Below are 115343 nucleotides of genomic sequence, written 5' to 3'. Positions count from 1 at the left end.
TTTCGAAGGGCCGCTGGCCGGGATATTGGCGGCGATGAGCGCCGCCGATACGGAGATCCTGTTGGTGACGCCGTGCGATACGCCGTTAGTCAAGGCTGAGCATTTGCATAAATTGCTGGCCCGCCGGGCGGCTGTTGATGCCGATATCGCCGTTGCGTGTGACGGTGAGCGTCTCCATCCTGTTTTTTTGGCGTTGCGAACTTCGTTAAAGGGCAGTCTCGAAAAGTATTTGCAGCGCGGCGAGCGAAAGGTAGAGCGCTGGTTGCAACAACATAGTATGGTCAGGGTCGACTTCAGCGACGAGCCGGATATTTTTATCAATATCAACACCTTGAATGAGCTCGATCAACTGCAGCAACAAGACGCAATCGCAACATCACAAGATTGCGTTAGGGAAGTAGATGAAGGCGCCGCCAAAACTGCCGAGAAATCCTGAGATGGACTTAATCCGCATTTCCCTAGCGTGTGCTTGTATCCTTGAGAAGGATTCGATAAGGTTCATACGACTGGGCGCGACGTCGACTACGACATACTATTGGAGTCGAGTCTGAGGTCGATCGTTTTGTTTATGCGCCAAGCCGAGCGCTGCATTAAATGCAACTTTAGTCGATGTACACTTGAATTGATGGACAATCGGTATTGTAATAATGAACAGCAGAATCGAGTCTTATAACTATAAAGAGGAAAAAATAATGAAAATAAAAAAACTCTTCAATCCTTTATTGACTGTGTCGGCGCTTTATTTTTATTGCGGCTTGGCCTTTGCCGAAGAGTTTGAGGAATCGGCGTCATCAGGCTATGGATCTTTAGTGCTATTGTTTGCGGTGTTATTGATTTTTAGAAAAAAACTGATCGCCGAGGCGACCCCAGAACCTCATGGCGAAGCACATCATCATGAAGAGGGCGCCGTGAAAAAAGAGGCTAAGTCTGCCCAGGCAGCGAAGCCGGCGAAAGAGACTAAGCCTGCTCAGGTAGCGCAGCCGGCGCCCGCTGCCAAGCAAGATGTTATTGATTTAGCGAAAGATGCCGAGCAATGTCAGAGCGCGACGGCCAAGGGTAGTCGTTGCAGTCGCACGCGTAATCTGGAAGTAATTGATGCGGTGATTGAAGGGCGGCAATATCGTTTCCGTACGTGCAAGCAACATCACACCGAAGACTTCAAGCCGTTTCCCGAATTGCTCAAATAGCAAAGAATCAATAAATGTAATTATTCAGCGTAGTTTTATCAAAGGGAGTAGGTTATTGATTTTCCGGGCTGTCTGCAACAGGACGTTGCAGTCAGAGCTTACAGGGATGTATTCACCCAGCACCTAAATTAACGAAGATTATTAATCATAGCCAATAACCTAGGGTATTTAGGTGCTGGGTGAACGCGTCCCGAGAAATCAATGACCTACTGCCTAAGACCTGAAAGATACTGAATAGTTACCAATAAATTTTCCTATCCGGCCTATGACACTGCGTCGGAAGGGTCCGCCGCATAAGGAATTGCAAGTGCCGCGGGAGACAGGGCGTTGGATGCGGTCGATGCATACGGATGTGCAAGTGCCGCGGGAGACAGGGCGTTGGATGCGGTCGATGCATACGGATGTGCAAGTGCCGCGGGAGACAGGGCGTTGGATGCGGCCGATGCATACGGATGTGCAAGTGCCGCGGGAGACAGGACGTTGGATGCGGCCGATGCATACGGATGTGCAAGTGCCGCGGGAGAAAGGGCGTTGGATGCGGCCGATGCATACGGATGTGCAAGTGCCGCGGGAGAAAGGGCGTTGGATGCGGCCGATGCATACGGATGTGCAAGTGCCGCGGGAGACAGGACGTCGTGAGCGGCCGCAAAGAATGAATACCCATGTCATTGACGGCATGTTAGAAAATCAGGCTTAGAAGAGGAATTGACTGATGGCTCTCGAAAATGAATTGAATGCGTTGTTGCACGCACTACAAAAGCAGCGTGACGAAATTGAACTCCAACTTCATCTGGCCGGCATGGATGTCAAGGATCAGTGGCATAAAGCGGAGCCGAAATGGGCGCAATTTATCGATAAGTTGGGGGTTATCAATGATGAAAATCAAGAAGCGAGCGCCGAGCTGATACACGCCACTAAAGTGATTGGGGATGAACTCAAGGAAGCCTACAAACGCTTATCCGAGCAATTGGGTGAATGAAAGACCGGTCGTGCCACTTTATACTGATAAAGCCAGTTGACTCTCTAGAGTCATAGCATTGATGATCAATGTCTCGATTGGATTATCGGTAATCGGCAGCATGACCGGTTATACTATCTCCGTTCTTATAGACTCGCCATATTCCGAGTAGTTCACTGGGTTTTTATGTTTTTTCCACTTGGGTCGACGTTAATCAGCAAGGCTCTAGCCGACAAATAGACGATGACGCCGCAACTGAGATGCCATAAAAAATGGGTGCCTAACGGAAACTGCGGACAGATCTCGGCATCCAACGTTCGAAACGCCAAAGACAGCATGAATAGCCCGGAGACGCCGAGCAGTATATAGCGCTCCTGTTTATGCTGCAGATAATGAAACACTCCCAGCGACAATAACAACAACAGTGCCGGCAGATAAATCAACGAGCCGTTAAAAAATTCGGGGAAGCGCCCGCCTAGCACTATGGACAGCAGATAAACCGTCAGCAGCAGCGCGGATTGGCGTTTTTCAAAACTCATGACTTTCTGGCTGTATATCCAGAAAAAAGTCAGTTGAAATAACAATATCGGCAACAGGTCCAGGATCATCGACCAGCGGGTCGCGAAAGTATGGAAAATAAAGCTGCCCACGCCGATGCTGGCAATCAGCAAAACTAACAGTTTGATAGTTAGCGACGGTTCAGCGCTGCGCTTGCTTAGGCGCCATGCAAACCATGCCGCTATCAGAAAAATGGCATTGCTGAGGGCGTTGAAGGGTTCGGCCCAGAATCCTGCATCCAGGCGCTCGCAGTAGAGGTCGATCATGTTTTATCCGCTTTTTTGTTCTCAGTTATAAACATCGTTCCTGGCCGAAACCGCCGCCGCCCGGTGTTTCGATTCTCAAACTATCGCCGGCTTTTAAGTCGATATGAACGCAGGCCGGCAAGAGGGTTTGTTCGCCATCGGCAGTGATCAGTATATTGACGCCGGATTGGCCGGAGCCGCCCTGCTGTAGTCCTTCAGGACTGCGCAAACGCTGACTGCTCAACAGGTTGGCGGACATCGGCTGGAGGAATTTAATTTGCCGAATCACCCCATTGCCGCCTTTTGTTCGCCCGTTGCCGCCGCTGTTCGGGCGTATCGAAAACTGTTCCAGGCGCACCGGAAAGCGCCATTCCAATATCTCGGGGTCGGTGATCCGCGAATTGGTCATGTGCGTTTGCACCGCGTCACAACCATCAAAATCCGGGCCGGCGCCGGAACCGCCGCAAATGGTTTCGTAGTACTGATACTGCTCGTTACCAAAGCTTAGGTTGTTCATCGTCCCCTGACTGCCTGATAATACGCCCAAGGCGCCATATAAAGCATCGACGATATGCTGTGAGGTTTCCACATTGCCGGCCACGACGGCGGCAGGATGGCTGGGGTTCAGCATTGAATGTTCCGGAATGATGATTTGCAGCGGTTTCAGGCAGCCGGCATTCAATGGAATGTCATCCTGTACCAGGGTTCTGAATACATACAAGACCGCCGCTTTGCAAACCGCCGCCGGCGCATTGAAATTATTATGTTGCTGGGCTGAGGTGCCGCTAAAATCGATGCAGGCGGTTTGTTTTTGTTGATCGATGCGGATTTCGACATGGATTTCGCCGCCCTGGTCGGTGCGATAGACAAAATGACCATCGTTCAATGTCGCTATGACTTTTTTGACGCAATACTCGGCATTCGTCTGCACATGGCCCATATAGCTCTGCACCGTTTCTAGCGAGTATTGATCAATCATCTTTTTCAGTTCGAGGACGCCTTTGTTATTGGCGGCGATTTGCGCTTGCAGGTCGGCGATGTTTTGCTCTGGATTTCGGGCTGGATAAGGTGAGGCGTTCAGCCAGTCTCTGATTTTTTGTTCTTGAAAAATCCCGTCAACCACAATCTTAAGGCCACTGCTGATTACGCCTTCTTGTGTTATGTCGCGGCTGGCAGAGGGCATCGAGCCTGGTGTCATGCCGCCGACATCGGCGTGGTGACCTCGGGAGGCGACAAAAAATAACAATTTTGTCTGCGCGTCATCGAAAACCGGGGTCACGACGGTAATATCCGGTAAATGAGTGCCGCCATGATAAGGCGAATTGAGCATGAAGACATCGTCGGCCTTGATTTCCGTCCTATGATGGGCTAGCAAAGCCTTAACGCTTTCACCCATCGAACCAAGATGCACCGGTATATGAGGGGCATTGGCGACGAGCTGGCCACGCTGATCGAACAGGGCGCAGGAAAAGTCCAGTCGTTCCTTGATGTTGACCGAATAGGCGGTGTTTTGCAGTACGAATCCCATCTGTTCGGCGACCGACGTGAACAGCTTGTTGAATATTTCCAGTGTCACCGGATCGGCGTGGTCGCTGTTGACAGGGCGCCGCCGCTGTTTTTCAAAGCGGGTCAGCAGCAGGTTGTTTTGCGCCGTGATTTCGCCTTGCCAGCCGGGCTCGATGACGATTGTCGAGGTGGATTCCAGAATAATCGCCGAGCCTTTGATCAAGGCGCCTGCCGGAAGGCTTTCACGCCGAAACACCGGCGTTTGATGAAAGGTATTGCCGGTGAACGTGGAGGTCACCATGACTGGCTCAAGGTCCTGGTGCTGGTCGAACGCCAACCTAGCCGTCGCGGGAGGGCAGCGGCCGATGACTTCGACCGAAATCGACTCCAAGATCAAAGGTTTGTCCGAATATAAAAAACCGAAATGGCGGCGATATTGTTGTTCGAATGCTTGCTTCATCATTTCCAACTCGGCAAAGCCGACGGCGATTGAGGTGTCGGTGCCCTGGTAGCGGATCTTGACCTGGGTCTGCGATTCAATCGTGTCGCCCGCGGTCAGCTGCGGCCTCAATTCGGCGATGCCGCACTGCTCCAATTTCAGACGTTGATTTTTTAACGTGTTAACACAAACCTTGTCCCAACGCAGTTCGATCGCATGATCCTTCAGCAGTCTAAAATCGGCCAGGCCCATGCCGTAAGCTGACAACAGACCGGAGAAAGGGTGCAGAAAAATTCGCTGCATGCCCAAGCGGTCTGCGACTTTGCAGGCATGCTGGCCACCGGCGGCGCCGTAGCAGCAAAGCGTGTAGGCGGAAACATCATAGCCCTTTTGCACCGATATCTTCTTGATCGCCGTCGCCATGTTTTCGACCGCGACATCGAGAAAACCCTCGGCAACTTGTTCGGGCGAGCGAGGGTCGTTCGTTGCCGCGGTGATATCCGCGGCCAGTTCGGTGAACAGTCGTTTCACTGTTTCTCTGTCCAGTGAAAGATCGCCTTCGGGCCCGAACACGGCCGGAAACAACGGCAATTTGCCGAGCATCAGGTTGGCATCGGTGACGGTTAGCGGTCCGCCGCGCCGATAAGCGGCAGGTCCTGGATCCGCTCCGGCCGAATCGGGACCCACCCGATAGCGCATGCCGTCGAAAAACAGCATCGAGCCGCCGCCGGCCGCAACGGTGTGGATATTCAACATCGGCACGCGCATGCGTACGCCGGCAACCTCCGTTTCATCACTGCGTTCCAATTGGCCGTGATAATGGGCGACATCGGTCGAGGTGCCGCCCATGTCGAAGGCGATAATCTTATCGAAACCGGCCGCCTCCATGGTCTTGATCGCCCCGATGATGCCGCCGGCGGGGCCCGACAAGATGCTGTCCTTGCCCTGAAAATGATGCGCCTCGGTCAAGCCGCCATTGGATTGCATGAACAGCAGACGCGGAGGGCTCTGATCTTGAGTTGCCAAGCCCTCGCTGACTTGATCGACATAGCGCCGCAGTTTCGGCGACAAATAGGCATCGACGACGGTGGTATCGCCGCGCGGGACTATTTTCATGAAGGGGCTGACGCGATGGGATACCGATATCTGGCTGAAACCGATGCGCTGCGCGATAGCCGCCAATTGTCGTTCGTGATCTGGAAAACGCCAGGCATGCATCAGCACGATTGCGATGGAGCGTATGCCGGTGTCGTAAAGTCGTCGTAGCTGTCTGTGGGCTTGTTCGATGTTCAATGGCCGCAACACGTTCCCTTCGACATCGACGCGTTCCTCGATTTCGAGCACGGTACGGTAAAGCGGTGAGGGCAGGCGTATATGCAATGCGAAAATATCGGGACGATTTTGATAAGCGATGCGCAAACAATCGCCCAAGCCTTCGCTGATGAGCAGTGCGGTCGCGTCGCCTTTTCTTTCCAGCAAAGCATTGGTGCCGACCGTCGTGCCCATCTTGACGGCTTCGATATGCTCAGCCAGCGGTTCGCTATCGTTTAACTGCAATATTTCTCGGATGCCTTGAATGGCGGCATCTCGGTAGCGTTCCGGATGCTCTGATAATAGTTTGCGCGCAATCAATCGGCCTGTAGGCGACCGGGCGATGATGTCGGTAAAAGTGCCGCCGCGGTCTATCCAGAATTGCCAATGAGAATTCAAGTCGGTCATCAATCGGTTTTTATGATAGATTTATCTATTTGAAAGGGATAACCTTGTCTTAAACGGCTTTTCAGCTTAATTGCAGCAATTCCCAGTTTGAGTATTTTTGCGGGGTTTAGGGCATGGGGTGTGTCTGTCGAGGAGCGACGTAAACCCATCCCTGGGGGCTTGACGGCAGCATCCTTGCTGCCGACATCCTCGCCAAACACACCCCATGCCCTTTTTGAACGCCAAACTGATGGGAATTGCTGGCTTAATAGACAAGGTTTGTTGATTCTATAAGATCTTATTATAGATTCTGATGACGATATGCGGGGATTTAGTGATGGCTAGAGCACTCAATATAACCAAATTGATCGGTAGTACCGATATGGTGAAACTGCAACGTATTGTAGCCGATAATGCCGCCGAAGTTCTGGTTAAGCTTGAATACAGAAATCCGGGCGGTTCGGTCAAGGATAGAATCGGTTTGTCGATGATCGTCGCGGCGGAAAAATCGGGGCAGATACAGCCCGGCGGCGCCATCGTCGAGCCGACTTCCGGCAATACCGGCATTGCCTTGGCGATGGTCGCGGCCCAGCGCGGCTATCGTTGCATATTGACCATGCCGGAAACGATGTCCGTGGAGAGAAGGCATTTGCTGGCGCTATATGGCGCTCAAATCGTTTTGACGCCGGGGGCGGATGGCATGAAAGGGGCGATCGCTAAAGCCCACGAGATCGTTGCCGAGACGGCGGGGGCCTTCATGCCGCAACAGTTTGAAAATCCCGCCAACCCGGAAGTGCATCGGCAAACGACGGCGCAGGAAATCTGGGCGACGACCGACGGCAAGGTCGACGCCTTTGTCTGCGGCGTCGGCACCGGCGGCACCATTACCGGTGTGGCCGATGTGATTAAGAAACGTAATCCGGATTTTCGTGTCGTTGCCGTCGAGCCGGCCGAATCCCCGGTGATTTCGGGCGGCAGCCATAGCCCGCACAAGATTCAGGGCATAGGCGCCGGTTTTGTGCCTAAAAACCTGGATATTGATCTGATCGATGACATCGAATTGGTCAGCAGCGAAGAAGCCATGGCGATCCGTAGCCGGTTGATAAAAGAGGAAGGGATCATGGCCGGCATTTCATCCGGCGCCAGCGTCTGTGCAGCTTTGCGTATCGCCGAACAGATGGGGCCGGGCAAAACCGTGGTCAGCATTATTCACGATACCGGTGAGCGCTATTTGAGCATGAGCTGAGATAAAAAATTGGGAATCGCTCCGGTCTGCATGCCCTCGCAGGATCGTCGGGACGCTAAATGTGATGCTTCCCGGAGTGAGTCCTAGCGGCGCTCAACGTGGTTATTCTTAATATTTTCTCAACACCAACAAGCGGTTATTGGCCGGCATCGCGAAATCCTGCGCTAGATGCAATCCGGAGGCTTTAGCCAAGAGCTCGATGTCGTCGATATCGCGTATGCCGCTGCCGGGGTTCCGGACTTTCAACCATTGGTCGAAGCGTTCATTGCTGATGCTGGTATAACGGCCGTGATAATTGAACGGACCGTATAGGCAGACCGGCGCATTGCCATGTAAATATTCCCTTAGACCGGCGAACAAACGTTCAACTTCGCGCCAATGCATGATATGCAGCGTATTGGCGCTGAACAGGGCCTCTATCCGCTGACAGGGCCAGTGTTGGTCGCTTACATCCAATGCCAGGGCAAAAGGTAAATTGTCTAGACGCGCTTCCCGTATCCAGCTATCGATGCCGGCTAGATTTTCAGGCCGGTCCGTCGCTTGCCAGTGCAGATGGGGGAGGTGTCGGGCAAAATAGCAGGCGTGTTGCCCGGTGCCGCTGCCGATTTCCCAAACCGTTGGGGTTTCGGCGTAGACCGTGCGGATTATCTGTAAAATAGCGACTTTATTATTTTCGCAAGCCTGTGAAAAAGGTTTTTCCATGTTCATTAAGCAGATTAACAGTATTGCCGAAGTCAGTGTCGGCGCTTGGAATCGGCTGGTGCAAGACAAGGACCCTTTCGTCAGTCATGAGTTCCTTTCGGCTCTTGAACTCAGCGGTTCGGTTTGCGCCGAAACCGGCTGGCTTCCCAGGCATATATTGGTTTATCGGCAACAGCAACTGATCGCGGCGATGCCGCTTTATCTGAAGGATCATTCCTGGGGCGAATACGTGTTCGACCAGCAATGGGCCGACGCCTATTATCAATCCGGCATGGACTATTACCCGAAATGGCTCAATGCCGTCCCGTTCACCCCATGCCAGGGTCAGCGGCTATTGATCGACCAAGGCGAGGATATCATGGCGGTGATTCGTCTCTGTCTCGATCATATTCAACGGCTTTCGGAACGGAAAAATATCTCATCGCTGCATAGCCTGTTCCCGAATCGTACCCAAATGGAGGAGCTGAAGCAACAGCTGTTGATAAGAGAGGGCGTGCAGTTCCATTGGTTTAACCGCGGCTATCGCGATTTTACCGATTATCTGCAAAGCTTTACGGCCCGGCAACGCAAGAACATCAATAAGGAACGGCGCAAAATCGCGGAGCAGGGCATAGAGCTGGTCAGGCTGACCGGTGCGGAGATTTTCGAACGGCACTGGCAGGTGTTTTTTGGCTTTTATCAGAGGACTTATTTAAAAAAAGGCCAATATCCTTATTTGAATGAAGACTTCTTTCAGCGCTTGTCGCAGACGATGACAGAACAAATCCTGCTGGTGCTGGCGCTGAAAGGTCAGCAGCCTGTCGGTGCGGCGCTCAGCCTGATCGGCGGGAACACCCTATATGGGCGCTATTGGGGATGTCAGCAAGAATATGATGGTCTGCATTTCGAGGCCTGTTATTACCAAGGTTTGGAGTTTTGTCTTGATCGGGGCCTGAAACGCTTTGATTCCGGCGCGCAGGGCGAACATAAAATCTCCCGAGGCTTCGAACCGGTCATGACCTATTCCGCCCATTGGATACAAAATCCTCGCTTTTCCAGCCTGATCGCCGACTTTTTGCGACGAGAACGACCATTGATGCGGCAATACCTGCAAGATTGCCGGTCACTGCTTCCGTTCAAGATCGACGACAGATGATTTGCCGGCACTCTAATCGGCGCTCGAAGGTTTTGCCTGAGCGTGTTGCCGACAAACCGGGATGTAGTGGTGCATACAACAGAAGTCCGGCTTTTTTTATTGAAAATCTGCGCCATTGTCGGTATGTTTTGCTGTTAATCAAAAAAGATTCGCCATTTGATAGCACCAGATACGACAGAAACAGACCGCGATAACACCATGACAATACTATGAGAAAAGCATCCGATCTAATCAAAATTCGTTCGACGGGAATGGGGTATTTTATCAATAGGATACAAACCTTTTTCGTCGGCATGCTGCGCATCTGGTCGATACCGATCGTGCTGATGCTCAGCGTCTGTTCGGGGTTTACCACCTTTTATGGTTTATCGCATTTCATCACGCCCTGGATCGCCTTCGTCATCACGATCGCGATCCAGTCCATTATCGTCATCTGTTCGTTGGAACTGGCCGGCATCCATTGGAAAGCCAATCGCATGCGATATTTTTCGGTCGTCGCCTCGTTATTGATCGCGCTGGCCGCGTCGGTGTCATTTTCCTATTTTAAGTTCTATGAAATTTCCGAACAGGACAGCCTGCATATCGATCGCTTGAGCCGGATCAGAAATGACGTCAAGACTTATCTGGACAAGGTCTTGCAGACCAAGGCCGATGTGTTGCAGCAACGCAAACGGGAATTGGAGAAGGCTTCCCGGGAGGTTTCCCAGGCTTATTTCGGCACGCATCCTGAGATAGCCGAAGCATATCGTAATCAGGTCGGCGAAGGGCCGTTCTGGAAACGTTTCAATCAGATTTATCAGGAGAAAAAGCAGGCTTTACAGCAACAGGAAAAATCATTCGCGCAAGTGGATGATGATATCCGACAGCTGCAGATCAGCCTGGCCGACCTCGATGTCGCCGACGATGTGGAAAAATCCTATTATCAACTGTTGGCGAATTACCAAAACGTACAGCTGGCGGTTAACCAATTGTCCAGCGAGATCGGCAAACAATTACCGGAAGCGCCATTGTTGATGACCTATAAACAGTTTACCGAAGATGTCAAACCGTCATTTTCGATGTGGATCGGTTTCTCGGCATTCGCCTTTATCTGCGCGGCCATGGTCGATTTTTTTACCGTGTTGTTGTCATATCGATTGGAATTCACTGCGCCCGGTCCGCTTACCGTACAGGAAGAAGAACTGGTGTTTGAATGTCTGCGTCAGTTCACCGAATTCAGGATCAATGAAAATGACGAACTGGAAATGGTCATCGAGAAGACCGCGATCGAAAAAGCTCGTCGTTATTCGGACTGGTCGCGTATGTTTGCCGTGGGTTTGTTATTGAGCCGGGGGTTTTTACGCAAGGTCGATGAGCGCACGGTTGAATTCGCTCCCAATCTTTATCCGTTATTGGCCGAGAAAATGGCCGATAAGATCTCTCTTTTAAAAGCACAGGCGACAGCGAAGCAGGCGACCGACAGCAATGAATAATACAGGATTTGAACTGGAACGCTGGTTGTCCGGTGGTGAATTTTTGGCGGCCGGCAGCGATGCCGGCGATACTTGGGAGCCGGGCTTCGATGTCGATCGGCAAGTGGTTCGTTCGCGCCTGGGCGGTTTTTATCAGAAGCTTTTTTTAAGACCGGATGTCTTCGTCAAGCGGTTTTATCATGACATTTTTCCATTGCCGATCGACGACTGGAGTTACCAGGAGCAGATCGAGCTATTCGACGGTTTTTGCAGCGTTGATGTCAACGTCGAACTACGTTTTCAGGCCACTTTGAAATTTGTGCAAAGAAATGCGGAGGTCTTGCCCGACATCAATCCGCATATCAAGCAGACGTTTGAGGATGTGTTGACCGATATCGTTCATAAGGAGTTGTTAGCGTTGAACGATGGCGCATGGGTGAGCAATGGCTTGTTTAAACTCGAAAAAAAGATAGCCGTTGCGATCTGCGAGTTGCTGATGATGCAGAACATCCAGTCCCAGGCGATTTGTAAATTGCAGGCCGAATTCAAGGAGTTTCCTAATGTGCGTCCCGGCAAGGATAGCGTCTATTTACAGGTGCTAAAGCAGAGTTATGAGCTGACGGAACGCAAGAATCAGACTTTTTTCCAGCAACAACAAGCCTTGAAGAAGCAGAAGTTGCTGCAGAAAACCCAGCAACTGGAACAGTTGCATAAATACGCCGAGATCGAACGTCAAAAACGCGCTCAAGAAGCGAGCAATCGGCTGGTATTGTTGGAAGACGAAGAACAGCAGCTGATGGCGCAGTTGGAGATCGAAAAAAGAATACAGGCGCAAAAAATCAAGCATCAGCAACAGTTGAAGGAAATGGAGTTGGAGGCCGAGCTTTTGACTCAGCAAAAAATCAGTTCGCGCCGGCGTCAGCTGGAAAGCCAGGACTTGTCCGAGAAACTGGCCCATCAGGCCGAGCTTGAAGAGCAGAAGGCCGAAGCGGACATCAACAGACGGGAAAAGCAGCAGCAATATCAATCGCGTATTCAGGATAAAAAGACTCGCGCCGAGATCGAGCGTTATGAAAAACAGCAAGAAGAATGGCACGATGCGAAACTGAGAATACATCAACAGCAGCTAGCGTTGAAGAAACGGCAGAAACAATTGGATCTGGAGGCGGAACAGGAATATATACGCCGTGAACAGGAAGAAAAAAAACAGCAGATCGTGATGCCGTTTCAGAAGCTGGAAAAATTCGAGGACGGCGATAAGATGAAAAGAAAATCCGAGGCGCTGAGGAATGAGATCGAATTGTCGTTACTGGAAAAACAGAGATTGGAGCTGGAGATGGCGATCAAGGAAGCGCAAAAAAACAGTATGATCGATGAGGACTGAGAGCGTAGTCTCGGAGCTGCATTCAAAGCTCATTGGCTAATCTAAACGTAACTATTCAGTATCTTTCAGGGGTTAGGGAGTAGGCCATTGATTTCTCGGGACGCGTTCACCCAGCACCTAAATAAACGACGATTATAAATCATTGCCAATAGTCTATGGTATTTAGGTGCTGGGTGAATACATCCATGGCAGCTCTGACTGCAGCGTCTGACCCCCAGGGAAGGTGGGAATGCCACACCGGTCGGGAACCGGTGAGGTAGACCGTCAGGGACGATGGAAATGCAGATTTTGCAGGTAGAAAATTGCTCCTGCATTTTCTACATTTCCGCCTTCCTTGGCGGTCAGAGCAAAAATCTGCCTGTTGCAGACAGCCCGATAAATCAATAGTCGATTCCCTCTGATAAAAATACGCTGAAATAATTACATCTAAACAATAATAAGCAGGCAAAAGGATGCGGCTGTTCGGAAACCAATAAACTCAGGGGAATATAATGGATCAGTTACAGTCTTTAGGTATCAACAAGAAATTCCATGATGAAGCGGCGGAAAGATGCAAATTGCATCTGTATATCAATTTGAAATTGGCTTCCTGCGGTCAACCGACCTGTGTCAATGAAGACTCGGCCGAGTTTATGGACACTGCCGATGATTTGCTGCGCAGTTACCTGGAGAAAAGCCGGCAGCTGGCCACTAGCTCCTATTATCCGGCCGATGCACGCATTCAGAGTTTTTTGGACGGTTATTTCGCCGATCTGAACCTGGATAAAACGCCGTCTTTGCCGACCATTACCTTCGAACTCGATCGCCACGGCGTCGCCAGGGAGTTGTCTTTGCCGGTCGACGAGGATGAATTCTATTCCGAAATCGTCTCCAGTTACCGTGTCAAACAGGGCGTTCTTCATAATCCTGCCAGCGACAGACGGACCACTAAAGGATCATTTCATATCGCCGCCGGCGGTTTGCCGGTGCCGGGCGATAAGAAAGAGGTGCCGAAGCAGGTGTTTGCGGCGATGCTTGAGCATGCCGTCAACCCCCCCGAGCACCTGCTGGTCTTGCCTTTCACCGCCAATCAGCCGGAACAGGCGCGAATGTTTGCCTCGTTGCTGTTGCGTCCGGTGGTGTGTCCGGCGATTCCGGGCGTGGCGTCGGAGAAGTCGATGGAAATCCGTTTTTTCGCGCCCGGCAATCTGGTCAGCAATCTGGATTTTGTAGAAAGTATTTTCGGCAACGGCGGCAATCCCGCCTTGCCGGAATTCGACGCCGCCTTGGATGTCGAGCACTGGAGCGGCCATAGCGGTTGTGTCATTCTGGCGCCTCATTTGACCAAATTAACGAAAAAGGAAGTCGGTTTGCCGCATTGGAACGACGCCAATGAGCGACAAAGGCGGGACGGCATGTGTTGGCAAGACGCCGATGAACTCTACAATGACGGCCAGGCGTTCAAATTGACGGCTCGCGACCGCAATGGCGTGATTGTTACCTTGGTTGCCGACAACTATTACGGTTACTGCAAGAAAGAAGTCAAAACTCAGATCAGTTATGCGGCCAATCTGTATGGCATGGCCGAAGAGGAACATGCCGGCGGCGCGTTAGCTTTCCAACGTTACAATCATGGCGATGAATTTGGGGTCAGCAGTTTGACCCGTGAACCAGGCTACAGCTTCGATGACATAGTGTCTCGTTATGGCGAGATCATGGATGTGAAGCCTGAAGGCTATGCGATAGATAAACGTTTCCCCGAGATTATCTATGTGCAGCAGGATTTACGCATGAATCTGAATGCACAGACGATCAGTTGGCGAAAGAAGTTGAAAAAACAGACCTTGAGGCTGCAGCCAGGCAAAATTTATATCCAGCCCAATGGTTATAAGATCGAAATGCAGAAACATCCGGGCGCGCCTTCCTGGCGCCTGGTCGGCACGGCGCCGGAAGGGACTCTGTGCCACAAGCCATGCACCGTGTCAGGCGGCGGCAAATCGGAAATTTCCAAATCCATCGAGGATGCGGTTATTTTCGGGCCGTTGTTTGTCGATGATATGCAGGAAGACCTGGATAAGGTTCAGGAAATCTTCGACAAGGATTACAGCGACCGTTTTCTGCCCGGGTTTGAAGATGAAGACCGTGAACCGACCCGCAAACCGTTGAGCAGTGAACGCAGCCTTGGCTCCGTGATCAAGCTATTGACCCCGTCCCCCAGTCATAGACCGGAATACAACGAATGGCTGCAGTCCATTCGGCCCAGTATTTTGGCGTTGGTGTTTTTGATTAAGCGCTTTTACCGGGAAGAATGGGGGGATAATTGGCGCCAATACTTGGCCGTCGACGTGATCGATGGGGCGCCGGGCCATGAATTGAAGCTGGGCGACCGCAAGATCGTCGCGACTTATCTGCGCGTCGGTTTCGACTTGAACGGCAATTGGCGGACATTCAAGGTGCGGCAGGATTATCTGGCGGCGGAAAAAGTCCAAATGGAGGACGATATTACCGCGTCTGTCGTGGTGCCGGCCGAGATCCTTTCCGAATATATCGCCTCGAACCTCGGTTATGACAGCGTCAAGCTGGTGCATAATTGCGAATACCGTTTATTTCAGCGGCCCGATGATGCGATCATTCCCGGCTATGACAAGCAAACGGAAATTAATATGGCTGAGCCTGGCAACTTCATGGCCAATTTCGAACCGCTGGATCAGCAAAAGTTGTCGGCCGTGGTTGAAAACGTGTTGACCTTCTCCAAGTTTACCCCGCCGATGCATGACTTGCTGAGCGAAGCCTATCAACAAAAACAGGGTTATGTGGTGTCATCGGCCCATCCGCGTCTGGTCGATGGCAAACCCTCAAAAAATCCACGTTATCTGGAAACCCGTCCCGACCTGGTCAACCCGCTGCATAAATACGTTGCCGAAATAGGCGCTCGCTTCCATCGCAAGATAGCGTTAGACAAGCCGGTTTGCCATCCGGTCAATGCGGTATTGACCGGGCGCCGCAATAATCCGCCTGAGGCCGGCATACGTTCCTTGGCCGTTTACAATCCGATCCATTATCAGGAATTACCGGAACTGTTTATGGATTTCATCTGCTCCTTGACCGGTAAGTCCCCCTCGACGACCGGGGCCGGCAGCGAAGGGGCCTTGACCAAAGGGCCTTTCAACGCGTTACGGGCCACGGCCGACCTGAACAATACTTTGGTTTCCTATATCCTCAGCGGTTATCCCGGCTTCTCCAGTTCAGCCGGTTATATAGGGCCTAATGTCAGGGTCGATCATGACATCAGTTTATTGATTCCGGAAATCTGGGCGCGTTTGCAACACGAAGAACGTCAGCCCGAATATCTGATTGAGCATAAGTTTTTGGAGCCGTTGCAGGATTTTGACTATGACGGAGAGAAGGTATTGGCGAGTCGATTGGGCTACCGCATCACTAGCCGGTTTGTTCATGGCCTGATGGGTAAGGTTTTCGATAATCCGAGCGCGGCGTTCAACGAAGAGATATTGAAACCGGAAACCCAGGATCTCGCGGTGTTTGTCGATGGCATCAATAATATCGTCGAAACTCAGCAGCGTGTCGCGCAACAATATCTAGACGATGGCAGCGTCGAAGATGCCTGTCCGCCCTTATATGCCTTGCTTCATATCATGGCCAAGGGCGAATTTGACGGCAAAGATGCCAGCCATCCCGATATACGCAACCTGTTCACTCGGGATTATCTATTGGCTTCCGATTGGTATCAGGAGCGCCTGGAAATCAAACAGCAAAGAGACAGCGAGCTTTGGCGGCGGCATGTCGATTATCTCGATCGTTACCTGACTGAAGCCAGCCATCAAAAAACCGCCGAACAAATGGCCATACAGGAACGTTTGTTGGAGGCGCAGGATAAGTTGCAATGGGTCGGCCATCCTGATTATCTGGATAGTCTGGTGGGAACGATAGGCGCCGATCCGTTAGGGCCGCCGCGGGAAAGAAGAGCATAACATTTGGGCGGGGCGGGATATTCAACCCGCTCTGAACGTTTGGTTTTTAGCTTGGCATAGGGTCGAAAGCTTCAGGACGGGGTTAGTTACCCCGGTCTGCTCAGAGCTCTGCCGGGTGTTCCTTCCGAGCTACTCGTTGATGATCCGGCGCCGAAGCGCTTTAACCGGTAGTCGTCGTCACGTCCTTGTGACCGTAGATAGTCTTAAGTTTTGAAATTGTTAACCGTTTCACGCAATTGATTGGCCAGCTCGAGCAGTTCCTGGCAGGCGGCGGAGGTGTTTTGTGCGCCGTGCGCCGTTTCTTCAGAAACGGAACTGATGTTGTTGATATTGCGATTGATTTCTTCGGCGACCGCCGTTTGCTCCTCGGCGGCGCTGGCAATCTGATTGTTCATATCGGTAATCGTATCGATGCGTTCGCTGATATGAGCGATCGATTCGCCGGCGGAAGCCGCCTGCTTGACGCTGCTTGCCGCCTGTGTGCGACCATTTTCCATGACTGTCACGGCCTGTTTGGCTCGGTCTTGCAGTCTTTCGATGGTTTGCTGAATCTCCTGAGTGGAATTCTGCGTGCGGCTGGCCAAGGTTCTGACTTCATCGGCGACGACGGCGAAGCCTCGGCCCTGTTCGCCGGCTCTTGCCGCCTCGATGGCGGCATTCAACGCCAGCAAATTGGTTTGTTCGGCGATGCCTTGAATGACGCCTAGAACCTCGCCGATGCTGTTGCTGTCGTTTTCCAGTTCATGGATGACATGGGCGGCGTTCTCCACTTCCGAGGCTAGGCTGTTAATGCCGTCCACCGCTTCATTGACGATATTTTTCCCGGCGGAGGCTTCCTCGTCGGCGGTAGCTGCCGCATTGGAGGCATTGATGGCATTGCGGGCGACTTCTTGCACCGTAGCCGTCATTTCTTCCATCGCCGTCGCGACCTGAGTCGTTTCCTCCAGTTGCCTTGCGACGCCGCTTTCGGTGGTTTGCGTAATGCCGGCAAGCTGATGGGAGGCTGTCGCCAATTTTTCACTGGTATAGGAGATTTCGTCGATGGTTTTGGCGATTTTTTTCACGAAGGCGTTAAAGCTGCTCGCGACCCAGGCAAACTCGGATTTGCCCTCGACCTTCAGGCGAGCCCGTAAATTGCCTTCGCCACTGCTGATATCCTGTAAATTGATCGCCAGCGCGGTCAGTGGAGAAATGATGATTTTGTTCATGACAAAATAACCGGTGACGCCCACGATGACTAGCGTCAACGCCATAAAGCCGACTGCCGACCAGATGCTGGAGCGTAATTGTTCGGCGCCGGGGCCATAAGGCGTGATGATTTCGAAGGCGCCGTGCAGATCGCCGGCGTATTTGTTTTCCATCGGATAACCGAGTATATCCTTGCCATTCGGGTTGCCCCAAAGCCGAGCAGAGCTGGCGGGGTCGCCGTGGCAAAGCTCGCATTGTTTGACCAATCTGACCGGCCTGAAATAGCGCGCTTCATATTTATCATCATCGATATGAATATATTCATTGGCGCCGGGGTTGTCCTTGAAATAGTCGAGGACTTCGCGTTCCAGAGTGTCGGCCTCGTTTTTCGGGTTGCGGGCATTGATTCTAGGCGCTTTAAAACGGAAATCATCGGCTTGGGCTTTTTCCTGGATGATTTTCCAGGCATTGGCGACCGGCACCGTGGCGAGCACGATTTTTCGAGTTTCGGCGCTGTTTTTGCCGTTGGTCAATTGTTTTAATTGTTGCGTGGAAAATATGCCTTCTTCCCACTTGTCTACCACATGGTTGCGGACTGATTCGGACACCAGCATCAGTTGTTTGGCTGAATGGATTTTGCCGTCGATTAAATTTTGTTCTTGTTCCTCAGCATAGAGGAATAGCAATGCGCCGCCAATGATTGTTAATACAATCATGGTGATCGCAACGACTTTGACTCCGACTGAATGCCAGTTCATCATCAGCATGTTGTTGTCTCCAGTTGCATCTTTATTGTAATTATTGTTGTCCGGCTCATCGTTATCGTTATCGTTATTTGATAGCCAAGCTTAAATGGGCCGGGTAATATGTCATATTTTGTAGAATTAATAAAACATTGTAGTCTTTCGTTATAAAATTGTTAGCGACAATGTCAGTAAAAACTTTATCAGTATGAAAAAAATCAGAGTTCTATTTGTTTGTATGGGAAATATTTGTAGGTCTCCCAGCGCCGAGGGTGTGTTTCAAACTTTGTTGAAGGAAAGGCAGTTGCAGCATTGTTTTGAAATCGATTCGGCCGGCACCCATGCTTATCATGTCGATGAAGCGCCCGACCTACGCGCCCAAAAGGCGGCCCGAGACAGAGGCGTTGAGCTGAGTCATTTGCGAGCCAGAAAATTCATTTATGGTGACTTTGAAGATTATGACTTCATTCTGGCCATGGATGATGATAACTATCAGATTCTGATGGAGGCCTGTCCGGAAGAGTACAAGACCAAGATAAAATATTTTTTGGATTATGCCCCGCACCTGGGCGAGCGCGAAGTGCCCGATCCATATTACGGCGGCAAATATGGTTTTGAACGGGTGCTGGATATGGTGGAAGCGGCATCGTTGGGGTTTGTCGATTCATTGCAGCAAGAAGGGCATTTTTGATCGGGAATAAGACGCGATGGTCTCCGCGGGTTTTGTATCCCGATGGTTTTTAATGATTTCGTTTCTGAATAAGGATGGATTATGGCGATAGTATCGAATACGGTCGGTTATCTGGATGGCGAGGTGTTGTTGGAGGGGGTTTTCGCCTACGATGATGCAATCGAGGGCAAGCGGCCGGTAGTTTTAATCAGCCATGCTTGGGGAGGGCGTGATGATTTTGTCTGTGCGAAGGCAAGGAAATTGGCGGAATTGGGATATCTGGCATTCGCGCTGGATATGTATGGCAAAGGCGCGCTGGGCAGTGGTCCTGAGGAAAACGCCAAGCTGATGCGGCCGTTTATGGAGGACAGGGCTTTGTTGCAGCGCCGCATTAATGCCGCCCTGTATGCCGTCAAATTGATGCCTTGGGGGGATGATGACAAAATCGCCGCGATTGGCTTCTGTTTCGGAGGCTTATGTGTGCTGGATCTGGCTCGTTCCGGAGCCGATATTCGCGGCGTCGTCTCCTTCCATGGCTTGTTGAGCGCTCCCGACAATATCGATCAACCGGACATCAAAGCCAAGGTATTGGTGTTGCATGGTCATGATGATCCGATGGCGCCGCCCGAGCACGTTGCCGCATTACAACAGGAGCTGACGCGGGCGGGGGTGGATTGGCAAACCCATATTTACGGCAACACCCTGCATGCATTTACCAATCCGCGCGCCAATGACCCCGATTTCGGCACGGTCTATCAACCGCTGGCGGATAACCGTTCCTGGCGGGCGATGCAAAACTTTTTGGCCGAGTTGTTCGCATAAGCCGTTCAAAATTTATCTCGGAGGGCGCGGAGCAATCGGCGTTTTTTCAATGCTCCGCGTCATCCTTCGTCACCGATTTTATTGAGTATCTGGAAACGTCGTTTCGCCCGCCTTAACTGCAATTTCATTTTCGACTAACACGCTTTATTTTGTTATAATCCTCGAGTTTTTAGGGCCTTATCAGTCTAGCGTGTTTACAGGGAGTGCGCCTTCTTCAATAGACTGTTTTATAAGGATTTATAAGGAAATCATGCCGAATACAGTGTCGGCTGAATTGGATATCACGGATCAATGACAGACTTCGCCAAAGAAATTATTCCCGTTAATCTCGAAGACGAGATGAAACAATCCTATCTCGACTATGCAATGAGCGTCATTGTCGGTCGAGCGCTTCCGGATGTCAGAGACGGTTTGAAACCGGTTCACCGTCGCGTGTTGTATGCGATGAGTGTGTTGGGCAATGATTGGAACAAGGCCTACAAAAAATCCGCCCGTGTGGTCGGTGATGTGATCGGTAAATATCATCCCCATGGCGATACTGCCGTATACGACACGATCGTACGTATGGCGCAACCTTTTTCGATGCGCTATATGCTGGTGGACGGTCAGGGCAATTTCGGTTCGGTCGATGGCGACTCGCCGGCGGCGATGCGTTACACCGAGGTGCGGATGGCGAAGATCTCGCACGAGTTGCTGGCCGACCTGGACAAGGAAACCGTCGATTTTGTCGCCAATTACGATGAATCGGAATCCGAGCCGACCGTGCTGCCAACAAGGGTGCCGGCATTGCTGATCAATGGTTCGTCAGGCATCGCCGTGGGTATGGCGACCAATATTCCGCCGCATAATCTGGGCGAAGTCATCGCCGGTTGCCTGGCGCTGATCGATGATCCGAACAAAACGATTGATGAATTGATGGAGATTATTCCCGGTCCGGATTTTCCCACCGCCGGCATCATCAATGGCGCATCCGGTATCGCCGAGGCCTATCAGACCGGTCGCGGCAGGATACATTTGCGTGCGCGCTGTCATTTCGAGGATTTCGGCGATGGCAGCCGTCAGGCCATCATCGCGACGGAGTTGCCATACCAAGTCAACAAGGCTCGGTTGTTGGAAAAGATCGCCGAGATGGTCAAGGAAGGCAAGTTGGAGGGCATTTCCGGGCTGCGCGACGAGTCCGACAAGGACGGCATGCGCATGGTCATCGAATTGCGCCGCGGCGAAGTGCCTGAAGTTATCTTGAATAATCTGTATAAGCAAACCCAGTTGCAGACCGTATTCGGCATCAATATGGTCGCCCTGCATAATGGCCGCCCACGCTGTTTGAATCTTAAGGAGGTGCTTGACGCCTTCATTAATCATCGCCGCGAAATCGTTACCCGCAGAACCCTATATAACCTACGCAAGGCCAGGGAAAGAGCGCATGTGCTGGAAGGTCTGGCGGTCGCATTGGCCAATATCGATGAGATGATCGAGTTGATCAAGACCTCGAAAAATCCCGCCGAGGCTAAGCAAGGCTTGTTGAGCAGAACCTGGAATGCCGGTTTGGTGACTTCTTTGCTGGAAAGAGCCGATGCCGACCGTTCGCGTCCTGAAGATTTGGCGCCGGAATTCGGTTTGATCGAGGGCGTCTATCGGCTTTCCGAGACCCAGGCGCAAGCGATACTGGACCTGAGGCTGCATCGCCTGACCGGACTGGAGCAAGATAAAATCGTCAATGAATACAGGGAGTTGTTGGCGTTGATCGATGAATATCTGGCTATCCTCGCCAGCGACGAGCGTTTGATGGAAGTCATCCGGGAAGAGCTGGAAGAGGTCAAAGAACAATATGGCGACGAAAGACGCACCGAAATCCTGAAAGAATATCTGAATCTGACCGCGGAAGATTTGATCACCGAGGAAGACGTGGTTGTCACGATGTCTCACGAGGGTTATGTCAAATCCCAGCCGCTGGACGATTACAAAGCGCAGCGCCGCGGCGGGCGCGGCAAGTCAGCCACGGCGACCAAAGAACGGGATTATGTGGAAAAGCTGGTGATTGCCAACACCCATGACACCATCTTGTGTTTCTCCTCGCTGGGTAAGGTCTATTGGCTGAAGGTCTTTAATCTGCCGGTCGCCAGCCGGGCCTCGCGAGGCAAGCCTTTCGTCAATTTATTGCCGTTGGAGCAAGGGGAAAGAATCAACGCGATGCTGACGGTGCGCGAATACAGCGACGACAAGTTTGTGTTCATGGCGACGTCGTCCGGCACCGTGAAGAAAACACCGCTGAAGGAATTTGAACGGCAACGCAGTAACGGTAAAATTGCGATAGATTTGCGCGAAAACGATACTTTGGTCGGCGTCGCCATTACCGATGGCCACCAGAAAGTGCTGTTGTTCAGCAGCGCAGGTAAGGCTGTTTGTTTCCAGGAAGAAGATGTGCGTCCGATGGGAAGAACGGCGACTGGAGTCCGAGGCATTAAGCTGCAGGAAGGGCAGCGGGTCATTTCCTTGATCATCGCCAGTGAAGGCATGATCTTGAATATCACCGAAAAGGGCTATGGCAAAAGAACCCGATTGGAAGAATTCACTTGTCATAAGCGCGGCGGACAAGGTTTGATCGCGATACAGACCTCGGAGCGCAATGGCGCGGTGGTCGGCGCGGTGCTGGTCAACGATGGCGACGAAATCATGTTGATCACCAATGGCGGCACGCTGGTTCGCACCCGAGTCAACGAAATCTCCGTCGTCGGCAGGAACACGCAGGGCGTCACCGTTATCCGCCCCGACGCCGGCGAGAAAGTGGTTGGCGTGGGTCGCATAGAAGGCTTGCCGGAAGAAGAAATCTCTCAGATAGATGAAGCGTCTCAAGTCGATGAGACCGATGATGAAGGAGAATAATATCGATGTCTCGGATTTATAATTTTAGCGCCGGACCTTCGGCATTGCCTGAAGCGGTATTATTGCAAGCCCAGCAGGAAATGCTGGACTGGCGCGGCACCGGCATGTCGGTGATGGAGATGAGTCATCGCGGCAAGCATTTCATGACCATCGCCGAAACCTTGTATCAGGATTTACGTGAGTTATTGGCGATTCCCGATCATTATAAGATCGCGCTGCTGCAGGGTGGAGCGACCGCTCAATTTTCCTTCATCCCGTTGAACCTGTTAAACGGCAAGAATAAGGCTTGTTATGTCAATACCGGCGCTTGGTCCGGCAAGGCGATCAAGGATGCAAGTCGATATTGTCAGGTGCAAGTCTCGGCCAGCTCTGAAGATAGCCGTTTTACCACGATTCCCGAGCGTGAGCGCTGGGACATCGATCCGGACGCGGCCTATTTTCACTATACATCCAATGAAACGATCCATGGCGTCGAGTTTCCAGAGACTCCGGAAGTCGGCGATATGCCGCTGGTGGCGGATATGTCATCGAATATTCTGTCGCGTCAATTCGATGTCAGTCGCTTCGGGCTGATTTATGCCGGCGCCCAGAAAAATATGGGCCCGGCGGGTGTCACCGTCGTGATCGTTCGCGATGACTTGATCGGTCATGCCGACTCCTCGGTGCCGCCGGTGTTCGATTATCAGCAGCAGATCAATAACGACTCGATGCTGAATACGCCGGCGACTTATAACTGGTATTTGCTGGGCTTGGTGTTGCAATGGTTGAAACAGCAGGGCGGTATCGCCGCCATCGAACAACGGAACATCGACAAGGCCGAAAAACTTTACCGGGCTGTCGATCAATCCGCGTTATACCGTAATCCAGTCGATAAGAGCTGCCGTTCACGCATGAACGTGCCGTTCGTATTGGCGGACAGCGCCTTGGATAAGGAATTTTTAGCCTTGGCCGAGAAAAACGGGTTAGGGGCTCTGAAAGGGCATCGCTCGGTGGGCGGCATGCGCGCCAGCATTTACAATGCGATGCCGGAGTCAGGCGTCGATGCCCTGATTGAATTTATGGCTGAATTTGAAAGAACCCATTAATACACCGAGATTATGACGGCTATTATTCCACTCTCAGAATTGCGGGAAAAAATCGATGCGATCGATCGGCAGATTCTTGAATTGATCAACCAGCGCGCCGAATGTGCGATGGAGGTTGCCAGAACCAAGATCGCCGAAGGGGAAACCAACACCTTTTATCGTCCGGACCGGGAGACGCTGGTGTTGCGGCGCATCAAGGAGTTGAATCCAGGGCCCTTGGCCGATGAGACCGCGGTGCGGTTTTTTCGTGAATTGATGTCGGCCTGTCTGGCCTTGGAAAAACCGCTGGAAGTGGCGTTTCTCGGTCCTAAAGGAACCTTTACCCAGCAGGCGACTTTCAAACACTTCGGTCATGCCGTTAATGATATACCGGTGCCGACCATCAACGATATTTTTAATACCGTGGAAAACGGTCATTGCCAGTTCGGCGTGGTGCCGGTGGAAAATTCAACCGAAGGCGTCGTCGCCCATACGTTGGACCGCTTCATGACATCGCCGCTGCAAATCTGCGGTGAAGTCGAAATCCGCGTGCATCAGAATCTGATGGGTAAGATGAACGACTTGAGCGGTATCACCGAGGTGTTTTCGCATCAACAATCGTTGGCCCAGTGTCGCCAGTGGTTGAGCAGCTATTTGCCCGGCGTCGAATGCACAGCGGTCAGCAGTAATGCCGAAGCGGCCCGTCTGGCCGCGCAGAGCAACGATAAGGCGGCCATCGCCGGAGCGGTGGCGGCGGAATTGTATGATTTGAAGATCATCGAGAAAAATATCGAGGATGATTCCAATAATACCACCCGCTTCATCATCATCGGCTATCAGCAACCTGCATCGACCGGCCATGATAAAACCTCGATCCTGGTGTCCACCGGTAACCAGCCGGGCGCGCTGCATAAGATTCTCGGTCCGTTAGCCGATCATGGCATCAGCATGACCCATATCGAGTCGCGTCCTTCGCGCCAGGGCTTGTGGGACTATGTGTTTTTTATCGATCTGAATGGGCATTGTGACGATGACAATGTCGCGAAAGCGCTCAATGCGCTGAAACATAATGTTCACATGCTGAAAGTGCTGGGTTCCTATCCCAAGGCCGTCATTTAAGTCTTCTTTTATTCGAATTCAATGAATCATTCCATTACCCAATTAGCCGTTCCCGGCGTACAAAAACTCGTGCCTTATGTTCCCGGTAAGCCGATCGAAGAGCTGGAACGCGAACTAGGGCTTAGCGATATCGTCAAGCTGGCTTCCAACGAAAATCCGCTGGGCGCTAATCCCAGGGTTGCGGCGGCGATACAGGCGGCATTGCCGGAATTGCCCCGTTATCCTGACGGTAACGGCTTTAAATTGAAAACCGCGCTGGCGGAAAAGTTGGCGGTGTCGACCGAGCAGTTGACCCTCGGTAACGGCTCCAATGAAATTCTGGAGCTGATCGCCAGAACTTTCCTGACGCCGGAGCTGGAAGTGGTGTTTTCCCAGCATGCGTTTGCCGTCTATCCTTTGGTCACTCAGGCGGTCGGAGCGAAGGCCAGGGTCGTCGCCGCGAAAGACTACGGTCATGATCTGACGGCGATGTTGGCGCAGGTCAATGATCGCACCCGTCTGGTTTTCATCGCCAATCCGAATAATCCGACCGGCACCTTGCTGTCTAAAGAGGCGCTGGAAGCCTTCATCAAGGCTTTGCCCGCCTCGGTGATCTGCGTGCTCGATGAAGCCTATTATGAATATGTCGATCCGCAGTCTAGAGCGGATGCGCTGACTTGGTTGGCGAAATACCCTAACTTAATCATCACCCGTACTTTTTCGAAGGCCTATGGTTTGGCCGGCTTGCGTGTCGGTTACAGCGTGTCGTCGGCGGAAATGGCCGATTTGTTAAATCGGGTCAGACAGCCGTTCAATAACAATATGCTGGCCCTGGTCGCCGCGGAGACCGCGCTGGCCGATTCCGAATACCTGGGGCGGGCGATCGCCGCCAATAACGCCGGCATGCAGCAGTTGACCGAAGCTTTTAGGACTCTGGGCTTGGCATGGATCCCTTCGGCCGGTAATTTCGTCTCGGTTGATTTAAGGCGGGAAGGCGAGCCGATCTACCAGGCCTTATTGCGCAAAGGCGTGATCGTCCGGCCGGTGGCGAATTATGAAATGCCGAAGCATTTGCGCGTTAGCATCGGCACGGAAAAAGAAAATCAGCTGTTTATCAAGGCCTTGAGCGAAATATTAAATGATGTTTGAGCGCCTGTGCATCATCGGTATCGGACTGATCGGCAGTTCTGTCGCCAGAGCTGCACGCAAGCAAGGCCTGTGTAAAAAAATCGATGCCTATGGCCGGGAACAGGATCTGGCTAATCTGCAGTTGGCCAAACGGCTGAACGTGATCGATGATTATTTCATCGACATCGCGCCCGCCGTCGAATCGGCTGATTGCATCGTTATCGCTACGCCGGTCGGTGCGGTGGAGCCGGTGTTCAAACTCCTGCGACCCTATTGGAACAAAGACGCCGTTTATACCGATGTGTGCAGCACCAAGGGTAGCGTCGTTAAGGCCGCCACGACTGTGTTCGGCCGGGTTCCGACAAATTTCATCCCGGCTCATCCGATCGCCGGCGCCGAATGCAGCGGCGTCGATGCCGGCAGAGCGGATTTGTTTGACAATAAGCGATTGATCATCACTCCGGTCGAAGATTCCAATGTCCAGGCGTTGGACAAGGTGACCCGGTTCTGGGAAGGCTTGGGCTCGACCGTGTCGTTAATGGAGGTTGATCATCACGATACGGTGTTGGCGGCGACCAGCCATTTGCCACATATTTTGGCCTTCGCGTTGGTTGATTTGCTTGGACGCAAAGATGAGCAGGTCGAAATCTTCAAATACGCCGCCGGCGGTTTCAAGGATTTCAGTCGTATTGCTTCCAGCGATCCGACGATGTGGTTGGATATCTGCATGGCCAATAAACAGGAAATCATACCGCTGATTCAGCAGCTACAGTCTGAATTGCACCGAATACAACAGATGCTGGAGCAGGGCGAAAACCAGCGGCTTTTTGAAACCTTTACGTATGCCAGAGAGGCACGGCAACGTTTTCTTGATCAATTAGAAAAATAACATGGCACAATCTATTACTTATACAGTTAATCCCGGCGGCAATTTGCGCGGAGAAATCAGGGTCCCGGGTGACAAGTCGATGTCGCATCGCTCGATTATGTTGGGTTCGTTGGCGGAAGGCGTCACTCATGTGACCGGCTTTCTGAATGCCGAGGATGCATTGGCGACTTTACAGGCGTTCCGTGCGATGGGGGTCGAAATTGAGGGGCCCGCCAATGGCGAGGTGACGATCCATGGGGTCGGTAAACACGGCTTGAAACAGCCAAAAGAGCCCTTATATCTGGGCAATTCCGGAACGTCGATGCGTCTGTTGTGCGGTTTGTTGTCGGGGCAGCAATTCGACAGCGTGTTGACCGGCGATAAATCGCTGGAATCGCGGCCGATGCGTCGCGTGACCGAGCCGCTGGCGCTGATGGGGGCAAAGATCGAAACCGAGGTCGACGGCACGGCGCCATTGAGGATTAAAGGGGGAGTGGCGCTGAAGGGGATTCATTACGATCTGCCTATGGCCAGCGCCCAGGTCAAATCCTGTTTGTTGCTGGCCGGCATGTACGCAGAAGGCCAAACCAGCGTCACCGAACCGGCGCCGACCCGGGATCACACCGAAAGAATGTTGAATGGCTTCTCTTATCCGGTCAAACGCGAAGGCGGTAAGGCGATGATCGATTCCAAGGGCTCGTTGAAAGCTTGTGACATCGACGTGCCCAGCGATATTTCCTCGGCCGCCTTCTTTTTGGTCGGCGCCAGTATCGCACCGGATTCCGATGTAACCTTGAAGCACGTCGGCATCAATCCGACCCGTACCGGCGTGATCGATATCTTGCGTCTGATGGGTGCGAACATCGAAGTCATGAACGAGCGTTCGGTTGGCGGTGAACCGGTCGCTGATATCCGCGTGCGTTCCAGTCAGTTGCAAGGCATCGACATTCCTGAAGAGCTGGTGCCATTGGCAATCGACGAGTTTCCGGTGCTTTTTGTCGCGGCCGCATGCGCAGAAGGGCAAACCCGTTTGACCGGCGCAAAAGAATTGCGAGTTAAGGAATCCGACCGCATTCAAGTGATGGCGGACGGCTTACAGATTCTCGGCGTCGATGCTCAGCCGACCGAGGACGGCATGATTATCAACGGCAGTCTGATCGGGGGAGGGGAAGTCGATTCTCATGGTGATCACCGCATCGCGATGGCATTTTCGATTGCCGGTTTGCGCGCCAGCGATACGATCGTCATTCGAGATTGCGAAAATGTCAATACCTCCTTTCCTGAGTTCCGGGAGTTGGCGACCACGTTAGGCCTGAACTTAAACAGTACATCATGAATATTCCCGTTTTAACCATCGATGGCCCCAGCGGGGCCGGAAAAGGAACGGTCAGCCGGGCTGTCGCCAAGAAGCTAGGCTGGCATTATCTGGACAGCGGTTCGATTTATCGCTCGCTGGCGATTGCGGTATTGAATGCCGGCGTCGATTTGCATAACATAGAGACCATTGTCGAGGTCGCGCAAGGAATGCGGTTAGACTTTGAGTGCGGCGACGAACTGACCGTGATATTGAATGGCGACGATATTACCTCTCGGCTAGGTGCGGAAACGACCGGAAATACCGCTTCCATGATTGCCGCCTATCCTGAGGTTAGGGCGGTATTGTTGCAGAAACAAAAGGATTTTCAACGACTTCCCGGGTTGGTCGCGGACGGGCGGGACATGGGCACGGTGGTGTTTCCCGATGCCAAATATAAGATCTATTTATCGGCCAGCGCCACGGAAAGGGCGAAAAGGCGATATAAACAGTTGATTGAAAAAGGAATTGGTGCTAACCTTGACCAAATCACCAGGGATATCGAAGAGCGTGATCGCCGTGATCGTGAGCGCGACACGGCGCCGCTAGCAATGGCCGAAGACGCGCTTTATATCGACTCCTCTGATATGACGATCGAGCAGGTGATAGACAAGGTGATTAATTTAGTCCGTTAGGGCTTTGTAGGCGTTGCTTATTATATTGGTTTAGTAAGCAATTTTTTTTAACTTTAATGAAATGTAAGAGCTTGTTTGAGTTACAACAAGTTTGGGAAAGAAAATATGAGCGAAAGCTTTGCTGATTTATTTGAAGAGAGTTTAGCCAAGACAGAGATGCGTCCTGGCGCAATGTTAACGGGTACTGTTGTTGATATCGAAAATGAGTTCGTTATCGTCAGTACTCAAGCCAAATCTGAAGGTGTGATTCCGAAATGGCAGTTTTTAAATGCGGATGGCGACCTGGAGGTTGAAGTTGGCGATGAAATTGAGGTAGCTCTCGATTTATTCGAAGATGGACTGGGGTCCACACTTCTTTCCCGCGATAAAGCTAAGAAAAACAAAGCCTGGGGCGAGCTGGAACAAGCCTTCGAAAATGATGAAACCATCGTCGGCCGCATTACTGGAAAAGTGCGCGGCGGTTTCACCGTTTCCGTTGGTGCATTACGTGCATTCCTGCCCGGTTCATTAGTGGACGTTCGTCCAATCAGAGACACGACCTTCCTGGAAGGCCGCGATCTGGAATTCAAAGTCATCAAGATCGATCAGAAACGTAACAACGTCGTTCTGTCTCGCCGCGCCGTCGTCGAAAAAGAATACAGCGCGGAAAGAGAAGAGCTGATGAAGACGCTGGAAGATGGCGCGATCGTCACCGGTGTGGTCAAAAACCTGACCGATTATGGCGCGTTTATCGACCTGGGCGGCATCGATGGCCTGCTGCACATCACCGATATGGCATGGCGCCGCGTACGTCATCCTTCCGAATGTGTGGAAATCGGTCAGGAAGTTCAGGTTAAAGTTCTTAAGTTCGACAAAGAGAAAACCCGCGTATCGCTGGGCATGAAGCAGATGGAGGAAGATCCATGGCAAAACATCGCCCGTCGTTATCCTGCCGGCACTCGTGTGTTCGGCAAGGTCAACAACCTGACCGACTATGGTTGTTTTGTTGAGATCGAAGAAGGCGTCGAAGGCCTGGTTCACGTGTCAGAAATGGACTGGACCAACAAAAACGTCAATCCGGCCAAAGTCGTACAATTAGGCGACGAAGTCGAAGTGATGGTGTTGGAAATCGACGAAGAACGTCGTCGTATTTCTCTGGGCATGAAGCAATGTCGTCCGAATCCATGGGATGAGTTTGCGGCAACCCACAACAAAGGCGACAAAATCAGCGGTAAGATCAAGTCGATCACCGACTTCGGTATCTTCATCGGCCTCGATGGCGGCATCGACGGTTTGGTTCACATGTCTGACATTTCTTGGAACGAAAACGACGAAGAAGCGATTCGCAATTACAAGAAAGGCGACGAAGTTGAAACCGTTATTCTGGCGGTGGATTCCGAACGTGAGCGCATCTCTCTGGGCATCAAGCAACTGGAACAGGATCCGTTCCAAAACTACATCGCCTTGCACGAAAAAGGCAGCTTGGTCACTGGTACGATCAAAGAAGTCGACGCTAAAGGCGCCGTCGTGACCTTGGCGGAGAATGTCGAAGGTTACCTGCGTGCTTCCGAAATTCAGCGTGACCGTGTCGAAGACGCGCGGACATTGTTGAATGAAGGCGATAAGATCGAAGCCAAATTTATCGGTGTGGACAAAAAGGCTAAAAGTATTTCGCTTTCCGTTAAGGCGAAAGACCTTGATGAAGAATCCTCTGCCATTAAAGATTACGGTCAGCAAGCTGCCGGCACACCAACTTTAGGTGATATCTTTAAACAAATCGATAAATAAGCTTATAGGGGAGGATGATATAATTCGTCCTCCTCTTTATTTATTCAGGATTAAGTGTGACAAAATCAGAATTAATCGAGACGCTTGCAAGGCAGCAACCACATCTTGCTCTTAAAGATGTCGAGTTGGCGGTAAAATGCATTATCGAACAGATGAGCGAGACATTGGCGAGCGGCGAAAGAATTGAAATTCGCGGATTTGGTAGCTTTTCTTTACATCATCGCCCGCCTAGAATGGGTAGAAACCCTAAAACCGGTGAGTCTGTTTCTTTAACCGAAAAACATGTGCCGCATTTTAAACCGGGTAAGGAGCTGCGCGATCGCGTCGACGCCACCCGTGAAAAATGCAAAATTGTCGATTAAACGGCAGTCTAATCAACGCAACATTAATAATGTAAAACAAACCTTTAATGAGACTTTTAGCCCTTATTGTTTTTTTTGCGGTCTTTATTATTGCGTTGATTTTTTCTATTTTAAATTTTCAATCGGTAGAGATTGATCTTTATTTCATTACAATTTCCCTTCCTTTAACGGTTGCCTTGACCATTGAGTTGTTTGCCGGCATCGCCATCGGCTTTCTAGCCGCATTGTTGCATATTGTGAAGCTTAAGGCGCAATATGTGCAGTTGAGCAAAAAAATAGATAAAAATAACCTCAAATAGGCACTTTGACTTTCTGTCAGTTGTCAACTCTCATTGCTAAGCGACTACATATTGCAAAAGCTTGGCGGCTACGCCTCAAATCCCCTGTATTATCAAGTGACAATGTGCTATATTGATTACTAATGAGAATGATTATTAATAAACATTATTTTCATAGCATACGTTTAATCCGCTAACCTTTTTGTCCGGTTTGAAAACTTATCCTAACCCAGGAGACTAACATTGCTAATGTCGCAAACTTTAAATAGCTTATCGGTCGGTGACTCAGGACGGATTCTCGGCTTTGATAATTCGGGCAAGGCGTATAGAAAACGCCTATTGGCGATGGGATTGACACCGGGTACGGCGTTCACCGTGACTCGATTTGCCCCATTGGGTGACCCGGTCGAAATAAAAATTCGTGGATTCTCATTATCTTTAAGAAAAAACGAAGCATCAGTGCTGATTATTGAGAAATTATGACTAGTAAGCAGTTTACGGTTGGTGTGGTAGGCAATCCCAATTGCGGAAAAACCACATTATTCAACGCATTAACCGGCGCCAAACAACATGTCGGTAATTGGCCCGGCGTGACGGTGGAAAAAAAGACCGGCGAATATACATTCGAGGACATTAAGATTGAATTGGTCGATCTGCCCGGCACTTATTCGCTGGAGTCGGCCGACGACTCGGTTTCTCTGGATGAAAAAGTGGCTAGAGACTATGTCGCCAGCCATGAAGCCGGCCTGATTATTAATATCATCGATGCCACCAATATAGAGCGTAATCTTTATTTAACGTCACAACTGCTCGAAATGCGTGTGCCGATGGTCGTCGCCTTGAACATGATGGATGCGGTAACCAGACGTGGCGTTAAGATCGACACGGCTGCGTTGGCGAACTTGCTGGGTTGCCCCGTCATTCCTATTAGCGCTTCGACCGGTCAGGGGCTGAAGCAGCTGAAAAAAGTCGTGAACCAGGCCTTTAGCGAGCCGCCGATTCCCGAGGTCGCGATTTCCTATCATGCAGAAATCGAAAACGCCATCGATGAACTGTTGCCTCAGATGGCCATTAAGGCCGCGGCTAATGCCTGCGATCTACGCTGGCTCAGTCTGCGTTTGTTGGAGAATGATACGCTGGCGAAAAAAATTGCCGGTCCGGAGTTGATCGGCGAATCCGAACGATTACAGGCGATCGTCGAAGCCAAGGCCGATGAGGAAATCGATATCCTGACCGCCGATGCGCGTTACAGTTTCGTCAATACATTGACCCAGGCTTCGGTGTGTAAATTGCACGAAGTCTCCAGGCACGCCAGCGATCAAATCGATCGAGTCGTGTTGAATCGTTTCCTGGGTATCCCGATTTTTCTATTGGTGATGTATGCGATGTTCATGTTTACCATCAACATCGGCAGCGCCTTCATCGATTTCTTTGATCAGGCGACCGGCGCTTTCTTAGTCGATGGTCTGAGCCTGTTGCTACAACAGATGCAGCTACCGGAATGGCTGGTTGTCTTGATTGCCGACGGCGCCGGAGGCGGCGTACAGGTGGTGGCAACCTTTATTCCGATTGTAGGATTCTTGTTTATATTCTTGTCGGCACTGGAGGATTCAGGCTACATGTCCCGCGCCGCCTTCGTCATGGATCGTTTCATGTGTATGATCGGTCTGCCCGGTAAATCGTTCGTGCCGATGATCGTCGGTTTCGGCTGCAATGTGCCCGCGATCATGGCGACACGGACTCTTGATAACCGTCGCGACCGGATTTTAACCAACCTGATGAATCCGTTCATGTCCTGTGGCGCCCGGCTTCCGGTCTATGCGTTGTTTGCGGCGGCATTTTTTCCGGTAGGAGGTCAGAATCTGGTATTCGGTCTGTATTTGTTCGGTATCGTCGCCGCCGTCGTGACCGGGCTGATCATGCGTCATACCTTGTTCAAAGGTGAGGTCACGCCGTTCATCATGGAACTGCCGGCTTATCATCTACCGACCCTGCGCGGCGTATTCTTGAAAACCTGGGACAGGCTAAAGACCTTTATATTTAATGCCGGCAAGGTTATCGTGCCGATGGTGCTGGTGTTGAACTTCCTCAATGCATTGGGCACCGATGGCAGTTTCGGCCAGGAAAACAGTGAAAGCTCGGTGTTGAGTGAAATTGGCCGAGGTCTGACGCCTGCCTTTGAGCCGATGGGCATCAGTCCAGATAACTGGCCGGCTACCGTCGGTATCTTTACCGGTGTCTTGGCCAAGGAGGCGGTGGTCGGCACGCTGGACGCCTTGTACGGTCAGATGGGCGCGGATGATACAGCCGAAGGGGGGCAAGCGTTCGACCTTGGTGAGGCATTAGGGGGGGCTTTTCAAACGATACCGGAGAATCTAATTGCGGTTGCCGATAACCTGCTCGATCCGTTAGGGCTGGATATCGGCGAAGTCGCCGATATCGAAGCAGCTGCTAGCGAACAGGCGGTCAATACCGCGACATTCGCCGCGATGCAGGCAAGCTTTGACGGTCAAATCGGCGCATTTGCCTATCTGTTGTTCATTTTACTGTATGCACCCTGTGTTGCCGCAACCGCCGCGATCTATCGGGAAACCGGCGGCGGCTGGGCCGTGTTTGTCGTGCTTTGGACCACCGGTTTGGCTTATATGACCGCCACCTTGTTCTATCAATTGATGACCTTTGTGCAGCACCCGCAAACCTCGCTGTTGTGGTTGATGCTGTTAGGCGGCTTTTTCCTTGCGGTGATGGCGGGCTTATGGTTATACGGCAGAAACCATCCAATCGAAGAGATTAAAAATGATTTTGTCTGAATTGAAAAGTTATCTTAAACAACATCATAGAGTTTCGTTAAGCGACTTGGTAATTCATTTCAATATCGACGCCAATGCCTTGCGAGGCATGCTGGAGAAGTGGATCAGCAAGGGCAAGGTTCGACGATTGCCGTTGAATTCATCCTGCGGCACCAGCTGTTGTCAATGCGACCCGACCTTGACCGAGCTGTATGAATGGGTGGAATGATCGCTAAGGCGCAATTCGAAGGTCGGATCAAGACGAGAAAAGAAAGGTGGACAATCCCCTTTTTTCCCGCGCCGAGGGCGGCGCTCCTACGTCAACTACTCTAGGATATGCTGAACAGCGTGAAGCGCATCAAAAACCGGTGTGCTTCCTGTCGTCAGCACACCCCACCCGCAGTTCGTAGGACGGATCAAGCATCGTGGATCCGTCAAAAAAGTTATCCGATATTGAACCCTCGCCTCGCGCCGAGGGCGGCGCTCCCACGGAATTGTGATTAGACTAGATGATGAAAAAGGACGTGATATATAGGCCCAGGGGAAGATACACGCTCACCAGCAATATCCGTTGCATTCGGTTCAGGTGCGCCCAATAACGCCGAGTCTCTTCTTTTTGTTGTTGGTAAGCTTGCGTCGAAGTTGTTTTCAGGCGCCGCCACCAGTCGGGCGCCTTGAGGCATAAGACGACCGCGACAGCGGCGGCCAGCGCGATAAGTATATAAAAGACATAGCGCTGAGTGTCGGCTTTGTTGAGATGAAAAAAATGCTGGATGGCTTCTTCCAGTAAAAGCTCGAAGCCTTCAAAAGCGTATTCCAGCAGCGTAAATAGCAGGTCGAAAATCTCTTCCGGCATGATGATCAGCGTAGCGATCACTAGGGCCCGTAGGATTTTTCTGAACGATAGTGTATAGCCGCGTAATGGCTGCAATAATGCGATTATTTTGTCCGTCATTGCTTAACTATTCGGCATTTCGCCGGTCAAATTACCAGGAGACATTGTTTCCCTGCATCAACTTCCGGGTTAGCGGTTCAGCTTCACTGCCGATTCGATTTGCCTAATCAATCATCAGATCTGAATGTAACTATTCAGTATAAAAATGCATTTACTATCAGTTACTTGCTCCAGAAGACGCCGTTCACCCAGCACCTAAATAAACGAAGATGATTTATCGCAGCCATTAGCCTATGGAATTTAGGTGTTGGGTCAATATGTCCCTATAGGCTTGGATGCGACATCCCTGTCGCATACACTTCTTCCACAAGCAATTGATAGTAAAAGAAATATTTTCTCAGTATCAAGCTGAATAGTTACATCTGAATTATATAAAATTTTCCTACTCGTTAAAAACTGAACTAAGCTTGTTAGGTGTATTTCTAAACGGGTAACAAAATGACAGAACAAGAATCCAGTATTTTGATTGGCTATTTAACCGAAGTAAGGGGTGACGGCATGGATGCTCGGATAGCACCGGAACATGCGACGGAATTACCGGTCATTAAAGTTGGCGAGGAGGAGATTCTGGTCGGCCATATAGGATCCTACGTGGTGATAAGACAATCCAATATTGGAGTGTTGGCGCTGGTGTTTAAGATGTGGGAGCGCGATCGTTTCGATCAGCAGGGTCAACGCGCATCGGACCGCTTCATTTCGTTGATTCCGGTCGGTGAAATTCAAGCGGGAAATTCCTTTGTCAGAGGGGTGCGCCATTACCCGACACCCGGCGCACGGGTTTATGCCGTCGGCCTGGATGAAATCAACGCCATTTTTTCCAAGTTTCGCGATTACAATTTCTTTATCGGTCAGCTGTCCACGCATAAGGACTATCATCTGAGTCTGGATCCCAGAGCATTATTCGGTCGCCATTTCGCGATACTCGGTCAGTCCGGCTCCGGAAAATCATGGACCGTCACCAGCCTGATCCAGCACACCATCAAGGCTATGCCGAGAACCCATTTGATCATGTTGGATCTGCACGGTGAATATTGTTGGAAAAATGACGACGGCTCGATTGAATCGGCGTTTCCCGATGAGATGGTCAATTATGTCGACGCGCTGGACATGGAAATGCCTTATTGGATGATGACCTATGCGGAACTGGTGGATTTGTTCATCGACAAGGATGACAGCGGCGCCTCGATGCAAATGGCCTTCATGCGCGAGGTCTTACAGCAATTGAAACGTAAGGAAGCGAAAAAAATCGGTCTTGGCGTCGTGTCGATCGATACGCCTATTTATTTCTCGTTGGCGGAAATGTATATGCAGTTTAAAAACGCCAATGAAGAGAGAAAAGATTTCGGTAAAACCCAGGGCGCCTTGTTCGGCCAATTCGATGAATTCCTGGTACGGATGCAGAGCCGCTTTAACGACGTGCGTTACGATTTCCTGCTCAAGCCGAAAAAGCGCAATAGCTCCGAAGGCATGGCCGATTTGTTAAGACAGTTTATCGGTCTGGGGGAGAAAAAAGCCAACATCACCGTGGTCGATTTGAGTTCGGTGCCGACCGATGTCAGGCCTGCGGTTTCCGCCCAGGTCGGTCGGCTCGCCTATGAATTCAACTATTGGAATCCGAAACGGCGTGAATTTCCGATCACGCTGATCTGCGAGGAGGCCCATGCCTACATTCCGAGAGAAAGAGGCGGGCAGTTCGAAGGCACCAAGAAAATGATGGAACGGATCGCTAAGGAAGGGCGGAAATACGGCGTTTCCATCGGCGTCGTCAGCCAGCGCCCGACCGAACTGTCCGAAACCATGTTGTCGCAATGCAGCTCCTTCATCTGTTTGAGAACGACCAACCCCGACGATCAGCAATATATCCGCGGGCTGGTGCCGGAAGCGGAAGGGGATTTGACCGATATTCTGACTTCACTCGGACGAGGGGAAGCCTTGGTGCTGGGCGAGGCCGCGCCGCTGCCGACTCGCGTGCAAATCTATCGTCCCAACCCCGAACCGAAGAGCAACGATGTGGATTATTACACCAGTTGGCGGGAAGGGCCGGACGATCTCGATGTCGAAGGCATCGTTAGCAACTGGCGTACCCAGACGCGGACATAGCGCCGCTAGTCTCGCAAGTCCAGGCATTGGCCGATATATTGCTTGTTTAGGATTTGACGAGATGCTGGTTATAGGTATTGCAAGCGGCGCTGGTAACCAAAAAATCTCCGATTGATATCTTCTGCCACTCGTGTAGGCATTTCCTCCTCCCATGCACCAACACGGCCACTGCGCAGGTGGCCGGTTTTCAACATGTCGGCAACGAATCCTTCTTGATCAAAGAAATTTTTCTGCATATTACCGAATGAATGTTCTTGCGCAATATCGAAAAGCGCCTGGTCTGGAACGCTGATTTTCCAAAAATTCATAACTTTCCGAAGGGATGCCGAGGTATCGGAGACTAAGTCTTCATATTTGATGACGGGGAAACTGTTGGCGCCAACAAAATCCAACCATTTTTCAAGTTCGCCAAAATAGTAGCGGGAGCTGCCAAATAGTTGGGCGATAAAGTGCTCGAAGTAAAAATCCTCTACATTGGGGTAGCGGGGTGAAGAAAATCCGTTCTGCAGATCAACGCGGCTTAGGTGGTGAAACCACGAAACCACGACGTCTCGCATATCGCGGACCAGCACCACCGCGCCGTGATTGTTTGGTTTTGGCCAGTCAACTTCTATATCTCGAAGGTGTGATAACGTGATTTGCTGATTTGCTCTTACTCCCAACACTCTTTCAAGCATCGCCATCATCCAGACTGTTCCAGATTTGGGGATGCTATTTACAATAAAGAGTTTGTGCATTGGCACTTTGTTTGCCTCTAATGGTTTTGCAATATACCTGAGATAATTATGATTTTCAGATTCGCACGTTTTAGGGGGGGAGGGGCCGATATAAAGATCTGACGCGATGTTCAAAAACTTTTGAATCTTGTTTTCACGCTGAATGACAGCTTCGCCGTCGAAAACGTTATAAAAATTTTGCGAAAAAAGCTCAGCAATCGCCTCGTTAAATAATCGGCTGACAATTATAAAGATATCATTTTTGCAAAGTCGCCCTTTAATGTCGTTATAAGACGTGACCGGAACGCCGAGGATCTCAGTGTCTACATCATTTAAGAATTCGGGATAATCAATAATGCCGGAAATGTGATCTCTGGAAAGGTCGCCATGATCCGTTAACCAAGTTAATATTAATTGCGCTTTATATCCAGACCCAAAAATATAAATATCCGACATTTACGGTTTCCCGGTTGCAAACAAAATTACCGCTTAAGTGTAACCTAAATTGGAATATAGCCTCAAAGTCGAGTGTTAATTGCAGCAATTCCCATATATGGACTCCTCTCCAATTGCAAGCCAAGATTGTTCAAAAATGATGTTTCCAACAGAGATCGAGATTGCCGCCATATATTCGGCCTCTTGATGAAGGTATTTATCGACCTTCGGGCCCTGATGAAGCTATCCGCGCGCTTTTATCTCTATCACTTTGCCGATTTCAAGGAATCTTCGGGAATAACGGATTTTAAAAGCGCCGGTCTGACCTGTTGAATGTCATCACTTTGAGAGTCTTGCCTCCGCAATTTGGTTGAACTCGTTTACTACAGTGTTGTTAGGGTTATCCACGCTTTGTCCACATGCGTAGAGCCCTTCAATCGTGCTCGGAGCTTGTGGGCAAAGGGTGGATAACCCGGTTTTCATCGGCTTAGGCCATTTGTGGCACGTAATCGCCGCCACGCGTTGCCAGCGCCCAAATGATCCGGGCGTTCTTGTTGGCCAAAGCCACGGCCGCTTTGTTGAAGCCTCGCCGTTCAATCAAGCCTTTGAGCCACAGGCTCAAGGGGTCGCTCTTGTCACCGCAGTATTTCAGCACCGCTCTTGCCCCGTGAATCAAGGATGTGCGCAATTGGCGGTTGCCGCGTTTACTGATGCCCAGTAATACCTGCTTATCGCCGCTGCTGTGCTGCCTTGGCACCACGCCCAAGCTGGCCGCGTAATCTCGGCTCGAATCATAACCCTTGCCATCGCCGACGTCAGCCGTGGCCAAAATGGCGGTCAAAGGACCGATACCCGGTATGTCAAGCAATCGTCGGGCTAAGGCATTGTTTTGGCATACTGCCGTAATTTCCCGGTCCAGAGCCCGGATCGCTTCGTCCAAGGCTTTCAGCGCTTGATACTGCTCGGCAAACAGCTTCCGGCTCAGCGTGCTGAGGTCATTTTCCCCGTCCTCCAGAATACTGGGCAGTTGTTTTCTGAACTGATTCACGCTACGCGGCAGCACGATGCCTCGTTCAGCCAGATAACCGCGCATTTGATTGACCAAGGCCGTGCGTTCGTCCACCTTACCTCGCCGGACACCTTGCAGCATGGCTAAGTCTTGCTGCTCAATGCCTTTGATCGCCACGCTGCGTTTGTTCGGCTGGCAGGCCGCCGTGTAAATCGCCTCGGCGTCGTTGTAATCGTTTTTATTGCCAACCACGAATGCCTTCACGAAGCGAGTATTCAACAGCACTACTTCGTGGCCCAGGGCCTGAAATGCCCGGGCCCAATGATGAGCGCCGCCGCAGGCTTCCATCGCGATCACGCTCACCGGCATCTGAGCCACAAAGGCCAACAGTTCCGACCGTTTCAATTTCTTTTTCTTTGCTTTGCCGTCTTGCATCATGAACATATGAAACACTAGTTTTGCAATATCTAAACCCACTACGTTAAGATTCATCTCGAACTCCTCTTTGTTCTGTTTAAGTTGTTAGTAGGTGTATTGTGACACCGTTAGAGGGTGGAGAGGAGTCCATATCATCACTTTGGCGTTCAAAAAGGGCATGGGGTGTGTTTGGCGAGGATGTCGGCAGCAAGGATGCTGCCGTCAAGCCCCCAGGGATGGGTTTACCCAGCACCTAAATACCATAGACTATTGGCTATGATTTATTATCGTCGTTTATTTAGGTGCTGGGTGAACGGCGCTCCTCGACAGACACACCCCATGCCCTAAACCCCGCAAAAATACTCAAACTGATGAATTGCTGGTGTTAATTGGCTGACCTTTGTACACGACAAAAATTTTCGAGGCTACAGTCATTGAATTACTGTAATCACTTGTCATGAGCATTTGCTCAAAGCCGCATAAGCTTGATTGTAGGCTGGATTGCGAATTCAGTCATTAAGCCGTTGCGAGTTAAACTTTTATATGCTAAAAATCTAGTAAGAAGTGAATTAATTCACTTCTTATCATGCTTACAGTACAAATATTAAGGAGCCAATATGACTATTCAAAACGTTCAATGCTTCGATATCTCAACTGCCGTTTCTAAAGCTAAGTCAGCACATATAAAAGGGAAACTCAAGCACTATGGACCGTTAGCCGTCTCAGGGGCCGAGGAAGTAAAATCTACTTGTGCGGCTTCGTGGGGACCGATGATGCGTCGATAGCTGACGCGCACGTCAAGCGTTTTTACGATAAAAGTTTCAAGGCGCCCCTAATGGGAGAGGGCTCAATCAAGCCCGCTTGACGCTTTCATTTTCCGGGATGTTCCCAAGCGTTTGTCATAATCATTCGATAGAAATGTATTTTCGTATCTAATCGCCATTTGGAACTCGGATCGTCTCCAGTTTCAAATGGCCGTCCGGCTACGTTATCAATAGAATCTACGAAATAAAATGAATAGGCTCAGTGAAGGCAATATCCCGGTTGGCCCTGTAGAAATGGTGGTTCTTCAGAGCACATCCTTTTGTAATTTAAATTGTTCGTATTGTTACCTATCAGAAGAAAGCCGCCGAAATAAATCGGCGATGGCTATATCCACCATTGAAACTATATTCGAAAAGTTGTTATCTAGTCGTTATGTTGACAAGACATTGCGCGTGAGTTGGCATTCCGGTGAACCACTTATATTAAAACCCTCTTATTATCGAGAAGCGATTGAGCGCATCTTGAAAATAAGGGATTATTACTGTTTATCAGATTTTAATATACGCTTCGATATTCAGACTAATGGCACACTGATCAATCAAGAGTGGTGTGATCTCATCAATGAGTATGGTGAGCTTTTGACAATTGGGGTTAGTTGTGACGGCCCGGCGTCTCTTCATGATTTGTACCGAAAAAACTGGTCGGGGAAACCCTCACACACCTTAACTCAGCAGGGAATGCAGCTATTATGCGAAAACGGTATTGACTTCGATGTAATCGCGGTGGTTTCGCCAGAAAGCTTGGAGCATCCGGTCGAATTTTTAGAGTATTTCTCACGATTCTCGAAGTATATTCGTGAATTTCATTTCAATCTTCACGACGAAATTTTTATAGATAGTGAAGACAGCAAAAAAATTGAGTCGTATGCAAACAAGTATGACTTGTTCTTGCGTTCGCTATTGAATGAAATCTCAAAGCACGAAAACAAGAAATTTCCACAAATCCGAAATTTTTCGATTTTCTACAATATGCTATTCGGGGAAGCGAATGGACGTCAGAAATATGATGCTCGCAGCATGAGTAAGCCGTTTAAAACATTGAGTATCGAAGCAAATGGCGATCTCACGACTTTCTATGCCGGATTGACGGTAGACGAGTGCAAAGACCTTAAGGATTTGTATGGCGACGGCAAAGGGTTGGTGGTTGGCAATGTATTGAATGCAAGTCTTGATGAAATTGCTAATTCGACCAAGCTTCAAAAAATAGCAAGTGATTTCGAAGCAAGCCACCGAGCTTGCGAAGCTGGATGCGAGTATTTTAATCTCTGTTCCGGCGGTTACAATCTGATTAAATTCAGAAGATTTGAGAGATTTAACGTGGCCCAAACCCCGGAATGCCTTATTCATGTCAAGACCTTTGCGAATACACTATTGAGTCACTTAAACGAAAGCAACTAAGCCTTTTAATCCTGTTTTGGTTGAGAATCTTCATCTAATTACGACTTGGAGAAGAATGAAAATGTAGACATATCAAATTCTGTTGATTTACTCGTAGGGCGCCTGAGGAATCTAAGCCAGAGGTATGATGGTTTCGGCCCCCGTCTAAATATCACAAGTATGAAAACGCTTCATTGTTTTGCAACATCGGTGCCTCTCTCATGAGATTTCTCAATCGTCCATCTGATGCCATTAATACGATTCCTATCGACAGATCCTTCTTATTAAGTCATGGTGCTGGAGAGACCGTGAGAAAAATTCGAAGCATCGTTCGCAATGTCGAGTTCGAATTGCTCGAAAACGAGTTAGGTTTCCGCATGCTGGGTCCAGATATGTATTATCACACGATTGATCCGTATCTTTCTAAGGCCTTGGGCAAGTATAAAAAAGGCATGCTCTTAGGGGATATTCTCGACTATCGATCAAGAAGGGCATCATTTGATTTGTGTTTTGAGGATTCTTGGTCAGGCTACTTCTTGGCCGACCATTTAGGTAGAAATGATCGTGCGGATGACTTAGTTCTCATCCATCTGGATGATCATACCGATATGATGTCGACGTTGCTTGAACGTACCGGAGAAGGATTGACGGATCCATCAACGGGCAAATCATTTGATCCTTCAGTTCGTAATGATTGGGAGTCTGCTATATATTCGGGCTGTATCGGCATAGGAAGCTTTATCACGCCGCTGTACTACTCCGATCATAAAGTTCATGTAAGGCATCTAAATAATAGTGCGAGCAGTACCTATGACTTATACAACGTGATTCAAGAGAACTACTGCTATGAGCTCATTCCCAATAAACAATTTGCCGCAATTCGTCTGGCAAATTCAGATTGGCAGAATAGCGCGGGAACGTATCGAGGTGGGAACAACGTCGATAAAGTGCTGGCAAGCACCCCTGAAGGTCAGGTCATCGTGCACATTGACCTCGACTACTTTATCAATGATTTCAACGGTAATGTCGGAACAGCTTTTCATTTTCCCAATCACGACTTGAAATATCAAGTGATCCAAAAATTGGAACGATTTTTTGACGCTTTACACGCGATGCAGGTTCGTGTGGACCATTGGATAATAGCGACTTCTCCCGGATTTTGCTCGGCATATCATTGGGATTGGCTTTTAACAGAAATAGAGGACAGAATCAAATAAATGAAAATGGGTAGGTAATCAGACTAAGGTTTTGAAATTTGTAAAATCGTAACTATTCAGTATCTTTCGGGTTTTAGGCAGTAGGTCATTGATTTCTCGGGACGCGTGAATACATCCATGTAAGCTCTGACTGCAACGTCCTGTTGCAGACAGCCCGATAAATCAATAACCTACTCCCTCTTAGTAAAACTACGCTGAATAATTACGTAAAATCTTTATTATTAGATCAAGGCGCATGCTGAAAAACATGCGGTCAAAACAACCACTTGTTCGCCAGCAAGCAGCGGTGGCCGACCATGCCATACTGCTGAACCGCGGCCCACAACGACTAAACCGTTGCGTGTCTTGATCATATGTCGGAGATTAGCCGGTTTTCCAACACCGTCTTCGTATATTTTCAACACTAACCCCGTGTCGAGCTTATTCGGATCTGGGGAGGTGGCCTCTAAATACACTAAGACTGTCGCTAGGCAATCATCCGCAACGTCTCGATGCGGGCTTAAGAAATCGCCAGTCCCATAGTAAGTGTAACAACTTGATTCCTCGGAGAGAATGAAACGTTGAGCAAAGATTGACCGTAAAAATTCAGCAAATGGATGACTAGTCAAAAAAGCTCTCGCAACTTCTCCAAGGTCAGCCAGTTGCCCCCTATAGGAAACCGAACCATTGTCGACTGCGCGGCGAGCTCGTGATTTTTGAGCTAAAGCTTCCTCTCGGAGCGCTACAAATAAGGCATCATTTATTGAGTTTTCTATAGACGCAAATCCGATATTAACAATGTCCGACTTTAATGATGTGAGTTGGCCTCGCGGAATAATCATGATGGCATGGTTCTCAAGTTATTAAGTAATATCTATGATAGTCGCTCAAAGTTTGGTGCAATCGGGCTTAAAATTCAATAATAACAAGAACGAATGTATTTGACATGATCCTTGATTCTCGAGATGAAAAAGTGAATTTGAATCGGTCGGTTCAGATAGCTATCGTTGGGGCGGGGCCTGCGGGACTGACTTTGGCGAATGAATTGGCCGATTTGGGTCCGGTGCTTGTTATCGAAAGCGGCGGATTTGAAGTCGATGCAGACCTGCAGGCGCTGCAAATCGGTGAATGTGTGGGCATCGACTACCCGCTGACTGAAACACGCACACGTCAATTCGGCGGGTCTTCCGCACTATGGGCAGGATATTGCGCTGTTTTCGATTCTCATGACTTCACTCATCGTGAATGGGTTCCCGGCAGTGGTTGGCCATTCGGGGTGGAAGCCATTAAACCTTATTATGAAAAAACCGCCAAATTACTAAATATCGACGATCTTAATTTTGACCCTCGAGATATTGCGAGACGCGCTGAAATCCAACTTCCTTTCGATAATGAGATTGTCATCCCCACTGTTTGGCGGTTTGGGACGCCAACCGTGAGAATTAGCGAACACCATCGGGATCACTTCGATACATCGAAGAATGTGATAACGTTGACCCATGCGAATGTCGTTGATATTCGGCTAGACGCTGAACACAGCATGGCCTCAACGCTCAAAATACGCACCTTGAGTGGGCGAGAAGGCCATATTTCAGCCGACATCTTTGTTTTGGCGTGCGGTGGCATCGAGACAGCGCGCATTCTGCTTAATTCGGATACCCAAGTTTGCCACGGACTGGGTAACGCCAACGACTGGGTGGGACGAAACTTCATGGAACATCCGCATCTGTCTATTAGCGCGTTGACCGTGGAAAGAGTCGGTTTATTCAAGAATTGGCTCGAACGAGGGTATTTCGACGAAGAAAAACAGTTTTTGTTGTGCGTAGGGCTGTCGGAACGAATACAGAAAGAAGCGCAAATTTTGAATGCTCGTGCTCATATATATCGGACGCCAAGTATGAGTGACGACGAAACGCCGAAGGTTGGTATGTTTTTGGAGCAAGCGCCCAATCCGAACAGCCGGCTTACCCTGTCTGATCGAACGGATTCCCTGGGAATGCGTCGGGTCCGCCTGGATTGGCGGCTCACGGAACTTGATTGGAAGTCATACGAAAAGACGGCGAATTATTTAAGCCGCGAATTTGAGCGTATTAATGTCGGCAAGGTGCGGGATACTATCCATCTGATCGATCGCGATGATAGCTTATTACTCCATTCGAATCATCATCTCGGCACCACACGCATGTCCAGGAATAAAGCCGATGGCGTCGTTGACTCTAATAGTCGGATGCACGATTACAGCAACATTTATATTGCTGGTGGCAGCGTGTTTCCGAGTGCTAGCTGGGCTAATCCAACATTTACCCTTATTGCGTTGACTCTCCGCTTAGCTGATCATATACGCACGAAGCTTGAGCAGGTTCGCGGTGGATGAATAGGACTTCAAGTAGCTGAAAATCCTTTCCCTCACCCTTTCGATTCTCAAATTGAACATTGCTGATAATTGGAACTTCAAGTTGAACTCGGAAATGAAATTTGGTAGTTTTTAAAAAGCAAACAGAGAGGTAGGGTAATGGGCAGCGGATTTTCACACGTCGGTTTATCAACGCTCGATATGGATGCCACGATTCAATTCTATAAGAATGTGCTCGGTTTCCCCCTTGTCGCCGAGCATAAGACCCGAATCAAAGAAGGAGGTATGTTGCGCCAAGCCTATTTTGAAGTGGGCGATCAACAGTTCATTGTTTTCATGGAGCCGAAAGAAATCTCGGGCATTCCGGCGGAATATGATACCGGAATCAACGGCGCGCTTGGGTTGCCGGGCGGCATGTATCATTTCGCCCTGAAGATTCATACCCTCGACGGCCTCGAAAAAATGCGCAATAAGCTGGAAGACCAGGGGATAGATGTTTCTCAGGTGATCGATCTTGGACATGCAAAATCAATCTTCTTGCTTGATCCGAATAATCTCCAGATTGAGTTTTGCTGCGATATAAGAACCTTCACTGATTCCGATCTTCATCAACAATCCGAGGCGAGCATAGTATTGCCGGATCAGGACGACGATTAATTCTCAAAATAATTGGCAGGAATAATTGGGGGCACCCGTTTGCCAGCCTGTCCTGTGTCAATAAGCCAAAAAAATCTCTGCTGAAAAAACAGCATTTCAAAAAGCCATGAGTCGCATCGTATAATTAGGGTGAAATTTGAAGTTTGCCACATCAATTTGATGACTGCAGGAAAAAAAATGGCAAGGCTATCGAGAGTATGTCCGATTGGAACACTACAACACATCATTCAGCGCGGTAATAATCGGCAGGTTTGTTTTGCCGACAAACACGATTTTGCAGTGTCTGCTAATTGGCTAAAGGAAGCTTCGGAGAAATATCAGGTCGATATTCATGCCTGGTTCAGGACGAAATCTACCTATTGGAACTTTATCGCTATATCGAGTTGAATCCGGTTAGGGCAGGCATGGTGGGATAGCCGTCGGGATATATTTGGTCGAGCTACGCCAGCAATTCGTTTGGTAAATTATCCGAACTATGTACTACACCTCATGTACTGTATATGGTGTTAGGTAGAGAGGCAATTGAGCGGCAAGCCAGATATCGGGTGTTATTCAAGCGACATATCGAAGGAGAATTACTGGAATAGATTCGACGGACGCTGAACAAAGGGCTGGCGCTAGGGAATGAAGGTTTAAAGCATAAATCGAAAAACTGACCGGCCGGTGGGTATCAGACAAAAAGGTCGGGCGCCCTGTTGGTTGGCGAAAGATAAGATTTAATTTTACTCTGACCCCCAGGGCTCCATGACCCCCAGGGCTCCATGACCCCCAGGGCTCCAAGGCGACGCTCCTATGCAAAGCACTGACTTGCCTTCGGATGTACCGAACAGCGTGAAACGCATCAAAAACCGGCGCGCTTCCTCTCGTCAGCACACCCTAGCGTATCGTAGGGCGGCTTCGCGAAGCAAGCCGCCAAAAACCGCCACCGGGGCAAAATTGGCCGTTGTGCGAATCCAGGTGGATTCCCTGGCGGCGAATCCTGTTGCATGCCAATGTAGCCTTGCCTTCGGATGTGCTGAACAGCGTGAAGCGCATCAAAAATGGTGCGCTTCCTCTCGTCAGCACACCCTACCCACATCCGTGAGATGGATCACGCGCAGCGGATCGGCTAAAAGCATTCAATGCGCACGGGGCGGGCTATTTAACACACCCTAAACGTTTAACTTACTTTAGGCGTACGCTGAAAATCTTGGAAACGGAGCGTGCGAAGTGAAGATTTAGTCCCCGATAGCCGTAGGGCCGGTTGTTTTGTCGGAATCGTAGCGTGAGCGAAGGTGGAGACAAAATAAAAGGCTTCCCGACACGGCGTCAAGTCATTTGTGGAAGTGCGGCGGAGCCCGCATCGAGTTGGCGAAGTGGCACGGACGCAGGACGAATCGGGGCTGCCGAAGGCAATGGTTGCCACGTAATTTTTGCCGCTTGATTGGGCTGGGATGCCCAAAACAAGCTTTCGCAAAAATAGTGGCGCGCTTGTTTGTTGCTAATTTTCTGTTTTGCCACTCATTCATTTAATGAGGTAGCCCTGCTCTGACCCCCATTTATTCTCGGATTGGGAGTGGCTCCAGGCGTCCTGATCCTTAGATTGAACGGGTTTCGTCATTATTTATCGGTTTGATGATTCAATCTGTCCAATTTCCTGTGCGAATTCGATGAACTCGTTTTTCCACGGAACGACGTTGTGGCCCCAGTCAGCCTCGGTCAATAACGATTCTCCCAGCGCGAATTCGGTTTTGACCTGGCCCAGATTGGTTTCATAATCTTCATGCCAAAGCGCCTGAGCGTAGAACAGGTGGTTAAGCGGATGTTCCGGGTGTTGTTCGACGGCCCGTGCCAGCAGAGTCAGTGATTTATCGATATCTCCGATGCCGGTCGGCCAAGCGGGAGCTTTCAGATATAGCGCCCCCAACAGGCGCAGTGGTCCGCCATGATCGATATCTGGATTCAATATCAGCGCTTGTTGCATTTCGCGTTCTAGCCGCTCTAGGTTGTTCATGGCCAATGCGATGTGTTCGCGTACGACAAGACCCAGGTTGGCCGCCAGATAATAATGCAGCGCACCGTCATCGGCGCCGTCCCGGGCTAAGGCCGCTTCGGCAAAAGCCACCCCTTCGGCGGCAAGTTGTTCACGTTTTGTCTGATCGGGTTCACGTTCGGCCAGATGCAGACACAGGCGGGAAGCCAGCGGGGAGCGCCGAAGCCGGGGGTCATCGCTGTTGCGTAAAAAAATCAATGCGCATTGAAGGGATTGGCTGTTGCTCGTAGGACCGAGTCGGTTTTGTCGATTAATCAGTCCTGCGGTCGTCTGTTCGGGGCAGTCGGCAAGATCCTCGAATCCGACAGGATCGCTCCGTAGCTCGGCGCAGCCGGCCAGAAATGTCGATATCGCAATGGTTGAACAGAGAAATCGGCGCAACGTCCTAGCCCCCTTCGGTCCACAGCTTGAACAGCGGCTCGAATACCGCGTCATCTACAGGGTTGAAGGATTCCACGCCAAACAGTTCGCAGAGCTTTTGCCCCTCGCTGTCGCTACACATATGTTGCAGCGCCAGGCTGAAGCGGGCGCGCTCTTCCTCGGTCGTGGCCGAGCCGTTGGCCACAACACCCATCAGCGGAATATCGGCCGATATGAACACGACCTCGAGAGGCGATTGCAAATGCAGTGCGGAAAGTCCCGAGAATTGTTGTTCGTTCAAGATGACGGCGTCCAGTTCCCCTTTGTCCAAAGAGCGTAAGGTGCGGATCGCGAGTTTGGACGGTTTTAGGTGAAAGTGTTGGGCGAGGTCGTATTGTCCGGCAAATACGATCTTGTCGATGAAGGCGGGCTCGGCCAAAACCGTACCGCCCAGGCTTAGTCCTTGCATCTGGTCCAGGCTGTTATACTTGCCTTGCTTGGCCAGAACCCGATAGCGTTCACTGGTGCGCCCGTTAATCCTGGGTTGAACCAGCGGTAGCAAGTTGTGCCGTTTGCGCAATTCCAGATAGAGGCCTAGGGAGGTAATCGCGAATTTGGGCTCGTATTCGGTCATCAGCTTCCGGCATTCGTCGGTTTGGCTGGTAAATCGACTGTTAAAGCCGTTTTCCTGCCATTGACCGATACGCTCCACGACCCGCAACATGGAACTCATCGCATCGTTGGCATCCCTGGTATTGACGCTCCCCCCGGGGTAGCAGACCACGATCATTTCGGGTTCGTTGGCTGCATGGACGACCGAGGTTGTCCATATGAAAGCAATAAACAGGCAGATTTTTCGCATTATCTATTTCTCTTGTAGTCTAGTAATTGTCCGATGGCTGGATTCACGACGAGGGTTGCGGTCAGACAGCATAATAATCCGATCGTGACGCTCATGCCCAGCGAGGATACGCCTCGATAGCTGGCCAACGTGATGGCGCCGAGGCCGGCCAATGACGTGCCGGCAGCCAGGCCGATGGCCTTGCCGACAGTCAGACTGACCTGAAACGGTGAATGTAACTTCAATTCGCGCCAACGATAGCTGAACCACACACCGTAATCGACAGCCAGCGCCATCACCAAAGGCAGGGCAACAATGTTGGCATAATTATATCGTATGCCGCTTAGAGCCATCAGTCCCAGCATCCAACCGCCGCCGATCAGCAGGGGGAGTGCCGCCAGCGTAAACCCGAGCGGACTGCGTGTTGCCGCCATGACCCAAAGCAGACAAAGCGCCAGCGATAATTGCGTCCCGCGGGAAAAACTTGCCACCATGGCTTTGGCAAAGGCCTGTTGCGTGGTCGGAAAGCCGGTCGCATGCGGAGAAATGCTATAGACGTCTTGTATTAGAGCATCCAGGTTGTCGGGGTCGTATACGGTTTTTGCCGGAAAGGCGTAAACCGCGATAGTGCCATCGTTGGCAAAGAAACGCTCACGCAAGGCCGGCGGCAACTTCTCCGGAATCAGCGGCCGCGCCTGATGCCATTGGTCGACGATATCGAGTCCGTCATTTGCGCCCGATATCAAGGCGCGTAAAAAACTCTCGCTGCGCGCCCGGCTCAATGGGTCGTCGGACTTGAGTTGAGCCGCTATCGCCCGCAACTGCTCGCGTATGTTCTCCAAGCTCTCGACCAGGCTGACATGGCCCGCTGAGAATGCCTGTTCCTGAGCCTGATCGATGATAGTGGTGCTGTTCGCCAATATCGCCTTCACTAACTCGAATGATGTTGACGACAGGCCTTCGTGCTCCAGTTCGGCGAGTTGCTTGCGGTAATCGCTCCGGGAGAACGTCTCACCGATACTCTCGGCCTGCCGAAGCCGATGGTCGGCATCCTCGGGAAAAAGGCCGGTCAAAGATTGCGTCTGCGCAATCGTCTTCAGCTTACCTGCCTCACGATTGATTCGTCGAGCCTCGTCCATGTCTTGTGCGGTAAAAATAATGACCTCGGGTTGAATGTCGCTCTCTTCAACCATGCGCCGTTGATAATAGGCCGCCTGGGAATCTTCGGGTAACATCGCCAGCACGTCGTAGTCGAAATCGGCCGCGAACCCTTTCAGTCCGCCGAAGACAGCAGTACCTATGGCCAGTATGACAAGGGTTAAGGAGAGCAACTTGGGAAACCCGGTAAGGCTTTTGGTCGACGCAGCGGGGGAGAGACCCGGTTTTGGCGAGGAGTCGACTCTGAGTTTTGGCGGCAACAGGGCGTAGAGCGCGGGCTGAACCAGCCAAGTGCTGAGCAGGATCATCAGCACGCCGCAAGCCGCTATGATGCCCAGTTCGGAGAAGCCTGGAAAATCGACCGTGCTGAGGGCGCCGAAGATCAGTAGCGAAGCACCGCCCGCCGTCAACACCGCAGTGAAAGAGGAACCGATCCCGGCTCCGATCGCTTCCAGCAAGGGTTTGCCTGCTCGGCGCTCCTCGGCGATGCGTGAGGTGGTGAAAATGCCGTAATCCGCCCCCAGACCGAACAGAATGGCGATGAAGGCCGCGGTGATCATATTCAGATGGCCGACGCTGATCAGTGCCAGGCCCAGGCTCCACAGGACGCCGATTCCCATCGGAATGAAAATGAGCGCGGCCCAGCGCAGGCTGCGTACTACCAGTAAAATCAACATGGCGACCAGGCTGGCGGAGGTTATGGTCACGAACTTGATATCCTGGCGAATGTTGACATATTCCTCATATTCGAGCGCCGGCAGTCCGGTCAAGCCAACGGTCGGTGGAGTATGGCCGGCGGTTTGGCTTAGATCGATCAAGTTCGCCGATACCCGCTTGACCTTATCGACGAAGGGGCCCAAATGCTCGAAATTGCCGGAAGCGTTTTTCGGGTGGACGAAAACAAACAGCATCCCACCATCGTGTGAAGCAAAGTAGCCGTCGGTCATGCCACCCACGCTACTTTTTTCCAATAGCCGGTTCCAGTCCAGGTCTTCAGGAACTGTTTCGGCGAATAACCAGCGCCGCCATTGTTCCAGGAAAAACGTGGCCAGGTTCAGGCCGGCCTCGGCGGTCTGTAGCTCGATGTCCGTTCCCACCGATGGAGAATTTTTTCGGCTCCAGTTCAGGGCTTTTTCCAGGTTATGTTCCAATCCCCCGTCGATCGCAATGGGGTTGTTAGCGAGGGCCGATAGTTTATCCAGCCCTTCGTTCGGCAGCAACAGGTAGGCATGGTTCAGAAAAAATGTCATGTCGAGACGGGAGGTCGCCCGTCCAATCTCGGGTTCGGCTCTAAGCCTGGCGGCCAGATCGTTGGCAAAGGACTCCAGTTCGCTGCGTGGAGCGCCTTCCAAAACGACGATCAGATCCGAAGCGGCGCCGAAATTCTGCAAGAAATCGTTGAAGCGTTGCGCGACCTCCGTATTCTGGGGAAGTAGCGCTTGACGCGAGGTATGAATCGGGAGTTGTTGAGCGGCCCAGCCGGCAATGATCGTCAACACCAGGGTCAGCCCTAAAACCCATCTTGGATGCAGAGCGAAATATTCCGCTAGTTTGGCCATTCGCTGCGTGATTTTCATTTGCCGGGAACTCTGGTGATCAATATCAAACCATAGCGGACCTGCATCGGATAGGTTCGCCATTGTCTTTTGATCAGCGGTTTGCCAAAGCTGTCATGGGAGTAGTCTTCTAGCCTGCCTCCCCGGTTGAAAGACCCGCCATGGTAGGCGCAACGCAGATTGCACCGGTCAACTGCGCCATGTGTCAGGTTGAGCTGGCGATACGGGCAGCGGTTTTGCTCCGCCGCGAGTTCGTCATTCTTGCCCCGGCAAAGGGCGATCGATGTCTTCCAAAAAGTCACCTCTTTTATTGGGCCTTTTTTGATCGCATTGTCGTATTCCACCCCGTAGCAACGATTCGGGTCCAAGCCGGAGGCGCGGGCTTTTTGCCGTGGGTTCTTGGCGTTCGCAAAGGTTGGGGGGGAATATTTCAGTTGTGCGTTGTTCATCTTTTGAGCTTCGGTTGATGGTTAGGAGAGGGAGCACGGGTTTTAGAAAATCATGCCTCTGCGCACAAAATCTTCGTAGGCTTCCCGCACCATCTGGACTAATTCGGTAGGCGGCTAGCCTAATTCTTGGTCTACTCCCTAAACCCTGAAAGATACTGAATAGTTACGTCTGTTATTAAATAGAATCTCAATAGATCAAAAAGCGTTTGTATCTTGAATAGTTAGAGCAAAGCGAAACCTGTCTCAGAGCTAGGGTCTTTGAATTTTGGAGCCATTATTTAAATATGAAAGCATATGCGTCTTTATTCTCGCGAGATTATGATAAAAAAGTGACACTGTGGGAAGTTCGTTTTTGATCAATGGCTTAATGATGCAGAAGGCATCGGTAAGCAGTTTTAGGGCCTTGGGTAAATTCAAAACGTTTTGACGCACCAAATTACAGGCGCCGAACATCGCCAAAAAACAAAATTGCTTGAATAATACGGAATGACTCCTGTTCAATCCCGCCAAAATGGCGATCGACTCCTGGGCGTTGTTTCCGCCACACTGAAGGTATTTAAAGACTGCCAGTTTCAGTAGTTCATTGGACATCACGGCATAGAGTGCGTTGGCCAGTATATTGAGGTTGGCATTGGCTCTCTGTCTGTCCCGGTAATAGGATTCGATCTTTGTATGAATCAAATCGGTATTGGAAAAATCGGGCATAGCCAATAAATAGGCGCTCAAAATCTGAATATCGGAAAATACCGCCGTCAGCCCTCCACCGGTCAGGGGGTGGCGCATATTGAGCGCATCCCCTAGCATCACGGCCCCTTTGCGGATTTTAGGATTGGCCGCCAAATAATGGTTGGGCATGACCTTGAAACCGCCCTGTCGCAAAGACTGTTCGTAGCTTTTCAGCATGGATTTGGGGATATAAGGCGTGACATTGGTATCCAAATGCTGTTGCAGCAGCACTTTTCGCGGCGTCTGTTGGCCGGGGAAATCGATTAACAATCTGACTTCATTGTTGGAAATCGGATAGCAAATAAAGGGAGTCGGTCCCGATAAAAATACATGTCCGTGGTTGGGGAAGGGCATTTCGCAATCTTTAAGAATCAAACCGATAAAATAAGAAGTTACGGTTTTTTCATTATTGCTGAGATGCTCTCTAAAATTGGAAAAGAACCCGTCGCTGGTTATGGTTAAAGGGGCGTAAACGGAATGGATTTGTGAAGAAAGGGAATCCCGGTAACTGACACCTATGATTTCATGTCGGTCGTTTTCCAGTAATCGCAGGGCCTTGCCGTGTATTTGCGTGACCGTGTCGTTCTGTAGGGCGGAAGCCCTGATTCGTTGCAAAAAGCGGCCATTATGCAAGCCCATTCCGTTATGTGAAGGCGGATAAGCAATGGTGGTTTTTTCGTCGCCCTGTAATAAGGCATATCCTGCGACCGGCTGAGCCTCGAATCCATCCAGTAGATGCTTCAGCCCCAGCTGCTCCAGCGTTAATACGGCTCCTGGTTGCAGCAATTCACCGACGATACGTTTTTTCTCGTCGTAACTTTGATCGATCAGCGCGATCCGAATGCCTCTGGGGGCGAGATAAGCGGCGATTGTTGCGCCTGCCATGCCTGCGCCGATAATACAAATATCGAACTCTGATTTCATATTGAGCTACTTAAAGCACATCCTCTAAAGGTCTTCCGTGGGTTATTAATTATCAGCGTAACTATTCAGCTTGATACTGAGAAAATATTTCTTTTACTATCAGTTACTTGCTCCAGAAGACGCCGTGGATATGTCCCTATAGGCTTGGATGCGACATCCCTGTCGCATACACTTCTTCCGCAAGCAATTGATAGTAAAAGCATTTTTATACTGAATAGTTACTTATCAGCAATATAGCGACTAAAATAGCGATTCAAGGCCCAAATAGGGAAGATATTCCTATAATTCGCATAGGTGATCATACAATTATAGTTAAATACACCGGAAATATTTTCCTGCGACCAGTCACCCAGGTCGGTTTGTCTGTCCAACAATAATCTGACGCCGGCGTCCAGGACTTTTGCATCAGTAAAATCAGCCGCAAACAGCGTTAGCAGGGCCCAGGCCGTATTGATTACCTGTGAATTGGGTGTCTCGGTGTAAACTAATTTGGCACAGGATTCGAAGGTCTCTCCCCAGCCGCCATCGGTTTTTTGCTTGGCGACCAGGAAGGCGCACGCTTTTTCGATGCCGGTCATCAGTTGCGCATCGTCATAATAGCCTGCGCCCCTGGCATTGCTGAGGGCTTCCACAGCGAACCAGGTTGCATAAGTGAAACAGACCGCCCAGCCACCATACCAAGAGCCATCCGCTTTTTGTTGTTTAAGGATAAAGTCGATGCCTGCACTGATGGCCCTGCATATTTCGCGAGTTTTGTAATCCGGATAGGTTTGCCGAAAGTCCAATAAGGAAATGACGCAGGCCGCCGTACATTCGGTCCACGAGTAATCGATCATTATATCGGCAAATACTTCGGAAGGGTTGAGTTTTTCCAGCCATTTGGGGCCGCGGGTCAGTTCATAAGTGGCCCAGCCGCCATCGGTGTTTTGGTAAGACAGGATGACATCGACAGCCTGTTTGATACGATGTTCATCGACCACGGGCCGCACCAGACCGGAGCGGTGTATGGCCAGTGTGGCGCTAAGTCCTTCCGCCGTGCAGTCGGAGACGGGCCAACCATTTTCCGCAGTCGAAAAGGGCCAACTGCCTATCATGGGATGGCGGAAAAATTCGCCATGGGTTGGGTGCTCCTGATTAATTTGGGACAGTTCGATAAATCGGTAGCTTTTCGCAATAGTATCCGGAAACAGTTTCCCCAGGCTGCTTTCCAGCATCGCGCGGCTGGCAAACGCAGTATCCCAAAGCTGAGAACCGTTGTAGCCATTCATTTTCATGCCATCTTCGGCAACCCATAAATAATCATACCAACGTGCGACATGCTGTTTGAATTGCGAGGAATTCTTACCGTAGGCATGCCAGATACAAATGGAATTAATGGCTTGGTTGACGGGACCAATGTTGATGTAGTGGGTTTGCTCATCCTCGGCATTGAGATATTTCAAGATGAAATCGATGGATTTTGCTCTTAACCATGAGCTGTAGAATCTTTCATATTGATTGGTGAAAAAATTCATCCATTTCAGCACCTTAGAGGGCGTGGTATAGCGATCTTTTTCACATACGGCGTCACGTTGTTTCGGCCAGTCGATCGCGTTGAAATCTTCGTTATAGATTTCCTCTCGCAATGACAGAATCAGGTCATTTTCCGGCGCCTGGATGCGCCGGGCATAACAATAGGCCATGGGCAGGTAGACCATACGGCTATGACACCAGTAACGCCAGGGATGAACCGGCAACCATTTGGGAAACAACCACATTTCCGGAAACAGGCTGTTGAATCCCCGCCAGTCATAACAATTCAAAACCGACAGATAGAATTTCCCCCAGGAAGGAATGCCAGTCGCGCCGCCATGCTTTTTGATCCACTCTCTGGCCCTGATTAATTGCTGATGATTTTTATCGACTTCAAGCAGGCGCAGTGACACGTATTGCATGACGGTGCCGAACATGGTCGATTCGCCTTCGATATGCATCCCCCAGCCGCCATCCGGGTTTTGATGATTGAACAAATAAAGTTTCATCATTTCCCGGTGCGCTTGGGGAAACGGCGTTTCCGAGATATAAGCGGCGATCAGCAGGCCGGGTAACAGAAAAAGCGGACCACCGTAATCACCGGGCCAATGGCCGTCGTCACTCTGCAGAAAGGAATAGAAGTTCATGCCTTTGACCAAGGCATCGATAACGCCTTGCTGTTCGGAGTTCTCTGCTTGCGGGATTTGCCCGCCGTATGGCCGAAACCTGGCGGCGATCGCTGCGTGTCGGTATACCTTGTCGCCGGAATTGGGATTGGCGGTTCTGTCGAAGCGAAAGTCTTCGGCAAACTGCTTTATATCTTCATCGGTAAAATTGTCGACATTTTGCAAATGCTCGTTGATATTCTGCGAGTCGGACTTGAATGCCCAAACCTGTCTTCCCTTTTCCGTCAGCAGTTGCCAGTTTTTCCAGCCCGGTTTTATATTCAACATAGTTTCTGATACGGGGGTATTACTTGATGAGGCGAGGCGCAGTTCTTAAAGGATTCGTAATCATAGAGTATAACAATTCTTTTCTATCTGTCTGTTGCTTGCATTAAAAACGACGTTTGTCCGCTACCTGAAACTACGTAGATTATTAATCATAACTAATAGCCTACCGTATTTAGGCGCCGGGTTGGATGCGACATCTGCCCGCCATGGAGGGTGGAAATGCCGACATCCGCCGGGAGCGGATGCGGTAGCACGCCATGGCGGGCTGAATGTTATGCATCATCAAATAGTGCATTATTTGTTAATCAGGGCGATCCTCACCATGGCGATAACTCCCTTCAGTCTTTTCCATAAGCCCGATTGTTTGCGTAAACGCTCGTGGCCCGGAAGCAATTGCCCTTTGGCTAATTTACCAATTTTACGCTTGACGGCCGGGTCTAGCTTGCCATCGGCGGCTAATTCAAAAAACAAGGCTTTGACATTGCCTAAATCGAAAAAATCCCGTTGCCATTCCCATTTGTAATGGCCGCCGTAACGAAACCAAGAGCCGCCTATGCCGGCGACTTCATAATGGCTGCCGTCTTCGCGCAATGCGGGGGACACTTGTCGCCACAAGCCGATGACCTCGCCCAGTTTTTCATCGATTAAAATGCGATGATAGGGATAGCGCCATTCTTCAAAGCCTTCCATTTGCACTCCTAAGGCCCATTCCTCTATCTCTTTTCGGCTGCGCGCGACAAATTCCTCATTGGGACCGATATTCCAGCGGTATTCGGCGTCATCGGTATACATCGCTCCGAGATATTTAGCCCAGTTGCCTTCCTTTTCGGCGTTACGATTTGCCTCTAGCCACCGTTCAACCATTTCTTCAAGTTCTGCTCTGGGGTATGCGGTCATTTTCTGTTTCTTAGGTGCGGTTGTTGAGTTCAATTTTAATTGCCTGGGTTGGGCAATATTTTTCGGCTTGCCGAGCTTTTTTCAGTAACTCGGACGACGGGTTTTCTTGTAAAACGGTGACATGACCGGCATCGTCCACCCGAAAAAGTTCAGGCGCTTCGGTCATGCAGGTGGCATGCCCCTGGCAAAGCTCCCGATCGAGCATTATTCGAAAGCCCGGAGTGGTCGTCGCCTGGCTTTGTTGGTTGTCAGCGAGGGCCGCCCCGGATTGGGCGTCGGCGATGGGCGATCGTTTGACATAACGAACCCGGCAAGGTGATTGTGGCTGCACCACCATTTGGGTAAAGTCATCCTGATAACTGTCTTTGTCGTCGATTAATTCAAAGGTATAGCGGCGCAGCAAAATACAGAAAATCGCCTTTAGTTGCAGCATGGCGAATGCGTTGCCGGAGCATTTGTGCTTACCCCCGCCGAAGGCGATCCAGCTAAAAGGGCGGGCATCTTCCTGGCGTGCCTCCGTATAACGATCGGGATCGAATTTTTCCGGATCCGGGAAAACGCCGGCGATGCGATGGGACACGCGCGGCGAAGCGCAGACGTATTTTCCTGCCTTGACGGTATAATCTTTGAAATGAAAATCTTGCACGACCTTGCGGATTAAAAATATCAACGGCGGATGCAAACGCAACACTTCTTTGATGACGTTTTCCAGTACCGGAATTTCGCGCAAGGATTGGAAAGTCACTTCGCCTTCGGCGCCGAAATTGCCATCCAGTTCCTGTAACACGGCGTCCAAATATTCCGGTCGGCGCGCCAATTCCAATAAGGTCCAGGCCGCCGTGCCAGCCGTGGTATGGTGGCCGGCAAAAATGGTGCCGATTAACATACCGGTGATTTCATGCGCGGATAGGCGAGTGCCGTCGTCGTAGCGGGCATCAATCAGCATCTGAAATGCATCTTCACTTTTTTCCGCTTTTCTCGCTCTTTTGTCGATGATGGCGGTGACCAATTCCTGCAGCCTGGCGCGGGCTTTGTCGCGACGGCGAAATACGGGCAAGGGAAGATAGGGAAAGACGAAGGCCAGGGGATTGACGCCCTGTTCAAGGTCATGGTATATGCGCGCGAACTCTTCGTTGAGTTCATAACGGAATTCATCGCCCAGTAGGCAGTGGCTGGAGGTGTATATGGTGAGTTCTTTCATGAACTCGAGCAAATCTATTTCACCGCTATCCCCCCAGTCGGCAATCATCTGTTCGACTTCCCGAACGATCACTCGGGCATAACCCCGCATCGGTTGATCACGCAATACCGGCATCAGCATTTTGAGCTGTTGATCTTTTTTATGCGGCGGGGCATCGAAAACGACGCCCTTGCCAAAGATCGGCGTCATGATTTTATAGGCTTGACTTTGATCCAGTTGGGCATCGGGAGCGCGAAAAAAGGCTTCACTGGCTTCCGGGCCGGTTAGCAGCACCATTTGCTGATGAAACATGCGGAATTCACCGATTTCTCCTAGGGTATTTCTAAGTTTCATCATGTAGGCAAAGGGATTCTTGCCAAATTCGAGCATATGACCTAATAGCGGCAATGCGCCGGCCATCTTAGGTGGGGATTTCCCCATAAGAACGGTTTTATCGTGAGTCTTCTTGGTCATAACCCAATTTTAAAGTGTTTGCTCTTAAGATACGCTGATGCCCCACAAATTATGGAGGCACCGAATAAATCCGTCCTGGATTTCTTGGCGTCCGGCAACTCAAAATGCGATTTTATTTGCCGTATCAACGATCATGGCGTTTGGCGCCATCCTGGTCAATCAACACGTCAAGCGCCTGATCGTTCCCTCTCCCGGAGGGCGAGGGAGAGCATGGTGTCGCTTCGCGACTTTTATCGCAAATAAATTGCTAACTGAGAACGATTTTTGTCGTGCCTCCCTGCACTTCAGGAAATAAAGAATTAATCAACATTTCCTTATGTTTATCCTTGCATAAGAACATTGGCGGATGCAGACAAACTTTTCCATTCTACTCGGTAACAGGGTAATCCACAAATTTGTGGATCAATATCAGCAATTCAGTTTGAGTATTTTTGAACGCCAAAGTGGGAATTGCTGGATCAATATGGAAAGCAGGATTTCTATTTGGGACGCGTTGAATAAATCCGTCCTAGATTTCCCGGCGCCCGGGAAATAAAACTGTGATTTTATTTGCCGGGCAAAGTCAATCACTTATTCTGATCGATTTGGGGCGAGCGTCCAGCCCTCCAGGACATACTGCATTGATCAGCATTTTCTTAGTCAAGCGGCGACAGGAACAGCGAAACATTTAGCATGATGTCGGCGGTTCGGTTGAACGACTCAACGCGACCGTTTACTTTCCGCTTTTTCCAGGCGTCTCATTTCCACGGGCGAAACCCGGCCATTCGAGGAAACCTTATCGTAAACTTCATCGAAGGCTTGCCGGCAATAAGGCAGTTTTTGTCGCATTTCGTCATAGCCGGTATGATCGAACATCGATCGGAAATCTTCCCGACTCAGCATGGTTCTCGCATACAAGGCCTGGTAACCCCCGTGCTCGATGACGAACTTTTCCAACAATGGCAGGGCAACGGTATTGTCGAAATTCTTTTTGCATGGCGTACCGTAGGCGCCGATATCGACAAACAGTTCATCCACCGTGCCATTTTCCTTCTTAAATGGCTGAACGAAGCTTGCATGTTCGCCGTTGTCCTTAATCGCCATCGGTGAAAGCCATAATGGATAGAGGTTAAAATGTTCGTCGAAATAGTCGATGGATGGTTTCAGATGGCGGATAGGCATCAACATGTCCTGGACTACATGAAATTTTTCCCGAAGCCTTCGGGTGGTTTCGGTTTCCGTATATTTCAGCAACTCAATCCGGGGTGGAAGAGCCCAGCCCAGTAATGCTCTGAAGAGGGGGTGATTCCCGAACGGGATGATTTCTTCCATGGTCCAGAAATAACCGCGGGTATGGCGATGATAATAATCCCGCAGCGGCAGATATTCGACAGCTTCCTCCTTGCGGTTCAGATAACGCTCGACATGTTTGTAAAACCAGGGCTTATACCAGCGTCCGATGACGTTTAAGGAACCGTCCGTACCGACGGTGTCGGTTAATGTTCCTGTCATGATCACCGCTTGATCGCGGCCGTAAACCAGTCCTTCGACGAAGTCGTTGTTCTCGGTGTCGCGAGAGGCTTGCTCGAACAGGTTGATCATTCTGTCCAGACTATATACGGGGTGATAGTGAACCCGGACGTATTTTTTCATCGGGATGATCTTTAATTCGGCGGCCACCAGAAACCCTAGAGTGCCGTGGCTCCACGGAATCTGATAAAAGAGTTCCGGATTTTCGTTCGGGCTGCATTTGACCAGTTTCCCTTCCGCCGTGACGATCTCGAAAGCTTCGCAAATATGTTGGAACAAACCGTATTTATGGCTGCTGGTTTCCACGCCGAACCCCATGATCAAGCCTCCCACGGTCAAACTATCCAGTTCCGGTATCACGGGCAAGGTCCAGCCCCGCGATGTCAGGCTGCGAGAGATCTGGCCCATGGTCACTAACGGTTCCACCCGAATAATGCGACGTTGTTCGTCTACTTCAAGCAAGTCGTACAGATCGATATTGATCCGGCGATGGGAAAGCTTGTATTTGGGCACCATCTCGCTCATGGTTTTCCAGCCCGATCTGGCCGTGCAGAGTTTTTGTCCGGCGCCTTGTTTTTTCCAATCGTCGATTTGCCGGATGATGGCATTAACTCTGGCGTCGTGTTTGGCGGGAGCGCTGTTGAGGCGAAAAATAATCCGGTTACGAGCGTCCGTGTAGGCTCCATAGACGACGGAAACAGGCAGGAGAAAGAAGGTGGCGAATATTCCCCGATAATGGGTCAGTATATGTTCGAATAATGCTTCGATTTTTGTCATGTATTTGTCTTCGGTCGATTAAATGTAGAGAGGACTGATAAATAGGGCCGCAAACAACATCAGCGAAATTTTTTTAATGATGTGTGCCGCATCGAATGAATTTCCTGTTTCCGATCCGCTGCAAGGCCTTTAGCCGAGGGAAAAGCCGCCTGAGTAGACGAACATAGCCGATAGGTCTATGAAATATAGGTGTTGGGGATTTACGACAGCTTACATGTGGTCGAAACCTCTGCTAATCACCCTGTGTCACGTTGGACAAATGTCGTATATAGTCATCGCACTTCAAACTTCGGCGCCTTCGTACCTTCGCCCTTCGGGAGAAGGCTGGATGAGGGCATCAAAAAAACCGAAATTTGAAGAGTGAACAATATATCTGCAAAAAACGAATCAATTCAGACCATCTCGCCGGGCGGTTTTCAAGTCAGAGCAGCGGTGACTACGAATGCCTTAAAACTGCGCTTGAATCTGGGCTTGAATTCTCTCCGCCATTTCCTTACGGTTCTCGGCATCCCGGATCGGTCGGCCGACGACGATATAATCGGCGCCGTTTTGGAAAGCTTGCTCGACGCTGACGACCCGTTTCTGATCATCTTCCTCGCGGTTGTCAACCGGCCTGACGCCTGGCGTAATAACCAACAGGCTGTGGTTCAGCTCTTTCCTTAGCATGGCGACTTCCAGGCCGGATGAGACGATGCCGTCGCAGCCGATTTGCAGCGCGCGCTTGGCGCGCGACAACACCAGTTCTCTGATGTCGCATTGAAAGCCTAAATCATCGAGGTCGCCGCGGTCCAGGCTGGTTAATGCGGTCACCGCCAATACCTTCAGGTCGCCTTTTTCCTTGGCGGCGGCTTCCATGATCGAGTCGTTACCGTGGATCGTGGCCAGGTCGACGCCTTTGCTGCTCAAGGCGCGGATGGCGCGGCCGACGGTGGCGGGAATGTCGAAAAATTTCAGATCGACGAAGACTTTTTTATCATGCTGTTTGAGCCACTCGATGAAAGCGAAATAATCGCCGGACATGAACAACTCCATGCCGACTTTGTAGAATACGACCGAATCGCCCAGTTCCTCGACCAGGGCCTGTGCTTCCGGAATGCTGGGGACGTCCAGCGCCATGATTAAACGTTCGCGTGACGGGATGGGTTTTTTAGAGATAAAAGAGTCTGTCATATCCAAAAAGATCGGTTAAAAGAAATGAATAGGTAAGGTCACAAGGCTAGACTATGGGTATCGATTCAGTACTTTTCGAAAAGGATGAGCCGAAGGCTGGCATTGCTATCGATACGCTTCATGTGGTTCAGCGCATCTTACGAGTTAAAGTTTTAAGGTTAGGTTGGTCAAAGCGCTGGCGTGTCCCAACAAGCGTTCTTTCACCTTGTGCCGTTAGTCTTGGCTATCAGCAATTCCCAGTTTGAACATTTTTGCGGTGTTTAGGGCATGGGGTGTGTCTGTCGAGGAGCGCCGTTCACCCAGCACCTAAATAAACGACGATAATAAATCATAGCCAATAGTCTATGGTATTTAGGTGCTGGGTAAACCCATCCCTGGGGGCTTGACGGCCGCATCCTTGCTGCCGACATCCTCGCCAAACACACCCCATGCCCTTTTTGAACGCCAAAGTGGGAATTGCTGCTTGGCTATATTACCGTAACTCCTTTCAATCGTGAATGTTAAAATGCACGATTAAACAACAAAAGCACTCTATGAGCTCAACTCTAATACAAATGGCGCTGATCATGGCTTGTGGAGCCGGTTGGCGGTTTTTATCGCCGGCCGGATTATCGGCCGATCAGACCCGCACGGTGTTGACCTCCGTGGTTTACTATCTGTTTCTGCCTGCGATGGTGCTGGAAGTGCTATGGTCTGCAGACATCGGTCTAAAGTCCTTTGAATTTAGCGTGTTAGGTGCAAGCGCGGTGCTGTCGGGTCTGGTCGCGACCTGGGCGGTGACCACTTTGTTTAAGTTTCACGATCGACAAAAGGGCGCGTTGATTCTGGCGGCCTCGTTTCCGAATGTCACCTATCTGGGGCTGCCGGTGCTGGAGCAAACCTTTGGCGCTTGGGCCAGATCGGTGGCGATACAACTGGATTATTTTGCTTGTGGGCCGCTGTTGTTTACTATCGGCATCACCATTGCCCGCTATTATGGCCGCGACGACGGTGGTTCAAAATTCATCCTGTCCTTTTTGGCGACGCCGCCGTTCTGCGCCGCGATCACCGCGGTGATATTGAATATCAACGACATCGAAGCACCGGCCTGGCTGCTCGGCGTGCTGCTGAAATTGTCGGGCGCGGTGGTGCCGATTATGTTGTTTTCGCTGGGTCTGGCGCTGAAATGGGAGTCCGTCAGATTGCGCAATACGCCCTATATCCTGCCGGTCATCGTGATCAGGCTGTTATTGATACCATTGCTGCTGATCTATCTGTCCCAATACCTGACAATGGAAGCGCCGAGCAAGGCGGCGGCGATACTCGACTTGTCGATGCCCAGCATGGTGCTCGGCATCGTTTTTTGCGATCGCTATCAACTCGACAGCTCGCTGTATGCGATGGCGGTGACGGTGACGACCTTATTGAGCCTATTGACTTTACCATTTTGGTACGGAATGTTATGAAACCGATCGCGGAAATTTTTTCTCAAGGTGAAGAAGTGGTCGGCGGGAATGTCGTCGACAGCAATGCCGCCTGGCTTTCTGAGCGGCTGGTGGCGTTGGGATTCACCGTCAAGCGGCATACCGTCGTTGGCGATGATCTCGATGACTTGAAAAGCTTATTGCGGGAAATCGCCGAGCGCGCCGATTGTTGTATTTGCACCGGAGGCCTGGGACCGACCGTTGATGACCTGACCGCGGAGGCGGTCGCGGAGGCGTTTGCGCGGCCTTTGCAGTTGGACGACATCGCCTTGAAGCAAATTCAACGTTATTTCAGCAGGCGCAACCGGGATATGGCCGAGAGCAATCGCAAACAGGCCTATCTGCCGCAAGGATCGCTACGCATCGACAATCACTGGGGCACCGCCCCCGGTTTCTCGCTGCGACAGCAACGCTGCCTGTTCTTTTTCGTGCCCGGCGTGCCTTCTGAAATGAAACGCTTGTTCGAGACATCGGTCTCGGCGAGCTTGTTACGGAACTTTTCTGTCCGTCCGGATACCTTAGTAACTTTACGTTGTATCGGCATCGGCGAATCGGATCTTCAGCAGAAGCTGAGTCATTGGCGGTTGCCGGATCATGTTCGGCTCGGTTTTCGCGCCGGCGCCGATGAAGTTCAGGTCAAGCTGTTGTTTCCGGGCGATCACCATGTACAGCATATCGACGATTGCGTTGCCCAGGCCGCCGATTGCCTAGGCGATTATGTATTCGTGATAGATCGTGGGGGGCAGTCCCGGCGTGGTCTGGTCGATGTCATCGCCGAATTGATGATGCAGAAAAACGATACCCTGAGCGTGCTGGAGACGGCCAGTCAGGGATTGATCGCGGCCAAATGCCTCGGTCAGCCGTGGTTGTCGGCGACGCGCTACAGACGCTGTTTGGCCAGCCTGGCGGCGGAGCTGGACGTGTCGATAAACCAAGAAGATATGCAGCAAACCGCCGTCGCTTGCGCCCGGCAGCTGCAACAGCGGGAAGGTACGGAACTGGCGCTGGTGCAACTGCATTCCGGCGCGTCCGAACAATTTGGCGATCAGGAGCGTAGCATTATTTTATATAATGTCCTGTTGACGCCCGATGCTCTGCATTACAGTCAGCACAGCGCCGGCGGGCCGCCAGAACGCAAACAGAACCAGGCCGCGTTGTCGGCGCTGGATTTACTCAGACGCTATTTACAGAACAAATGCCCTTAATACGCTTAAACAATGTTTCGATCGCCTATGGCACACATGCCTTGCTGGACAACGCCAATTTTCAACTGGATGCCGGAGAAAGAGTCGGCCTGCTAGGCCGCAACGGTGAAGGAAAATCGACGTTGATGAAAATCATCGCCGGTTATGTACACGCCGATTCGGGCGAGGTTTGGCGCCAGCCGGAGCTGAAAATGGCCTGGCTGGAACAGGCTCCGGAACTGAACGACGAAGACACCATTTATGACGCCGTCGCTGGCGGCTTGGGCGATCTCGGTCAACTGATCGTGCAATACCATGAATTGCTCAGCCACATGGACGGCAGCGAACCATCCTTACAGGCCCTGGGCGATATGCAGCAGAAGCTTGAGGCGGATAATGGCTGGCATTTTCAGCAACGCGTGGAGGCGACGCTGAGTCGATTGAACTTGCCGGCCGATGTCAAGATCGGCAGTCTGTCCGGCGGTTGGAAACGGCGGGTGGCCTTGGCCAGGGCGCTGGTGATCGAACCGGAAGTGCTGCTCTTGGACGAGCCTACCAACCATCTGGATTTCGAAAGCATCGCCTGGCTGGAAGAGCAGGTGTTGGCCTTTCAAGGCGCGGTATTATTTGTGACCCACGATCGCTCCTTTTTACAAAAGCTGGCCACCCGCATCATCGATCTGGATCGCGGTCAATTGGTGTCATGGTCGGGCAATTACCAGGATTATCTGCGCCGCAAAGCCGCCGCATTGGAGGACGAAGCCAATCAGAACGCCGAATTTGACAAGAAGCTGGCGAAAGAGGAAGTCTGGATCAGGCAGGGTATTAAGGCGCGGCGCACCCGTAACGAAGGTCGTGTCAGGGCCTTGCAGAAACTGCGTGCCGAGCGAGCCGAACGTCGCAACACCCAGGGCGCCGCGCGTCTTAATCTTGGCAAGGCCGAAGCCTCGGGCAAGAAAGTCATCGACGCGACCGACGTCAGCTTTCAATATCAGGACAAGGTCATCATCAAAGACTTTTCCACGTTGATCGAACGCGGCGACAAGATCGGCCTGTTGGGTCCGAATGGCGCCGGTAAATCAACTTTGTTGAAATTGTTGTTGAAACAGTTGGAGCCCACCTCGGGCACGATAGAGCAGGGCACTAAGCTGCAAGTGGCGTATTTCGATCAGCTGCGCGAACAGCTCGATCCAGAATTGACGGTGGCCGAAACCGTTGGCAACGGCAGCGATTTCATCGAGATCGACGGCGGCAAACGCCATGTCATGTCCTACCTGAGCGACTTTTTGTTTGCGCCGGCCAGAGCGCGTTCGCCGGTCAAGAGTTTGTCCGGCGGCGAGAAAAACCGTCTACTGCTGGCGCGTCTTTTTACCCAACCGGCCAACCTGATCATCATGGACGAACCGACCAACGATCTCGATTTGGAAACGCTGGAGATTTTGGAGGAAAAGCTGGTCAATTATCAAGGCACCTTGCTGTTGGTCAGCCACGATCGAACTTTCCTCGACAATGTCGTGACCGGCGTCTTTGTTTTCGAAGGCGAGGGCGTCGTCAACGAATATATCGGCGGTTATGCCGACTGGTATCGCATCGCCGATCAGCATAAAAAGGACCAGGCAGAACAGCGGCGAATGGAAACCTTCAAGAAGGAAAAGCCTAAGCCTAAAATTGCTCAGCCGAAAAAACTGGGCTTCAAACAGCAAAAGGAATTGGAGCAATTGCCAGAGTTGATCGATGAATTGGAAACGAAACAAGCCGGTCTGAATGAATTGATCAACGATCCCGATTTCTACAAAAAAGACCCATCGGAAATCAATGACAAGCTCGCCGAACTGGAGCAGCTCAACCAGGATTTGGATCAAGCCTATCAGCGTTGGGAGGAATTGGATGCGCTGCAGGGATAATCCAATTTGCAATAAAATAGAAATTACAGTATTCTAGGCGGCTCTTCAGCACTCGCTGAAGGTCCTGTTAGGAGAGATGGCCGAGTGGTCGAAGGCGCACGCCTGGAAAGTGTGTATACGGCAACGTATCGAGGGTTCGAATCCCTCTCTCTCCGCCATTTATCCAAGTCTTTGATTTTTAAGGACAAAAACAACATAACCCCAATATAGAAGCAGTTTTCTACGAAAACATGCTACAAAAGGGTTGTTGTCATGGCTAAAATTCCTCACCTGGTCAGACGAAAGAGTGTGTTTTATTTTCGTCTTGTCGTTCTTGTCGAACTCCGAGATACTGTTTCCGGCTTAGCTTGTTGTTGTGTGCGGCATAGCGCTTGGCCACGATACTACGCCCATCTTGAAAAGGTTGCGTCAACGGCTTCGCACGGGGTTGGCTGATGTAAAGCTCGCTATCCAACGGCACGAAGCCGGCTTCGCAACTCAAGCCCAAGGCCAACACCTGCTGCCCCATGACATGCCGCCCCGTCGTATGATCGAAATGACTGGACATCCCCCGGCATCTTCTTGCCGAACCGTTGCTGAATCGAATCATCCAAGACCAAGGCCTTCGGGCCGGCGCTCACCAAGGCGCGTGCCGCCTTTTGCGCGACCTGGCTATGACAACGGCGCCAATTCAAATCTTCTCGATTCAGGGTGTCATACAGCACATCCTTGCCCAGACTACTTTGCACGCTGTCACGAGCAAACATCACAATGGACTCTTTCGCCAACCAGACCCAGAGCACTAAGGCGTACATCACCTCATGAATCGATGCGCCTGAACGTTTCTTGAAACCGGCTCGGCTCAACAGTGTCTTCATGCCCACTTGCTGCCAACGGCTTGCAAAGACGTTATCCATTAATAATCCGCTTTGCTGCAGAAAATCGCGGGTTAGGGCTGGCAGTTCGGGAAGCTTTGTGGCACGATGCATAGGCGTTCTATTTGGGCGTTAAGTTGGATTGTCAAGATTTCCAATATTATACCCGAATAGAGCGACTTATTACTTACTTATCAATGCATTATGCAGGGCTGCCTCGCTAAATGAATGAGTGGCAAAACAGAATTTAACGACAAGTACGCCTAAAGTAAGTTAAACGTTTAGGGTGTGTTAAATACCCCGCCTCGCGTGCACGGCCAATTTTGCCCCGGTGGCGGTTTTTGGCGGCTTGCTTCGCGAAGCCGCCCTACGATGCGGTAGGGTGTGCTGACGATAGGAAGCGCACCGGTTTTTGATGCGCTTCACACAGGGGGGGAGGTCGTTGGGCGTCTTCTTATGCTAATCATTGTTCTTTGATCATAACAAGCAGCATCTTAAATCGCGTATTTGCTTTTACGGAATGTGGCTTATGGGCAGGTATTATGATCATCTCACCTTCGCTAACGGTATAGACTGACTCTGCTATTGTTATATCCGCAACGCCATCAATGACCTGGACAAGCGCGTTAAAGGGAGCGGTATGTTCACTCAGTCCTTGGCCCGCGTCAAAGGCAAACATAGTCACTGTTCCGACATGCTTATGTATAACAGTGCGACTCACCACTGACCCGGTCTGATAAGCGACTAAGTTTTTCATATTTAGGACTGTGCCGACAAGTTGGTCTGTATCTGACATTTGATACCCCTCTTTGTGCTTATTTCATCAGTTTAAAAAATCTTTTTTGCGTGACGCTGAGAGGGCGGGGGCAGTCGTCCGGTGCATTTGTCCAACGGGGGCGGGTGCAAGGTGTGCTTTAGCTTCAGCTTGCTATTGCCTTTGGATTCAGCGAGATAACGAGTCTTGAGTTCTTCCCGCCATTCGGCGTTATGGTCAAACCAAAGCCGTGCTACGTGCTAGAGGAAAAATCTTCCGCGCCTATATTGTCGTCTTTGACTCCAGATTCGCTCAGTATTTCAAACATCGTTTTTACCATAGCCGGGGCCCAGTTATAGAGAAAGCGAGTCAAATATCCGTCTTTTGAATACTATAAGGTTGAATACCGAATAGAACAAACGAATTTTTTTACATTTAATATCATGATTGTCGATATAAAAGGCCGGATTAAATTAATCTGAGGAGAGAGGATGTCATTTAAGTGCTTAAGGAAAAATGGGACTGACCCTGAGGTATCCCCACAAATTACGCTTTTTCCAGGGTGCTGAAATAACCAACCAAGAGAGCTTGAGCGTGTTCCAATAAATTTTCCTGCAACTCAAATACCACATATTGACAGGCGATACGAGCAAGAAAAATGACCGAATAAGGTGAACGATCACGATTGCTGCAGACTTTGATTTGCCGTTCGATGGCAGTGCCTTTCAAGCCCAGCCCAATCAGCCAAAGCGCAAAAATGATAAGCGCTGCAATCAATAATAAATTTGCACGTCGTTCGGCGTTTATCCGGCTGTCTTGAGTTAAGTCGGCGCCGTAATGCGCGCTTTTCGTGTCTCGGAAACCTTCCTCGATTTGCATGCGGGAACGATAATAATTCACGACATCAACCGGCGTATAATCCTTCAATGAGGGCGAAACGACCAGTAACCAGGGCTCTTTTTCGCGTGCCGCCTGTTTCCGGCTGGATCTGGATTGAGCGGGGCGGTGTTGAACTGTCAGATCTTTACGATGTTTGGGGCACGGTAAAACGCGACTAAGGCCCCGGGTAACGGATTGCTGCGAACCCAAAGAGCCTTACCCAGGCATTTGGCTTTGCGTGTAGCGCGAGCATGCAAGGATTTGGCTGGGAGCCATTGCTTGGGCTCATCGGCCCAAGCGATAAAATCTCGGCCGCGAATCCGACCCAACCAATGCCAATTGAGGGCTTCGACGGCCCGAAAAAACGGGGTGCGAAACCCGGAGTCGGCGACAATGATGGGGGTAACGCCGGGCGGAAGCAGTTCCTGAAGACGACGCAGAAACTGCTGTTGAACCTTGGGGTTCCCCAGTTTTTTGCGTGGGTGGACTTCCTCGTATAAGGTAATGGTACGACCGCCGGTCGGTAGCGCCGCGCGTAATAACTGTTGACTTTGATCGGCGGTGAGCGGTGACCAGTCGATAAGAATCAAAGGTAAGGACAATGACTGTAATAACCACTGTGTCATGACCCCCATAGAGCTTTTGGCGCTCAGACTTGAGATTGGGATTGCCGAGGAGACGGTCGATGCGCTTGATTTTGTGTTTGATATAGGACGGGCCGGAAAGTGCGCGCCCCAGGGCCGTTAGCGATACCGAGACGCCTGTCAAGCCAGCCTCTACGGTCGCCATGAGCGATTTAAGCCGGGTTCGATGAAGCTCAGGAAGCGCCAGTTTGATCAAATGATGGAGGTAAACTAATGGTCGACATAGGGCCTTCCCGGCGAAGCTGAAAGATTACGTATTTCAACAATTAGACCCGAAAAAACAATTTATCTATCAATTTTTAGCTATAGAAAATTGTTTTATATGACTATTTTGTGGGGATACCTCAGAGCCTGTTCCCATTTCCTGTCCGATGGAATCCCAATGTCATGTAACCCTGCACCTAATAATCAGATGAGAAAATAATCTTGAAAATTATCAGGTAATTTAGGGTGCTGGGCAACATGACCTACGGAAAATGCAACTTATGGTCGGAAAACAGGTAGGTCAGGTTGCGCGATAGCGTTCCCTGACATTTCGATGGCGCATCGGGTTGTCACGTAACCCGTTCCCTTGCGATTGGTTGGTTTGGCAAGGTTGAACGGCAATGGTGCAAGGGAACGGGCAACGTGACCTACGGAAAATGCAACTTACGGTCGGAAAACAGGGTTGTCACGTAACCCGCTCCCTTGCGTTTGATTTAGGTGGCAAGTTTGAACGGCAATGGCGCAAGGGAACGGGCAACGTGACCTACGGAAAATGCAACTTATGGTCGGAAAACAGCTAGGTCAGGTTGCGCGATTGCGCTACCTGACAAATCTATTCCAAAATCATTGATTTAATGTTCCCGGGAACTAATTTTCTTCCCCAATCTTTAGGATAGCGGTCTTTAGATTGATGAACATGAAACGATGACCACGGATAATCGACAGGGTCGGTGACAATCTCATGTTTGACCGGATTGAAATGAATATAATCCATGTGAAGGTTCAGGTCTTCGGTATCACGAATGATATGGTCCCAAAATCGACGTTGCCACAAGGTGGTCGGCATCGTGATATTTCTTGCCCGCTTCCAGCGATGAGTAAAACGCAATTTCACCGATTGCAGGATTCGAGAGAAAGCATGGCCTTCGTCCATCCTGATGAGCCAATGAAAATGGTCATCGAGTATGACATAGGCCAAAACTCGGAACGGCATCTCCTTTTTCACTTCACGCATGACCGTCAGCAATAATTCTTTGTCTGCGTCATTAGCCAGTACCGGATTTCGCCGATGGCAAACGGCGGTAATAAACACCGGATGATTGATCGGCGGGTATCGTCGAATATCGGTCATGAATATGGATTATAAACACATTCGCTGAAAATCTTGGAAACGGAGCGCCAGCGAAGTGAAGATTTTTAGTCCCCGATAGGCGTAGGGCCGATTGTTTTGTCGGAATCGAAGCGAGAGCGAAGGTGGAGACAAAATAAAAAGTCTCCCGAAACGCCGTCAAGTCATTTGTGGGAGTGCGACGGAGCCAGCATCGAGTTTACGATGATATGGCGGAGTGGCACGGACGCAGGACGAATCGGGGCCGCCGGAGGCAATAATCGCCACGTAATTTCTGCCGCTTGCTTGGGCTGGGATGCCCAAAACAAGCTTTCGCAGAAATAGTGGCGCGCTAGTGCCTGTCATGAAATTCTTTGATTTATTAGTAGGTCAGGGTGCGCATTAGCGTTCCCTGACTATTTGCTGGGCGACGTGACCTACGAGCTTAGCAGTCGGGTAGGGTGGCATTGCCCACCTTACTCTTGATTCTGTTCGTGGAACATCGTGACATCCTCGATGTCGACCTGGTCGTATATTGCTTCGACCGGTACGGTGATATTCAGGGAATTAAAGGTGATTTGGTCGCCCAGGTAATAATAGAACGACTGCCAGCCGTCCTTACGACTAAAGACTTGAATTTCGCCTTTATCCTGTTCGACCAGCACATATTCTTCCAATGTGGGTAATTGTTGGCAGCGCAGGCGCTTTTGCGTTTGATCGAATTTCCGCGTGGATTTGGATAGGACTTCGACGACGACGGTCGGCGAGGTCTTGTAATAGTCGTTTTCTTTATCCTCCTGGCAAACGACCATCACATCGGGGTAGAAAAAATCTTCTGCGACCCGAAGTTTCATGTCGGCCATGAAGGTGCGGCAGGGGCAACCCTTTAAACGGTTTTTAAATTCGCTAAAGATATTGCCCGCCAATAAATTGTGGTTCTCGCTCGCGCCGCCCATCGCGAAGATTTCACCGTCGACAAGCTGATGCTTGACGTCTGTCGACAATTCATACTGCAGATAGTCTTCCGCGCTGATGCGACGATGGGACGGCTGTAATGCCATGGCATGCCTCATTGGGATAAAAGGTTATACTGTTCGCACTTCAAATTTCGGTTTTTTTGATGCCCTCATCCAGCCTTCTACCGGAGGGCGAAGGTATTAAGGTGCCGAACTTTAAAGTGCGATGACTATAATCATTTGTTTGTTCAAATTAGCGACGATCCGCATTGCTGTCAAGCGATGGCGGTAGCTCGGATAGGAAATGAGAATGTGATAAGAACGAGGCGCATCTGTCGAGAAAGTTGTGTAACAATGTGTTCGGAAAAAAACCACCTCTCTGCAATTTGGCCGCGAAAAAGACCGGCGAGGTTTCCAGAATCCGTTCACGCGGGGCGGGTTATTTAACCCGCCCCGAACATTCAACTGGCTTTGGGCACGGTTGAAACGTTCAGGACGGGATTACAAATCCCGTCCTGCTAAGTGGTTATAATGAAAAGATAAGAGAGACCGCAAACTTAAATTAATCATCATATTTCCTGTGCGTTAAAAAATCGGTTTAACTTCTTTGGATTTACTTAGAGCATTCCAGCCATAAACAATTCTATGAATGGTCCAGATGATGGCCCCAATTAATACGACATAGCCAATGACCAAAGGTAGCGTCAATGTTCCGACCACTAACGAAAGCAATGCAACCCAGAAGGTATTGATTTGCCACTGAAAGTGAGATTCAAGCCAAGTGCCTTTGACATGAGCTCGATTGAGGTATCCGATAACGACTGCAATCACAAAAGTGATGCCGCCTAACAGGAATGCGAGTGCCTGCAGCAGATATATCAGGCTCGCTAAATCTTTATAATCAGAGCTATGACTTTCGTGATTATCATGGACGTGAAATGTGTTCATAACAAACCTCCTTTAGCTTCAATTAATTAGACTAAATTCAAGGCAATTTAGTTGCAACAATGGTGGTCGGCGCCTGATATGTTGTTGGGGATATCGACGCAAATAGCCATAGCGCTGATATTGCTTCCCTCCAAATCATACAGACCGAGTTCATGCCAAGCATATCCCACTTCTCGGTGGGCGGTTTGTAAGCTTTTTACTGCAGGTGTATCATGATGACACAAAAAATCAAGTAAATCAGGGGAGGTAGGCCTATGGCCCAAGTAAAAAACGGCATTCGATCCACCATTCTTGTTCCGGTATTCATTCCGGCCGTTGTCGTTATTTTACTGCTGGTGATAGGCACGATCAGTAATCCAACGCTGGCGGGTGAAACATTCAGTAGCGTACTAGCTTATATTACCGAAAAGTTCGGTTGGTTCTATATGTTGTCGGTCGCGTTTTTCCTGGTGTTCATTGTCAGTATCGCTTTCACCAAATGGGGCAATATCAAGCTGGGACCGGATCACGCGGCCCCGCAATACAGCTTTCCCGCTTGGTTTGCGATGTTGTTTTCCGCCGGTTATGGGATTGCTTTGCTGTTCTTCGGCGTAGCCGAACCGGTTTTGCATTACGCATCACCGCCGGCAGGCGCGGCCGAAACGGTGGATTCGGCGAAGCAGGCGATGCAGATTGCGTTTTTCCACTGGGGTTTCCATATCTGGGCGATTTACGGTCTGGTGGGGCTGGTATTGGGCTATTTCGCCTTTCGGCACGGCCTGCCGCTATCGATACGCTCAGCGTTATACCCGTTGATCGGCGATAAAATTTATGGCCCCGTCGGTCATGTGGTCGACGTATTCGCCATCCTGGGCACGATGTTCGGCATCGCTACGACCCTGGGACTGTCGGTGGCCCAAATCAATGCCGGCATCCATTACCTGTGGCCGGGGGTGCCCGTCAGCGTCACCGTTCAAATCATGTCTATCTGCATTATCACCGGATTGGCGATTTTCTCCGTCGTTGCCGGTATGGACAAGGGCGTGAAGCGCCTCTCCATACTGAATATGGTATTGGCGGTCTCCCTGATGATTTTCATCTTCGCGGTAGGGCCCACAATCCATATTCTGGAAAGTTTTCTGCAAAATACCGGCAGCTATCTGAACCATATCATTGAGCGGACCTTCAATTTACAGGCTTATTCACGCAGCGACTGGATTGGCAACTGGACTTTATTCATCTTTGGCTGGACGATTTCTTGGGCGCCCTTCGTCGGCTTGTTTATCGCCAAAATCAGCCGTGGCCGCACGATACGTCAGTTTGTCGTCGGCGTCATGATGGTGCCCTCGATCTTCACGTTTTTGTGGTTTTCCGTTTTTGGCGACACCGCGTTGCATCAGATCATGAATCAGGGTTACAGCGCGCTGATTGCCGAAGTTCAGGCGGATCACGCCGTGGCTCTGTTCAAACTGTATGAAGTCTTGCCGCTGTCGTCGCTCATCACCTTCATCACGGTGATACTGATCATCACCTTTTTCGTGACTTCATCCGACTCAGGTTCGTTGGTCATCGATTCATTGGCTTCCGGCGGCGCCACCGTGACCCCCGTTTGGCAGCGCGTTTTCTGGGCGGCTTCCGAAGGTGCGGTTGCCTCCTCATTGCTGCTGGCCGGCGGCCTCAGCGCCCTGCAAACGATGGCGATCGCTAGTGCGCTGCCATTTTCGATCATCATGATTGCTTCGGCATTCGGCATGTGGCGAGCCCTGGTTATCGAGGGGCATCATTACACCAGCTTGAAGAAGGATGTGCAGAATCGTTTCTCAGGCACTTCCGGGCGCGGCTTGTGGAAAAAAAGACTGCTCGGGCTGGTGACTTTTCCCGACCGTCAGCAGGTAGAAGAGTTCATGATCACGACGGTCAGCAAGGCCATGCATCGGGTAAAGCGCGAATTGAGCAAACAGAACTGGTCCGCCGAGGTGCGTTACGATGAGCCGAGGTCCAGAATCTATCTGGAAGTGAGCAAGGAAAACAAGATCGATTTTATCTATGATATTCGCATGCTCGAACACGCGCTGCCAGATTACGCCTATCCGGAAATGGTGCATCAGGATAATGCCGGGCGCACTTACTATCGGGCGGAGGTGTTTTTGCGCCGTGGCGGACAGTCCTACGACATCTATGGTTATGACCAACACGACATCATCACCGATATACTCGATCAGTTCGAAAAGCATCTGCACTTTTTGCATATTTCCCCGGAAAGCCTGCCCTGGAACATGGCGGAGCACGATGAAATGTTGATGACAGACCCGGAGTCTAGTCAGTCTTGAGGATTCGATGTAGAGCAATGCGGCTCCCATCTTTATAAGCGCTTGATGGTGGGGGCGAGCTGACGCGGTGCTCCTGGTCGAAAATGCTAATGACTGTTGTTTTCGCTGCCGGAGTCCGGCGCAAACGCGCCTTGACGGACGAAGTCCTGATAGATATGTTCCGATAAATGCTCGATGGCATGCATGCTGCCCAGCATTGAAAACGGTAAGGCCGGAAAAAACAGCAGCCAACCTACCATCGCTTCCGTTTCATAGGCTTTCGCCGTATAGGTTCGACCCGTTTTGACATTTTCCAGCGTGTAAATCAAATCGTATTCTTGATCGACGGTATAGGGGATCAGCATCAGCGTGAGGCCGCTGATGATTTGCATCGCAGTGCTGGAATCAACGCTGTGACGTCCGGACAAGGTCAAGTTGTAATCGGCGTTGCCGGTGAAGTTTCCGAGTTCGACATAATTGGAATCGGAAATATAGCCTTTGTCTTGCCATAACATCTTGATCACCCTGTCGTTGACCATACGGCCATCTTTATTGCGGGTGACCACCTGCATCACATCGATGTCGTATTGATATTCCGGGCTGACCGTGGTTTCAATGATTGGTGACAGCAAAGGTTTGATCGGTTCTAGCTCGGCAAGTTTGTCGCCAGAAAAAGTCATGCAGCCGGTCATAAAGACTAACAGCGCTATAAAACCAGAGATACAGTAATATCTTCGCATTTTTGTCGCTCATGATCTAAACAGTCAATGGCCAATGGCGCTGCCGGGAGAATCGGCAAAATAGCTTTAAAAAGCTCGCTGCAGCCGCGGCGTGCTCAGCAAGTGGTTCGCTGGCGTCATTCCATCGTGTAGAAGTATGATCCGGTTTTACTTAAGAATGCAACGGTCGGTTGCCAATGGAATGCTGAGAAGGCGGTTTCCAGTCATGTCAACATTGACTGGTTGGGGGATAGGTGGTCAAGGAGTCCGCGAACCGTCCAGTGAGTGGGACGGTTCGCGGCTATTGCAGCCTTTATCAAAGCTTATTCATGCTTGATTAGGCTAAAGGATAGTCGTGGCGGGCGAAGATGGTTCGCCTTGCCTGAGAATCATTTCGTTTATAACGATCTGTAAAGTTCCAGGCTTTCGTTTAATGCGGCGGTAGAAGTTTCGACCTTGCCTTTTTTAGATTGAATTTGTCCTTGAATAACCTTGTTATTGGCTTTTTTCACAATGTCTTCATTGCCTTCAATTTGCTTTGAAGAGGCGCGCGCCGCTTTGATATGTAAATAAGCGCCGGCGAAATCGCTTTTTTCGATTTTCGCTAGGGCTTTTTCGATATGGCCTATCGTTTCATTGACGCTTGCCGAAGCTTCGGCGAAAGCTAAGCTGCTTGCGGCCATAGAAATTAACATAAAGAAGGTGAGCGTTGTTTTTTTGATGAAATTCATAATACTCCAAGGATATGATTATCGGATTAGCACCCCGATAATAAATGTAAGGATTTGAAAAGCTCATGCTTTCCACTGACCATCGTACAGCATTTAATCGGTCGTTTATAGGGTAAAGGTAAATAAGATTCTACCATTAAGAGTGATTCGCCATGGCGAAGGTGTGCCGGGCCAGGGCTTACCGGCAATGGCTTGGCTAATAGTAAACATAGCCTTGATAGACTCTAAATTGATTACAGCTGATTGGGGCAGTTTTCAACTGCCGATTCCGATCAGTGCCTGCTTATATCGCCATTGCTCTTGTTCGTTGAATGAGCGCAGGTAATGGATTTTATTGGCGCTACCCCAGACGATCGGTATGCCGTCTTCGAATAGCAAGCGGTGGCTCGACTGGATGCCGACGCGTTCACCTTGCGTGATGATGCCGGTCAGGTTCAGCGGATCGGCGGCGCTGATAGAGACCAGTTGTCCTCCTTTTTCCAGTTTGCGGACTTCCCTGAGGGCGCCCAGCGCCTCCGGCAGCGCGAACTGTTCGCCGGCGAAGCCCTGAACGAAGCGGCCACCGCGGATTTCGCCGCGCGCTTCCAGGCGGCGGTAGATATACAATAGTTCCCGCCAGCTCGGCAGGCCTTCTTCCTTGTCCAGCAGCTTGCGGAACACGACGCCGTATCGTTTCAGCAACGTGCGGGCGATATGTTCGATCGGGCCATAGTTGTCTGTCTCAGCGTTTCTGGCCGGGCGCAGCAGCGACCAACGCCCCGCGCTCGCCAGCGGGTCCTGCAGCCGGTAGCGTTTGTTGCGTCGCTGCAAAATTTTTTGCGGCAAGATCAGTGTGCGCAGGCCTTGAAAACTGTCGGACGTGATCAATCCGGCGGCGACCAATTGCGCCAGCGCCTCTTCCAGCTGTGTTTTAAGCAGGCCGGTTTCGTCCTGCAACTCCTGAAAGAAACTGGCGCCCCATTCCTTCAATGCGGCGTGGACTTTTTCCGCCTGGCTAGACAGCTCCAATGTATTCTTGTCCGGCAGCGGCGCATATCTGCGCCAGTGGCTCAGATGTTCACGCGAAACCAGCGCGATCGCTGTGGTTTTACCGGCCGCCTTAGGGCTTTTGCCGCTCGCCTGTTTCAGCCGTAACCAGAGAAAGCGGCCGGAGTTGCATAATTGGTCGAGATCGGAGGCGAAATAGGGTTTCAGGCGTTTTGGCAGTATGTCGGCCTCCCAGCTGGCCGCGGGAAGGTTGTAGCCTTCCAGTTGCTGCAAGACTTTAGCCAGCGCTTCCTCGCCTTGGCCCGGCTCGTCGAAATGGTGCCAACGGAACAGAAAGCGCATGAAATCGGAGGGCGACACCGGCTCTATTTCGCTGCGCAGTTGTTTCAAGGTATAGCGGTGGATTCGAGCTAACAAACCGCGTTCGCACCACTCCGTCGCCGGAGGATTGGAGGTGAATTTACCCTGGATTACGACGCCTTGCTGCTGCAGGACTTGCAGCGCATGTTCCACTTGCCCAGCCGACAGCTGCAGCGGCTCGGCTAACTCAGCGGCGGTGACCGGTCCCAGGCCTTCCATGCGGCTGCGGATCAGTTCCTCTATCGCCGCTTCCGCTGTGATGTCCTCATTGTCGGTCAACAGCGGGATAGAAGGAACGATGCTTGCCTCCAGAAATAGCGCTCGCAGTTCATGCAGGCGCTCGGCGGCGACCCATAGGCGCTGTCCGGCCGCTGACAATACCGTCGCCCGTCCGCTCTGCTGCAGATTTTCCATCAAGGCCGGCCAGCCGTGGGCGATGCGTTCGTGTAGCGATGATAGCGGGGCGCGTTCGCCTTCCGCCTCGGTGATGAATCCCAGCACGACCAGCGCATCATGCAGTTCGTCCTCGGTGTGCGCCTCGGGCCAGGCCTCGGCGCGGACGCGGGCGATCGCTTCGGGATTCAGGCGGCCGATATCGCCGGCTTCCTGGGGCGTGGCAAAGCGGCGCTGTTGTACCGCCAAGGTTCTGCGCTCCTCGGCCGGGGCGTCGTCGAGGAAGGCGTAGGGACGGGCGTTGACGATTTCCTGTGCCAGCGGCGAAGGGCTGGTTAAATCGCGGGCGACGATGCGGATTTCGCCCCGTTCGATGCCAGCCAGCAATCGCTTCAGGCCGTCGATGTCCATTAGTTCATGCAGGCAGTCCCACAGAGTCTGGTTGACCAGCGGATGGTCGGGAATTTCGCGTTCGCCGGCGATGTTCTCGAAACAGGCCAGCTGGTCGGGAAAAATCACCGAAACCAGATCTTCGGCGTCATTGCGCTGGAACGGCGCCGGCACCTTCTTGCCTGCCCGGTTTCTCGGCACCGCCAACGCGGTATTGGCGACCCAGCGCCAACGGGTCGGGAACATCGGCGCGGCCAACAGGGCTTGTTTCAACACGCCTTCGACACTGGCCGCCTTCAGATAGCCGGCCGGTTCCTCCAGCGGAAAGCTGTGGGTCGGGCCCAGCGACAGCACGATGTTGTCTTCGCCGGCGGCGGCTTGCAGTTCGAAATTGAAGCGGCGACAAAAGCGCTTACGCAGCGCCAAGCCCCAGGCTCGGTTGATGCGAGAGCCGTAGGGCGAATGGACGACGAAATGCATGTCGCCGGTTTCGTCGAAAAAGCGCTCGAAGACGATCGCATGAAACGAAGGCAGCGCCGACAATGCGGCCTTGGCCATCGCCAGATAATCGAACAACTGCCGGGCCGCGGCTTCGGGCAGGTCGAGTTCGGTGCGAAGATAAGTCAAAGCGGCATCGCCGCCTTGCTCCAGTAGACGATCCATTTTTTCCGACAGCTCGGAGACGGCCTGCGACAATTCATTGCTGCGCCCCGGCGCTTCGCCGAACCAGAACGGAATGTTCGGCGGCTGGCCGTGGGCGTCCTCGACATGGACCTTGCCCTGTTCGATCTTCAGCATGCGATAGGAATTATTGCCGAGCTGGAAGATATCTCCGGGCAGGCTCTCGAAGGCGAAATCTTCGTTCAGCGTGCCGACGAACAGGCCTTCCGGCTGCAGGATGACGTCGTAATCGAACTGGTCGGGAATCGCGCCGCCGTTCAGCAGCGCGGTCAGTCGCGCGCCTTTGCGCGGCCTGAGCATGCCGTGCACGAGGTCGCGGTGCAGATAGGCGCCGCGCCGGCCTCGGCGGGTGTGATAGCCGTCGGCAAGCATCTTGACGACAGCCTGGAATTGCCGCTCGCTTAGCTGCCGGTAGGGCCATGCGCGCTGGAAACGCTGGAACAGTTCTCGTTCGCTCCATTCACGGCAGGATACTTCGGCGACGATCTGCTGCGCCAGCACGTCCAGCGGATGTTGCGGAATTTCGATTTTGTCCAGCAGGTCCTTAGCGACAGCGGCCAACAGTGCGCTGCATTCGAGCAAATCGTCGCGGGACAGCGGGTACAGTCGGCCTTTGGGCAGCGCGCCGAGACGGTGGCCGGAACGGCCGACCCGTTGCAGGAACGCGGCGATACTGTGCGGCGAACCGAGCTGGCAGACCAGGTCGATATCGCCAATGTCGATGCCCAGCTCCAGCGAGGCGGTGGCGACCAGCGCCTGCAGTTCGCCCTGTTTCAATCGTTGTTCGGCGGCCAGCCGGTGTTCCTTGGCCAGGCTGCCATGGTGCGAGGTCACCGCCGTCTCGCCCAGCCGTTCCGCCAGCGCGGCGGCGATTCTTTCGGCCTGGCGTCGGGTGTTGACGAAGATCAACGTGGTCTTGTGTTCGATGATCAGTTGTTCCAGGCTGTCATAGATTTCGCTCCAGACTTCGTTGGCCATGACTGCCTCCAGCGGCGAGCGCGGCACTTCGATTTGCAGATCGCGTCGGCGCACATGGCCGGTGTCTATGATCGTACAGGGGATGGGGCGGTCGCCGTTCAGATAATGGGCGATTTCGTCCAAGGGTTTTTGTGTCGCCGACAGGCCGATGCGCACAGGTTCTTGTGCGGTGATCGCATTCAGGCGTTCGAGCGACAGCAATAAGTGGGCGCCGCGTTTGTTGCCGGCCAACGCGTGTATCTCGTCGACAATGACGCTACGCACCGTTTTCAGCATCTCGCGACCGGATTCCGAGGTTAACAATATATAAAGCGATTCGGGAGTCGTCACCAGGATATGCGGGGGGGATTTTCTCATCGCCGTCCGTTCGGCCTGGGTGGTGTCGCCGGTGCGGGTTTGTGCGCGGATCAGCACCCCTGGAAGAGCGGCCTCTAGCAGCGCGGTGTCTATGCCGGTCAAGGGTTGCTCCAGGTTCTTACGGATATCGTTGGAAAGCGCCTTCAAGGGCGAGATATAGAGCACATACGTTTCATCGGCCAGCGGGTTTTCCAGCCCTTGTTTTATCAACTGGTCGATAACGGCCAGAAATGCCGCCAGCGTCTTGCCGGAGCCGGTCGGCGCGGCGATCAGCGTCGACTGGCCGGCCTGTATTGCTGGCCAGGCTTGTTCCTGGACTTCGGAAGGTCGTTCAAACTGGCGCACGAACCAATCGGCGACGATCGGGTGAAAGCCTTGCAGGATCGGGCTAGGGGCGTCATTGACCGGATTGTTCATCAGCGCAATTATACTATTTGCCTGGATAATTCGTTTTGTGTTTGTTTGGCCGTCGGCTATAAGGGTCGATAGTGTTCCTTGACTTTGAAGTATCAGGTGACCGCTAGTGCGGCAAAGTGACCTTGTATATTAAAGATATCCACGACCTTTTTGATGGTTTAAACAGCGAAAATAACGCTATTCATGGCCATCGTTACCAAATGTCCGGGTTAAAGCAGATAACTGTCGATACCCGACAAGAATAGGTCGTATTGCGTTTCGGTGGCTTGTTTGGCCAAATAGGCCGGCAGGCCACTGATGATATTGTTTTTGCTGACGACCCAGCCGACCGCGTCATCGGGGCCCAGACTCAATAGATAGCCGAGTTCCTGATGCATATAGGGCAGGCAGAAACGCAGGGCCCCCGCGTTGAGTAAAATGTTGTTGGCGGCCGCCTTGCCCTTACGGATCGCCGCTTGCGAAGTCAGCAGGTTCGAACCCAGCTCATCATAATGCGAACAGTCACCGGCGGTAAACAGATGGCTTAGAACTTGGTTACCGAGCAAAATTTGACCGGAACTGTTGGCGTGTAAGCATAGCCGTGGTTTTTTTCCGAGCAGTAATAAGGTCAGGTCCGAGGGCAGGGAGGATTGTTCGCCGCTGTGGGCATGCTCGAACAGCAACGTTTGATCGTCCAAGCCTCGATAAAATTGACCGGTCAACAAGCGTATGCCTCGTTGATCCAGACGTTTTTGAACATAGCGTCCGACGGCTGCCGGGAAAAGAGGCAGCAGCGTATCATGGCCGTCTATCAGGTTGATTTGATAATCGGCGCCACTGTTGGCAAGCCGGTGAGCCAGTTCGAAACAAAACTGGATGCCGGAAGGCCCGGCGCCGATGACATTGAAATGTTTTTTCAGCTTGCCGGGAGCGGCGAGCAGACTATCGATCTCGGTGTTCAGGCTATGCCGGCTCAAGCTATCGAGATCAAAAACGCCGTCTGCAGAAGAAGTTGAATCAGGCTGGGTGCCGACCGCCATCAACAGATAATCGAACGCTAACGATTGCTCACCGAGTCGGATGCTTTTTTTCGCCTTCCAAGTTTGCAGTTGCGCCTCATCGAAGGGGATCGCTTGTTGGATATGAACAAAATTGAAACGCCGGGCCAATGTTTGGAAGGGGATCTGGATGTCCTGCAGCGGCTTGCGCACCGTTTCATGCAGACGGGTGACCAGCAGATGACAGGGGCGAGGGTCGATCAGGGTAATTTCGGCATCAGGGGCGCGGTGTCTCAGCGTGATCAATGCCGATAAGCCGGCATAGCCGCCGCCGATAATGACTAGCCTGAGAGGTTGTTTGTTTCTGCGGTAGCGGCTGGGCACGGTTGTCATCCAAAACAATGGGATATGTAAGCAATAGTGTAACTATTCAGTTCCGCCTTCCTTGGCGGTCAGAGCGAAAATCCGCCTGTTGCAGACAGCCCGATAAATCCAGCAATTCCCAGTTTGAGTATTTTTGCGGGGTTTAGGGCATGGGGTGTGTCTGTCGAGGAGCGCCGTAAACCCATCCCTGGGGGCTTGACGGCCGCATCCTTGCTGCCGACATCCTCGCCAAACACACCCCATGCCCTTTTTGAACGCCAAAGTGGGAATTGCTGCGATAAATCAATAATCGACTCTCGCTGATAAAAATATGCTGAATAATTACGCAATAGTAAACTTAGACTGCCGAATCATTCAATGCAAAGTTGAATAAAACCTTTTGCTTTTCGCGCCGAGGGCGGCGCTCCTACGCAAAGCACCGTCTTGTCTTCGGATGTGTCGAACACCGTGAAGCGCATCAAAACCGGTGCGCTTCCTCGCGTCAGCACACCCTACCCGCACCGGTAGGGCGGCTTCGCGAAGCAAGCCGCCAAAAACCGCCACCGGAGGCAAAATTGGTCATTGTGGTATCCAGGCGCATTGCCTGGCGGCGAATCACCCTACGGTTGCATGCCAATGTAGCCTTGCCTTCGGATGTGCTGAACTGCGTGAAGCGCATCGAAACAAGGTGCGCTTCCTATCGTCAGCACACCTCAATATTGTGGTTATCGGATAGCATGCACCGGCGCCTTTTGCCGGCAAATTCATAGGTTCAATCTTTAGTGGCCAGCGCGTAAATGACGTTGGTTTCGATCTCCGCCACTCGCTGTTCAAGAAGGCGGGACAAATTGCCTTGGCGCACACGCTCGAACGTATCCGCATCCAGTTGCTCCAAGGTACCCCGATAGCCGCTGCCCATCGCGATCTTCCACCAGTCTTCCGGTCCGTTCAATGGATGCGCGCCGGATTCGGCCAGGATGTCAACCTCATGTACACCGGCTTCGGCCAGCATCTGTCTCAATCCGTCCGGTTCCGAGATGCGATCCCAGGGATTGAAGGCTCGATGCAGATCGGGGCATTCGCCGGCAATGGATTCCCAGAAAGCGCCGTTGGCCGGCTCGAACAAATTCGGCCCCCAGGTGGTGATAGCCAGCCGACCACCCGGTTTGACCATACGCCATAATTCCCTGACCGCCTCGCTCATGTCCGGCACGAAGAAAATGCCGAATACGCAAACAACCGCATCGAAACTGTGATCGGGATAGCCCAACGCCAGCATGTCGTCGACCCGAAATTCGATGTTGTTCAGGCGCTGGTCTTCGGCCTTGGCTCTGGCCAGATCGATCAGGCGTCCGGCGAGATCGACCGCCACCACGGCGCCGTCCGCACCAACCCGAACTGCCGCCGGCAGTGCCGAGCCGCCGCTGCCGGAACACACATCCAGTACGCGTTCACCCGGTTGTAAATCGAGTCTTTCGATAGTGCGTCGGCCAAAGCGGTGCCAAAACGAACTGACCGGATGGTCGAAATGATCGGCGGCGGCATTGTAGGCCATCGCGGCTTTGGTTTTTGCCTCATCACTGTGCATGACGTTAGTCACGGTTTGACTAATCATTTTTTCTCCTTCGTGTTGAAAAAACCAATCGCATGGGATGGTATGACTTCCTTGGCGCCGGCCTGGCGCAGGTCTTTCAGGCAACACAAGGTTTTACCGGAAGTTTCGCTAAGGCTGGTGCCGACGATAATTTTGGAAAACATGGTTAATCTCCTCGACCGTAGCGGCTAACGCGCGCCGCTTTGATTGTTATGATTTTGATTTTGTAAAATCCATTTTCATTGGGTGTCATTTCGAGCCGTCGGTTCGCGCTCCGATCCGCTCGATCAGGTCCACGACCGCCGCTTCGCCTTTTTCGTAAGCCGCATGAATTTCTTCGCGAGAAGGTAACTCGATAGCAATTCCTGCGGGTTCGACCGGGCTGCCCCAATCCGCCCCGGTTTCTTCGGCGACGGAAAACCAGCCTTTCGTTTTTTTGCAGAAACCGACCAAGGCCAGCATCAACGGCACTTCGATCAAGACGCCGACCACGGTGGCCAGCGCCGCGCCGGATGATAAGCCGAACAACATCACGGCGGTCGCGATCGCGACCTCGAAATGATTCGACGCGCCGATCATCGCCGACGGCGCGGCGTTTTCATAACTGAAACCCCACAATTTCGCGGCCAGATAGGTAATCGCAAAGATCAACACGGTCTGAATCGTCAGCGGTATCGCAATCCACAGAATCGTCAACGGATTCGCGGTGATCACGTCGCCCTTGAACGAGAACAACAGAATCAAGGTCAGCAACAATGCGATGATGGTAATCGGCGTCAGCAGATGCAAGAATTTCTGTTCGAACCAAAGCAGGCCCTTGTGGGCGATGACCCATTTGCGCGAATAGTAGCCCGCAAGCAGCGGCAGCGCGACATAAATACCGATCGACAGTAGCAGCGCTTCCCAAGGCACCGGCAATTCACCGACGCCGAGCAAAAAGCCGCCGATCAGGCCATACAACACCAGCATCACCAACGAATTGATCGCGACCATCACCAGCGTGTGACCGGCATTACCGCGCGCCAGATAGCCCCAAACCAGCACCATCGCGGTACAGGGCGCCACGCCCAACAAGATGCAACCGGCCAGATAGCTACGCCAGAGCGGCACTTCAAGCATCTTGACGCCGTCTTGCAACACGACCGTGCCGGAGCCATACTCGCTGCCGACCGGTAAATCCAGACCGAACGGCATCTTGACCAGATCGACCGCATCGGCGCCGATCAACTGCTGAAACAGCACGCCTAAAAATAGATAGGCGATTCCATACATGGTGAACGGTTTGATCGCCCAATTGACGAACAGGGTCAGCGACACCGGCTTGATGCTTTTGCCGGCTTTGACCACCTCGGCGAAGTCGATCTTGACCATGATCGGATACATCATGAAGAACAGGCAGACGGCGATCGGAATCGACACCACCGGCGCGCCATTGACATCGATGCTCATGCTGTCCAGCGTCTTCGCGAATTCCGGCGCGAACGCGCCGAGCACAATGCCGGCGACGATACACAGCGCCACCCACAGTGTCAAATAACGTTCGAAGAAGCCGATATCGTGTGTTTTTTCGGTCATAACCTCTCCTCGTAGGCTCTCAAGCCGTCAATTGGCCGATTTCGTTGAGTTTCCGGGTCAATTCATCGCGCGATATCGTTTCCAACGGCAATTCCAGCATGGTCTTGACGCGTAATTCCAGCGTCGCGAAGGTTTGCTCGAAGGCGGCGATTTTTTCTTCCTCGCTGCCTTCGACATGGCCCGGATCGGACACGCCCCAATGCGCCCGCACCGCCTTGGTCAGATAGACCGGACAGGTTTCGCCGTGCGCACTGTCGCAAACCGTAATCACGATATCCATCGGTTGATGCTCGAAGTCTTCCCATGACTGGCTTTGATAGCCTTCGGTCGGCAGACGATGGCGTTTCAGCGTCGCCAGTGCGCCCTGGTTGATCCGGCCGATCGGATGACTGCCGGCCGAAAAGGCCCGGATGCGGCCCTGGCCGTGATGATTGAACAGGGCTTCGCCTATGACACTGCGGCAGGAATTGCCGGTACAAATCACAAATACATTCAACATGCTGGATTCCTGGTTAGTTTAGATTTTGTAAGATCGTTTTGATTTCCTCGGGCGACGAGGTCTTGCCGGACAGAACCACCGCGCCGTCGATCGCCAGCGCCGGCGTCGCCATCACCCCCATGTCGGTGATCGTATCGATATCGGTCACTTTTTCGATTTCGTATTCGATGCCCAATTGTTTGGCGGCCGCCTCGGCGTGCTCGGTCAGCAAATGACATTTTTTACAGCCCATACCTAATATTTGTAATTTTTTCATTTCAATTCCCCATCAAAAATCCGTAAAACATGCCGGAGGCCGTCGCCATGACGACCACCAGCGATAAGAACACCAGGGTTTTCGCATTGCCCATCACGGTTCGAATCACCAGCAGATTCGGCAGCGATAAGGCGGGGCCCGCCAACAACAACGCCAACGAAGGGCCCTGGCCCATGCCGTTGCCGATCAGGCCTTGCAGGATCGGCACTTCGGTCAGGGTTGCGAAATACATGAAAGCGCCGGCCACGGACGCCAAGAGGTTCGCCGAGAACGAATTGCCGCCAACCGCGCGCGTAATCCAATCCGACGGAAGCATCGCTTCGTGGCCGGGCCGGCCGAGCAGGAAACCGGCGATCAGCACGCCAATCAACAACAGCGGCAGAATCAACTTGGCGAAATCCCAACTGGAAGCGAACCAATCGCCGGCCTCGTCCTGCGCCGAAGACGTCAACACGGTAAAGCCGATCACTGCGGCGCTGAACGCCGCCAGCGGCTGCTCGGGAAACACGAAAGCCAGCGCCGCGACGATGATGGCGACCAGCGTCACCCAGGCCGATTTCAAGTTGAACCAACTCGTCAGCAACACGGCAAACAGCAAACCGAACAGGCCGGTCAGCCACCATTTAGCGGCATAAAGCCCATACCACAGGCCGCTCGTTTCCATCGGCTGGCCCCAGTTGGCAAACACCAGAATCGCAACCATCACGAAAAAGAACACGGCGTTTTGCCAGAGTGGGCGGTTTTCATCTTCGGTAGGCATGACCAGACCTGAGGCTGCCTTGGCCTGTTCTTCCTTGCGGAAAATCAGGCTCATCAGCAAGCCGATCACGATGCTGAAGACAATGGCGCCGATCGCCCGCGCGATACCCAGCTCCGCGCCCAGTACCTTGGCGGTCAGCACGATCGCCAATACATTGATCGCGGGCCCCGAATACAAGAAAGCGATCGCAGGTCCTAAACCGGCGCCCCGTTTATAAATGCCAGCGAACAACGGCAACACGGTGCAAGAACACACCGCCAGCAAGGTGCCGGAAACCGAAGCGACGCCATAGGCCAAAACTTTATTGGCTTGGACGCCCAGGTATTTCATCACCGCGCCCTGACTGATGAACACCGAAATCGCGCCGGCGATGATGAACGCCGGAATCAGACACAGCAGCACATGCTCCTGCGCATACCAGCGCACCAGATACAAGGACTCCCAGAACGAATCGGCCAGACGTTTGGAATCCTGTAACGTTTCGACCGGCAGATAAAAACACAGGATGAATACCGCCGTGATCAACGTCAGCGGTTTCCATTCGTCTTTCCAGAATGTATTCATGTCTTCATCCTCCGGTCAAAAAGTAGAATTTACGGCATAGTGTTTATCCGCAGCACGATGAATCGGTATTTTCAGGCGTAGGACTGGGGCAGCAGCTCGACGTCGACTTTTCGGCCGGGCGGCAGGCGAACGGATTTTCGCCGTCGGAAACGGCTTTTGCATCGTTGAAGGTCGGAATCTCGCTCAGCGAATGAAAAGATTCCCAGGCGATGCCTTGCGGGTCGGTGATCCAGTATTTGTCGGAGCGCGCATAACAGCAGGCCGCGTCTTGCTGGGCCTCGACCGGCGCTTGGGTCGCGTCGAGTTGTTGCTTGATCGCCGCCAGTTCCTGCTCGTTCTCGGCCTGAAGACCTAAATGATCGAGACCGAGCTGTTGACTGCGGTTGGAGATCGCGAAATTGACGCGCGGATCGTCGAGCATCCATTTCGCGTAGTCGTCGTGTTTTACGGTCGGTTCGCAGCCGAATAGCGTGCTGTAAAAGGAGATATTTTTTTCCAGATTGTCGACCGATAGATGGATGTGTAGTCTTTTCATTTCAAGTCCTCATGTTGATAGTGATATTCGAATAAGCATATATTGCAAACACAAAATTAGCAGCACACCGCCAGTTCCGGACGACCTTCCATGCGCTGCAACCGTTCCAGATCGTTTCTGAAAGGTTCGCTCGCTTGCACCGCCGCCAATGCCTCGTCGAGCAGCGGATAAGCCCAGCCCGGCAAATCCGGGTTGATTCGGTAATAAACCCATTGTCCTTCGCGGCTGTCGAGCAGCAATCCGGATTGACGCAGCAAAGCCAAATGCCGGGAGATTTTCGGCTGCGACAAGTCCAGCGCAGTCGTCAACTCGCAGACGCACAGCTTGCCTTCCCGATGCAACAGCGTCACGCAGCGAAGACGCGTATCGTCGGAAAGGCATTTAAAAAATTGTACCGGTGTCAGCATGGCAAGTTACTTATTGATATACGGATATTCAGATATAATCATACATACGATATTCTGTCAATCTATAATATTCGCACTACGATGACAATCGAAAGACCTAAATGGCGCCTAACCTGATGGCCGGCCTATTTCGTCACTGGTTTCCGACGACGGTTTAGAATCGCTTGCTTGCGCTAGGCCTTTCGGCTTGAATTTCGGCGTGGATGTCGATAAATCATTAGCGATTAACGCTTTATCTTTTTGGCAATATTAATGATATCGGGCAGCAACTGCAGATAGAGTGCTAGTTTACCTAAGACATCGACCGTATCGCTTGGAGGTTTGATGACGCGGGTCCGGACATGCTCAATCACGTCAAATAACATTTTTTTACCGCGATAGCGATTAATTCCAATTTCCAACCATGGTGAAAACAGAGGAGCGATCATCAGAGCCGCGACAAATCCACTTGCCGCGCCGGCAATACTGACCCAAGCAGGTATGCCGCCGGTTAAGTTCATCCAGATACTGCTCCACCAGGACAGATGACCGCTATACATGGCTGTTGCCGCCGCTTGGCCTGTTGCGATGCTGCTGCCAAAACTACTCGCTCCAACGCCCTTGCCAATCAAGCCGGTCAGTAAAAACATCAATGCCTCTCTTGAGCCTTCGACTGGAAGACTCATTCGTTCAATATGTAGACGAAGTTGTTGCTCGAATTTTTCTCGTTGGCGGCCAGGTAAATCTTCAAGTAAATCATTAAGCCTTGCTTCAAAATGGGCTTGGTTTTGCAGGACATAATTCTGAAGTTTTTGATCCAATCCTTGTATATCGAGTAAATCCTCTTGAATTGCGTTATGCAACTCCAGTTGTTTACCGGACAAGCTGAGAAAATTATTGTGATCGATCGTTTGCTTGTTGTTTTTAGTCTTGGCTGACTTAAGCAAACTCCATGCAGAACGGGGCAGCGCCGCTAATTCTTTCGGTATATCGCTGCGATTTCTCCAATGGCGACTCAAGACCCCTTTGGGGGAGGCGAAATATTTTTCGTAGACCGGTGTGACGCGGTTTTTTGCCTCATCGAGATGCGAATTAACGATTTGATTTAAATTGTGTCGATGTTGTTCGCTTGTCAGCTTTATTGGGTCGATACGATTAAGCGTCGGCATTTTGTGCTTTCTGTCGGTTCAAATATTAAGTTGTCGAGGCCGCCTATATTTGACGGGTACTCGGTAGGCGCCAGCAATTCCCAATTTGAGCATTTTTGCTGTGTTTAACCTGAGTTCAGGTTAAGAAATCCGCCTGTATCAGGTAGCGCTTCCAGAAGACGCCGTTCACCCAGCACCTAAATTATCCTGGAATGTAAAATAAGTCCTGTAGCCATGGAATTTAGGTGCTGGGTGAATACGTCCGTGGCAGCTAACAGCTCCTGCTTATCGCTGCACTTACACGTCCTTGTGCGGCGTAGGCTTGAGCACGAAATCTGACCGCCAGGGATGGTGCGCACAGTTCTTCCAGAGCTATCTGATATCGTTAGATTCGCCCCATAATTCGTTCAGACGCCTGTCACGCCCGCAGGTATAGCGATAAAATTGATAGGAAAGCGGGTTTTTACGGTAATAGTTCTGATGATAGGGTTCGGCTAGATAAAAAGGACCGGCCGCTTTGATGGCGGTTTTTATCGGCTCGGGAAATTTTTGACTATTTTGCAGATTGTTTTTTGATTCGAGGGCGAGTCGCTTTTGTTCGTCATGGTGATAGAAAATGGCGGAGCGGTATTGCGGGCCTTTATCGCAGAATTGTCCCTCATCATCGGTAGGGTCGATATTATGCCAGAATACCTGCAAAAGTTGTCGGTAGCTGATTTTTTCCGGATCGTATGTGATTTGCAGTGCCTCGTAATGACCTGTCCATCCGCCTGAAACCTGTTCGTAACTTGGATCTTTGTTCCGGCCACCGGTGTAGCCGGAGAGCGTTTCAAGCACGCCGGGCAGTTTGTCGAAGGCGGATTCCATGCACCAGAAACAACCGCCTGCAAAGGTGGCTTTGGCCGGACTTTGCTCGGCTTGGGCGTAATTGATAAAGCTGAAAAACATTACTAAGATCAATACGATTAGGCGTTTCATGTTTTTATATTGTTTATTGATGTAATGGCTGCAAATATCCATGCTTGCGGAATATTTTTTTGTTATAGTCAATCTTTAGTATATTGACTATTGAGTTAGTTCCAATGTAGCCGCATGCACCATCGTTTTCGGATAATGCCAGACTGATGTTTGTATTAGATAAAAAAAAACCGGTTTTGGGATCGGCCAGTATCGAAATAGATAAGCCCGTTCGCCAGGTTTTTTCATTCGTCGCCGAGCATTTTTTTGATAATTATCCTAAATGGGCGCTAGAGGTCGTCGAATTCAAGCCTATCAATAATAACCCGTTAAAAGTAGGCGCTCTGGCTAGGCAAGCACGAATCGATCAAGGCCACAAGGTCGAATCAACCTTTGAAATTTCGCGCTATGAAACGGATAGCTTATTGGAGCTCAATGGTCTATCGGAACCCTTTCGCCATAGCTATCATTTTGCTAGCCAGGGCGAAGACAAAACCCTGTTGACCGATCGTTTCGAATTGCTGGAACTGGAGCTTTTCATGCGGCCATTTGAAAAATTGATTAGCAGAGCCATAGAGGAAGGCTTGCAGAATTCTATTCACAATATTAAAAAGTTGCTGAGTTGAGTTGATTGAGCTACTTAATTCGAAATCTCAAGCGTCAGTAGCAGAAAATAGTAGAGGTCGATTATGTCGTTTGTGGTTGAAAAAGACCCTGGTTTGATTCCCAAAATTTTGACGATTATTTTGGATGAGTGTGTCAACGGGGTGACATTGGCTGATCCGGATATCGAGGGCATGCCCATCGTCTATGTCAACAAGGCTTTTGAAAGAATGACCGGTTATGCGCAAGAAGACATTGTAGGACAAAATTGTCGTTTTCTTCAGGGAAAAGACCGGGAGCAGCCGGCCAGATATCAGTTGGCCGAAGCGATCAAGAATCGCGAACCCATAGAAGTGACTTTGCGCAACTATAAAAAAAATGGCGATCTTTTCTACAATCGTTTAAAACTGACGCCGTTGTTCGATCATAACGGTAATTTGCTTTATTTTCTGGGTGTTCAGTATGACGTCACCACGCAGATAGAAGCGGAAGAAGAAATAAAAGAGCTGAACAAGCGGCTTGAAGAATCGTGATAATAGTTATTCTTGACTCGCTGATTCGGGGTGCAAAGCTGATCCGGTGTTACTTGAGAAGATGAGGGCGCAAACTTGCTTTATTACCGATATTTTTTGTGGCGCCTTGATGAACTCTGATTCTTTAAAGAGTCAGAGCAATACAACATTATGGGCCTTAATTGGCATTATGGAAACATCTATCTCTCGGTAACATGCGATGTCTGAACAAGCCTTACAAAATGGTCAAGAAGGATTCTTGCTGAATGAATTTTTACTGTTGTTAGCCTTTGCCGCTTTTGGCTTGCTGCTGATCATGGAGGTTGTCAAACCTTATCAGCCCATCAACAAAAGAATCAGACAGGCTTCGGTCGTCACCAATAGCACGGCTTTCATTTTCAATAATATTATCCTGACCGCGCTGAGAGCCTCTTCGTTATTTTTTGTCGCCCAACAGTTCACCCAATTCGGTTTGTTAAACGGCATGGAGAGTGGACCGGTTAAATGGTTGCTGACGTTTTTACTGTTTGATCTGATGATGTATGGTTGGCATGCCGCCACGCATAAATACGAGTTGTTATGGCGCTTTCATAAGATCCATCACAGCGATAAAACCGTTAACGTGACCACCGGCTTTCGTTTTCATGTATTCGATTTGTTCATCGAGATTCTGATCAAGTGTTTGTTCGTCATCGTCGTTGGCGTGGAGGCGTATCTCGTGCTCGCGATCGAATTGATTGAAATGCTGTTCATCTTTTTTCATCACTCCAATGTTGCTTTCAAGCATGAAGCCGAGATTTCGAAGGTTTTCATAACGCCGGACTTGCACCGGGCTCATCATTCGGCCTTACGCAGCGAGCATGACAGCAATTACGGCATCGTATTGTCGATTTGGGATCGGATTTTCGGTACCAGAAAAGACTTGATACCGAAAAAACTCGGTTTGGATGTGATCGAGGCGGAAAATTTCCTCCAACTCTTCTTTCTGGCTTTTGTGACCGAGCGTCATATCAAAAAGTTAATGCAGATCCTGCCGAAGGGGAAGCCGTAACTATTGCGGGCCCGGATGTTTCACAAAGACGGCCTTGGTCTTTGAAAGCAGTATAAAGAACCCATGCATAAGGTTTATAAGGGGGATTTTTCGGGTACAGTTTGCACCTGAATGGTTTTCTGAAAAATCGGGCTTCGAATATTGAACACAATCAAGTGTAACTAAAAATGCTTTGTAACTATTCAGCTTGATACTGAGAAAATATTTCTTTTACTATCAATTGCTTGTGGAAGAAGTGTATGCGGCAGGGATGTCGCATCCAAGCCTATAGGGACATATTGACCCAGCACCTAAATTCCATAGGCTAATGGCTGCGATAAATCATCATCGTTTATTTAGGTGCTGGGTGAATACATCCATGTAAGCTCTGACTGCAACGTCTGACCGTCAGGGACGATGGAAATGCAGATTTTGCAGGAGCAAAAAATCTGCCTGTTGCAGACAGCCCGATAAATCAATAACCTACTCCCTCTTAGTAAAACTACGCTGAATAATTACAGCATTTTTATACTGAATAGTTAGTGCGGCCCATGACTGAGTGCTAGGGCACTGGTGATGTTTGTCAAACCTTCTTCGTCCGCTTTCCCAGAAATTCCATTCCCTTTCAAATTAGATCGGCGCGAGTACACCTTTTTGGGTCGCTTTTTTAAATGTTATGTTGTAACATAAAGTTTTTTTATGGACTGAATTGTTGGGTCGTGTTGCAATGTTGCGTTTAACTTCTTTAACTTCTTTAACTTCTTTTGCTTGTTTGTCTTTATTAATAAGTCACCCGGGGTATGCTGAATCCGAGCATGTGCAGGAGCTCGATAATCTGATTATCAGCATGCCATTGAGCCAGTCGACGGCCAATACCGCATTGCCTGTTTCGATACTGAGCGGCGATGAACTCCGCATGAAGGCGGCTTCGACGATCGGCGAAACTTTGAAAAATGAACCTGGCATCACTAGTCAGTCGTTCGGACCCGGTGTCGGTCAGCCGGTGATACGAGGACAGTCTGGCTCGCGGGTGCATGTCTTACAGAACGGCCTGGGCAGCCTTGATGTGTCGTCGCTGAGTCCCGATCACGGCAACAGCACCGAATCCTTATGGGCGGAGCGCATCGAAGTGCTCAGGGGGCCGGCAACCTTGCTGTATGGGAGCGGGGCGATCGGCGGTGTCGTCAATGTATTGGATAATCGCATTCCCGATGCTGTGCCGGAAGCAATGGTCGAGGGCGCCGTCGAACAGCGCTATAACACGGTCAACGAAGGCAAATCGACGGCATTCAAGCTCGATGGCGGCAAAGGCATATTGGCTTGGCATTTGGACGGTTTTTACCGCGACAGCATCAATCTGCAGATTCCGGGGAGCGCGGTAGACGAAGCCATCGTCGAAGAAGAGCATGACGAGCACGAGGAAAGCAGCGAGGGTCGTTTGCTCAATTCCAACACGCGGGCGCGCAGCGGCACGGCCGGTTTTTCGCTGATCGGCGACCGCGGCTTTGTCGGATTCTCGATCAATCATCTGGACAATAATTACGGCGTGCCGCCGGGCGCGCATGAACATGAGGAAGAAGAGGGCGCCGAGCAGGTGCGCATCGATATGAAGCAGACCCGTTACGACATGAAGGCGGAAATTGATAATCCGCTGGAGTTCGCGGAAAGCTTGCGCGTGCGTCTGGGCTACAACGACTATCAGCATATCGAACTGGAAAACGGCGAAGCCGGCACCATCTACAGCAACGAAGGCTTCGAAAGCCGGGTGGAGCTGGTACAGAAACCCTGGGCCTTCTTTGATCACGGCGTATTCGGTGTGCAGAGCAAAAACAGCGAATTTTCGGCGTTGGGGGATGAAGCCGTCGTGCCGAAATCGGATATCGATTCATTCGGTATTTTTACCGTGCAGGATATACATACCGAGCATGTGACCTACGAAATGGGTATGAGGGTGGAACAACAATGGATCGATCCGGTCGATAGAGCCGAGAGCTCGCATACCCCGGTCAGTTTTTCCACCTCGGCGATCTGGAGCGTGACCGATCAGGATTCGATCAAGCTGACGTTTTCCCGTTCGCAGCGGGCCCCGGATATCCAGGAGCTGTTTTCCAACGGCCCGCATTTGGCGACTGCCAGTTATGAAATAGGCGACGCCGGTTTAATCGAAGAAACTTCGCATAACCTGGAATTGGGCATACATATCGATCGTGAATGGCTGCAGGCCGATTTCAATCTGTATCAAAATTGGGTGCAGGATTATATTACCCAAATCAACAACGGCTTGTTTTTCGATCATGATGCCGAGACCATAAGCGCCGTGTGCGGCGGTGATTGTTTGCCGGTTTTTCAGTCGCAACAGAAGGATGCCGAATTTCAAGGCTTCGAGGCCCAAGTGACGATTCCGTTGTGGCGCAGCGATTACGGCCAGCTGGACAGCCAGTTTTTTGGCGACTATGTGCGTGGACGCTTCAGCGACGGCAGTGACATTCCCCGCATGCCGCCATTGCGTTACGGCATGGAATTGGCCTGGAAAAATAGCGACTGGACCGCTAACATACGCATGACCCGGGCGGAACGGCAGGACAATCCTGGGCTGAATGAAGCCGAAACGGACGGTTACTGGTCGCTGAATGCCGGCGCCAATTATCGTTTGTCGGTGACCGAGCATGCGGACATGTTGTTGTTCGTCAAGGCTAACAACTTGCTGGATGACGACATCCGTAACGCCGTGTCTTATCTGCGTAATGTGGCGCCCGAAGCCGGTCGGGGCGCGGAAATGGGTGTGCGCATCGAATTTTAATGGGCCGGAGAGTAATGCTTATGCCTAACAATATTAATCAGGCCTTAGATATAGCCCAGAGCGAGTGCAGTCGCAGCGGCATGCGTCTGACCGACAAGCGCTGCAACGTGTTGAAAATACTGTTGCAGGAAGCCGAACCCTTGTCGGCTTACGATATCGCCGATCGTTACAGGGTGGCCATCGGAGAGTCCTTATCGGCAATGTCTGCCTATCGGATGTTGGATTTTTTGTTACAGGCCGGTCTGGCTCATAAACTGGAGACCACAAATCAATATGTCGCCTGTTCTCATATTACCTGCGAGCATGAACATCAGGTCCCGCAATTCCTGATTTGCGATCGTTGCCATACGGTTAAGGAAGTTGGCCTGCGTAAGCAGTTGCTCAATGAGCTTAAGGCCAGTATCGAAAACACCGGATTTACGCTATCCAGTCAACAGCTCGAGTTGCATGGTCTGTGCGAACAATGTCGGCATCAACTAGATGATGAACAAGATAATTGATACAGCGATTGCGGCCAATCTCATCACCGGCTTTCTCGGTGTCGGCAAAACCACCGCGATACAAGCGCTGTTGGATAGTAAGCCGGCTGATCAAACCTGGGCGGTGCTGGTCAATGAATTCGGCGAGATCGGCATAGACGGCAGCCGGCTGCATGGCGACAATGGCGAAAATCAGGGTATCTTCATTCGTGAACTTCCGGGCGGCTGTTTGTGCTGCACTGCTGGCGTTCCGTTCCAAGTGGCCCTGAATCAGTTGATCAAGGCCAGTCGTCCCGACCGATTGCTGATTGAGCCGACCGGCCTAGGTCATCCTCGCGAAGTGATCGCGATGCTGACATCGCCGCCATACACCGAGGTCATCGACTTGAAAGCCACGCTGACATTGGTTGATGCCCGCAAAGTCATAGATCCGCGTTATGCCGAACATGACATCTTTAGGCAGCAGCTGCGGGTGGCCGACCGGATCATCGCCAACAAACGGGACTTATATCGAGATGACGATGAACGCCGCCTACTTGATTATCTGCAGGACTTGAATTTAGGCCATTTACCGGTCGAGACTGTGATCCAGGGACAGCTGCGTTATGACTGGTTGCTGCTGCCGCGCCATGCCGACAACATTGATGAGCCAGTACACCAGCATGCGCCGTCTTTGCTCGATCAACCCTTGTCGTTAGCGGAAAACGATTATCGCCGCATCGATAATCATGGCGGCGGATTTTACAGCAGCGGCTGGTTATTTGGCCGGCAGGTCGTATTTGATTATGTGACGCTTCATGCGCTGTTGTCGGTGATCGATGCGGAACGCGTTAAGGCTATTATGCGAACCGACCGGGGCTGTTATGTCTTTAACAGCGTCGATGGGGTACTGACTCAGTCGATGTTGGAGCATGCCGAGGACAGTCGAATCGAGGTCATCAGTCGAAATCGTGAGGATTGGGAAGACTTGCAAGCCGGGTTATTGAATGCCCGTCTGAATGATCAGTGAGTCAATCGCGACCGATATTAAGTGCGCGGGAGCGACGTTAACCGAATGTCGCTCCCGGTAGCGATCAGCTTTGTAAGCCTTTCAAAACGGCCTGCAGGCTGTCATTGGCGTCGCCGAACAGCATGCGGGTGTTTTCATGGACGAACAGCGGATTGCCGACGCCGGCATAGCCCGAGGCCATGCTCCGTTTCAGCACGATGGTGGCGTGGCCTTTCCAGCATTCCAACACCGGCATGCCGGCAATCGGACTGTTGGGGTCCTCCGCCGCCGATGGATTGACGATGTCGTTGGCGCCGATGACGATGGACACGTCGGTCTCGGGAAAATCGTCATTGATTTCATCCATTTCATAGACGATGTCATACGGCACCTTGGCTTCGGCCAGCAGCACATTCATGTGGCCGGGCATGCGCCCGGCCACAGGATGGATGCCGAAGCGGACATTTTTACCCTGTTTTTTCAGCAGTTTGGTGATTTCGTTGACGGTGTGCTGAGCTTGGGCGACCGCCATGCCGTAGCCGGGAATGATGATGATGTTTCTGGCGTCGCGCAGCATTTGCACGGTTTCATCGACATCAATCGGTTGGACTTCGCCTTCCACCTCGGCCGCTTCGCCGCCGGCATTGCCGAAACCGCCGGCGATGACGCTGATGAAATTGCGGTTCATCGCACGACACATGATGTAGCTGAGGATGGCGCCGCTACTGCCGACCAGGGCGCCGGTCACGATCAGCAGGTCATTGCTGAGCATGAAGCCGGTCGCCGCCGCGGCCCAACCGGAATAGCTGTTCAGCATCGATACCACGACCGGCATGTCGGCGCCGCCGATGGCCATGACCATGTGTACGCCGAAGGCCAGGGCGATCACCGTCATCAGAATCAGCGGCAAGGCGCCGCCTCCCGTTTCCGCGGCTTGCAGAAACCAGTCGCCCAGCCAAATGGCGACCAGCAGCAGGCCCAAGTTCAGCCAGTGGCGCGCCGGTAGCAGCACAGGTTTGCCGCTGATTTTGCCGCATAACTTGCCGAATGCGATCACCGAGCCGGAAAAGGTGACCGCGCCGATCAGGATGCCGACATAGATTTCCACTTCATGGATGGTTTTTTCAACGCCGCTAAGGACGGACGAGCTTTCCATGAAATTGGCGTAACCGACCAGCACGGCGGCCATGCCGACCAAACTGTGCATCAATGCAACCAGTTCCGGCATCTGCGTCATTTCCACCTTCAACGCAGCCTTGACGCCGATGAAGCCGCCGATCAGCAAGGCGACAATCAGCACCGTATAGGCCGTGACAGCGTCGCTGAGGACGGTGGCGATGATGGCGATGGCCATGCCGATCATGCCGTAATAATTGCCGCGCCGGGCCGTTTCCTGATGGCTCAGGCCGCCCAGGCTTAAAATGAACAGTATGGATGCCGCGATATACGACATTGCAACTAGACCTTGTGACATATGCTTAATCTCCTATTTTCTGAACATTTCAAGCATGCGGCGGGTGACCAAAAAGCCGCCGGCAATGTTGATCGAGGCGATCAGGATGGCCAGTCCCGAAAGGATGGCGATCATCGCGCCCGGCGCCGAAATCTGCACCAAGGCGCCGATCACGATGATGCCGCTGATGGCGTTGGTGACGCTCATCAGTGGGGTATGCAGCGATGGCGTGACGTTCCAGATGACTTGATAGCCGATGAAGCAGGCCAGCACGAAGACGGTGAAATGCGACATGAACGAAGGCGGCGCCACCGAGCCGATCCCGAATAACGCTAAAGCGCCTATCAACAACGGTAAAAACGGTTTGATCGCGGCAAGCGGACCGGCAGTTGGTTCTGCTTCTTCGCTCTTAACGGCCGGCGCTTCGGTTTGCGGCGCCGGAGCCGCTGATATTTTCGGCGGTGGCGGCGGCCAGGTGATGTTGCCGTCATGAATGACGGTTGCGCCGCGTATCACTTCGTCCTCCATATCGATTTGCAGATTGCCGTCTTTTTGCGGGCATAGCTCGGCCAGTAAATGGCGCAGATTGGTTGCGTAGAGTTGGCTGGACTGGTTGGCCAGACGGCTGGGAAGGTTGGTGTAGCCTATAATGGTGACGCCGTGTTTGACCGCCACCTTGTCTTTTTCGGTCAGCGCGCAGTTTCCGCCTTGTTCGGCGGCCAGGTCGACGATGACGCTGCCGTTTTTCATCGATTCCACCATTCCTGCGGTGACCAGTTTAGGCGCCGGTTTGCCCGGAATCAGCGCGGTCGTGATGATGATGTCGACATCCATCGCTTGTCGGGCGAATAAGGCCATTTCCGCTTCGATGAATTCTTTGGACATGGTCTTGGCGTAACCGCCGGTTCCGGCGCCTTCTTCCTCGAAATCGAGCATCAGGAATTCGGCATCCATGCTTTCGATTTGTTCTTTCACTTCGGGGCGGGTGTCGAAGGCTCTGACAATCGCACCCATGCTCTTGGCCGCGCCGATGGCGGCGAGTCCGGCGACGCCGGCGCCGATGACCAAAACCTTGGCCGGCGGAATCTTGCCGGCTGCGGTGATCTGACCGGTAAAGAAACGGCCGAAATGCTGGGAAGCCTCGACGACGGCGCGATAACCGGCGATGTTGGCCATCGAGCTGAGCGCGTCCATCTTTTGCGCCCTGGACATGCGCGGTACGCTGTCCATCGCCAACACCGTCACCTTTTTGTCGGCCAGTTTTTGCATCAACGCTTCGTTTTGGGCTGGCCAGATGAAGCTGATCAGAACCTGGCCTTCATGCATCAATTCAACTTCGTCGGTCGCCAGCTCCGGGTGTCTTTCCGGGGCCCTGACCTTCATGATGATGTCGGCGTTTTTCCATAATGATTTGGCGTTTTCGATAATCTTGACCCCGACTTCCTGGTAGGCGTCATCGGTAATGTTAGCGCCTAAACCTGCGCCCGTTTCGACGCTGACTTCAAATCCGAGTTTAATGATTTTTTCCGCCGCCTCGGGGGTGGCGGCGACACGCTTTTCACCGTCGTGTATTTCTTTAGGTATACCGATCTTCATACGCTCTCCTGCATTGGTAGAGGTTTTAGAGTGAGAACAGCAAGTTGTGTTTCACGCTATTTTATTGTTGATGTCGGACAGACAGGATGCCTAGCTTTATTGCGTGATAGGAGCTATATCCTAGTCCGAGCATAGGAGATCGCTTTGGTTTTTTCAATGCTTTTCTGTCCTGCGGTGAGTTTTGCCTCTATTTGTTCGGCGCTTTTCCTGTTTTGAGGCAGGAAGTCGTTGCCGGCTAGTACATGGTCAATATTATTCTGTCGGTAGTTGTGAATGTAGGTGCAGATTTAGCCGCGCAATGGGAATAAATTCGCGCCTACCGAGTACCCGTCATTATAATATGATTGAGTATTAGTCATTGACATGGTGAGGAGATAGCGATCTTTGACCTTGAGTGGTCACGTAAGCGCTAGTGCGGCAATGTGGCCAGCGATTACTGAAATTTCGTCGAATCGTGACTTTTGCAGTAAAATAGCGCCAAGATTGATTATTAATTATCCGATGTTTTACCCGAAAGACTTTATTAGCACCGCCGATGGCTTGGTGTTCGCAGTCGTCAGCGATGTCATCGAAGACGACAGAGTGTTGTGTTTTCTACGTTATGTGCAAAGCCAGGGACGCTGGCGCAAGGTAAACACACATGCTGCCAACGAATTATTGGCACAACATCATCCTCACTTGTTATTTCATTCCGATACCTTGGATGCCGACCTGCATGCCGTAGCGATAGGCGATATCGTCAGGCATTATCAGCCCAGACAGCGATTGGCGGAGATGATGGCTGCTCCGGCAGCGGACCCGGTAGAGCGCGATTGTCGGCGGTTATGCGGACTGCTCAGTGAACGGGGGGTATCATTGCAGGCGGTCGGCGTCACCGGATCGTTATTGCCGGGCTTTCAAGGTTTAACTTCAGATATCGACCTGGTGTTTTATGGCAGGGATGTGTTTCATCAGGCCCGGACAGCGATGCAACGCCTGGTCGAACAGGGAACTTGCCAGGCCTTGTCTGACCAGGATTGGCAGGAATCTTATCGGCGCCGCGACTGTGATTTGAGCTTGCAGGAATATGTTTGGCACGAGCGGCGTAAATTTAACAAAACGATGATAAGCGGGCGCAAAGTCGATCTGAATATGATCGTCAACAGTCCACAAGCATCAATCGAATACAGTAAGCTGGGGCGGATCAATCTTCAAACCCAAGTCATCGATGATGAGCGAGCCTTCGATTATCCGGCCGAATTCGTCATTGATAATGAGCGAATTGCCTCTGTCGTCTGTTTTACCGCGACCTACACCGGCCAGGCTAAACGCGGTGAGCGGATCGACGTGGCCGGTCAACTGGAGCAGGCGGCTGATGGCAGCCGACGCATCGTGGTTGGTTCCAGCCGCGAGGCCCAGGGCGAATACATCAAGGTCTTGCATGCGCACTGACCGGGTTTTGGCGGATATCAAAGCCGTTATTCTGGACATGGATGGCTTGGTGTTGGATACCGAAAGCAGTTATTTCAAGGCCTGGCAAATGGCGGCGGAAAAAATGGGGCATCATTTGACCGATCGCTTTTGCTTAACGTTGTCGGGCTTGCAATACCAGGATGTGGAACGACGTATTCAGGATTACTGCGGAACTCGCCTGGATTTGTCGGAATTCAATCGCTTGAGCGGGCATTGTTGGCGGGAACATGTCGCCGTGCATGGTATTGCTATCAAAAAAGGCTTTTTTGACTTACTGCGAGTGATACGCGAAAAAAATCTGTCCTATTGTTTGGCCACCAACAGTCTGCAGCAAAATGCGTTGCAGTGTTTGCGCTATGCCGGCCTGGAAGCGGTGTTTCCATTGCTAGTCGGGCGAGAGGCGGTCGCTGAAGGCAAGCCGTCGCCGGCCATTTTTTATCGCGCGGCAACGATGATGAACCACCCGATATCGGTCTGTCTGATCGTCGAAGATTCGCCGACCGGCATCGCTGCCGCTAGTCAAACCTCGGCGCAGTCGGTATTTGTCCCCTCTGTGTCGCCGGCCGATGCCGACAGCAGCGCATTGGCGGATTTTGTCGTTGCCGACTTGAAACAACTGGCGGAAATTGTCCAATTAGCGGGCGTGATCGGGTATAATTGATCCTTTTTTGAACAAATTGCCGGGCCATCGGATTGGCGCGGCAAGCAATATAGGTAGGTTTTGAAAGTTCAGTATAAACAAGTCTCGGTAATCGCTCCGGCTAGGTTGCACATGGGGTTCATCGATTTGAGCGGGGCTTTGGGGCGTCATTTTGGCAGTATCGGAATGGCGCTGAATGAGATCAGTACCCGTCTGACCATCTCCGCGGCCGATTCATTAACGGCGTCCGGTCCCGTCTCTGAGCGGGCCGTCAAGTGCACGCGCAATCTGTGTCAAACCTTAAAGGTGCCGGAGTCGGTCGCTATCGATATCGTCTCGGCCATTCCCGAACACATAGGGCTGGGTTCCGGCACTCAATTGTCGCTGGCGATCGGCGCCGCGTTAAACGCATATTATGGTTTGGGGCTCAGTGTCAGAGAGATTGCCCAATTGACCGACCGGGGCGCGCGCTCCGGCATCGGCATCGGCGTGTTTGAACAGGGCGGGCTCGTGGTAGACGGCGGTCGCGGCGCAGCGACGACGACGCCGCCGATGATTGTGCATATGGATGTGCCGGAGCACTGGCGCTTTATTTTGGCCTTCGATGAAAGGGGGCAGGGCTTGCACGGTAAGCAGGAAGTCGCGGCTTTCCGGGAGTTGCCGCCGTTTTCGCAACAGGAGGCGGCTCGCCTGTGTTATTTGCTATTGATGCAAGGACTGCCGGCGGTCGCCGAGCAGGACATCGTTAAATTCGGCGAGGTCATCACCGAATTGCAACGCTCGGTTGGCGAGCATTTCGCCTCGGTGCAAGGCGGTATTTTCACCAGTCCGGAAGTGGCGATGGCGATGGCGTGGTTGGAGAAACAAGGCGCCGTCGCGATCGGACAGACATCCTGGGGGCCGACCGGTTTCTGTGCGCTCGATGATGCCGATAAAGCCGATGAACTGGTGCGACAATTGCAACTCAAACATGCCGATATGCCGCATTTAAGTTTTATCGTGACCAGCGCGCGCAACAGCAGCGCCAATGTCATGGTTAATTGATGCCTTGACGCCGGCGCCCGAGAAAATACTGGTCGTCGCCAAGTCGGCGCGCATGCTGGTTCAGCTGCTCTCAGCAGCGGGCCACCATGTGGCGGCCATCGATTGCTTCGGCGACGACGACACCCGGCAATGGGCATTCGATTATAGCCAAGCGGCGGGGCTGGCGCTCGCCGATATCGAGCAGCCGGTCCTACAGATGAAGCGTCGCCAGCGAATCGATCATGTCATATACGGCAGCGGCTTCGAGAAGCATTTGGACAGCGTGGCTTTTCTGCAACAACATTTCAATGTTTTGGGTAATTCGCCCGCCGTTTTTGCCGCCGTCCAGGATAAACCGTCGTTTTTTCAAAGGCTGGATCGGTTGGGCATCAATCATCCAGCGGCGTCCTACACGCCGCCCGGCGATGAACAATCATGGCTGGAGAAGCCTTTGCGAGGCGAGGGCGGACTCGGCATCCGTCGCTATCGCCCGCAGCTCGGCCCGCCGGACGCAGCGGTTTTTTGGCAGTGCTATATCGATGGCGAGCCGATGTCGGTTTTATTCATCGCGGTTAGAGAGCGGGTCAATATCATCGGTTATCAGCGTCAGTTGCTAACCGAGCAAGAGGACTCGGCGTTTTTGTTCGCCGGCGTGGTGAGCGAGCCGGATTTGCCGGGCCCAGTCAAGGCTATGCTGACGGACTGGGTGTCTAGACTGTCGCGAGAATTGGGGCTAAGAGGCTTGAACAGTCTCGACTTCATTTTGCAGGGCCGGGACTGCTATGTGCTGGAAGTCAATGCCCGGCCTCCGGCGAGCTTGCAGCTATACGGGGTCTACGCCATCGCCGCGCATATGCAGGCAGTTTCGTCAGGTTCGTTTGTGAGCGCGTTGGATGCGAACGCTTATCGCGCCTACAAGATCGTTTATGCCGCGAAAGAGACGCGGATCGCCGGTTCGGTCGACTGGCCGCCGTGGGTGGTGGACAGGCCCCGGCAAGGTTCGATTATTGGTCAAGGCGGGCCGGTTTGCAGTATCATTGCCCGCGGGAAAACTCATCAGCAGCTGATGAATCGTCTGCAACGCAAACAACAGACTCTGGAAAAAATTTTATCAAAGGTACTTTAATCTCATGCAATACACAGCAAGCGTTAATAAACTGACACGGCCACTGGTTCAGGAACTGGTTGATAATGCGGATAAATTAAGAATCGATGTGCAGAAGCTGGAAAATGGCGGCACGATTATCGATGCCGGCATCAATGTTCCGGGCGGCTTGGAAGCCGGTCGCATCATTACCGAAATTTGCATGGGCGGCATGGGCAGTGTGACGCTGTCCCATAGTCCTTATACGACGAATTGGCCGTTGACGGTCAATGTGCATAGCGCCAATCCTGTTTTGGCTTGTTTGGGAAGTCAATACGCCGGCTGGAGCTTGTCGCATGAAAAATATTATGCCCTGGGGTCGGGCCCTGCTCGGGCGATGGCGACCAAAGTCAAAGAAGGTGTGGTCGAGCCGGTCGAAGAGTTGTACAAGGAGTTGGATTATCGCGACAGTGCCGAAAGCACCGTGCTGGTGATCGAAAACGATGCGATTCCTCCGTTGGCAATCGTCGAAAAAATAGCTGGCGCCTGTGGCGTCGCCGCCGACCAGTTGACGATCATCGTCACTCCGACCAGCAGCTTGGCCGGTTGTGTCCAGGTGGTCGGCAGAGTGCTGGAAGTGGCTATGCATAAGGCCCATGAGTTACATTTTCCGTTGGAAAATATCATCGATGGCAGCGGCAGCGCGCCGATTTGTCCGCCGCATCCGGATTTCGTGAAGGCGATGGGACGCACCAATGACGCCATTCTGTTCGCCGGACAAGTGCAAATCTACGTCAAAGGCGAAGACGAAGAGGCCGAGAAACTGGCTAAACAATTGCCAAGCTCCACATCCAAGGATTATGGCAAACCGTTTGCCGACATCTTCAAGGACTGTAACTACGACTTCTTCAAGATTGACGGCATGTTGTTCAGTCCGGCCAGCGTCATCGTCACGGCAGTGGAAAGCGGCAACAGTTTCCGGGCCGGCAAGCTGGATAACGCCTTGCTCGATCAGTCATTCGGCGCTTGAGTCCGTTTTGGGCAAAGCAAGCCGATTAGCGCATCAAAGATCTCAACCGAGATCTTGGTGATTTCCTTATCAACATTATCTACTAGAAAACACGATTGGGCCGCATAGCAATTTTCACCGATGACCCGGGCTGGCATGGCAAACAGCTGCGCCTGGCTTTCGCTAACCGAGGCTATAGCGCAGAGTATGTTTCTCTGACCGAATGCCGCTTGCAATTGGAATCGGCCGCCTTGCCGATTTTGATTCCGAGGTTCGAGCAAACCTTGCCGGATGCCGTCTTCGTGCGCGGCGTGCCGGGAGGGTCGCTGGAGGAAGTGGTGTTTTATCTGGATATCTTGCATGCATTAAAGCTGGCGGGGATTCCGGTATACAATGACGGACGCGCTGTCGAACGCAGTGTCGATAAGGGCATGACCAGTTATTTGCTGCACCGGGCCGGGCTGCCGACCCCGGCAACCTGGGTGGTGCGCGATCGCGCCGAGGCCTTGGCGATCGCCGAACGTGAACTGAAGGCGGGAAATATGCTGATCAGCAAACCATTGTTCGGCTCTCAAGGCGAGGGGATTCGGCGTATCGAAAAGATGACCGACTTGTTCTGGCTGACCAGTAGTCATGGCATTTATTATCTGCAACGTTTTGTCAACTGCGAGGGCGATGGTTATTCGGATACTCGCGTGTTTGTCATCAATGGTCAGGCGTTGACGGCGATGAGGCGGCGCGGAAAATCCTGGCTGAATAATGTGGCGCGCGGCGCGAGTTGCGAACAGATCGAATTAATCGACGAATTGGCGTCGCTGGCGATCAAGGCCACTGCCGCGTTGCAAATGGATTATGCGGGTGTCGACATCATTAAGGACAGGCAGGGGCAATATCATGTCATCGAGGTGAACAGCATTCCCGCCTGGAAGGGGTTGGAGAGCGTCTGTGGCATCAATGTCGCAGAATGTCTGGCGGAAGATCTGGTGGTTCGCTATTTAGGGCAGCGACCAGTCGGTTTGAATAGCGATGCTTCATGATTAGTCGGCAACAACTGATCGATGTTTACCGGCAGGCCTGCGAGGCCGAGCTGCAGGCCTTCAAGCCCGGCAATGTCAGCGTCTACAGCGCCGGCCATGACATGGAGGTTGAGGATTTTAGAATAAGCTTCCGCGTTAGTTCGGGGCCGATTACTAATCCCGCCTATACATTGGGTGAAAAAATCTATTATGCCGTCAAGCAGACGCGCGACGCGGTGGGGTGTAACACTAACTTGGGCATCATCTTGTTGTGCGCGCCGTTGTTGCAGGTTGCCGCTAGCTTGACGCAAGGGCAGTCGTTGCGTAACAAGTTGTCGAATTTGTTGGCCTCGACGACGCGGCAGGATGCCGATTGGGTGTTCAAGGCGATCACGCTCGCCGCGCCGGGCGGTTTGGGCGATTCAGACGAAGCTGACGTCAAGCAAGAAGCTTCCGTCACGCTGACCGAAGCGATGGAAATTGCCAGTAGTAAAGATAGAATTGCTTATCAATATATCTCAAATTACAAAGATATTTTTGATTTCACCGTTTTGTTGTATAATAACAACTTTGCGAAATTCGGCGATCAAAACTGGGCGGCATTGGCGGTTTATGCGGGGATGCTGACGCGACACGCCGATAGTCATATCGAACGAAAATATGGCCCACGATATTCCGCTTGGGTGGCGTCTGAAATGGAGAAAGTCCATCAGGCTTTGCTGACGACCCGCCATCCTGAATCGTTGGTATCGATGTTGGAAGGCATTGATGCAGGCTTTAAGGAAAAAGGCATCAATCCCGGCACGACTGCGGATATAACCGTGGCGACAGTGCTGGTAGTATTATTGGAGCAGTTGATCAATGGCGCGTCCGTTGATCGGGCTACAAGGAATTAGCCGAAATTTTAAGACATTTGTAATGTCGGTTTTTTGATTCATTCTTAATTCATTATTTGGAGAGATAGGTAATATGGCTAAAATCAACAACGTACGCGTTGGCGAGTCTTTGGTTGGTGATGGTAACGAAGTCGCTCACATCGATTTAATCTTAGGACCTCGCGGTTCTGCCGCGGAGTCAGCATTCGCGAACTGCTTGACAAACAACAAAGACGGCTTTTCTAGCCTGTTAGCTGTTGTTGCTCCTAACCTGATGGTTAAACCAGCGACTGTTATGTTCAACAAAGTAACTATCAAAGGTTCTAAACAAGCCGTACAAATGTTCGGACCTGCTCAACGCGGCGTTGCTATGGCTGTTGCCGATGCGGTTGAAGAAGGCACTATCCCAGCTGACGAAGCTGACGATCTGTTCGTTTGCGTGGGTGTATTCATTCATTGGTTAGCCGATGACGACGCTAAAATCCAAGAATACAACTACAAAGCAACTAAAGAAGCGATCGAGCGCGCTGTCGCCGGTACTCCAACTGCTTCTGAAGTGGTTGCGGCTAAAGCGACTGCTGAGCACCCATTCGCTGCAAACTAAGTTTTACTTAAGTTGCAATGAAGAAAAAATACCTCGGTTATCCGGGGTATTTTTTTGCCTGAAGGTTTTTGATTTCGACGGAATCTAGGGCCCCCGAATGCAGGGCGCTGGCGACTAAAGCCTTATCGATGCCGATGCTTTCCAGGCGCACAAGGTCGGCGGCATTGCGGATGCCGCCGGCGGCGATAAAATTTTTGTCGGGATGGCGTTGCCTGTATTCGTGGAGTTTTGCAAAATCAGGTCCCGAGTGGCTGCCGACCTTGTTCAGCGTCATGATGATGATCTGTTGCGGCCATAGCTGTGGCGCGCTGAAAAGTTCCCGGTTGCCGAGTTTCTGCTCGGCTTTGAAATCCAGAGAAAGTATGAAGTCTGTTTCCGGTTTTGTCGTGACCTGATGTTGCGATTCGCTGCCGATCACCGTCTTCAAATTAGAGGTGTTGTTTTGCAATGCCGACATGCGACTGCCGTTGTCTAGCCAAAATTCGATATCGCGATAATGCTTGATTAAGCGATCAATCAGCGATTGATTATCGCCGCTCGCGGTGATCGCGTTAAGATCGGCGATATAGAAGGTGCCGAAGTCATGTAGGTCGAGAAAGGCCTCGATGACGGCAAAGAGTGATGATGAAGAGCATAGCGGGCTGCTCAACGGTCGATAATGATCCCGGTCTCCATGACGGGCGTTAACGACACAGCCATCTTTTAAATCCAGCACGGGAATGATTTGCATTTGAGGGTGTTGCTTTTCGAGTTTATTAGTGGTGGCGGTTTCGCTCGTCAGCCATTGCCTAAGGCTCTAGCTAACGAAGGAGCGATGATGTTACAGACTTTGTTGGCTGAATTGAAGTCTATAGACGATATCGAACCGGTTATCTTGTTGGATTGGCGATGCGAATTGGCCGATTTACCGGAGCGGACGATAGTGCACCGCATAGACAAAGATCAGGATTATCGGCCGGTCTTATTGAAGCTGATGCGGCAATGTCGGCTGTTTTGGCCAATCGCGCCGGAAACCGACGGCGCATTGCTTGCGCTCGTCGAGTTGGCCGAAGCGCAGAGCATGACTACCTTGGCGTCATCGCCGGCGGCGATCGCGCTGTGCGGCAGCAAGCTGGCAACCAGTCGCTATTTGCGCCGGCATAATATTAATGCGATTGAGACTGAGCGATTAACTGCTGAAGTTCCGCCGCGTTTAGCGGGTAAAATGGTGATCAAGCCGGATGACGGGGCTGGGGCGGAGGACAGTTTCATCGTATCCAGCCTTGAAGACTATCGACGGGTCGTTGGACGTCTGCAAGCAATAGAGCGCTATGTCATGCAGCCCTACAGGCCGGGACGAGCGATCAGTTTGTCCTGTCTATTCAAGCAGGGGCGTGCTTGGTTATTATGCTGCAATGGACAGCAACTCAGCGTCAGTAACGGTCAATTTCGATTAATGGCCTGTCAGGTTAACATTCGCTCGCGAACGGCAATCGATTATGCGCGGCTTATCGAACAGGTCGCCCGCGCGATTCCGGGGCTATGGGGCTATGTCGGCATCGATCTGATCGAGACAGAGCGGGAGGCGGTGATCCTGGAAATCAATCCCCGCCTGACCAGCTCTTACGACGGCATCGTTGAGGCGAGCGGAATCAATGTTGCCGAGCAGGTCTTGCGTTTGCTGGATGGCGAGCCGGTGCTGCGAAAAACGCGGGATACAACGGTTATGATCACTCTTGATAAGGAATGCAATTGATGCAACAACATATAATCGGTTGGGATATAGGCGGGGCGCATGTGAAGGCCGCGTTATTGGACGGTGAAGGAAGCGTCGTCGATGTGCTTTTGCTGCCTTGCCCTTTGTGGCAAGGTATGGCCTATTTAGCAGAGGCGGTGCAAACGGTGCTCGCTCACTTTTCCGAGCCTGATTGTCGCCATGCCTTGACGATGACCGGTGAACTGGTCGATTTATTCGACAGTCGCGAACAAGGCGTCAGGCGGATCATTGAGGCCATGCTGGACTATCTGCAAGGGAAAGAGCTGGCGGTTTATGCCGGTCGGCGGGGTTTTTTGTCGCCGGCTAACTTGTCTGAGCAGGATTGTTTAGACATCGCCTCGATGAACTGGTTGGCCAGCGCGTCGTTGGCGGCGCGGACTATCGATGCCGGGCTGTTTGTCGACATCGGCAGCACCACGACCGATGTGTTGTTGCTGGAGCGTGGGAGCGTCTCGGCAATAGGCTTGACCGATTATCAACGCTTGGTGTCGGCGGAATTGGTTTATACCGGCATCGTCAGGACTGCGGTGATGGCGGTGGCCCAACAGGCGTTATTCAACGGGCAAAACATGGGCTTGATGGCCGAGTATTTTGCCACGATGGCCGATGTCTATCGCATTACCGGCGAGTTGAATGAGGATCATGATCTCAGCGATACCGCCGATGGCGGTGCGAAAACCGCCGAAGCCAGCGCCCGGCGTTTGTCGCGTATGACCGGCTATGAGTTCGAAAGCAAGGACTGGCCAATCTGGCTGGAGTTTGCCCGGCAGATAAAAGCGGTGCAGAAACAGCAAATCGCCGCCGCTTGCCGGCGCCAGATGCAGCGAACGACGCCTGGCGATGACTTCTGTTTTGTCGGGGCCGGCATCGGACGCTTTTTGGTTCAGGAAATCGCCGAACAATTAGGCGCTAGCTATCTGGACTTTAATCAACTGACCAAACAGGACCAAAGCAAAGCAGGCATCGATAGCGCCGATTGTGCGCCGGCGGTCGCCGTCGCCAGTCTGGCAGCCGAGTTTTGTTAATCGGTGGGACTGTTATAAAATTGTCATTCTTTATCTAATAACATCGTACTCATCATTTGCAGCGCTATCATCATTTCTGTTCAACTGACCGGAGTTGCCCTGGTTAATGTCTATACCGAAACAGTTTAAACATCCTTTGCCTTATTTCCCCGACAGTGCGCAATTGTACGCACCGTTGGCCGGCAAGCCATGGTCGGTTTTTCTGGACAGTGGTTACCCTTATAGTCATCAGGGGCGTTTCGACATCATCGCCGCCGATCCTGTTTGCACGCTGGTGACACGAGGCAAACAGACGGAAATTAACCGGGACGGCGAGCGCCATTGGTCTGAAGATGATCCGTTCGAGTTGATCAAGCAGCAACTCGGCGATCAGTCGGCGTCGATCGACCATCTGCCGTTTAACGGCGGTGCGCTGGGATATTTTTCCTACGACCTGGTCCGCCGGCTGGAAAAACTGCCGGAACTGGCCGACGATGCCGAGCATATCGCCGAAATGGCTGTCGGCATTTATTCATGGGCGGTCATTGTCGATCATCAGGAACAGGAGAGCTGGCTGGTCGGTCATGAAACGGCCGAAGATGACTGGGAAACCCTGATCGATCAATTCAGCCTATTGCCAGCTGAGCCTGTAATCCCCGCTTTTGAGGTGCTGGCCGGACCGCGTTCGAATATGGATAAGACCTATTATGCGAAGGCCTTCGCCAAAATTAAGCATTATCTTAAAGAAGGGGATAGTTACCAGGTCAATCTGGCTCAGCGTTTCGTCTGTCCCTGTCAAGGCGATCCCTGGCCCGCCTACCGACAGCTGCGAAAAATCAATGCCGCGCCTTACAGCGCCTATCTTGATTTTCCAGAGGTGCAGATATTGAGTTCGTCGCCGGAGCGTTTTCTGAAGGTGACCGATGGCGAGGTGGAGACCAAGCCGATTAAAGGCACCCGCCCTAGAAAGCTGTTGCAGAATCGCGATCAACAGCAAATCAGCGCCTTGTCTTCCAGTTTGAAAGACCGGGCGGAAAATGTCATGATTGTCGATTTATTGCGCAACGACATCAGCAAAGAATGTCGTGAAGGCTCGGTCACGGTGCCTAAACTGTTCGATGTAGAAAGTTACGCGACCGTTCATCACCTGGTCAGCACGGTGAAGGGCGAGCTTGCTGAAGGCCGGCATGCCTTGGATTTATTGCGGAGCTGCTTCCCGGGCGGTTCGATTACCGGGGCGCCGAAGATTCGTTCGATGGAAATCATCGAAGAGTTGGAGCCTAACCGGCGCGGCGTTTATTGCGGCGCGATCGGTTATATCGGTTTTGACGGCAATATGGATACCAATATCGCGATACGCACTCTGGTGCATTCTCAGCATACGATTCGCTTCTGGGCCGGAGGCGGCATCGTTAACGATTCGGATCTGGAAGAAGAATATCAAGAAAGTTTTGACAAGGCGGCGGCCTTGTTGAAGGTGCTGGAACATTTCCGTCGTCGATGAGAGTCATTAAGCTGGGCGGCAGCCTGAGCCATTCGTCGGCCCTGACCCGTTGTATGGAGTCGGTGAATCGCGATTACCGGGAGCATGCGGTGGTCATCGTGCCGGGCGGCGGGGCGTTTGCCGATCAGGTCAGGATGGCGCAGCGTCATTGGCGGTTCGATGAGCGCACCGCCCACGACATGGCTGTCCTGGCGATGCAGCAAATGGCGCGCATGTTTAAGGCCTTGCAGCCAGACTGGAGGTTAGCGGATTCGGTCGCCGATATCGCTGTTAGCGCCGCGCCGGGCTTGGCGACCATCTGGTCGCCGCAAATCAGCGAATTGGATCGGGCCGGGATAGCGGCGAGTTGGGATGTCACCTCGGATAGTCTGGCCGCCTGGTTGGCGGCGCGACTGCCGGCAAAGGAGTTGATCTTAGTCAAGTCCGCGTCAATTCCGGCGTCGGTCACCATTGAGGAGTTACAAGCTCAACATATTATTGATCCGGCCTTTCATCATTATCGTGAATCAGGCGATTTCACGTTAAGCATTAAAAATCAACAGCAGTTTTAACTTCCATGTACACGTCATTAAGAGCTTTTTTCCGTAAAGGTATGCGTCAGGTTTATTACAAGAGCAGGGAGTCGCTACTGGGGCATCATAAGCGGGATATCGTCGTGGTTCATGTCGACCAGGCCTGTGAAAGCCTGCAGGATAGTCGAGATCAATTTGAAGACGCCTTGGGCAAATTCAAAACGATCCTCAGTTTGCCGGATTTGTCGCTGGACTACCGTTATCAGCAATTAAAGAAACAGTATGAATTTTGCCGCATCAAGACCGATGAGGTAAGCCATCGTATCCAGTTAATCGAGGACGTCAGCGAAGCGTTGTTCAATGAATGGGAGACTGAACTGGCGCTTTATCGCAACCGTACGCTACGTTCGCGCAGCCGGCAGCAATTGGATAAGGCGCGACGCCAGTATAAGAAATTGATCATGGCCTTAAACAAGGCGGAATCACGCATTCATCCGGTGTTGGGGGCGTTTCAGGACCAAGTGCTGTTCCTGAAGCATAACCTGAATGCTCAAGCCATCGCTGCGCTGCAACACGAATTTGTCGAGATCAGTATCGATATTAGCAAGTTGATCGCAATCATGGAAAAAACCATTAACGAGGCTAGTCAGTTTGTCTCGACGCTGGTTGAGCAACAGGCCTTGCCGGGGCCGGGACGTTGAGGCGGGAAGGAGAGTTACGCGGGGTTAGACAAGTTCGTCGTTCAGAACCGATAACATCCCGCGAGCACGGATGTCGGGAGTGCATCCTTGCACTGCGTACTTGTCGATTAAATCGACCTTATCTGTGGATTTCGGCGGACATTAGAGTTTGTATAAAACGCTATTTTGTTTGTCGCGCGGATCCGCTTTTTTTCTCCTGTTCTGGTCGATTCTTTCCTGGGTGTACTGAGCGATCATTTGTTCCCAGGTGTCGAATTGCTCATAATCTTTGAAGCCGGCATTTTTTCGCTTTTGAAACAATTCCTTGCCCAGGACTATCAATTCTTCCGGCGTTTTGCCGTCAATGGTGTCGAGAAATTCTTCGTTGTTTCGGATGTCATCGCGTAACGACCAGAAAGAGACTTCAAATGCGACACGTTGCTCGACGGGCAAGCGATCTTTGATGTAACTGACCGATCGGTTGGCAGTGCGTAAACTGCGGCCGTTAATCTCATTTCCTTTCGTACAACCAAGCAATGAGGCGCAAACAAAAACGATAAAAATACTTGTAGAGACTCTCATGAACCAAACCTCGCTGATATAAATAAACAAACCTGAAATTTATAATTATAATGAACAGCTACTTCAGGCTTTAAACAAAGTAAAACACTCGGTTATTATAAACCCAAGCTCACAATTTATGTTGGAATTTATCCAAATCCTAAAACAGCGTTATCAGACTGTCATTTCCCAACTGGATAAAAGAGATCTGCAGGTTCATGAATACCAGCAACGTATTGAACAGTTGATCTATGCCGAGGCCTTTATCCGAAAAGGTCAGTTGTTGGAGGCGGAAAAACAATTCCCACTGCAAATAGCGGTTATTGGGCCCACTCAGGCTGGCAAAAGTTCCATTGTCAACCTGTTGCTAGCCAGCGATGTCGCGGGCGTTAGCCCATTGGCCGGGTATACCGTCCATCCGCACGGCTATTGTCATGATATTCGAATCGCCGATTGCGGCGGCTTGCAGACTTATTTCGGTCGTTTTCAACAGTTGGCGGAACAGCAACTGTCCCATACCCGCTATGACTGTTATTCGCTGGCCGACAGTGTGCCGACTTCGTCGTTATTGCCGGCCTGTGTGCTATGGGATACCCCGGATTTTGATTCCATCGATGCAGGAGATTACCAGGAAGGCGTGATCAGAACCATCGCCTTGGCCGATAT

96 protein-coding genes and 1 tRNA gene (2 of these 97 cut by a window edge) are annotated in these 115343 nt (G+C 51.4%); 54 read left to right on the top strand and 43 right to left on the bottom strand.

Annotated features, from left to right (window positions below; all coding sequences use genetic code 11):
* The 4 genes from mobA to Q9L42_RS15525 form a co-directional block, all read left to right on the top strand.
* A protein-coding gene (gene mobA, locus Q9L42_RS15540) for a molybdenum cofactor guanylyltransferase MobA (RefSeq protein WP_305907490.1) crosses the window boundary here: on the top strand, window positions 1–436 show its 3' portion. It extends 224 nt beyond the left edge of the window; 436 of the gene's 660 nt are visible here — the last part of the coding sequence; its start codon lies beyond the left edge, outside the window; the stop codon is at window positions 434–436.
* A 256-nt stretch (window positions 437–692) separates the two neighbouring features.
* A complete protein-coding gene (locus Q9L42_RS15535) occupies window positions 693–1187 on the top strand; it encodes a hypothetical protein (RefSeq protein ID WP_349431369.1) in 495 nt (164 codons plus the stop codon).
* A gap of 265 nt (window positions 1188–1452) precedes the next feature.
* Window positions 1453–1884, top strand: a complete 432-nt coding sequence (locus Q9L42_RS15530) for a hypothetical protein (RefSeq protein WP_305907493.1) — start codon at window positions 1453–1455, stop codon at window positions 1882–1884.
* Window positions 1885–1899: 15 nt separating this feature from the next.
* Window positions 1900–2166, top strand: a complete 267-nt coding sequence (locus Q9L42_RS15525) for a hypothetical protein (protein WP_305907494.1) — start codon at window positions 1900–1902, stop codon at window positions 2164–2166.
* Between the two features lie 152 nt (window positions 2167–2318).
* Here the strand turns inward: Q9L42_RS15525 and Q9L42_RS15520 are convergent, their stop codons facing one another.
* Together Q9L42_RS15520 and Q9L42_RS15515 are read right to left on the bottom strand one after the other, a co-directional pair.
* The gene (locus Q9L42_RS15520) at window positions 2319–2969 is read right to left on the bottom strand and encodes a ceramidase domain-containing protein (protein ID WP_305907495.1); all 651 of its coding nucleotides are present in this window, start codon (window positions 2967–2969) and stop codon (window positions 2319–2321) included.
* 25 nt (window positions 2970–2994) lie between these two features.
* Window positions 2995–6612 (bottom strand): hydantoinase B/oxoprolinase family protein, encoded by a 3618-nt coding sequence (locus tag Q9L42_RS15515; RefSeq protein WP_349431368.1) that lies wholly within the window; start codon window positions 6610–6612, stop codon window positions 2995–2997.
* Between the two features lie 316 nt (window positions 6613–6928).
* Between Q9L42_RS15515 and cysK the strand changes: the two genes are divergently transcribed.
* Window positions 6929–7837: a cysteine synthase A gene (cysK, locus tag Q9L42_RS15510; RefSeq protein ID WP_305907499.1), complete on the top strand. Its 909-nt coding sequence runs from the start codon at window positions 6929–6931 to the stop codon at window positions 7835–7837.
* Between the two features lie 108 nt (window positions 7838–7945).
* On the opposite strand, the gene Q9L42_RS15505 is transcribed toward cysK, so the two are convergent.
* Window positions 7946–8539: a DUF938 domain-containing protein gene (locus tag Q9L42_RS15505; protein ID WP_305907500.1), complete on the bottom strand. Its 594-nt coding sequence runs from the start codon at window positions 8537–8539 to the stop codon at window positions 7946–7948.
* Between Q9L42_RS15505 and Q9L42_RS15500 the strand changes: the two genes are divergently transcribed.
* The 4 genes from Q9L42_RS15500 to Q9L42_RS15485 all read left to right on the top strand — a co-directional run bounded on the left by Q9L42_RS15500 (window position 8538) and on the right by Q9L42_RS15485 (window position 16477).
* Window positions 8538–9674 carry a GNAT family N-acetyltransferase gene (locus Q9L42_RS15500; RefSeq protein ID WP_349431367.1) on the top strand — a complete coding sequence of 379 codons (1137 nt, stop codon included), beginning with the start codon at window positions 8538–8540 and terminating at the stop codon, window positions 9672–9674. The genes Q9L42_RS15505 and Q9L42_RS15500 overlap by 2 nt on opposite strands.
* A 209-nt stretch (window positions 9675–9883) precedes the next feature.
* Entirely contained in the window at window positions 9884–11146 is a 1263-nt protein-coding gene (locus tag Q9L42_RS15495) for a hypothetical protein (protein WP_305907501.1), read from the top strand.
* Entirely contained in the window at window positions 11139–12509 is a 1371-nt protein-coding gene (locus tag Q9L42_RS15490; protein ID WP_349431366.1) for a hypothetical protein, read from the top strand. The genes Q9L42_RS15495 and Q9L42_RS15490 overlap by 8 nt, the downstream gene beginning before the upstream one ends.
* Window positions 12510–13000: 491 nt before the next feature.
* A complete protein-coding gene (locus tag Q9L42_RS15485; RefSeq protein WP_349431365.1) occupies window positions 13001–16477 on the top strand; it encodes a hypothetical protein in 3477 nt (1158 codons plus the stop codon).
* Between the two features lie 203 nt (window positions 16478–16680).
* Here the strand turns inward: Q9L42_RS15485 and Q9L42_RS15480 are convergent, their stop codons facing one another.
* On the bottom strand, window positions 16681–18432 hold the full coding sequence (locus Q9L42_RS15480) for a methyl-accepting chemotaxis protein (protein ID WP_305907509.1): 1752 nt from the start codon (window positions 18430–18432) through the stop codon (window positions 16681–16683).
* A 184-nt stretch (window positions 18433–18616) separates the two neighbouring features.
* Here Q9L42_RS15480 and Q9L42_RS15475 point away from each other — a divergent pair, with 184 nt between their 5' ends.
* The 15 genes from Q9L42_RS15475 to Q9L42_RS15405 all read left to right on the top strand — a co-directional run bounded on the left by Q9L42_RS15475 (window position 18617) and on the right by Q9L42_RS15405 (window position 34355).
* Window positions 18617–19099, top strand: coding sequence for a low molecular weight protein-tyrosine-phosphatase (locus Q9L42_RS15475; protein ID WP_305907510.1), 483 nt, complete (start codon window positions 18617–18619; stop codon window positions 19097–19099).
* 81 nt (window positions 19100–19180) lie between these two features.
* Window positions 19181–19900 (top strand): dienelactone hydrolase family protein, encoded by a 720-nt coding sequence (locus Q9L42_RS15470; RefSeq protein ID WP_305907511.1) that lies wholly within the window; start codon window positions 19181–19183, stop codon window positions 19898–19900.
* A 291-nt stretch (window positions 19901–20191) separates the two neighbouring features.
* Window positions 20192–22783 carry a DNA gyrase subunit A gene (gyrA, locus tag Q9L42_RS15465; RefSeq protein WP_305907512.1) on the top strand — a complete coding sequence of 864 codons (2592 nt, stop codon included), beginning with the start codon at window positions 20192–20194 and terminating at the stop codon, window positions 22781–22783.
* A 5-nt stretch (window positions 22784–22788) separates the two neighbouring features.
* Window positions 22789–23868: a 3-phosphoserine/phosphohydroxythreonine transaminase gene (serC, locus tag Q9L42_RS15460; protein WP_305907513.1), complete on the top strand. Its 1080-nt coding sequence runs from the start codon at window positions 22789–22791 to the stop codon at window positions 23866–23868.
* Between the two features lie 12 nt (window positions 23869–23880).
* A complete protein-coding gene (gene pheA / locus Q9L42_RS15455; protein ID WP_305907514.1) occupies window positions 23881–24966 on the top strand; it encodes a prephenate dehydratase in 1086 nt (361 codons plus the stop codon).
* Between the two features lie 21 nt (window positions 24967–24987).
* Window positions 24988–26094: a histidinol-phosphate transaminase gene (hisC, locus tag Q9L42_RS15450; RefSeq protein WP_305907515.1), complete on the top strand. Its 1107-nt coding sequence runs from the start codon at window positions 24988–24990 to the stop codon at window positions 26092–26094.
* A complete protein-coding gene (locus tag Q9L42_RS15445) occupies window positions 26087–26962 on the top strand; it encodes a prephenate dehydrogenase (protein ID WP_305910178.1) in 876 nt (291 codons plus the stop codon). Before hisC ends, Q9L42_RS15445 begins: the two co-directional genes overlap by 8 nt.
* Window position 26963: 1 nt before the next feature.
* The gene (gene aroA, locus Q9L42_RS15440; protein WP_305907516.1) at window positions 26964–28277 is read left to right on the top strand and encodes a 3-phosphoshikimate 1-carboxyvinyltransferase; all 1314 of its coding nucleotides are present in this window, start codon (window positions 26964–26966) and stop codon (window positions 28275–28277) included.
* The gene (cmk, locus tag Q9L42_RS15435; protein ID WP_305907517.1) at window positions 28274–28930 is read left to right on the top strand and encodes a (d)CMP kinase; all 657 of its coding nucleotides are present in this window, start codon (window positions 28274–28276) and stop codon (window positions 28928–28930) included. The genes aroA and cmk overlap by 4 nt, the downstream gene beginning before the upstream one ends.
* Window positions 28931–29035: 105 nt before the next feature.
* Entirely contained in the window at window positions 29036–30697 is a 1662-nt protein-coding gene (rpsA, locus tag Q9L42_RS15430; protein ID WP_305907518.1) for a 30S ribosomal protein S1, read from the top strand.
* Between the two features lie 56 nt (window positions 30698–30753).
* Window positions 30754–31059, top strand: a complete 306-nt coding sequence (locus Q9L42_RS15425; protein ID WP_305907519.1) for an integration host factor subunit beta — start codon at window positions 30754–30756, stop codon at window positions 31057–31059.
* A 47-nt stretch (window positions 31060–31106) separates the two neighbouring features.
* A complete protein-coding gene (locus Q9L42_RS15420; protein ID WP_305907520.1) occupies window positions 31107–31358 on the top strand; it encodes a LapA family protein in 252 nt (83 codons plus the stop codon).
* A 228-nt stretch (window positions 31359–31586) separates the two neighbouring features.
* On the top strand, window positions 31587–31820 hold the full coding sequence (locus Q9L42_RS15415; RefSeq protein WP_305907521.1) for a FeoA family protein: 234 nt from the start codon (window positions 31587–31589) through the stop codon (window positions 31818–31820).
* A complete protein-coding gene (feoB, locus tag Q9L42_RS15410) occupies window positions 31817–34147 on the top strand; it encodes a Fe(2+) transporter permease subunit FeoB (protein ID WP_349431364.1) in 2331 nt (776 codons plus the stop codon). The genes Q9L42_RS15415 and feoB overlap by 4 nt, the downstream gene beginning before the upstream one ends.
* Window positions 34134–34355: a FeoC-like transcriptional regulator gene (locus Q9L42_RS15405; RefSeq protein WP_305907522.1), complete on the top strand. Its 222-nt coding sequence runs from the start codon at window positions 34134–34136 to the stop codon at window positions 34353–34355. Before feoB ends, Q9L42_RS15405 begins: the two co-directional genes overlap by 14 nt.
* A 276-nt stretch (window positions 34356–34631) precedes the next feature.
* Here the strand turns inward: Q9L42_RS15405 and Q9L42_RS15400 are convergent, their stop codons facing one another.
* Window positions 34632–35081, bottom strand: coding sequence for a hypothetical protein (locus Q9L42_RS15400; RefSeq protein WP_305907523.1), 450 nt, complete (start codon window positions 35079–35081; stop codon window positions 34632–34634).
* Window positions 35082–35519: 438 nt separating this feature from the next.
* Here Q9L42_RS15400 and Q9L42_RS15395 point away from each other — a divergent pair, with 438 nt between their 5' ends.
* The gene (locus Q9L42_RS15395) at window positions 35520–37181 is read left to right on the top strand and encodes an ATP-binding protein (RefSeq protein ID WP_349431363.1); all 1662 of its coding nucleotides are present in this window, start codon (window positions 35520–35522) and stop codon (window positions 37179–37181) included.
* A 68-nt stretch (window positions 37182–37249) separates the two neighbouring features.
* Here the strand turns inward: Q9L42_RS15395 and Q9L42_RS15390 are convergent, their stop codons facing one another.
* Complete coding sequence (locus Q9L42_RS15390; RefSeq protein ID WP_349431362.1) at window positions 37250–38353, bottom strand: sulfotransferase domain-containing protein; 1104 nt, start codon at window positions 38351–38353, stop codon at window positions 37250–37252.
* A gap of 466 nt (window positions 38354–38819) precedes the next feature.
* Window positions 38820–39833 (bottom strand): IS110 family transposase, encoded by a 1014-nt coding sequence (locus Q9L42_RS15385; RefSeq protein ID WP_305907107.1) that lies wholly within the window; start codon window positions 39831–39833, stop codon window positions 38820–38822.
* Between the two features lie 938 nt (window positions 39834–40771).
* On the opposite strand from Q9L42_RS15385, the gene Q9L42_RS15380 reads away from it, so the two are divergent.
* Both Q9L42_RS15380 and Q9L42_RS15375 read left to right on the top strand, forming a co-directional pair.
* Window positions 40772–41980 (top strand): radical SAM protein, encoded by a 1209-nt coding sequence (locus Q9L42_RS15380; RefSeq protein ID WP_305907526.1) that lies wholly within the window; start codon window positions 40772–40774, stop codon window positions 41978–41980.
* A 200-nt stretch (window positions 41981–42180) separates the two neighbouring features.
* Window positions 42181–43176 (top strand): hypothetical protein, encoded by a 996-nt coding sequence (locus Q9L42_RS15375; protein WP_305907527.1) that lies wholly within the window; start codon window positions 42181–42183, stop codon window positions 43174–43176.
* A 221-nt stretch (window positions 43177–43397) separates the two neighbouring features.
* Here Q9L42_RS15375 and Q9L42_RS15370 read toward each other — a convergent pair whose 3' ends face one another.
* Window positions 43398–43997, bottom strand: a complete 600-nt coding sequence (locus Q9L42_RS15370; protein WP_349431361.1) for a hypothetical protein — start codon at window positions 43995–43997, stop codon at window positions 43398–43400.
* Window positions 43998–44101: 104 nt separating this feature from the next.
* Here Q9L42_RS15370 and Q9L42_RS15365 point away from each other — a divergent pair, with 104 nt between their 5' ends.
* Entirely contained in the window at window positions 44102–45529 is a 1428-nt protein-coding gene (locus Q9L42_RS15365) for a GMC oxidoreductase (protein WP_305907528.1), read from the top strand.
* 138 nt (window positions 45530–45667) lie between these two features.
* Window positions 45668–46165, top strand: coding sequence for a VOC family protein (locus Q9L42_RS15360; protein WP_305907529.1), 498 nt, complete (start codon window positions 45668–45670; stop codon window positions 46163–46165).
* A 1603-nt stretch (window positions 46166–47768) separates the two neighbouring features.
* On the opposite strand, the gene bstC is transcribed toward Q9L42_RS15360, so the two are convergent.
* The 10 genes from bstC to pyrF all read right to left on the bottom strand — a co-directional run bounded on the left by bstC (window position 47769) and on the right by pyrF (window position 62683).
* On the bottom strand, window positions 47769–48578 hold the full coding sequence (gene bstC / locus Q9L42_RS15355) for a sterol transporter outer membrane protein BstC (protein ID WP_349431360.1): 810 nt from the start codon (window positions 48576–48578) through the stop codon (window positions 47769–47771).
* A gap of 4 nt (window positions 48579–48582) precedes the next feature.
* Complete coding sequence (gene bstB / locus Q9L42_RS15350; RefSeq protein ID WP_349431359.1) at window positions 48583–49419, bottom strand: sterol transporter periplasmic substrate-binding protein BstB; 837 nt, start codon at window positions 49417–49419, stop codon at window positions 48583–48585.
* Entirely contained in the window at window positions 49419–52133 is a 2715-nt protein-coding gene (gene bstA / locus Q9L42_RS15345) for a sterol transporter cytoplasmic membrane protein BstA (RefSeq protein WP_349431358.1), read from the bottom strand. Before bstA ends, bstB begins: the two co-directional genes overlap by 1 nt.
* Window positions 52130–52561, bottom strand: coding sequence for a Rieske 2Fe-2S domain-containing protein (locus Q9L42_RS15340; protein WP_349431357.1), 432 nt, complete (start codon window positions 52559–52561; stop codon window positions 52130–52132). Before Q9L42_RS15340 ends, bstA begins: the two co-directional genes overlap by 4 nt.
* A 249-nt stretch (window positions 52562–52810) precedes the next feature.
* Window positions 52811–54211: an FAD-dependent oxidoreductase gene (locus tag Q9L42_RS15335; RefSeq protein WP_349431356.1), complete on the bottom strand. Its 1401-nt coding sequence runs from the start codon at window positions 54209–54211 to the stop codon at window positions 52811–52813.
* Between the two features lie 218 nt (window positions 54212–54429).
* On the bottom strand, window positions 54430–56676 hold the full coding sequence (locus Q9L42_RS15330) for a terpene cyclase/mutase family protein (protein ID WP_349431355.1): 2247 nt from the start codon (window positions 56674–56676) through the stop codon (window positions 54430–54432).
* A gap of 294 nt (window positions 56677–56970) precedes the next feature.
* Window positions 56971–57573 (bottom strand): nuclear transport factor 2 family protein, encoded by a 603-nt coding sequence (locus tag Q9L42_RS15325; protein ID WP_305907542.1) that lies wholly within the window; start codon window positions 57571–57573, stop codon window positions 56971–56973.
* A gap of 10 nt (window positions 57574–57583) precedes the next feature.
* On the bottom strand, window positions 57584–59227 hold the full coding sequence (locus Q9L42_RS15320) for a cytochrome P450 (RefSeq protein ID WP_349431354.1): 1644 nt from the start codon (window positions 59225–59227) through the stop codon (window positions 57584–57586).
* 699 nt (window positions 59228–59926) lie between these two features.
* Window positions 59927–61513 carry an FAD-binding oxidoreductase gene (locus Q9L42_RS15315; RefSeq protein ID WP_305907544.1) on the bottom strand — a complete coding sequence of 529 codons (1587 nt, stop codon included), beginning with the start codon at window positions 61511–61513 and terminating at the stop codon, window positions 59927–59929.
* Window positions 61514–61960: 447 nt separating this feature from the next.
* Entirely contained in the window at window positions 61961–62683 is a 723-nt protein-coding gene (pyrF, locus tag Q9L42_RS15310; protein ID WP_305907545.1) for an orotidine-5'-phosphate decarboxylase, read from the bottom strand.
* A 533-nt stretch (window positions 62684–63216) separates the two neighbouring features.
* On the opposite strand from pyrF, the gene Q9L42_RS15305 reads away from it, so the two are divergent.
* The 4 genes from Q9L42_RS15305 to Q9L42_RS15290 all read left to right on the top strand — a co-directional run bounded on the left by Q9L42_RS15305 (window position 63217) and on the right by Q9L42_RS15290 (window position 67392).
* Entirely contained in the window at window positions 63217–64128 is a 912-nt protein-coding gene (locus Q9L42_RS15305) for an AEC family transporter (RefSeq protein WP_305907546.1), read from the top strand.
* On the top strand, window positions 64125–65351 hold the full coding sequence (locus tag Q9L42_RS15300) for a competence/damage-inducible protein A (RefSeq protein ID WP_305907547.1): 1227 nt from the start codon (window positions 64125–64127) through the stop codon (window positions 65349–65351). Before Q9L42_RS15305 ends, Q9L42_RS15300 begins: the two co-directional genes overlap by 4 nt.
* On the top strand, window positions 65342–67234 hold the full coding sequence (locus tag Q9L42_RS15295; RefSeq protein ID WP_349431353.1) for an ATP-binding cassette domain-containing protein: 1893 nt from the start codon (window positions 65342–65344) through the stop codon (window positions 67232–67234). The genes Q9L42_RS15300 and Q9L42_RS15295 overlap by 10 nt, the downstream gene beginning before the upstream one ends.
* 70 nt (window positions 67235–67304) lie before the next feature.
* Window positions 67305–67392 (top strand) — tRNA-Ser (locus Q9L42_RS15290).
* A gap of 288 nt (window positions 67393–67680) precedes the next feature.
* On the opposite strand, the gene Q9L42_RS15285 is transcribed toward Q9L42_RS15290, so the two are convergent.
* The 7 genes from Q9L42_RS15285 to Q9L42_RS15255 all read right to left on the bottom strand — a co-directional run bounded on the left by Q9L42_RS15285 (window position 67681) and on the right by Q9L42_RS15255 (window position 73581).
* The gene (locus Q9L42_RS15285) at window positions 67681–68202 is read right to left on the bottom strand and encodes a hypothetical protein (RefSeq protein ID WP_305907548.1); all 522 of its coding nucleotides are present in this window, start codon (window positions 68200–68202) and stop codon (window positions 67681–67683) included.
* 349 nt (window positions 68203–68551) lie between these two features.
* Complete coding sequence (locus Q9L42_RS15280; RefSeq protein ID WP_305907550.1) at window positions 68552–68884, bottom strand: cupin domain-containing protein; 333 nt, start codon at window positions 68882–68884, stop codon at window positions 68552–68554.
* Window positions 68885–69388: 504 nt separating this feature from the next.
* Entirely contained in the window at window positions 69389–69931 is a 543-nt protein-coding gene (locus tag Q9L42_RS15275) for a transposase (RefSeq protein ID WP_305907551.1), read from the bottom strand.
* The gene (locus tag Q9L42_RS15270; protein ID WP_349431352.1) at window positions 69859–70347 is read right to left on the bottom strand and encodes a hypothetical protein; all 489 of its coding nucleotides are present in this window, start codon (window positions 70345–70347) and stop codon (window positions 69859–69861) included. Before Q9L42_RS15270 ends, Q9L42_RS15275 begins: the two co-directional genes overlap by 73 nt.
* Window positions 70348–71182: 835 nt before the next feature.
* The gene (locus Q9L42_RS15265; RefSeq protein ID WP_305907553.1) at window positions 71183–71701 is read right to left on the bottom strand and encodes an REP-associated tyrosine transposase; all 519 of its coding nucleotides are present in this window, start codon (window positions 71699–71701) and stop codon (window positions 71183–71185) included.
* A 452-nt stretch (window positions 71702–72153) separates the two neighbouring features.
* A complete protein-coding gene (locus Q9L42_RS15260) occupies window positions 72154–72738 on the bottom strand; it encodes a Uma2 family endonuclease (RefSeq protein ID WP_305907554.1) in 585 nt (194 codons plus the stop codon).
* A gap of 480 nt (window positions 72739–73218) precedes the next feature.
* Window positions 73219–73581 (bottom strand): DUF4870 family protein, encoded by a 363-nt coding sequence (locus Q9L42_RS15255; RefSeq protein ID WP_305907555.1) that lies wholly within the window; start codon window positions 73579–73581, stop codon window positions 73219–73221.
* Between the two features lie 254 nt (window positions 73582–73835).
* On the opposite strand from Q9L42_RS15255, the gene Q9L42_RS15250 reads away from it, so the two are divergent.
* A complete protein-coding gene (locus tag Q9L42_RS15250) occupies window positions 73836–75890 on the top strand; it encodes a BCCT family transporter (RefSeq protein WP_349431350.1) in 2055 nt (684 codons plus the stop codon).
* A gap of 86 nt (window positions 75891–75976) precedes the next feature.
* On the opposite strand, the gene Q9L42_RS15245 is transcribed toward Q9L42_RS15250, so the two are convergent.
* The 14 genes from Q9L42_RS15245 to msrA all read right to left on the bottom strand — a co-directional run bounded on the left by Q9L42_RS15245 (window position 75977) and on the right by msrA (window position 91517).
* Window positions 75977–76609, bottom strand: coding sequence for a hypothetical protein (locus Q9L42_RS15245; protein ID WP_349431349.1), 633 nt, complete (start codon window positions 76607–76609; stop codon window positions 75977–75979).
* A 377-nt stretch (window positions 76610–76986) separates the two neighbouring features.
* Window positions 76987–77319 (bottom strand): hypothetical protein, encoded by a 333-nt coding sequence (locus Q9L42_RS15240; protein ID WP_305907559.1) that lies wholly within the window; start codon window positions 77317–77319, stop codon window positions 76987–76989.
* Between the two features lie 255 nt (window positions 77320–77574).
* Window positions 77575–81882, bottom strand: a complete 4308-nt coding sequence (locus Q9L42_RS15235; protein ID WP_349431348.1) for a DEAD/DEAH box helicase — start codon at window positions 81880–81882, stop codon at window positions 77575–77577.
* A 209-nt stretch (window positions 81883–82091) separates the two neighbouring features.
* Window positions 82092–83243 carry an NAD(P)/FAD-dependent oxidoreductase gene (locus Q9L42_RS15230; protein WP_349431347.1) on the bottom strand — a complete coding sequence of 384 codons (1152 nt, stop codon included), beginning with the start codon at window positions 83241–83243 and terminating at the stop codon, window positions 82092–82094.
* Window positions 83244–83994: 751 nt separating this feature from the next.
* Window positions 83995–84837 (bottom strand): class I SAM-dependent methyltransferase, encoded by an 843-nt coding sequence (locus tag Q9L42_RS15225; RefSeq protein WP_305907565.1) that lies wholly within the window; start codon window positions 84835–84837, stop codon window positions 83995–83997.
* Window positions 84834–84980 (bottom strand): hypothetical protein, encoded by a 147-nt coding sequence (locus Q9L42_RS15220; protein ID WP_305907566.1) that lies wholly within the window; start codon window positions 84978–84980, stop codon window positions 84834–84836. Before Q9L42_RS15220 ends, Q9L42_RS15225 begins: the two co-directional genes overlap by 4 nt.
* Window positions 84981–85065: 85 nt before the next feature.
* On the bottom strand, window positions 85066–86391 hold the full coding sequence (gene arsB / locus Q9L42_RS15215; protein ID WP_349431346.1) for an ACR3 family arsenite efflux transporter: 1326 nt from the start codon (window positions 86389–86391) through the stop codon (window positions 85066–85068).
* A gap of 19 nt (window positions 86392–86410) precedes the next feature.
* Complete coding sequence (locus tag Q9L42_RS15210; RefSeq protein ID WP_305907568.1) at window positions 86411–86890, bottom strand: arsenate reductase ArsC; 480 nt, start codon at window positions 86888–86890, stop codon at window positions 86411–86413.
* Window positions 86891–86903: 13 nt separating this feature from the next.
* Window positions 86904–87146 carry a thioredoxin family protein gene (locus tag Q9L42_RS15205; protein WP_305907569.1) on the bottom strand — a complete coding sequence of 81 codons (243 nt, stop codon included), beginning with the start codon at window positions 87144–87146 and terminating at the stop codon, window positions 86904–86906.
* Window position 87147: 1 nt separating this feature from the next.
* Window positions 87148–88470 carry a permease gene (locus tag Q9L42_RS15200; RefSeq protein WP_305907570.1) on the bottom strand — a complete coding sequence of 441 codons (1323 nt, stop codon included), beginning with the start codon at window positions 88468–88470 and terminating at the stop codon, window positions 87148–87150.
* Between the two features lie 43 nt (window positions 88471–88513).
* Window positions 88514–89005, bottom strand: coding sequence for an ArsI/CadI family heavy metal resistance metalloenzyme (locus tag Q9L42_RS15195; RefSeq protein WP_305907571.1), 492 nt, complete (start codon window positions 89003–89005; stop codon window positions 88514–88516).
* A 56-nt stretch (window positions 89006–89061) separates the two neighbouring features.
* Window positions 89062–89412 carry a metalloregulator ArsR/SmtB family transcription factor gene (locus Q9L42_RS15190; protein WP_432648849.1) on the bottom strand — a complete coding sequence of 117 codons (351 nt, stop codon included), beginning with the start codon at window positions 89410–89412 and terminating at the stop codon, window positions 89062–89064.
* A 224-nt stretch (window positions 89413–89636) separates the two neighbouring features.
* Window positions 89637–90560: a hypothetical protein gene (locus tag Q9L42_RS15185; RefSeq protein WP_305907572.1), complete on the bottom strand. Its 924-nt coding sequence runs from the start codon at window positions 90558–90560 to the stop codon at window positions 89637–89639.
* A 351-nt stretch (window positions 90561–90911) separates the two neighbouring features.
* Window positions 90912–91517 (bottom strand): peptide-methionine (S)-S-oxide reductase MsrA, encoded by a 606-nt coding sequence (gene msrA, locus Q9L42_RS15180; RefSeq protein WP_305907573.1) that lies wholly within the window; start codon window positions 91515–91517, stop codon window positions 90912–90914.
* Window positions 91518–91663: 146 nt separating this feature from the next.
* Between msrA and Q9L42_RS15175 the strand changes: the two genes are divergently transcribed.
* The 6 genes from Q9L42_RS15175 (at window position 91664) to Q9L42_RS15150 (ending at window position 97929) form a co-directional block, all read left to right on the top strand.
* The gene (locus Q9L42_RS15175) at window positions 91664–92122 is read left to right on the top strand and encodes an SRPBCC family protein (protein ID WP_349431345.1); all 459 of its coding nucleotides are present in this window, start codon (window positions 91664–91666) and stop codon (window positions 92120–92122) included.
* A gap of 63 nt (window positions 92123–92185) precedes the next feature.
* Window positions 92186–92632, top strand: a complete 447-nt coding sequence (locus Q9L42_RS15170; RefSeq protein ID WP_305907575.1) for a PAS domain-containing protein — start codon at window positions 92186–92188, stop codon at window positions 92630–92632.
* A 199-nt stretch (window positions 92633–92831) separates the two neighbouring features.
* Window positions 92832–93662 (top strand): sterol desaturase family protein, encoded by an 831-nt coding sequence (locus Q9L42_RS15165; RefSeq protein ID WP_305907576.1) that lies wholly within the window; start codon window positions 92832–92834, stop codon window positions 93660–93662.
* Window positions 93663–94413: 751 nt separating this feature from the next.
* On the top strand, window positions 94414–96441 hold the full coding sequence (locus Q9L42_RS15160; protein WP_305907577.1) for a TonB-dependent receptor: 2028 nt from the start codon (window positions 94414–94416) through the stop codon (window positions 96439–96441).
* 20 nt (window positions 96442–96461) lie between these two features.
* Window positions 96462–96941 (top strand): Fur family transcriptional regulator, encoded by a 480-nt coding sequence (locus tag Q9L42_RS15155; protein ID WP_305907578.1) that lies wholly within the window; start codon window positions 96462–96464, stop codon window positions 96939–96941.
* Window positions 96925–97929 (top strand): CobW family GTP-binding protein, encoded by a 1005-nt coding sequence (locus tag Q9L42_RS15150; protein WP_349431344.1) that lies wholly within the window; start codon window positions 96925–96927, stop codon window positions 97927–97929. The genes Q9L42_RS15155 and Q9L42_RS15150 overlap by 17 nt, the downstream gene beginning before the upstream one ends.
* A gap of 64 nt (window positions 97930–97993) precedes the next feature.
* Here the strand turns inward: Q9L42_RS15150 and pntB are convergent, their stop codons facing one another.
* Together pntB and Q9L42_RS15140 are read right to left on the bottom strand one after the other, a co-directional pair.
* The gene (gene pntB / locus Q9L42_RS15145; RefSeq protein WP_305907580.1) at window positions 97994–99382 is read right to left on the bottom strand and encodes a Re/Si-specific NAD(P)(+) transhydrogenase subunit beta; all 1389 of its coding nucleotides are present in this window, start codon (window positions 99380–99382) and stop codon (window positions 97994–97996) included.
* A 12-nt stretch (window positions 99383–99394) separates the two neighbouring features.
* Complete coding sequence (locus Q9L42_RS15140) at window positions 99395–100957, bottom strand: Re/Si-specific NAD(P)(+) transhydrogenase subunit alpha (protein ID WP_305907581.1); 1563 nt, start codon at window positions 100955–100957, stop codon at window positions 99395–99397.
* Between the two features lie 501 nt (window positions 100958–101458).
* Here Q9L42_RS15140 and Q9L42_RS15135 point away from each other — a divergent pair.
* The 8 genes from Q9L42_RS15135 (at window position 101459) to fae (ending at window position 108660) form a co-directional block, all read left to right on the top strand.
* Complete coding sequence (locus tag Q9L42_RS15135; RefSeq protein WP_305910180.1) at window positions 101459–102388, top strand: hypothetical protein; 930 nt, start codon at window positions 101459–101461, stop codon at window positions 102386–102388.
* Complete coding sequence (locus Q9L42_RS15130) at window positions 102378–103070, top strand: HAD family hydrolase (RefSeq protein ID WP_305907582.1); 693 nt, start codon at window positions 102378–102380, stop codon at window positions 103068–103070. Before Q9L42_RS15135 ends, Q9L42_RS15130 begins: the two co-directional genes overlap by 11 nt.
* 60 nt (window positions 103071–103130) lie before the next feature.
* Window positions 103131–104093, top strand: a complete 963-nt coding sequence (locus Q9L42_RS15125) for a beta-ribofuranosylaminobenzene 5'-phosphate synthase family protein (RefSeq protein ID WP_349431343.1) — start codon at window positions 103131–103133, stop codon at window positions 104091–104093.
* Window positions 104077–105198, top strand: coding sequence for an ATP-grasp domain-containing protein (locus tag Q9L42_RS15120; RefSeq protein WP_305907583.1), 1122 nt, complete (start codon window positions 104077–104079; stop codon window positions 105196–105198). The genes Q9L42_RS15125 and Q9L42_RS15120 overlap by 17 nt, the downstream gene beginning before the upstream one ends.
* A gap of 4 nt (window positions 105199–105202) precedes the next feature.
* The gene (gene mch / locus Q9L42_RS15115; protein WP_305907584.1) at window positions 105203–106186 is read left to right on the top strand and encodes a methenyltetrahydromethanopterin cyclohydrolase; all 984 of its coding nucleotides are present in this window, start codon (window positions 105203–105205) and stop codon (window positions 106184–106186) included.
* A gap of 95 nt (window positions 106187–106281) precedes the next feature.
* Entirely contained in the window at window positions 106282–107202 is a 921-nt protein-coding gene (locus tag Q9L42_RS15110) for an ATP-grasp domain-containing protein (RefSeq protein ID WP_305907585.1), read from the top strand.
* Window positions 107199–108077 (top strand): triphosphoribosyl-dephospho-CoA synthase, encoded by an 879-nt coding sequence (locus tag Q9L42_RS15105; RefSeq protein ID WP_305907586.1) that lies wholly within the window; start codon window positions 107199–107201, stop codon window positions 108075–108077. The genes Q9L42_RS15110 and Q9L42_RS15105 overlap by 4 nt, the downstream gene beginning before the upstream one ends.
* A 73-nt stretch (window positions 108078–108150) precedes the next feature.
* Window positions 108151–108660 carry a formaldehyde-activating enzyme gene (gene fae, locus Q9L42_RS15100; protein WP_305907587.1) on the top strand — a complete coding sequence of 170 codons (510 nt, stop codon included), beginning with the start codon at window positions 108151–108153 and terminating at the stop codon, window positions 108658–108660.
* A gap of 37 nt (window positions 108661–108697) precedes the next feature.
* Here the strand turns inward: fae and Q9L42_RS15095 are convergent, their stop codons facing one another.
* Window positions 108698–109390: a HisA/HisF-related TIM barrel protein gene (locus tag Q9L42_RS15095; protein WP_305907588.1), complete on the bottom strand. Its 693-nt coding sequence runs from the start codon at window positions 109388–109390 to the stop codon at window positions 108698–108700.
* 84 nt (window positions 109391–109474) lie between these two features.
* On the opposite strand from Q9L42_RS15095, the gene Q9L42_RS15090 reads away from it, so the two are divergent.
* From Q9L42_RS15090 to Q9L42_RS15070, 5 genes are all read left to right on the top strand, one after another.
* Window positions 109475–110395, top strand: coding sequence for an ATP-grasp domain-containing protein (locus Q9L42_RS15090; protein ID WP_305907589.1), 921 nt, complete (start codon window positions 109475–109477; stop codon window positions 110393–110395).
* A complete protein-coding gene (locus Q9L42_RS15085) occupies window positions 110395–111441 on the top strand; it encodes a hydantoinase/oxoprolinase family protein (RefSeq protein WP_305907590.1) in 1047 nt (348 codons plus the stop codon). The genes Q9L42_RS15090 and Q9L42_RS15085 overlap by 1 nt, the downstream gene beginning before the upstream one ends.
* A gap of 106 nt (window positions 111442–111547) precedes the next feature.
* Window positions 111548–112924: an aminodeoxychorismate synthase component I gene (gene pabB / locus Q9L42_RS15080; RefSeq protein WP_305907591.1), complete on the top strand. Its 1377-nt coding sequence runs from the start codon at window positions 111548–111550 to the stop codon at window positions 112922–112924.
* A complete protein-coding gene (locus Q9L42_RS15075) occupies window positions 112921–113475 on the top strand; it encodes a uridylate kinase (RefSeq protein ID WP_305907592.1) in 555 nt (184 codons plus the stop codon). Before pabB ends, Q9L42_RS15075 begins: the two co-directional genes overlap by 4 nt.
* 5 nt (window positions 113476–113480) lie before the next feature.
* Entirely contained in the window at window positions 113481–114137 is a 657-nt protein-coding gene (locus Q9L42_RS15070) for a DUF2959 domain-containing protein (protein ID WP_305907593.1), read from the top strand.
* A gap of 141 nt (window positions 114138–114278) precedes the next feature.
* Here Q9L42_RS15070 and Q9L42_RS15065 read toward each other — a convergent pair whose 3' ends face one another.
* Window positions 114279–114698, bottom strand: a complete 420-nt coding sequence (locus Q9L42_RS15065; protein ID WP_349431342.1) for a hypothetical protein — start codon at window positions 114696–114698, stop codon at window positions 114279–114281.
* Window positions 114699–114816: 118 nt separating this feature from the next.
* Between Q9L42_RS15065 and Q9L42_RS15060 the strand changes: the two genes are divergently transcribed.
* A protein-coding gene (locus Q9L42_RS15060) for a GTPase (protein WP_349431341.1) crosses the window boundary here: on the top strand, window positions 114817–115343 show its 5' portion. 1216 nt of this gene lie beyond the right edge of the window; 527 of the gene's 1743 nt are visible here — the first part of the coding sequence; its start codon is at window positions 114817–114819; its stop codon lies off the right edge, out of view.

The organism is Methylomarinum sp. Ch1-1, assembly GCF_030717995.2.
Lineage (GTDB): Bacteria > Pseudomonadota > Gammaproteobacteria > Methylococcales > Methylomonadaceae > Methylomarinum > Methylomarinum roseum.
This window is presented reverse-complemented; position numbering and strand designations above follow the sequence as displayed.

Coding starts and splice junctions, on each gene's coding strand:
- Q9L42_RS15370 (WP_349431361.1), bottom strand. CDS start 43,997: ATGATTATTCCGCGAGGCCAACTCACATCATTAAAGTCGGACATTGTT.
- hisC (WP_305907515.1), top strand. CDS start 24,988: ATGAATCATTCCATTACCCAATTAGCCGTTCCCGGCGTACAAAAACTC.
- Q9L42_RS15240 (WP_305907559.1), bottom strand. CDS start 77,319: ATGAATTTCATCAAAAAAACAACGCTCACCTTCTTTATGTTAATTTCT.
- Q9L42_RS15255 (WP_305907555.1), bottom strand. CDS start 73,581: ATGAACACATTTCACGTCCATGATAATCACGAAAGTCATAGCTCTGAT.
- Q9L42_RS15315 (WP_305907544.1), bottom strand. CDS start 61,513: ATGACAAAAATCGAAGCATTATTCGAACATATACTGACCCATTATCGG.
- Q9L42_RS15095 (WP_305907588.1), bottom strand. CDS start 109,390: ATGCAAATCATTCCCGTGCTGGATTTAAAAGATGGCTGTGTCGTTAAC.
- Q9L42_RS15270 (WP_349431352.1), bottom strand. CDS start 70,347: ATGACACAGTGGTTATTACAGTCATTGTCCTTACCTTTGATTCTTATC.
- Q9L42_RS15365 (WP_305907528.1), top strand. CDS start 44,102: ATGATCCTTGATTCTCGAGATGAAAAAGTGAATTTGAATCGGTCGGTT.
- Q9L42_RS15480 (WP_305907509.1), bottom strand. CDS start 18,432: ATGCTGATGATGAACTGGCATTCAGTCGGAGTCAAAGTCGTTGCGATC.
- Q9L42_RS15470 (WP_305907511.1), top strand. CDS start 19,181: ATGGCGATAGTATCGAATACGGTCGGTTATCTGGATGGCGAGGTGTTG.
- Q9L42_RS15165 (WP_305907576.1), top strand. CDS start 92,832: ATGTCTGAACAAGCCTTACAAAATGGTCAAGAAGGATTCTTGCTGAAT.
- Q9L42_RS15535 (WP_349431369.1), top strand. CDS start 693: ATGAAAATAAAAAAACTCTTCAATCCTTTATTGACTGTGTCGGCGCTT.
- Q9L42_RS15245 (WP_349431349.1), bottom strand. CDS start 76,609: ATGCGAAGATATTACTGTATCTCTGGTTTTATAGCGCTGTTAGTCTTT.
- cmk (WP_305907517.1), top strand. CDS start 28,274: ATGAATATTCCCGTTTTAACCATCGATGGCCCCAGCGGGGCCGGAAAA.
- Q9L42_RS15305 (WP_305907546.1), top strand. CDS start 63,217: ATGAGCTCAACTCTAATACAAATGGCGCTGATCATGGCTTGTGGAGCC.
- Q9L42_RS15250 (WP_349431350.1), top strand. CDS start 73,836: ATGGCCCAAGTAAAAAACGGCATTCGATCCACCATTCTTGTTCCGGTA.
- Q9L42_RS15395 (WP_349431363.1), top strand. CDS start 35,520: ATGACAGAACAAGAATCCAGTATTTTGATTGGCTATTTAACCGAAGTA.
- Q9L42_RS15065 (WP_349431342.1), bottom strand. CDS start 114,698: ATGAGAGTCTCTACAAGTATTTTTATCGTTTTTGTTTGCGCCTCATTG.
- Q9L42_RS15150 (WP_349431344.1), top strand. CDS start 96,925: ATGAACAAGATAATTGATACAGCGATTGCGGCCAATCTCATCACCGGC.
- Q9L42_RS15490 (WP_349431366.1), top strand. CDS start 11,139: ATGAATAATACAGGATTTGAACTGGAACGCTGGTTGTCCGGTGGTGAA.
- Q9L42_RS15400 (WP_305907523.1), bottom strand. CDS start 35,081: ATGACGGACAAAATAATCGCATTATTGCAGCCATTACGCGGCTATACA.
- mch (WP_305907584.1), top strand. CDS start 105,203: ATGCAATACACAGCAAGCGTTAATAAACTGACACGGCCACTGGTTCAG.
- aroA (WP_305907516.1), top strand. CDS start 26,964: ATGGCACAATCTATTACTTATACAGTTAATCCCGGCGGCAATTTGCGC.
- Q9L42_RS15380 (WP_305907526.1), top strand. CDS start 40,772: ATGAATAGGCTCAGTGAAGGCAATATCCCGGTTGGCCCTGTAGAAATG.
- Q9L42_RS15335 (WP_349431356.1), bottom strand. CDS start 54,211: ATGAAATCAGAGTTCGATATTTGTATTATCGGCGCAGGCATGGCAGGC.
- pyrF (WP_305907545.1), bottom strand. CDS start 62,683: ATGACAGACTCTTTTATCTCTAAAAAACCCATCCCGTCACGCGAACGT.
- Q9L42_RS15520 (WP_305907495.1), bottom strand. CDS start 2,969: ATGATCGACCTCTACTGCGAGCGCCTGGATGCAGGATTCTGGGCCGAA.
- Q9L42_RS15155 (WP_305907578.1), top strand. CDS start 96,462: ATGCCTAACAATATTAATCAGGCCTTAGATATAGCCCAGAGCGAGTGC.
- Q9L42_RS15385 (WP_305907107.1), bottom strand. CDS start 39,833: ATGAATCTTAACGTAGTGGGTTTAGATATTGCAAAACTAGTGTTTCAT.
- Q9L42_RS15285 (WP_305907548.1), bottom strand. CDS start 68,202: ATGCATCGTGCCACAAAGCTTCCCGAACTGCCAGCCCTAACCCGCGAT.
- fae (WP_305907587.1), top strand. CDS start 108,151: ATGGCTAAAATCAACAACGTACGCGTTGGCGAGTCTTTGGTTGGTGAT.
- pheA (WP_305907514.1), top strand. CDS start 23,881: ATGACGGCTATTATTCCACTCTCAGAATTGCGGGAAAAAATCGATGCG.
- Q9L42_RS15210 (WP_305907568.1), bottom strand. CDS start 86,890: ATGTTGAATGTATTTGTGATTTGTACCGGCAATTCCTGCCGCAGTGTC.
- Q9L42_RS15190 (WP_432648849.1), bottom strand. CDS start 89,412: ATGCTGACACCGGTACAATTTTTTAAATGCCTTTCCGACGATACGCGT.
- bstA (WP_349431358.1), bottom strand. CDS start 52,133: ATGAAAATCACGCAGCGAATGGCCAAACTAGCGGAATATTTCGCTCTG.
- Q9L42_RS15515 (WP_349431368.1), bottom strand. CDS start 6,612: ATGACCGACTTGAATTCTCATTGGCAATTCTGGATAGACCGCGGCGGC.
- gyrA (WP_305907512.1), top strand. CDS start 20,192: ATGACAGACTTCGCCAAAGAAATTATTCCCGTTAATCTCGAAGACGAG.
- Q9L42_RS15140 (WP_305907581.1), bottom strand. CDS start 100,957: ATGAAGATCGGTATACCTAAAGAAATACACGACGGTGAAAAGCGTGTC.
- Q9L42_RS15120 (WP_305907583.1), top strand. CDS start 104,077: ATGTCATGGTTAATTGATGCCTTGACGCCGGCGCCCGAGAAAATACTG.
- Q9L42_RS15225 (WP_305907565.1), bottom strand. CDS start 84,837: ATGATTAGTCAAACCGTGACTAACGTCATGCACAGTGATGAGGCAAAA.
- Q9L42_RS15170 (WP_305907575.1), top strand. CDS start 92,186: ATGTCGTTTGTGGTTGAAAAAGACCCTGGTTTGATTCCCAAAATTTTG.
- Q9L42_RS15505 (WP_305907500.1), bottom strand. CDS start 8,539: ATGGAAAAACCTTTTTCACAGGCTTGCGAAAATAATAAAGTCGCTATT.
- Q9L42_RS15130 (WP_305907582.1), top strand. CDS start 102,378: ATGCGCACTGACCGGGTTTTGGCGGATATCAAAGCCGTTATTCTGGAC.
- Q9L42_RS15390 (WP_349431362.1), bottom strand. CDS start 38,353: ATGTCGGATATTTATATTTTTGGGTCTGGATATAAAGCGCAATTAATA.
- Q9L42_RS15485 (WP_349431365.1), top strand. CDS start 13,001: ATGGATCAGTTACAGTCTTTAGGTATCAACAAGAAATTCCATGATGAA.
- feoB (WP_349431364.1), top strand. CDS start 31,817: ATGACTAGTAAGCAGTTTACGGTTGGTGTGGTAGGCAATCCCAATTGC.
- Q9L42_RS15340 (WP_349431357.1), bottom strand. CDS start 52,561: ATGAACAACGCACAACTGAAATATTCCCCCCCAACCTTTGCGAACGCC.
- Q9L42_RS15325 (WP_305907542.1), bottom strand. CDS start 57,573: ATGACCGCATACCCCAGAGCAGAACTTGAAGAAATGGTTGAACGGTGG.
- Q9L42_RS15495 (WP_305907501.1), top strand. CDS start 9,884: ATGAGAAAAGCATCCGATCTAATCAAAATTCGTTCGACGGGAATGGGG.
- Q9L42_RS15530 (WP_305907493.1), top strand. CDS start 1,453: ATGACACTGCGTCGGAAGGGTCCGCCGCATAAGGAATTGCAAGTGCCG.
- Q9L42_RS15320 (WP_349431354.1), bottom strand. CDS start 59,227: ATGACCAAGAAGACTCACGATAAAACCGTTCTTATGGGGAAATCCCCA.
- Q9L42_RS15185 (WP_305907572.1), bottom strand. CDS start 90,560: ATGCCGACGCTTAATCGTATCGACCCAATAAAGCTGACAAGCGAACAA.
- Q9L42_RS15500 (WP_349431367.1), top strand. CDS start 8,538: ATGTTCATTAAGCAGATTAACAGTATTGCCGAAGTCAGTGTCGGCGCT.
- Q9L42_RS15525 (WP_305907494.1), top strand. CDS start 1,900: ATGGCTCTCGAAAATGAATTGAATGCGTTGTTGCACGCACTACAAAAG.
- Q9L42_RS15360 (WP_305907529.1), top strand. CDS start 45,668: ATGGGCAGCGGATTTTCACACGTCGGTTTATCAACGCTCGATATGGAT.
- Q9L42_RS15075 (WP_305907592.1), top strand. CDS start 112,921: ATGAGAGTCATTAAGCTGGGCGGCAGCCTGAGCCATTCGTCGGCCCTG.
- rpsA (WP_305907518.1), top strand. CDS start 29,036: ATGAGCGAAAGCTTTGCTGATTTATTTGAAGAGAGTTTAGCCAAGACA.
- Q9L42_RS15070 (WP_305907593.1), top strand. CDS start 113,481: ATGTACACGTCATTAAGAGCTTTTTTCCGTAAAGGTATGCGTCAGGTT.
- pabB (WP_305907591.1), top strand. CDS start 111,548: ATGTCTATACCGAAACAGTTTAAACATCCTTTGCCTTATTTCCCCGAC.
- Q9L42_RS15445 (WP_305910178.1), top strand. CDS start 26,087: ATGTTTGAGCGCCTGTGCATCATCGGTATCGGACTGATCGGCAGTTCT.
- cysK (WP_305907499.1), top strand. CDS start 6,929: ATGGCTAGAGCACTCAATATAACCAAATTGATCGGTAGTACCGATATG.
- Q9L42_RS15175 (WP_349431345.1), top strand. CDS start 91,664: ATGTTTGTATTAGATAAAAAAAAACCGGTTTTGGGATCGGCCAGTATC.
- Q9L42_RS15135 (WP_305910180.1), top strand. CDS start 101,459: ATGTTTTACCCGAAAGACTTTATTAGCACCGCCGATGGCTTGGTGTTC.
- Q9L42_RS15200 (WP_305907570.1), bottom strand. CDS start 88,470: ATGAATACATTCTGGAAAGACGAATGGAAACCGCTGACGTTGATCACG.
- Q9L42_RS15235 (WP_349431348.1), bottom strand. CDS start 81,882: ATGAACAATCCGGTCAATGACGCCCCTAGCCCGATCCTGCAAGGCTTT.
- Q9L42_RS15205 (WP_305907569.1), bottom strand. CDS start 87,146: ATGAAAAAATTACAAATATTAGGTATGGGCTGTAAAAAATGTCATTTG.
- Q9L42_RS15090 (WP_305907589.1), top strand. CDS start 109,475: ATGATGTTACAGACTTTGTTGGCTGAATTGAAGTCTATAGACGATATC.
- bstB (WP_349431359.1), bottom strand. CDS start 49,419: ATGCGAAAAATCTGCCTGTTTATTGCTTTCATATGGACAACCTCGGTC.
- Q9L42_RS15420 (WP_305907520.1), top strand. CDS start 31,107: ATGAGACTTTTAGCCCTTATTGTTTTTTTTGCGGTCTTTATTATTGCG.
- Q9L42_RS15300 (WP_305907547.1), top strand. CDS start 64,125: ATGAAACCGATCGCGGAAATTTTTTCTCAAGGTGAAGAAGTGGTCGGC.
- Q9L42_RS15415 (WP_305907521.1), top strand. CDS start 31,587: ATGTCGCAAACTTTAAATAGCTTATCGGTCGGTGACTCAGGACGGATT.
- Q9L42_RS15260 (WP_305907554.1), bottom strand. CDS start 72,738: ATGGCATTACAGCCGTCCCATCGTCGCATCAGCGCGGAAGACTATCTG.
- Q9L42_RS15105 (WP_305907586.1), top strand. CDS start 107,199: ATGATTAGTCGGCAACAACTGATCGATGTTTACCGGCAGGCCTGCGAG.
- pntB (WP_305907580.1), bottom strand. CDS start 99,382: ATGTCACAAGGTCTAGTTGCAATGTCGTATATCGCGGCATCCATACTG.
- Q9L42_RS15280 (WP_305907550.1), bottom strand. CDS start 68,884: ATGTCAGATACAGACCAACTTGTCGGCACAGTCCTAAATATGAAAAAC.
- msrA (WP_305907573.1), bottom strand. CDS start 91,517: ATGAAACGCCTAATCGTATTGATCTTAGTAATGTTTTTCAGCTTTATC.
- Q9L42_RS15195 (WP_305907571.1), bottom strand. CDS start 89,005: ATGAAAAGACTACACATCCATCTATCGGTCGACAATCTGGAAAAAAAT.
- Q9L42_RS15330 (WP_349431355.1), bottom strand. CDS start 56,676: ATGTTGAATATAAAACCGGGCTGGAAAAACTGGCAACTGCTGACGGAA.
- Q9L42_RS15085 (WP_305907590.1), top strand. CDS start 110,395: ATGCAACAACATATAATCGGTTGGGATATAGGCGGGGCGCATGTGAAG.
- serC (WP_305907513.1), top strand. CDS start 22,789: ATGTCTCGGATTTATAATTTTAGCGCCGGACCTTCGGCATTGCCTGAA.
- Q9L42_RS15295 (WP_349431353.1), top strand. CDS start 65,342: ATGCCCTTAATACGCTTAAACAATGTTTCGATCGCCTATGGCACACAT.
- Q9L42_RS15265 (WP_305907553.1), bottom strand. CDS start 71,701: ATGACCGATATTCGACGATACCCGCCGATCAATCATCCGGTGTTTATT.
- Q9L42_RS15405 (WP_305907522.1), top strand. CDS start 34,134: ATGATTTTGTCTGAATTGAAAAGTTATCTTAAACAACATCATAGAGTT.
- Q9L42_RS15375 (WP_305907527.1), top strand. CDS start 42,181: ATGAGATTTCTCAATCGTCCATCTGATGCCATTAATACGATTCCTATC.
- arsB (WP_349431346.1), bottom strand. CDS start 86,391: ATGACCGAAAAAACACACGATATCGGCTTCTTCGAACGTTATTTGACA.
- Q9L42_RS15220 (WP_305907566.1), bottom strand. CDS start 84,980: ATGTTTTCCAAAATTATCGTCGGCACCAGCCTTAGCGAAACTTCCGGT.
- Q9L42_RS15475 (WP_305907510.1), top strand. CDS start 18,617: ATGAAAAAAATCAGAGTTCTATTTGTTTGTATGGGAAATATTTGTAGG.